The sequence below is a fragment of the Butyrivibrio sp. X503 genome, from assembly GCF_003625475.1.
In the GTDB taxonomy this organism is placed as follows: Bacteria; Bacillota; Clostridia; order Lachnospirales; family Lachnospiraceae; genus Butyrivibrio.
This window is the reverse complement of record NZ_RAIQ01000003.1, coordinates 1-115,343: the sequence shown is the minus strand read 5'-3', so window position 1 is coordinate 115,343 and position 115,343 is coordinate 1. Positions and strand designations below refer to the sequence as shown.

Sequence of the window (115,343 nt, the reverse complement as noted above, 5' to 3'; positions counted from 1 at the left end):
TTCCGCATTATCAGTGCTTTTCCAAAGTGTATTTTTTGTAATCCTCGGCACATATTTTCTTTTTGTAGCCGGAAGCATTTTTGTACTTAAGATGCTTAAGAAGAATAAGAAATTCTATTACAATACCAGGAATTTTATAAGTGTATCCAACCTTATGTTCAGAATGAAGCACAACGCGGTCGGACTTGCATCCATATGCGTACTTTCAACTGCGGTAATAATTCTCTTTACATGCTGTGCTTCGATATCTCTTTTAGGAGAGCAGAACATAAATATGATGTTCCCAAAAGATACCGTAATTGTCGCAAATGTCGATGAAAACTTTGACAGAAATACATTCATGAATTCAACGAACGACGCGTGCCAAAAAATCGGAATAGAAGCATGTGACACGGAAACATTGCAGTATACGCAGGGAATGCTTCTTTTAACAGATGACGGATTTGCAGCTTTTAGCAGTCTGAATGCGAATATAACCGATTTTGCGTCCATATTGGATGTTTATATACTTACGCCCGAGGAATATAAATATGTAACAGGGCAAGATATAAGCGTAGGACCGGGAGAAGTATATGTAAAAGAGTGCCCGAAAGAGATCATGAAAACCGGCAGCATTAAAATGCTCGGTGATGAATACAAGATCAAGGGTGAGATTGAGAATGAAGATATTGAGAAAATCTATGAGCCCGAGATGTTTCTTTTCGGTAAGCTATTGATCGTTGCCGATGATGAGAACCTGAATCAAAAAATAGGTAAAGAGGTACTTGTACTCGGAGATGAAGAAAAACAGTATTTTGACCATGTTTCATGTATCGAATTTAATCTTGTAGACAAAGACAGATTTGATAAAGTGGATCTTTTAAACGACGAGCTTGTAAACAGAGGCTTTTCAATCGATGATGTAAGAAACAAGCAGACGTACAGAAGCCAGTTCTACAGCATTTACGGCGGCGTCTTGTTTGTCGGAGGATTCCTGTCTGTTGTATTCCTACTTGCAACAGTGATGATCATATACTACAAGCAGATGTCGGAAGGACTTGAAGACAGAAGAAGATTTGACATCCTTAAGAAAGTCGGACTTACGGAAAAAGAGGCTAAGAAGACTATCAGAACGCAGGTAATGACAATGTTCTTTTTACCGGTGTTTGCTTCGATAATACATGCCGCAATTGCGAGCAGTATAGTAAGACTCTTTTTAAACAGCATACTTTACGTTGATATACCTACTTTCTTTATGTGTATAACAATAGCAAGCGTAAGCTTCTTCCTGGTATATATATTTGTTTATCTCATGACATCCAAGCAGTACTACGAGACGGTCTACGGAAGAAGTGAAGCAGCGTGAGCATACCACCCCTATAAGTGAATTTTCCCCCATGAAAATGCCGCGCTGTTTTACTATATATGCTTATTCGGAGCAACCTCTCAGTATTTCAAGGAGCTTATCGGCAATTATGTCCGCGACGGACAACTTGTACAGGTACCTGCTGTCCCTGGGCGATAAGCTTACATGTTCCGAGGAAAGAGTCTCTTTATCAGCTATGGCGAAATACACCTCACCCGGCACGCTGTCATTATTTGACGGGTCGATATTTCCCATAGTACCGGTGACACCTACGCCAATATCCGCGGCGTAGGTGTTTTTACATGCCTTCGCCATCTCGATCGCCGTCTCTTTGGAGTACACTCCGTACTCATCTATCACCTTAGCAGGTACATTCTGCATGATCTTAGCTTCATTTGAATATGTCACAAAAGCTCCCTTAAGCACCTGCGACGAACCTTCGGTGTCCGTGATAAGGCTACTTATAAGTCCTGCAGTACAGCTCTCCATCGTAGTGATGGTGAGCTTTTTGGCTATAAGGGTCTTGGTTATCTCTTCGTATTTATTTCTGACTTCTTGTTCTGTCATGGTGAGCTCCTTGAATATTGTTCGCTGTATGCTCCTATTATACATCAATACGAAAAAGCGTTTAAAAATATGGTATAATTTAGAATATACCGATTATATTGACAGCTTGAGACCATTTTATCAAATTGTTAGATAATATCGTAAAAACGAATAAGTTTTATTTTTATTTAATAAAAAATCAGAAAATATCTATTTTATGAGGTGTATTTAGTAGGTAAAATTATCATATCAAATACTTCTTATGAGCGGGAAAGGAGCAAAATTATGAACAATTCGAGGAATAAGGGATTTACACTGGCGGAGCTTTTGATCGTTGTAGCAATTATCGCTGTACTTGTTGCAGTAGCAATTCCTGTATTTACAGCACAGCTCAACAAAGCTAAATATGCTACAGATGAAGCTAATGCTAGATCAATTTATGCTGAGCTTACAGCTGATTATCTGGCAAACGGAGAACAGACATACACAGTTGATAATGACGAGCTTGACGGAGATGGTGAAAAGAAAGAAGTTACTATCACCAAGGGTACAGAAGGTTCATCAAAGTATTCATTTAACTGTATGACCGATATTACGATTGTATTGGGCGATGGAGATGATGCACCCTATGTTAAGGTAGGTGCTTGCTCATACAATAACAATACTGCAGTAGTATTCGGAAAAGAACCTTAATTTTCGTACATATATAGAAATCACATCGTTTGATTTATAAAGCATATTTTCAATAAGGAGGGACGCCTTATGAATAGGAAAAAATGTAATACAAAGGGATTCACATTAGCTGAACTCCTTATTGTAGTTGCTATCATAGCAGTACTTGTAGCAGTAGCGATCCCTGTTTTTTCTGCGCAATTATTGAAAGCAAAACAGGCAACTACATTGGCAAATTTCAGATCTGCGAAAGCCGAAGCGGCTGCTGCATTCTTACTTGATGATGAAAATGTTATTCATGAATATGGTCTAACGGAGGTTGAGATCCCCGGAGTAAAGTGCCCTTTAAGCTATGATCAGTTAAATGATTATCTTCCGACTATAGTTGATGAATTGGGTATAACAAACGGATATGCATGGAGTACGAGTGATTTCGAAGCAGGATCTGAATTGTATGTTTTCTTTACTATTAATGAAAATGGCGATTGGGATATAGACATTAATAATGAGCCGTATAATTGATCACTACAAACAATAGATGAGGTAAGCATATGAGAGGGAATAAAAAAGGTTTTACACTAGCTGAATTATTGATTGTTGTAGCAATTATAGCTGTGTTAGTAGCAGTTGCGATACCGGTATTTACAGCACAACTTGAAAAATCACGTGAAGCCACAGATATAGCTAATCTTAGAAGTGCTTATGCAACAGCAAGTGCGGCATATCTTTCCGGTGATTATAAAGATGAAACATTATTTATTAAATATGATAATGATGTTGATGTTGCATATTATGCTGAATTTGATGTTTCTTCGGGAACTATTGTTAGGGATGAAACTATCATGGGAGGCGGTAAAGCGTCACAACCCGGATTGAAAGGAACTGTTAATTTACCTGATGGTGTATTTTATGGCGGTTGTCCTAATTACACCGGGGCTGATACTAACTACATAATTATATATGTTTGTGAAAGCGGAAAAGTTGGAGTTGCTTTCCAATCTGAAATTGATGATGATGGTTCAAGTGTTAGTTCGGATTTAGAGGACTATCTGGGAATTTGGACTAATTAGGTAAGATTCAGTGAAAGGATGGCGTAAGATGAGTGCAAAAAATACATCATATAAAAAATATGTTAAAAAAGGATTCACATTAGCTGAACTCCTTATTGTAGTTGCTATCATCGCTATCTTAGTAGTGATCGCTATTCCTGTGTTTAAAGCGCAGCTTGAGAAAGCAAGATATGCTACTTCACTAGCTAATATAAGGAGTGCCCTTGCTGAGGCAAAAGTGGACATGCTTACAGAAACAATTGATTATGAGGATGCGATCATTATTGAAGATGTAGCGATACCTTGCAGCGCGGAGACTTTACAGGAACATTTCCAAGAAATCTGCGAAAAAGTAGGGCTGGAGGATTTTGCATTAAATGGTCCTTATGATGAAGATGGGGACGGAAAAACTAATCTTGCATTTTGGTTAGATGAGGATGGCATTATGGCTGAATACGGCGATAATGCGGGCCTTTGATTTACATCATTGCCACAAGAATTATTAGCACATGTAAGCTGAGCCAGGAGGTGCTTGCAATGAAAAATACTAATAAAACACTATTACAACGTAATAGGAAATCAATGAAAAAAGGTTTTACATTAGCAGAGCTGTTAATCGTTGTAGCTATCATTGCTGTACTTGTAGCAGTAGCAATCCCCGTTTTTACTGCTCAACTTGAAAAAGCCAGAAGAGCAACAGATGTGGCAAATTTAAGATCTTTGTATGCGGAAGCTTCCGCAGCCAGGTTGACAGAAGAAGTTTCAGATGATTTTTCTCCCTATGGTTTGGATGATAGTGGTGATGTTGAGTTCCAATGGGCGAAAAGAATAACTTTCAATTCAAACGGACTTACTGATGAAGATTGGGCTTCTTTACCTTTTGAAGATGTAGATGGAGTAGGGGTTGCAATTCATCCCGGCCAAGAATATACAGTTGGATTTGCTTTCTTTAAAAATGGTAAATGCGGTATCTTTGATGCCAATTGATATTGAATTGTGCTGTCTAATTGTATTTTAGATTATTCTTTAACCAAAGAATGAGGGGTAAGCATATGAGAAGGAATAGAAAAGGATTTACTCTTGCAGAACTTCTTATTGTAGTAGCAATTATAGCAGTTCTTGTAGCTATAGCTATACCGGTATTTTCTGCTCAGTTAAAACGTGCAAAGGTGGCAACGACAATTGCTAATCTCAGAAGTGCTTACGCTGAAGCCTCTGCGGCGTATTTAACAGGAGAGCCGGGAAATGGTCATATTATTGATGCTTCAGGCTCAACTAATGGAGTGAAATTTATTTATGCCACAGAAGTTAATATGCAAAGCAATTTAGATTTTATGTATGAATTTAATATGTCTCAAGCGGAAAGTGAAAAATGGGAACATGAATATTTTGATCCGCTACCATTTCCTGTTGCAGGCATAATCGGATGTGACGTGGGTGAGGACATTCCAATATGGTTTTTCTTTAAGGAAGATGGCTCTGTAGACACTGATTGTCAGGGGCCGGAGTACTGATGAAAGATGAGGGCATTATATGAAAAAAGACATGGTGCATGGTGATAAAAACAAAGGCTTTACTTTAGCTGAACTTTTGATAGTAGTAGCCATTATCGCAGTTCTTGTTGCAGTAGCAATACCGGTATTTACTGCGCAGTTGGATAAAGCAAAAGTAGCCACTACTGTAGCTAATATAAGAGCAGGATTCGCTGAGGCACAGTCAAGGGCGATGTTCGGAGATTATGATGAAGAATACAATAATAATGAATTTGCTATATATATTGATGATGTAGCAATTCCTTTAACGGAAGCACAATTATTGAAATATAGAAATGATATTGAGGGACAGCTTGCTGCTGCCGGATTGGATGAAGTAGCTTGGGCGACTTTACCTACTGACACTAATTTAAGGACAATAACGTATTTTGGAGAAAATTCCAAAGTAACATGCTGTGAAATCGATCCTAATAATTATAGGAATTAATAAGCAGTAGCAGGAGGTATAAAACTATGACTACTAAAGCGAATAGAAACAAAGGTTTCACTTTAGCTGAACTCCTAATCGTAGTAGCAATTATAGCAGTGCTTGTAGCTGTAGCAATACCGGTATTTACAGCACAGCTCAAAAAGGCACAATTAGCCACAGATGAAGCAAATGCCAGAGCATTATGTGCTGAGCTTTCTGCAAATTACATGATGAATGGCAAATTGGAATTAGTGGTATTCACATCAACTGATGGTGGAAGCCACTGGGGAGATGGTAACAGCAATGGAAGCTTTTGTATGGAATTAGATGGTAATAATGAGTGGACTGTACAGCTTAGAGAACTTGATGGAACAACTGTAGTCAGTGAGTATAAATTTTCTAAAACTTCCTATGGAATTATAATTGGTGTTTCTTATGACAGTGATAATTTAGCACCTGGTGTAGGTTGGTACAGTGGCGAAGAAAGTGAAGCCGAAGTAATCGTATTTGGCAATCGCAAAGCTATTGAATCTGTACTATAAACCATTATCAAGGGGGTAATATGGCTAGAAAGCGTATCGGTGATCTCTTGATAGAGAGGGGACTCATAACAGAAAAAGAGCTTGAATTTGCCTTGGATACTCAGAAGAAGACCAAGGAAAAGCTTGGTGAGGTCCTGATAAATAATAAGATCGTTACACCCGAGAATATAGCCAAGACATTGGCTGTGCAGCTTGAAGTTGATTATGTGGATCTTACAAAGGTCAACATACCGCTTGAGCTGTCTAAACTTGTACCGCCGAATACGGCGAAAAAGAATCACATGGTACCGGTGCAGAAGCAGTTCAACACTCTGTATGTTGCCATGGACGATCCTCTGAATTACTATGCGCTTGATGAGGTACGAAAAGTTACCAATCTTAAGATCGTACCTCTTATTTCCACGAGCTCTGCTGTTGAAAGAGCGATAAATACTCTTTACGGTAATGAGGGCGCCTGGAGAGCTATCGAAGATTATAAACGAGATCAGGATACGGATGCATCGGCTCCCGATAAACTCGATTCATCCGTTCAATACTATGTCATCACATCGGGATCTTTTTCCGGTGATTCTGACAATGCTCCCACAATTAGACTTGTTAACTCAATAATAGAAAGAGCAGCGGCGGAACGCGCATCGGATATCCACTTCGAGCCAAGAGAAAACGAAATGGATGTCAGGATGAGAGTTGACGGCGTTATGCGTGATGTCCTGAAAGTTCCAAACGACATCACAATGGCCGTTATCGCACGTATCAAGACCATGTCGGGAATGGACGTTGCGGAGAAGAGGATACCTCAGGACGGTAGATTTACCGTATCCGTAGCCGATAGAAATTTCGACATGCGTGTATCCACACTTCCGATCGCTTGGGGTGAAAAGATAGTATGTCGTCTCCTTGATAAGTCGGCGACCAATATCGACAAAGAGATGCTGGGCCTACGTCCGGACGACATGGAGAAGTACGAAAAGCTCATCCATTACAAGAACGGCGTAATGCTTCTCGTAGGACCTACCGGAGCAGGTAAGACGACGACCATGTACGCGATGTTAAATGAGCTCAACACAAGGGATGTTAACCTCGTGACCTTGGAAGATCCTATAGAGTACAACCTTGACGGTCTCAATCAGGTACAGATAAATCCCAAGGTAAATATGACCTTTGCAAACGGCCTCAGAGCGATCCTCAGACAGGACCCGGATATCATTTCCGTGGGTGAGATAAGAGACGGCGAGACCGCAGATATATGTATGAGAGCGGCACTCACGGGACGTTTCGTTATGAGTACCATCCATACCAACGACGCCGTCGGAGCTATCGACCGTCTTGAAGATATCGGCGTTGAGCCCTATCTTATATCAGCGACTCTGCGAGGCGTAATATCACAGAGACTTGTAAGGCGTATCTGCCCGTACTGCGCCGAGGAATATACACCTACGGCCGACGACGAGGAAAGGCTTGGTATCAAGATACAGCCCGGAACGAAATTTAAAGTCGGAAAAGGCTGCCAGCACTGCTTTAATACAGGATATTCGGGACGAATCGCCGTATTTGAGATCATGCTGGTAACACCCAAGATCAGGGAACTCATTACCAAGAAAGCAGGAAGAGAAGCAATACTCGAAGAACTAAAAAAGCCTGAAAACAATTTCGTTTCACTTAAAGAAGCAGGTATAAAGCTCATATATGATGGCATAACCACAGTATACGAAGTAATGCGTATCACCAACGAAAGTGATTGAGGTAGATGCTTATGATGTCAATAGAACAGCTCGTTATAAAGGCCAAGGAAGACGGAGCCTCCGATATACATGTGATCTGCGGCCTTCCGCCCAAGTACAGAAGTAGCGGCGATCTTGAGAACATGGAAGAGACTCCTGTGACCGCCGAGGACTGCCTTAATATGGCAAAAGAGCTTTCTAAGACGCAGGAAGCTTTTGATGAACTTATGAAGACCGGAGAACTTGACGCTGCAGATACCTTTGCAGGCAACAGATGCCGTATCCATTTGTTCAAGCAGCAGGGAGTTCCGTCACTTGCTCTCAGAATACTTTCTGAGCACATCCCGGAACTTTCAACACTCGGACTTCCACCGGCAGTTCTTGATCTTCCCAAGCTCCATAAGGGAATCGTCCTTGTAACCGGTGAGACCGGTTCCGGTAAGTCAACAACACTAGCTGCGATAATGGACAACATCAACCACAATTACAAAAGACATATCGTAACGCTGGAAGATCCCGTCGAGTACATGTACACTCCGGATCTGTGCGCGATAAATCAAAGAGAAGTAGGAAAAGATACCCAGAGCTTTGCAATGGGACTTAGAGCATCACTCCGTGAGGATCCCAACGTTATCCTTATCGGTGAGATGCGTGACAGAGACACTATTGAGACAGCTATAACTGCAGCTGAGACAGGACACTTGGTATTCGGAACATTGCATACGGGAAGTGCGGCAGACTCCATTGACCGTATGGTACAGGTCTTTCCCGAGAATGCTCAGCAGCAGATAAGATTGCAGCTATCCATGGTATTGCAGGCTGTACTTACTCAGCAGCTCATTCAGAAAAAAGGCGGTGGAAGAGTACTTGCAGCCGAATATATGATAGTCACCGATGCTATCAGAAATCTTATAAGAACAGGTAATACTCCTCAGATCGCCAATGCAGTTGCGACAAGTTCCGAGATCGGCGGACAGACGATGGATCAGGCAATATGCATGCTGGTGAAAAAGGGAATGATAACAAGAGAAAATGCGCTTCATTACGCGGTAAATAAAGACTTTGTAAACAGAAATATCTTTTGATCATAACGGATTTGGGCAGCGGGGTGTGTGATGAAAAACTATAAGTATGTTGCAGAAGGTAGCGGAGGACTTCAGGTAACGGGGATGGTTGAAGCCACCAATGAACTTGAGGCATCCGCCAAAATACGAAATAACTATAACGTCATAATATCGCTCACCGAGATAAAGGGAGAATCCGATACGCTTATCGGAAAGATCCTTTTTGGTGATATCGGTGGCAGTAAGCTTAATTCCAAAGCTTTTACTATGATGTGCAGTCAGTTTGCAACCATACTTTCAGCGGGAATACCGATAGCAAGAGCGGTCAGACTTATCGGAGATAAGACCAAAGATAAATTCCTTAAAAAAGTACTCAATGAGGTTGCGGCAGATGTAGAAGCAGGAAGAACCATATCTGCAGCATTTGAAGACCACGGAAACGACAAATTTCCTCCTACATTCTGCGAGACACTTAAGGCAGGTGAGGAAGCAGGAGATGTTGCGGGAAGCTTTGAGTCAATATATAAGCACTATGACAAGCAGACCAAGATGGGAGCAAAGGTAAGAGGAGCAATGATCTATCCCTCGTTTGTACTGGTGATCGCAGTGATCGTAGTTATCGTACTTATGGTCAAGGTCGTACCTACATTTACAGCCATCTTCGATGAGACAGGCGGACAGCTACCTCTTATGACAAGGATGCTCATAGCGATATCCAACTTTGTACGCGACACATTTATCTATTTCATCGTGCTTGTTGCGGCTATCGCGTTCGGCGTGATCCTTTATAAAAAATCTCCAAACGGAGCCAGAAACATAGCAAAGCTCCAGCTTAAGCTTCCGGTACTCGGAAATATCATGGAGCTTAACTGCGCAAGCTTATTTGCCAACACAATGGCGACCATGGTCCAGTCGGGGATCCCGATGACCAAAGCGGTTGGAGTAACCTCCAAGGTCATGCCAAACAAGATATACGAGGAAAAGACACTTCAGATGGTAACAAGACTTGAAGAAGGTAAGACCATGAGAGCCGGCATGACGGAAGCCGGATGTTTTCCCGATATCCTTACAGATATGGTCGGAGTCGGAGAAGATACCGGTGAGCTTAAGACCACACTTGATACTGTAGCAAGGTATTATGACAACGAACTTGAACAGGCTGTAGCCAAGGCGATAGCGATGCTTGAGCCTGCTATCCTGGTGTTCCTTGCAGTGATCGCGGGATTTATTGTTATTTCGATATATATGGCAATGTTCAGTATGTATAACACTATGTAAGTATTCAGACGGGAGAAGCTATTGATCATCTACTTTGGAGTCGTGACTTTCATATTCGGCCTCGCCCTTGGCTCTTTTCTTAACTGCATGGCAATGAGGATAGTAAGAAAAGAAGACTGGGTAAAGGGAAAGAGCCACTGCATGCACTGCGGACATGAGCTCGGAGCACCGGATCTTGTTCCGGTATTCAGCTATATCTTTTCCGGCGGGAAATGCAGATACTGCAAGCAAAAAGTATCGGTAAGATATCCGCTGACAGAGCTATTATTCGGACTTCTCTGTCTTGGACTCTACATAGCATTTTGGGACAATATCATCTTGCTGATAACGTACATAATACTTACAGCCTGCCTATTTGCAGCATCTTTGGTAGATCTTGAGATCATGGAAATACCAAACGGCTGCATCATCGTGGGAGTTATCACATTCATAGTATCGAAGACAGCTCAATATCTTTTGGAAAAAGATAAAGCGAATATACCCGGGATACTTGAGAATATCCTCTCTTGCGTGGGCATAGTAGTGATCATGGTTGCGATAGCTCTTTTGATGGGAAAGGTGTTAAAAAGAGACGCACTAGGCGGAGGAGATATCAAACTGTACGGAATGCTTGCTCTTTATCTTGGGGCAGCAGGAAGCTATGAACTGATACTTCTTTCGTGTATCATTGGACTTTTATTTGTGGGAATAAGAAGGAGATTCTTACCGGATAAAACAAGGGAATTTCCTTTTGCACCGGCTATAGCAATGTCGGGATATATACTTTTGATCTTTTCTAAAACGGTAACCGATTGGTATTTTAGTTTATTCTAAGGAGCTTAATAATGTTCGGAAAAGGCAAAGTCATCGGAATCTATACAGCACACAGAAGACTTTCTCTTAGTATGTACAAGGGAAAAGAGATAAAGACTACGTGGGTTGATATTCCAAACAACATAATAAATAACGGCCAGATCGTTTCCAAGAATCTCTTTGCGGCCTTTATAAAAGAGACCATGAAAGAGAAAAAATTCAGAGGAAAGAAAGCCTATTTCGTTATAGGAACCGCTCGAGTGCTTACAAGAAATATAAAGCTTCCCAAGATGGGTGATGAACAGCTTAGGATAAATCTTCCTTATGAATTCAGAGACAGTATAAGCGGAGAATTAAAGGATTACCTTTATGATTATGAGCTTAGAGAAACTGTCGATACGGATGGTGACGGAGTTCCCGATTCCATGGAACTTTTGGGAGTTGCCATATCCAAAGAGTACTACGAGACTGTAGACGAGATACTGCAGATGGCAGGACTCAAGCTATGCAAGATGGTTCCTGAGGTGTGCATACTTGAGAGATATTTAAAAGAGTTCCCGACTGAGGAAGAGAGGAAAAAGGAAAGATGTTTCCTTGATATCGGAAACAGAGCTATCAGATTCCAGATCTTTAAGGATAATAAATTTAAGCTCGCTCAGGTAATTGATATCGGTGAGAATCATTTGTTCCAGGCAATTGCTGAAGATCGCAACATTGAGATGGAACTTGCAAGGACCTATGTAAGGACCAATTATGAAGACTGTGTAAATTCCGAAGTAGCCATTAATGCATATAAGGATATCTCGATAGAGGTTATGAAGGGTATAAACTACTACGAGATGTCGGATATGAGTTCAAGGCTCAATGAGGTCCTTATATACGGAACAGGAGCACTTATCCCTCCGTTTATCGAACTTTTAAAAGAACGACTGAATATGAACGTGAACACTTTCGAGGAAGCGTTCCCTCAGTTCACAAACGAGAATTTTAGTATAGTTTCGATTGCAATGGGAATTCTGTTAAAGGATCAAAACCAGGGTTCTCATATTAAGAACTATGTAGACTTTACTGAAATATTTGAGAAGAGGGTCATCAACTGGAAAGGCCTTTTCTGTGGACTTCTGGTGATAGCGATCTTTGCTTCTCTCTTCGGTAAATTTGCGGTATACGATCTTATGCAAAGTGTAAATAAGAAAAAGGCGGAGGTTGCTCAGGTACAAGAAACGCTTGATAAATACAATGCAACGCTTGAAGCCGAGAAAGACCTTCCGGAACTTTATTATCACTACACCTGGCACTACATGACCGATGAAGAAAAAGGCAACGTCAACAGGATCGTTCCGATGGAGATAATAGAGCTTTTCAAGAACAGAGAGTTTGAGCTAAACGGCTACAGCTTAAAGGGCAACGAGCTTACGGTTGCCATTACCACTGATTCGGTAGATAAGCTTGTAGGAATAATAGAAGAGCTTAAAGGAACAGAATTTGTTGATGCGGTCAGCGTAAGCGATGTTCAGAGAAGTAAGACCGAAGATACAGAGAATTCGGATGAGATAGTAGATGTGCAGATGAAGATCACTATGATCAAGATCAAATAAGGAGAAAACCGGTGCTTAAGAAGTTAAACAGAGAACTAACAACAAGAGAAAAATTCCTTCTTTTAATACTGGCATTGATAATGATCGGTGCAGCCTATTATTTCTATGTGTATGAACCTTCGATCAGCCAGATCAAGCGTCTTGAGCAAAAACAGGCAGATCTTGAGCTTGAGATAACAGAGGCTGAAGTAAAAATGGAAGAGATCCAGAAGATGAAAAAAGAGATGGATTCCATAGTTGAAGGCACACCTGAGTACACATACATGCCTAGCTATAACTATGAAAAGCAGGAGATATCTTATTTGCAGGATATTCTGACTGCCAGCACCAAGGAATATCACATAAATTTCTCCAAGATATCAAGAGACAAAGAGCAGCTTAGAAGGAAGTTCTCGTTGTCATTTACCGTATCGGGATATGAAGATGCCAAGAAGATAATAAAAGAGCTCGAAGGCAGTGATATACGCTGCATCATCGGAGATATGAGCGTTGGCTTTGATAAATCCGGAAAAGGAGATAACGAGGTCGACAAAGATCTCTTCGAAAAAGATATAACCATTGATTGTTCGGCAACTTTCTATGAGACGGTATACGGCGGTATTGAAGATCTTGAACTCCCCGCGGATGGTAAGAGCAAATGATAAGAAAGATATTTTATGAAAAAAGAGGGGCAACGCTTGTTTTTGCACTTGGCGTGCTGCTTGCTTCCGCGCTGATCGGCGTGGCACTCATAAGCGCGTCGTTAAACAGCGCAAAAACGGTTGCAAGACAAAGAGATAGTTACCAGTCCGATCTTGCGTTATCATCAGCTGCATCTTACGTAAGAATGCTTTTTAACGGATGCAGCTATTCTTATGATGAAGGAAGCGGTGAATACGTGGTCGGATACGGCCCTGCGGGAGTAAGTGAGAGCGAACTAGGAAAGCTTTCGGAAAAAGAAAAAGAGAACTTTGGAGAAAGCTCTTTTGAAGAGGAATTTAAGACTCTTGTATCGGGCGCAGGAAATGAAATGACCTGGTATATCTCATCGGGAGCGGATCCGGAAACAGATCCTTTGAGAGTGAAAATATCGGCCAAAAATGACGATAACAATAACATAGAGGTTGTACTTAGCGACGGAAGAGAAGGCATAGATGAGAGCGAGATAAACAAGAGCACGGTGACATTATTCTTTGCGGTAAGCTCCGAGGAAAACGGGATCGGCGGCAAGGATTATACCTGGTCAGACTGTTCGATAGAGACCAAAGGAAATTGACAGTTGCTAGATAGAGACCAAAGAAACCGGCAGCTTGCTCGATAGAGACCAAAGAAACCGGCAGTGTGAGGGGGATGGATTTGGGTAAGTTCACAAGATCCGTATTCAATAAACTTAATGAACGAAGAGGTGAAACACTCGCGGAAACCCTGATTTCACTGATTATCGCTTCCATGGGTATGGTGATACTCGCGGGGGCTATTGTTGCTTCCGGAAAAGTTAATGCGGGCACGAAGAACGATCTTTTTGACAAGGAAGAGGTCAGTGTCAGCGAGGCAGCAGGCGTGACGATCTACATTGAAAACAGCGACAAGAGCGTATCAATGGAGCTCGATCATGCGGCGGGCGGAGCGCTCGGCTACGGAGCCACCGATATAAATGTCTACGAGGCAGAAAGAGAGAGCGGGGAGAAGTACTATTACTGGTCAGCGGAATTTGAGGATAACTAAAGCCTATGAGTATAAAGCGCAAAGTCAAAAGAGCATACGGACTTATCAGAAGTCGCAAAGGCTTTTCGCTTGCGGAGCTTTTGGCAGCAACGGTCATCATACTTCTTGCAACGTCTATTTTGACCGCGACCGTTTCACTTGCAGTTAACAGATATCAGAAAAGCGCGCAGATATCAGCTTCCATGGAGCTTTGCAGTGAGCTTTCGGAATATGCTATGAGCGAGCTTTCAAGCTCTAAGGTCGCAGTAGTAGGCGGAGAGATAAAAAAGGGCGACCACGGAGAGATATTATTTAACAGCGATTCCCATAATTTCGGACCGGGAGCGCATTTTTCCGTAGTAGATAAATCCGGCGACATCATCGGATACGTAAATGCATCGGATGACGGCCCGTACGGCAGAATCTGCGAGAGTTCTGTTTTGTACAGCAGCCCTTTGTTTGACATAGCAGGAGAGGGCGCATACAGGACGAAAACAGGCAAATATGAGCTATCCGCAGGTATGAGCATAAAGTTTGAGGACGACGCGTTTAAGGTCCATATAAAGGTGGTAGACAAGGAAGAAAACGTACTTTCAGAGAATTATTTTTTGGCGGTGCCTATCATAGTTGATAAAAGGTGACCGGCTTAGATAAAAGGTGAGGCTTAGATAAAAGGTGAGGCTTTCTTATGAGAGGGGATAAGACAACCGGAAAACTGAATAACAGGGGCTTTTCACTTGCAGAGGTGCTTATCGTCGTAGCGATACTTGTGGTTTTGTTCGCTCTTGGCTTTTCTTTTGTCAGCTCATACATTGAGAACAACAGGCAGGCAGCAGCCGACAGAACGGCGGAGAGTATCGCCATGGCTTTCCAGAACAGGATGCAGGAGATCTACGCTTTTGACGGAGTTACGCAGGACATGCTAATGGGCGGATCATCAGCATCCGGCATCCTTGAAGGCAAGACCATCCGCATCAAGAGCGAGGTCAACGACAGCGAATACATAGATATCGACGTAGAGTATTTTGTCATCGGTCAGGAAAAAGGCGTAGCGAAGCTTGGAAGCGACGCGGTGCTAAAGCTCCTTACCGCGGACGGACAGCTCCTTTCACCGGAGCTCTTCGAAAACGGAATCTTACTTGAGTTCGATCCCGTGAACTTCCGCGTGTACTCGGTAGTTTACCTGACAGATACGAACAAGTACCACATCGATGAGCTCTACACATCAGCGAACATGGACATCATAAGAGATGATGAGAGAAGAAAGAGCACCTTTAAGGGCCATGTCGGATATTATCAGGTATCTGACGGCGAGGGTTCAGAGGACAAGCTCGCAGAAGCCATCATCGACAATGATGTAAGAAATAAGATAAACGTAAGGGTCGGACATTACGTAGGCGGAGAGAGACGTCTTTTTAACTCGGATAAGCTTCTTAGCAACATCGAGATCGTATTCCCTTCGCAGGGCCCCAATTACAACAACAGGATCAAGAACAAAAAACTCCTTATAAGAGTCGAGATCGAGGGCGAAACAAGTAAGAACAAGATGGTATTTGCGCAGTGGGGCACCTACATCGATACCCTTGAATACACGAAGATACCTCTTTTGCTCGACGCCCTGGGCGTAAATGAACAAAACGGCAAGCTAAGTAGCTTCGCGGGACAGTTCTCCAAGAACGGATCGCTTCCTTCATCCGACGATGTGTTTAAGGACGTATCGTGGATCCCCGTCGGCAGAGTTGCCGCAAGGCTCAATGAGAGCGGCGCGGACGATGCGAACGCATACCTCTACCCCGGCGAGAACGTGACAGTCAAGGTCGACGTTTCGACCTATGCAAATTACGAAGGACACGGCGAAGTCATCATAGACGGCGCGCTCCTTAGGGCGAGTGCGACAGCTTCCGACAACAGCCTTTTTGCCTACGACAACGGCATCAGCACGGAAGAGGGCAAGATCAAGACCGGCGTTAAATCCGGCAAGTACAACGCATTTATCGCCTACGCAAGGCACCTTCAGAACCTTGATGAGAGCAGCGGCATCGTCGATTCCATAGCGACGGGAAGCCTTTACGACAGCTTCGGCGAGAGACCTATAAACGCTGTCCAGACAAAAGATATTGATTTTAACGCGGCAGTCACCGGCGAGGAGCCCAAGGAAAATGAGCGTTTCCTGTGGTATGACTGCTATACGATGAGCGAAGCATCGGAGAGAGAATCGAGATATTTTACTCCGATATTGAACGAATACATTGATAAGTACGACGCGCTCAACGAGGGCGAGGCGGAGGCACAGCCTCACAAGATCCTCAATCTTAAGATCGATGAATCGGACCTTTCAAAGAGCGCAGTGCTCGAATTTAACGAGGGCAAGACGGCAGTAGTTCCAAGATCGTATCTCCCGACCGGAAGCTACAACGTGACGGTAAACGGAACCACGGTCTACGACAGATACTGCACGGGACTCTTTAGGATATTCTGGGGAAGCGAGATCAACAACCTGATCCTCATAGATCCTCAGATAACCGGCATCCAGAAGGTCGGCGCGGACGGAGATGAGGACAACGTCATCGCATCCTGCGGCGCACTTTCGGGAATAATGATGAACGATTCGACCGTCAAAAACTGCAGAGTTGAGATAACGGGTGAAGAGACGGACGAGGAAGGCGAGGACATTCCGACCGGCTACATCGTGACGGTTCCGGAACCAGGAAACTGATAGAATTGATTTAATTTTTATTATGGGCGGATACTGATTGAATTGATTCATATTTTATGAGGGGCGGACTATGAAGAGATTCAGTACGGGAAAAAGAAATAGCATCAAAAAGAAGCTGATGACACTGATCTTGTCAGCTGTTCTTGTGCTGAACTTCGGCCTTTTCGAGGTTATAGCCTACGCCGCCGAAGAGCTTCAGTTCTTTGACGAGCTCACTGACGTCATTGCGGTCGATCTCGACGACGGAAACGGCGGCTTCAATAAAGTTTACTTTGACGGTACCAATTTCCTTACAGAGAACCCCAACGCGGCTTCGGGCGTGAACTATCCTTCCGAGCAGTGGACCGTCTCCAAGGATATAGCCGGAACCTGCTACGAAGTCAAGGCAATCATCCCTTTGGGAGCTTTTGACAAAAGAGCCGGCTTCTACGCGAAGAGTGTCTCTGCGGCGTCACTCAGCTCCGGCCAGAAGGATGCAATAAATAAGAGCGACATGCCAAAAGACAGCCTTGAATACCTCGATATCGGATTTAAGGATGTCAACGGCAACGACGTTGAGCCCATAAAGCCCATCAGCCTTTCGATCACCATGAAGGATAAGGCAAAAGAGGCTAAGGACAACGGCGACAAGCTTCTTGTCGATGTCTATCACATCGATGAGAGCGCAGGGACCAAGCTTGAAAAGGTCGCATCCATAGATGAAAAATCGGAAGTCATAGATGAATCCATTGAAAACGTGGGCGGAATATCTACGAGCGGCGCAGATATTGTGGCTACCTTTGAAGCGGACTCTTTTTCCATATTTGTCATAAACAATTCCACAGCTAAGAGAAAGATCACATTTACAAGGAACGACACAGGCGTTATCAGTGGCAAGGTTTCAGGAACGATGAAATCGATACTCATTGATGTGCCTACGATGCCCGGAGCACAGGTTGAGCTCACGGACGATAAATTCGCGTGCAAGTACGTTTGCACCGGCTGCGTCTTTGCGGGATGGTACACAAAGCCCGTCGTTGACGGAACAGGCGAGTTCTGGAACATCGGCGACATGAAGACAATAACTCAGGATGTCACTCTGTATGCGCAGTGGGCGGTACACGATCACGGCGCGGGATGGACTCCTATCGATGTAACGCTCGGCTTGTATCTTGAGGACGGCGTATACAAATTCGACCCGACAACACTTCCCGCTGGTGGAAAGTATTATCTCACCGTCGATACGACATTTACAAAGTCGTGGGTAGTTCAGGGAGATACAACGCTCTGTCTTAACGGCTATGTCCTCACGGCAGTCAACGACAGCAGCCAGGTTCCTATCGTAGTGGGCCTCGAAAGCTCTTTTGAACTCGATGACTGTAATGCGAGCACGCACGGAAAAGGTAAGATCACGGGCGGCAAAAAAGGCTGCATAAGCATAACCGGCGGTACCTTCAAGATGTCGGGCGGTGTCATCACTGAAAATGACGGCGACGGAATCAAGATAACAAACGGAACTGCGCAGCTTTACAACGGAGAGATTTCCGACAACACGGGAGCCGGCGTCTATGTTTCCAATACCGCGACCGTTGAGATCTACGGCGGAAGCATCATAAGAAACGAAGATCACGGCGTTTATTATTCGAGCGGAACCGTGAAGATAGAAGGAAAGATCTATATTTCGCAGAATACCGAAAGCGGAACGAGGAGCAATGTCTACCTTAAGAGTGGAAGGAAGCTCACGGTTGTGAATCCTCTTTTGTCAGGTACAAGGGTAGGCATCCGCATGGAGGATCCGGGCTTCTTTACAACAGGCTACGGCTACGTCGACGGCGAAAATAAGGACGTCGATCCCGCCAAGTACTTCATATCCGACAGTAACGAGTACGACGTCATCCACGACGGAAATGAGGCCAAGCTCGTGGCGCCTGACCACAGGCACGATATCTACGGCGTTCATCACGATGACGACGATGACAATATCGCTTTCAGAAGGTGGGTAAACGACGACAGCCTTCCCACTTCGGCAGGAAGCTACTACCTTGAGAACGACGTCAACCTCACAAGCACGTGGGTTGTTGATGAGAATATAACTCTCTGTCTTAACGGTAAAAAGATAAATTGGGAGGGCGGAGATTCCAGAATGATCGCGGTTTCCGACGGGGCGGAGCTTAAGCTCACCGACTGCGGAGACGATGACAGATCGATAACAAGTCCCGTGGACGGTCAGGAAAAGACGGTCAGCGGCGGCGTTATCACAGGTGCTTCTTCGCACGGTGCCGTAAAGGTAGAGAGTGGCTCTTTTAACCTGTACAGAGGAAATATCGCAGGTAACAGAGGCGGCGACGGCGGCGCTGTATATGCGACGGATTCGGGTACATTCAACATGTACGGCGGACATATAACGAATAACAAGGCTGACATCGGCGGCGCGGTTACGGTTGGTCATGCGGCTAATATCAGCGCAGGTACGATCACCAATAACGCTGCGGATTACGGCGGAGGTATCTATATTTCGAGCGGCGGTACCCTCACCGTTACGGGCAGCCCTGAGATCAAATACAACAGCGCGAACACGGCGGGCGGAGGAATCTACTTTAATTCCGGCGCTACGTTCAATCTTCGCGACAACCCGTATATCTACGAGAATTCGGCAGCTTCCGTTGTCAACAACGTCGAGCTTCCGGCAGATGCGGGCGGTGTTAAGCACACTATCACGATCACGGGTGCGATCACGAATTCAAGCGGAACGCCTCGTATCGGTATCACGAAGGCTATGAGCGAGGGATTCGCTAGGACGCGCTTTACAACAGGCTATGGCTACAGCGATTCTTCAGTTAATAACGAGGACGGAACGGCGTCCACTCAGAATAATATTGCTAAGCTTCCGGGAACAGTTTTTGACTCGGATGTGAGCCTGTACGTTGTAGAGCCTTACACGGACAGCTGCGAAGCGATGCTCGCGGGCGACTACGTTGTTGAGTACGACCTTGACGGCGGAACCTGGAAGGATACGGTTTATCCCGATAACTCGAACAGCGTATTCCACAGGGTAACAAGAGATGAAAAGACATATTATGTCGAGAACGTCTCTTCAATAATCCCTACGACAGCGACGAGACCGGTTGATCCTGAAAAGAATACGTTTATCTTCTCGGGATGGATGGTTGTTGAGAACGGCAATCCTACGACCAAAGAATATGTACACGGAAATCTTGTTAGGGACGATATAAGGCTTGTGGCTCTCTGGGAGCCCGAGACCAATGAAATAAGCTACTGCGGCGGCCTCGTTGGTTGCTCCGGCGGCGATATATCTTTTGACAACTGCAGCGTAGCGTATACGGAAGACGGCTCTTTGGGCGAAACAAGCATGCTTGTAAGGTCCGAAGGCTTTGACGGATACGTCGGAGGTATGATCGGATTCCTGTTTGGAGATCTCGATGTCAAAGGAACCTCTGCGGCGAACAGCAACCTTAAGGGAACGCACGTCGGCGGTATCTGCGGCGACTGCGAAGGAAAGGTAAAGGCCGAAAACGGCACGGGAGCTACGGGACACATTTTGATGAGCGAGGAAGTGACGGCTAATCCTTCCGATGATCCAAGGCTCGTCATTCCATACAGGACATTCGCGGGAGAGATAGTAGGAAGAGATAAGAAGAGCGGCGATTCGTTTGGCGGCTCGACAAGCTTTATGTTCTACGATTCGGATAAGCACAGCAGCGTAAGTGCAATACCCGGTATCGACCAGGTTGTAAGACCCGGAAGGCGCTTCTACCAGCCCACAAAGGCTGAGGACATACTCAGTAACATTGGTATCATAAGTGCGAATCAGTAAGAGGTAACGCCTATGAAAAAGAGATTTTTGAGAATAACTTCATTATTGGCCATGGCCGTTTTCTTCATGGCCAGCTACGTTGAAGCGACGGCGCAGAGCGATGTTTCGCTCCCTGTCGATGTCGGCGGGATGGAAAAATACGGCTATGATTTTACGGGCTTTTCCATGGATAAAGAATCTCTTTTGACCATGATTGATGCCTCGATCAAGGGCCTTAATAAGGCAATATCGCAGTGCGACGATGAAAAGAGAAAGAGCGAGCTCCAAGGACGAGTTGACGCCCTTACGCGCGCGTATGACGTTGTCTCAGCGTCCGATAAGGAAAGGTACTTCCTGACAGACGAGGAAGGCAATCTCATCACGGGCTCAGGCTCACTTTATAAGATCCTCGGCTACATGCGAGGCGGCGTTGAGAGCCTCGAGATCGACGCGGAATGGGATATGACGCCCCGAGAGATCGTGATAAGCGGAAACGGCAACAGCGCGCTTGTATTCTATAAAGACGGCAAGTTCTATTCGGATCGCGAAGCCGAGACCGAAGTCTTTAACGTCGGCGACGTCGGCGGAAGGATCGTCACAAGCGACTCCTCCGAAGGCCACTACAAAGGCGTGTACCTCGCCTCCGGCCTCGAACTCGTCGACACCGACGGTAACCTCATCATCGACGACGACCTCGCCTCCGCAATCGAAGCTGAACTCAAGCTCACCGCCGCAGCGGACTACTACCTGCATTTGCAGGTCATCCGAAGCGATGGCGTGGGCGGTGGTGGCGGCTCGGGTAACGGCGGCGGTGGTTCGGGCGGCTCGGACGGCTCGGGTGACGGCGACGTCAAAGAGGGACCGATAGACTTCTACTTCTATGGCGACACTTTATATCATGACCTTGACTATACAGATAGAGCGGATAGTATTGATATACCTTCAAGCGAAGACGAGGAGCCCAGGACATGGGCCCTAATCGACATGATTACCGACGCTTTTGGAGAAAGTTACATCTACTCACTTGTTGAGCTCAGACCTGTGATCGGCGAGCGCGTGACGGATATTGAAGTTATCGAGCCTGAAGACGACAGCGATGATAGCGATTCCGGCGACGACTCAGCCTCCGGCGACTCTGAAGCAGGCGCGGGTTCCGACGATGGCGGCGGCAGCGGCGCAGATGGCAGCGCGACCTCTGATGACGATAGCAGCGACGAGGAGCTCATACCAACCATTATCGTCCACACAGAAGATTACCTCCAGGGCTACGTGGCAACTAATAGAGATGATTCAGCTATATTCGTCGTATCTGCTGACGGAAGCATTGATTACGACAATACAGATATAGATGAAGAAACCGTTGATGTAGACAGCATCAAGGAAGAAACACTTGCAAGATGGCTTGAAGAGAAGGAAGCAGAGAGACGTGCAGCTGAGGAAGAGAAAGAGGAAGAAGCTGCAGCAGCGGCTTCAAGCGGACTTTCAATTGAAGATGCCGCAGCAGTTGCATCCTCTGACGAAGCAGGACTAGCTTCCAGTGACGAGTCCGACGAGGCAGGCCTTGCAGCATCTGAAGGCGCTTCCGGACCTAGCGACGCAGCCAACGAAGGAATGTCCGGCGACGGCGCGGGCACAGGCGATGCAATAGGCGACGCAATAGGCGATGAAATAGGCGACAGCGCCGGAACAGGCGCGGGCAACGAAGACGCGGCAGGCAGCGACCAGCTCGGTGGCGAAGGCAATGGCGATGGCAACGATGATGCCCTTGCAGGCGGAAACGATGGCGGTGACAACAACGATGACGCCCTTGCAGGCGGAAACGACGGCGGTGACGACAACGATGACACCCTCGACAACAGCGGCGATGACGGAAACGATGATAGTGGCTCAGGCGACGACGCGGGCGATTCCGGCGACTCCGGAGACGACGGAGATGACGATGACGGCGGCGAGAGCATATCCGAAGACGCAGCGCCTACCGAAGAGTACCACGGCGACGAAGGTGATAGCGGCGACGGTGGCTCAGGCGATGGCGACGGCGACGACTCCGAATGATAGGATAAATGATGATCATAGACAGTGCTGCTTCAAATAATTTTGAGCAGCACTGTTTTTTTGTGCTCGGCACCTGCCTCTAATTGAGAAAGTGTAAAAAGAGGCATGTAAAAGCAAGTTAAAATACATGCCGCTAACCGAGATAGTGCGAAAAGAGGCATGTAAAAACAAGTTAAAATACATGCCTCTAATCGAGAAAGAGCAAAAAGAGGCATGTAAAAACAAGTTAAAATACATGCCTCTAATCGAGAAAGAGCAAAAAGAGGCATGTAAAAACAAGCTAAGATACATGCCTCTAATCGAGAAAGTGCAAAAAGAGGCATGTAAAAGCAAGTTAAAATACATGCCTCTAATCGAGAAAGTGCGAAAAGAGGCATGCAAAAGCAAGTTAAAATACATGCCTCTAATCGAGAAAGTGCAAAAAGAGGCATGTAAAAACAAGCTAAGATACATGCCTCTAATCGAGAAAATGCGAAAAGAGGCATGTAAAAGCAAGCAAAACCCCTGCCGCGGATCGAGAACCGCCGCCCACCGCGCCCCGCGCAGCCACGCCCCGCCGCGAAGCCACTGAATCCTCCACCCCACCCCCCCATCCACACTAATCCACCTTCATAACATAAATTAAGTAGTCAATTTCCCCCTTATGTAATAGAATAAAGCATTGAATGATTTTATTTGATATTACGGAGGATTTATCAAAATGCAGAAATGGGCAAGACTTCTCTATCAGCCATCACTTCCGCTCTACAAGGACAAGAGAGTGACAAGCAGCAAGGAACATATCGAGATTTCCAAGAACGCTGCAGATGAGGCCATAGTCCTTTTGAAGAACAACGGGATTTTACCTCTTTCAAAGGAAAAGCCCCTCGTACTACTCGGAAAAGCAGCAGTTGACTACGTAAAAGGTGGCGGCGGCTCAGGAGACGTATACTGTGAGTACATCCACTCACTCTATGATGGACTTAAGATACGTGAAGTCAAGGTTTATGAGCCTTTGATGGAATACTATAAAGAGGGACTACAGGAGCAGTTCAAGAAAGGATGCGTTCCCGGAATGACCAAAGAACTCCCCATCCCTTCAAACATGCTCACCGAAGCCAAGAACTTCTCTGACACCGCAATTGTGGTGATCAACAGATTCTCAGGCGAAGGCTGGGATAGAAGCGACAAAGAAGGCGACTATGAGGACTTCAACCCATGGCCTGCCGGACAGAGCATGCCCAAACTCTCGGGCGAGATCTTCCCTGACGGAGACTTCTACCTCAGCCCCGAAGAAAAAGAAATGATCAAGACCGCGAAAGACAATTTCAAGAACGTCATCGCAGTTCTTAACGTCGGCGGAGTCATAGATTGCAGATGGATCGAAGAAGATTCCAAGATCACCGCTGCCGTATACATGGGACAGGGCGGTATGGAAGGCGGACTTTCCGCAGCAGACGTCCTCCTTGGAAACGTATGTCCTTCAGGAAGACTTGCAGATACATTTGCAGGCAAACTCGAGGATTATCCTTCTACAGAGAACTACCACGAGTCCATAGATTATGTTGATTATACTGAGGATATCTACGTCGGATATCGTTATTTCTCAACCATCCCCGGCGCAGACAGCAAGGTCATCTACCCCTTCGGATACGGCCTTTCCTTCACCGATTTTGAGGTAAAAGAGCTGTCGGCTGCCAAGAAGGACGACGAGTTCATTTTCACCGTTAAAGTCACAAATACAGGCAAGGTAGCCGGCAAAGAAGTAGTTCAGCTCTATGCTTCGGCACCTAACGGTAAGCTCGGAAAAGCCGCAAGAAGCTTGATCTCTTTTGACAAGACAAAAGAGCTAAAGGCCGGCGAGTCACAGATCCTTACCCTCACAGCCAACGAGTACGCAATCTCTTCATACGACGACCTCGGCAAAGTAGCTGATGCTTCCTACCTTCTTGAGAAAGGCGAGTACAGCTTCTATATCGGTAAGAACGTAAGAGATGCCGTTAAGTCAGAGTACACTTGGAATCTTTCAGAAGATAAGGTGGTAAAAGAGCTTTCTCACAAGGTAGTTCCTTCTGAGTTAAAAAAGCGTATGCTCAGCGATGGCTCTTTTGAAGAGCTTCCTCTTGGAGAGCATAAGGACAAGAACGAATGCATATTTGAGAAGATGCAGCCCGGAACCGAAGAAGCGACTGCTCCTTTGGTAAAAGAGATCCCGAGGCACTACTATACACAGCCCATGCGTGAGGGCATCAAGAAATTCAGCGAAGTGGCTGAAGGCAAGATCACACTCGATGAGTTCATGGAGCAGCTTTCAACCGATGACCTCATCCATCTTGTAGGCGGACAGCCCAACACAGGCGTTTCCAACGTATTCGGCTTCGGAAACATCTACGAGTACGGCGTTCCCAATGCAGCTACAGCAGACGGCCCCGCAGGTGTCCGTATCATGCCCGAGACAGGAGTTCGCACAACAGCATTCCCTTGCTCAACATCGATCGCATGCACTTGGAATAAAGAGATCGCTGAGGCAGTAGGATTTGCAGGCGGTGAGGAGCTCAAAGAGAACAACCTCAGCGTATGGCTCACACCTGCCATCAACATCCACAGAAGCCCTATGTGCGGAAGAAACTTCGAGTACTATTCAGAGGATCCTTACCTTACAGGAAAGATGGCGGCTGCGATGGTTCGCGGTATCCAGAGAAACCACGTCGGAGCAAGCGTAAAACACTTTGCCTGCAACAATAAGGAGACCAACAGAAAGCACAGCGACTCAAGAGTTTCAGAGAGAGCGCTTCGTGAGATCTACTTAAAGGCATTTGAGATGATCGTAAAAGAGGAAGAGCCTTACACCATCATGTCTTCCTACAACGTAGTCAACGGCCTCCGTGCTTCCGAGAACAAAGACCTCATCACAGGAATCCTCCGCGATGAGTGGAACTTTGGCGGAATCGTCACATCAGACTGGTGGACAAGAGGCGAGCACTACAAAGAGATCAACGCAGGTAACGACCTCAAGATGGCGACAGGCTTCCCCGAAAGAGTTAAAAAAGCCATGGAAATGGGCGCTCTCGACACAGACATGCTTAAGCTCTGCGCAAAGAGGATCCTTGCGACACTCCTTAAGTTTGACTGATCCTTTTAGTCTTAAATTCATTGTTCAGCTGAACGACTGCGGAAATAAAGAGTGTTAAGCAGAGAGCAACTGAAAGGATAGCAAGTAAAAAAGTAAAATCGGTCTTTGGAGCGGTAGTGAAGCAGTCCCAGAATTTAGCCGTAAAATCTATGATCCCATGGAGTATGATACAAGGCCATAGATTCCTTGATCTATAGTAGATCACGCAGAAAAGGCTGCCCATCAGGATCGCATATAACACCTGTGCCAAGGTTGCAACCAAAAGCTCAGGGTATGATATAAGATTGAGCAAGTGAAAAAGTCCAAACACCGATGATGAGAGGATCATAGAAGCAAAAACGCCCCTCTTGGTATCACCAAGCCTATCTAAAAACGCGTTGAAAAAGAATCCTCTAAAAACAAGCTCCTCAAGTACACCGGTTCCCATTTCGGAAAAGATGATACCGATAACCGATGGAATGCATGATAATATCGGCATTGTCGGAGTTTTATGATCAAATATAAGGTTCGAGATGAACAAGATCCAGAATGTTGCTCCATAGACAAAGAGTCCTTTCTTCAGGTTCTTTGTTGAAGGAGCAACACTTTTTTTATACATCTTTTCAATGATAAAGTAGCCGATGATAAAGATCAGCGTTCTTGCTGCAAATTCCGCCATTCCTCCAAGCGCGGGATTTACGATCAATTGGTTAATAGCATGATCTACGAAGATGATACATCCCAGTTCCAATATAAATCCGATGATTATTCCCAATAATAATTTCAAATTTTTCATATCTTTAGCTTGCGATCCCGTAGCCCACGAGATCTAAACCTCCTTTAAAATCGCATTGTTTACATGTTACGTCAGTAATAGTACGACTGATATACTAAATCAGGCATAGTAAAGATACTACATCTATCGTAGGATGTCAACAGTTTTTTTTCAGGGGGCATTCAAATTGGAATTGGAAGACGAATATAGCCTGCCTTAAGTTTGACTGTTCCTTGCATACGTGATAGATTACTGTCTGTATGTTACTGAGAATCATTATCATTAGTTTAGACAGTAGGATTGGGAACACTTAAGATGAGAAGCGAAATTATTATCGGAATACTTATTCCCTTCTTGGGAACGGCGCTCGGCGCTGCAATGGTCTTCTTTTTAAAAGATGACATTTCTGAAAGACTTAAAAAGATACTTACGGGCTTTGCCGCAGGAGTCATGGTGGCAGCTTCATTCTGGAGCCTCTTGCAGCCTTCGATAGAAGCAAGCACCGAATACGGCAAGTTTGCATATATGCCCGCAGCTATAGGATTTTTGATAGGAATCGGCTTTGTCCTCTTCCTTGATATCGTTACTCCGCATATGCACATGGATAACGTATCCGAGGGTCCGACAGGCAGTAAGCTCAAGAGAACCACAAAGCTCATCCTTGCAGTAACACTTCACAACATCCCAGAGGGAATGGCTGTAGGTGTCATATACGCCGGATGGCTTTCAGGACACGTGGCTGTCAGCAGAACCGCAGCCCTCGTCCTCGCAATCGGTATCGCGATCCAGAACTTCCCTGAGGGCGCGATCGTATCAATGCCCCTCAAAGCAGAGGGCATGAACAAAGGAAAGACCTTCCTCTACGGAGCCTTCTCCGGAATCGTAGAGCCGATCGCCTCGATCATCACGATCTTCGCGGCCGCAGTCGTAGTCCAGGTCCTTCCCTACATGCTTGCCTTCGCAGCCGGCGCCATGATGTACGTCGTAGTCGAGGAGCTCATCCCCGAAATGTCAGTCGGCAAGCACACCAACACCGGAACCGTCGCCTTCGCCATGGGCTTTGTCCTTATGATGATCTTAGACGTGGCGTTGGGGTGAAAAGAGATATCGAACAAAAAAGAGCCATACGCTTGCGTCAATGTCATTTAGTTAAGTCCAATTTAAGACTCTTACTGGTTTTAAACGCCAGTAGGGGTCTTTTTTGTTACAAACGAGTGTGCTAAAATTATAATATTAAATTGTTTAGGAGAAAACTTGTGGGCAAACAGACTTATCGTAATGAGCGATGCATCATTTTTGATGAATCCGGCAACCTTGGCTCTGCGGGCAGATACTTTGTAATAGCTTGCATTGATACACATTCTTATAAATCTCTCCATAATGTAATGATGAGAAAGCTTGGTATCGCACGAACACTGTTTCCTGAGATTATCAATGGTCACGCACATGAAATAAAGGCATCTGATGCATACCCATGTGTTAAGCACCATATTATTGAGTGTATTGCTGCTAAAGACATTTCAGTGTCATATATCGTTCTTGATAAAAAATATGCAAAGCCAGAATTACTTGCAGATAAGAATATTATGTACAATTATCTATCAAAAATACTTCTTGCCAAAATGATTGGTAAAGAAGATAGTGGAAAAGTTATCCATATTCTGTGTGATAATCATACCACAAAGATAACTTCATTAAATTCATTTGCAGATTATATTAAAGTCTATTTTAATTATGAGCAGGATTTAGGAATAGATATTGATGTACAATACCTTGATTCAGATTCTGCGGAAGCATACGTTATACAAGCTGCTGATTATGTGGCAAATGCTGTGTGGACTCGATATGAGTATAGTTATGATACATATGCCGATATATTAAATAAGAAATATCAAATACAAGAAAGATTTCCGTATAAGATGTTTGGAATATAAGTTTTTAATAATATTTTTATCAAAAATGAGGAAGAATTAGTTGATTTGTTTATTGACTCTTTACCTTGTTGATGTTAGTCTAATTATAGAAATTGATGGGCATGTAAGCCCATGCTGATGTGTTAAAGTTTAATGACATAAGCTATCTGCTACGGTAGCCGTCAGTATGGCAGTGCCCTTAATTTATGCATATATCCACCAGCCCGGTGACGACACTATTATTCAAGGTCATCAGGAGTAATACGGATGGGTAATATGCAGACTGTCTATAACAGACTTTTCTATTGTATCAGGGAATTGAACAAGACCCGTTCCCTGTTTTCTGTATATCCTGACAAAGATTTTTCACGCAACAGATCTCTCGATTTCATCAAAACAATAAAGACGATTCTTGGCTTTCAGGGTAAGACTCTTGATAAAGAACTTATTGATATTGGAAAGCCTGCAACTGCTTCTGCTTTTGTACAATAACGCGCCAAGATATTGCCCGAAGCTTTCTACTGTTTATTAAGAAGCCATGTAAAAACCATCCCTGTCAGATATAAGTATGAAGGTTACAGACTCCTGGCAGCCGACGGTTCAGATGTGAACACACCTCATAACAAAGCTTCCGCATTCTATCACGAAGGGGAATACAAGCATATTTGCAAAAAGAATTGTTGGAACAAGAAATATCAGAAAAATATGTGGAAAAACCCGAAATACTACGACGTTTGTATAGCTTTGGGTTATTATTTTGAATATAATTATTATATTAGTTTTTTTATGAGAAAGTACGGAAAAAAAGGTGATTTTATCAATCGTATTGAGGTGGGAACATGGAACGTACTGAAAATCTCTACATAATCACAAATCATCCATTTCCGAAGGATGGCTATGGAACTGAGACATATCTTATGAATTGGCCTATGCTATATATTCTCGAAAACGGGAAGAGAATATACATTGGAGAATCTACTAATGTCTCAGAAAGAATGAAGCAGCATAAGGCAAATACCGATAAAAAGCAGTTTAATAAAGTACATTTTATTTACTCTGATAAATTTAATCAGTCAGTGACTTTTGATTTTGAATCGAAGTTGATCCAGTTTGTTTCTGCAGACGAAAAATATATTATTACCAACAAGAACGATGGAATAGCCAACAAAGACTATTACAGAAGAGATGATTATGATGGTACATTCGAATGCTTATGGAATAAACTGAGAAAATGTGGGCTTGCGGATCATAGTTTAGATTGGATAAAGAATAGTGAGTTTTATAAGTATTCTCCTTTCAAGGAGCTTAATGCTGATCAGAAAAATCAGGCCAATCTAATTATGAAAGATATATTAGAAGGAAATAACATTCCTATGGTAATTCAAGGACGACCAGGAACTGGAAAAACGATAGTTGCGGTCTATTTGATGAAATACTTGAGGGATTACGAGGATTCTGTTACGCATAAAAAGATTTTTGCAGACAAGAAGATTGGGCTTATTATTCCTCAGAATTCATTGAGGGCTACGTTGAAAAAGCTATTTAAGAAGATAGATGGATTAGCATCCAAGGATGTTATGGGCGCTTCGGACGCGGTAAACGCTGGCGAATGGGATATTCTTTTTGTTGATGAAGCACAGAAGCTCCAGTGCAGAAGAGCTATTGTCGGATATAGAGATTTCGATAAAAAAAATAAAAGGCTCAAACTTCCGGAGGATGCCACTGAGCTTGACTGGGTGCTCAAGATTTCGAAAAAAGGCGTGTTCTTTTTTGATCCTGAGCAACTTGGAGCGCCGTCTGGTATTTCGGCGGAGGTTTTTAATGAGAAGATTTGCAAAGAAATAAGTGATCGACAGAAAATACGAATTGTCAAATACGCAGAACATCTTCTTACATTGCAGATGAGAGTGGTTGGAGGAGATGAATATATAAAGTACGCCAGAGCATTATTATGGCAAACTGTAATCAGGAGACAACAGTTTGATCATTATGAGTTTAAGATTGTAGATTCTTTTGAAAAATTCAATAGAATGCTATATGAAAAAGAAAAACAATATCAGCTCAGCAGGATGATTGCCGGTTATGCTTGGCCTTGGAAAACTAAAGAAAACCCGAATGAATATGATATCAGCATAGACGGAATTAAGAAAAAATGGAATAGCAAACTCAAGAATTGGGTAAATATTGAAAACTCATTAAATGAAGTAGGATGTGTGCATTCTATTGCTGGTTTCGACCTTAATTATGCCTTCGTTATTCTTGGAGACGATATCAAGTTTAATCCTATTACAAAGCAAATCGAAGTAGATAAAAATAATTATTTTGATAGAAGAATCCGACAATATGCTAAAGACGAGGAGTTGGATATGTATATTAAGAATACATACTATGTACTAATGACTCGTGGTATTAAAGGAACATATTTATATGTAATGGATAACAATCTGAAAAAGTATCTTCAGGATTATGTAGATACGATTTGAGAGGAGAAATATTGATGGATTTTGATGAAGTAAAACGTGAGATAAAAAAATTTACAGAAGATAGAGACTGGGATCAGTTCCATACCCCGGATAATCTCGCAAAGAGCATAGCTATTGAAGCCGGAGAATTGCTCGAGTGTTTTCAGTGGTCACCAGAGTATGATCCGCAGGCGGTAAAGGAAGAGCTTGCGGATGTCATGAATTATTGCATTCAGCTTGCAGATAAACTTGGAATCAGTATAGAGGATGCAATGATAGAAAAGATACGCATGAATGAAAAGAAGTATCCTGTTGATAAGAGCTACGGCAGCAGCAAAAAGTATACGGAGTTATAAAAATGGGAAATAGTCCAAGATGTTTGTTTGATAGCGATATTAAAAAGTTTCTTGAAAAGGAAAAAGAAGCTATATTTGGCGTGCTATGCGATAAATATCATGGAGATGCTCTGACTACTACCAGAGAAGCATGGATAAGAGAAATTGAAATTCTTCAGAGTGTCGTTTTCCCTTGGAAAGAATCAGACGGACGTATCATATTTGAGTATGATATTCCCAGATTAGGGAAAAGGATAGACGTTGTATTGCTGTTAAGCGGTATTGTATTTTGCCTTGAGTTTAAGGTTGGAGAAGCCAAAATACAGGAAAGTGATGTTGATCAGGTTTTAGATTATGCATTGGATCTCAAGAACTTCCATAAGTATAGTCATGATAAGCTTATTGTTCCAATTTTGGTGGCAACGAAACACATAAATACATCTTCAGTAATACAGGCTTCTGTATATAATGACAGGGTTGTTAATCCATTAGTTAGTGGAGAAACTGGACTAAGAGGATTGCTTTCAGAAGTATTGCTACGTTTTCCGGATGAATCCGCGGTGGATTCCAATTGGATTATCAGTCCATATGCCCCGACACCCACGATAATCGAAGCGGCTAAAGCATTATATGAGAGTCATTCAGTTGAAGACATTACCAGACATGAAGCCGACAAAGTAACTACTGATAGAACTATTGCGTACATCTTGGACGTTATTCATAAAAGCAAAAGAGACGGTGAGAAGAGCATTTGCTTTGTGACGGGAGTTCCTGGTGCAGGGAAAACTTTGGTCGGATTAGATGTGGCAGTTAAACAGACATATCAAGGATTTGATAAGCCATTGGAGGATGAAGGTGCAGTATATTTGTCTGGAAATGGTCCATTGGTTGCGGTTCTTAATGAAGCTTTGGCTAAGGATAATTATGCCAAGTGCAGAGAAAGAGGAGAAGCGAAGAAACTTTCAGATTCAAGACGTGAAGTAGGTAAGTTCATACAGATTATCCATAGATATAGAGATAATATGCTTGCAAAGATAAAAAATCCTGTTGAAAATGGAGTGCTTGAAATTGATCCTGCAAAGGCAGTTAAGATGCAGGAAGCAGGATATGGTGAAGTTGAACACGTTGCTATTTTTGATGAGGCTCAGCGTTCTTGGACCCATAAAAGACTTGCGGATTATTTGAAGAGAGGCGGAACATATGGAAATAAGCTCAAGGTTCCAAATTTCCCTATGTCGGAGGCAGCTTTTTTAATATGGGCACTTGATCAGCGTGAAGACTGGGCAACTATAGTTTGTCTTGTGGGTGGTGGTCAGGAGATAAATACAGGAGAAGCCGGAATTACAGAATGGATTAGAGCTTTAAATGATAAATTCACTCATTGGAAAGTATATATATCACCCCAGCTTACAGAGGCTGAATATGCTGAGGGTAAAGTCAATGAGCTGTTACGTGATAACAGAAATGTGACTTTTGCTACAGACCTTCATTTGGGAGTATCACTTCGCTCCTTCAGAGCTGAGAAGTTATCCTCTATGGTACATGCATTGCTTTCTTTAGATGTAGAAGCAGCTTCTTTATACTCTGAAATTAAAGATAAATATCCTATTTATTTGACTAGAGATATGGAGAAAGCAAAAAGATGGCTTCATGAAAAGGTAAGAGGTACGGAAAGAACGGGTGTGCTTATCACCAAGGAGTCTGCAAGATACAAGCCGCTTGGAATACACGTGTTACAATCAGATGAAGATAATGCAGTGCACTGGTTTCTGGAAGATAAAACTGATACTCGGTCATCTAATTATTTGGAGGATGCTGCTACTGAAATTCAGGTTCAGGGATTGGAGCTAGATTATACATGCCTTCTATGGGATGCAGATATGCGTTATGAGAATGGCGAATGGCATTATTACAGATTCAATGGTAAAGAAAAATGGGATGAAATACTCCCTAATAACGAAACACGTGTAGAGAAGATGAAATATATGCTAAATGCATATAGAGTATTACTCACACGCGCTAGATCAGGAATGGTCATATGTGTTCCTGAAGGAAACGCTAACAAGACAGCTACGGGCTTCTGGGAGGATGGGACTCGTCTTCCGGAATACTATGATGGAACATATGATTATCTAAAGAGTATCGGTTTCGAGGAATTATAAATAATATGGGCGATTTTGCTTCTAGTAAAATCGAATATGATTTAAAGATAGAAGGAGGCTACTATAACCATCTGGATATAGAAGGCTTCTCTCTTATGATGAAAAATCCTTCATATTGCTACAAATTTTATTGGCTTGAAGCAATAGTGAATCTGATTTCTGAAGGTGTGAGTAAAACTACATTTGATGAGATCATAAATGAGATGATTGCCAATGCTTGGTATTCTGTACTTGAATTTCATATTCATTTGAGTGGTATCGTTCTGGGTGATGTAAAAGATGGTCTTGAGAGAGCGGTGCTAAAGCTTAGTAAGATAAGTGAGCTACCTGCGAATGCTTCCAAGATCGAGATAAAAAATAAGATAAAGGAATTTAATTCTGAGGTAATAAACGAAAAGAAGCAGCTTACCAATATGGTACCGTATAAGGCACTTTCAGGCTTTTTTGCAAAGTATGGTGAGCGCGAAGATTCTGGTAGTGTTCACAGAATGATTGCCTATATTGAACGTGTTAATAAAGAAATTATATTGCCCTACACATTAGGTGAAAGCCCAAATCTTAAGAAAGAAGTATACTTTAACCCTTCTTGGATAAAAATGATTCAAGACAATACTGTTTCTATATTAGGCTGGATACAGTTTGAGAAGGTTAAGTGGCTTCAGAATAACAATCCGGAAGTGCCGGGACTTGTCTATAAATTGGCACCTATGGACGAGAAGATGCGTAAGCTAAACGCTGTGCACAAATTGTGGGATGCGGTTATGGAGTTAACGCAGATCACAGATGTTTTTACGGAAGAACTAATAGCTTCAAAGAAATATGATGTGGATCATTTTATTCCGTGGTCGTTTGTTATGAATGACGAATTATGGAATCTGATGCCGATGGATTCTTCACTTAATTCATCCAAGAGCAATAAACTTCCGGAGTGGGATCCTTTCTTTAAGCGGTTTTCTAAGAATCAGTACAAGCTTTATTGCCTAATACATGATGAAGACTATCCGGTTATGCATAAGCGTTTTGAGGCTTGCTATAAGGATAATTTACATTCAATTTGGGCAAATCAGGATCTTTATCGACCCGGAAACACAGCTGAAGAATTTGGGAATATCTTGGAAAAGAATATGCGTCCTGTTTACGACTCGGCAAGAAGACAAGGCTATGAACTATGGACAGGAGTTAAGAATAAATGATTGATAATAACGTTGAATACTATAACAAGAACGCAGATGCTTTCTATTACGGAACAGTCGGTGTAGACATGTCCAATATCAGGAATAAGTTTATTTCACTTCTTCCGGAAAACGCTCGCATTCTTGACGCAGGCTGCGGAAGTGGAAGAGATAGTAAAGCATTCCTTGAAGCTGGATTTCGAGTCACTGCATTTGATGCATCAGAAGAGATGTGCAAGAGAGCTTCTATGTACATGAATCAAAAAGTACTACAGATGCGTTTTGAAGAAATGACTTTTGAAAATGAATTCGATGGCATCTGGGCATGTGCATCACTTCTCCATGTTCCAATGGGTGAGCTTCCATCCATCATGCTAAGAATGAATGAAGCGCTGAAACTCGGAGGGATTATCTATGCTTCCTTCAAGTACGGCGAAGGAACAATGACACGCGGTGAGCGTAAGTTCAGTGACTTTAACGAACGAAGCGTAATCCCGCTTTTTGAAAACGCTGGATTTACCGTTCTAAACGTTTCGATCAGTACGGATGGTAGAGAGGGAAGAGAAGACGAGAAGTGGATAAATGTTTTTGGAGAGAAGTAGGTTGGATTAAGGAGTAATTAAGTGGAGAAGGATGAAATAATAAAACTGTCTGAGGGATTATATCAACAGGCTTTAGAGGCAAATTGTATTTACTCGATGATTGAGCAGTATCATAAAGCTAAAAAAGAATATGGAGATGTTCTTGGTTGCTTTCCTGCGTTTTATAATTTGACATATAATGCTATGTTGAAAGCGTGCTTTATGGAAATAGCAAAACTGTATGATGATAATTCTACATCTTTAGGCGGACTAATACTTAGTTGTTCGGAAAATATAAATGTTTTTCCAGAGTATAGGGAAGTAATTGAACATGAAATTGAAGGGGAGAAAATTACAACCGAGGTTCCTTACCAGCATTATTTGAAAAAAGAAGAGGAAGTATTTTATAAAGAATATGTAGAATTACAACGACGCTTGTTTAGTTTTTTTTCAGATGGTGATGTTAGTGATATTTTGGTGCAAAAAGATTTTACATTTCCAGAGTTATTAGAATTATACCAAAAGAGATTTAATAGCTTAAGTAAAAAGAAAAAAAATCTTCGTAAGCAGAGGAATAATCTATATGCGCATAATGGAGATGAGATTATTTTTAATGATGCAGTAATAATAGAAAAATATCCAATTAGTTTTTCGGATATAAAAGATCTTATCCAATTTGCTTTGGATATTACAAGAATGATTCTTGGAATACTAACGAATGTAAGTAGGCCAGAAATATATTCGAATATCGAAGAGTTTGAATTTCTTTTGAAGTATGCCAGAGTTGGGGTGGCAAAGCAAAAGGAAGAGGAAGAAAAATGGCGAGATTCAATGAACGTGCATTAGAAAAGTCTACTATGACGTTTTTTAAACTTGGAGCTAAGACATGATGGAATACTACGCAATTTCTTATTACGGTGAGCATTACAAACTTGGATATATCGAAATGGATTTTTTGGATTGTGATACCGTAAATCGATTTGTTGGTGAGAGTAGGAATGGTTTTTGGGAAAAAGTTCATATCATCTCGGCGGAAGTTCCTTACAGTACTTACAAGAGAAATATAGGGATTAAAGATAAAACTCTTCGAAGTGGCGGAGCTCTTTTTAAAGTGACACTTAAAGAAACTACAAGACCTCGTTCCGGTTTTGCGTGTGATATCTATAGTAGGGACGGATTTGAGTTAAGACAATCCAGAGTAATGTTCTATAGCGTGGAAAGGTGTTCCAAGGAAGAAGAGGAGCGGATTATAAAAGATCTAATGAAGAAGTTTGATCTTTCGGATTATCCGGAATACGACGGCCCGGATGGAGATGTTGCTACTCGCCTCAAGAGTAAGCTTAAGAAGGGGCCTTCTCCTAAAAGTATTATTTTTAGAACATATGATGTTGGACAGGGGTTAGCGACTTCTCTTACAGGTGAAGAGGTAGCACCGTTTATGTATTTTGATTACGGTACAGACAAGATTGCCAATGAGGTGCCGCCGGGACTGAACATGAGAGTAGATGCCAAGAAAACCGTCATTTTTCTATCACATGTTCATGAGGATCATTGGTGCGGATATAGGATAAATCCTGAAGCACTCAAGTGCACATGGATTGTTCCGGATCAGAGTGGGCATTCAATATATCATAAGTTTTTAATTATGATCACATTGTCGCATGGAAGTGTTTATAGGCACGGAGCGGATATTGATCTTGGAAGTATTTATATAGGTCACGCAGCATCAACTATAAATCCTACTCGTGTAGCTGCGCATGAACATGAGAGCGGTTTTGCTATGTACATAAATGCTAGAGTATACGACGAATTTGAGGATCTGTTTGACTATAAGATCACTGTTGCCGGGGATCAGGATTATGACTATCAGGATGCGACGAAATATGCAGATACAGATCTTCTTGTAGCTTGCCATCATGGCGGTAAGTACTGCTGGAGTACAAAGTATACGAGAATAAAGCCACATGATGATAACTCTGTGATTGTTTATAGTTATGGTATAAATAACACATTTGGACATCCCAGTAAAACGGCTGATTATTCAGGATGGGGATGGAAAAAAAGGCATGATACGGCGACTGATGGGATGTATCAGAAGTGGATATTTATTTGAGATAAAAAATGGAATTGGAATTATCTGATAAGAATGATGATACTGATGAAGTGTACGACAGCTAAGCGTAAAGATGCGCTTGGCTGTTTTCTTTTCATTTATAGGATAATTGTAAGAAGATAAAATGTAGTATGTGGGTATTGTGTTACAATTAAAGCAATTCGAAAATTAATTTCTTTATAGGTGGAAATAAGCAATGAGTAGTAGGAAATATCCGGTTATTACGTTATGTGGAAGTACAAGATTTAAGGATGAATTTATGGAGGCTCAGAAACGGCTTACGCTTGAGGGCAACATTGTTATCAGTGTTGGTCTCTTTGGACATTCCGGGGATTCTGAGGTTTGGGAAAACATGGATGAAGGGACTTTGACCAAGACCAAAGAAATGCTTGATGATATGCATAAGCGGAAGATCGATATGGCTGATGAAATATTTGTGATCAATGTAGGTGGTTATATTGGTGACAGTACACGTTCTGAGATTGAATACGCCAAGAAGCATAATAAGAAAATAATGTACTTGGAAGAAAAAAATTAAAATTATTTATACTTAGATGATAATTAAGACAGGTTAAGGTTCAAAGTTGGACCTTAACCTGTTTTTGGGATATACGTCTTCCTAATGTTTACCAGAATCAGGATATTGATTGTGATAAGCTTTATGCAAATATAAAAGGAGATGGCTTACTAATGAATAAAGACATTAAAACCGAAGAGTTTCTTATTGAAATATACGATATGGCAAAGAGGCGAAAAACTGAAGAAGAAATAGTGGGTTTACTCGAAGGAAAGTATTGTTATTCAAGAGAAAACTTAGATAAATTATTCCTCAAAAAATTCAAGATGACTTTGATTTGCTATATAAAAAAAATGCGACTAATATGTGCATATGAGTATTGGTGTGCAAATGGGTGCAAATCTATTAGCGAAAAAGAGTCGGTATTTTGGCTTCCACAGTTTAAAAGGAAATTTAAAGAGTGTTTCAGTTATTCTCCGGAAGAAGCATACGAAAAAAATGTGGATTTGAAGAGTGTATTACCTAATGGAGAATTATATAAGGCGCTTAGTGATTCTTCAATCTTTGAAGATTTTAAAATAGAGAGTAAAGGTATAAAAATTGTTTTAAATGAATTCAATACTCTATTATTTCTTATGGATCAACCTGTGTACAAGATCCCGCAATTACTGTGGGATAAGTGTCAAGCTGAAGAGGATCCTTTAACAAGAAAGTTATTGATCATTGCAAGTACGAGATATTATGAAGAGAAGAAAAGTGAGAATGATAATTGGATAAGCCAGCCAATTGAATATGTTCAAGAAGATTTAGAAAGACTGGAACTTTATGATGTTGATAATCCCATATTATTAGGAGGAATGCTTTTTTTTCATATGAAGGGGTTTGATAAAGTATTCTCGACATTTAAGGATAAGATTAATGAAATTATTCCATTCTTATATGCTGATGATTTCGGCTTGTGGCAAATGAATGATTTTTATTTATCATCATATAATTATTTAAAGAAATATTCACTTACTATGAATGTGAATATTAAGTTGATTGCGGAATATTTAGACATAAGTGTCGATGAAACACTTAATGAATTATGGATACGTACTAAAGCTGGTTTGCTTTGTTATGGAGAAGAACGTTATCCGGAATCAATTTATTATAATAGAAATCAGGATTAGAGGATTGAAGGATGATATAGAAAGACGAAAGCTTATACGTCAGAAGATGCAGACTGTTGATCTTGAAGTGGAATATGGCAGAATACAGGAAGCCAATGCTGTTAGGGAAAAGATATCACAGCTGCTTCAGGACACAGAATACAAGTCTATGACAGATAATATAGTAAAGTTCTTTTCTGATAATAAGAAAGAGTCTTCGAAGAAGTTATACACAGGAACGCTTCATGAGTTCGGTTTAAAGAATGGTATGGCAATCTATAGGCTTTTGAAGGATGTTGTTTAAAAACTGTACAGCAGCTAAGCGTTAGATGCGCTTGGCTGTTTTCTTTTTCTTATATGGATATGCCGGATAAGGCTAAGTGATATAAGAGATAAATAAAGTAAAGATCCTATGATTTTTGCAGGAAGAATTGCAAAAGTCATAGGACTTTTGTTATAGTTTTTGCAAAAGTGATAGGACTTTTGGAGGGGCTATGTACAGAGATATATTAAAAGATTTGGAGAAATAGATAATTACATTTAGGGACGGGGATATTGGACTATACCATAGATATAGGAGGAAAGAAATTTATGAAGAATAAACTTATCAGTGGATTTGGAATATTATTAGGTGCCGCGGTATTTGCGACGGGATGCGGAGATACTTCCCTTGGAGAGGGCATTGAGATTGAGGATATTGCGCCAAGCGAGGATTCCGTGGAGCAGGAGGCTGTGACGGAGAGTGTTTCGGGGGAAGCGGCTGCCGAGGTGGAGAGCTCCTCTGAGAAAAGTGCCGGGGCCGAGAGCTCTTTTGCCGAAGGGGCGAAGGGAGAGGCAGGATATGATCGCAGCTTCTTGAAGGAGAAGGGCGGCGTTTACACTTACAGTCTGACGGACCCGGAACTTATTGCGAAGTATGATGAGCTTTATGCGGATGCTTTTGTGAGTGTGGTTAAGTCCTACAAGGAAGTTGCGGAGTTCAAGGATCAAAGTTATGATGATACGCAGTCGGCGGTTGTGGGAGATCTTTTGTACAAGGGCACTGAGGAAAACAGTGTTATGAATACAGGATCATACTATGAGATGGATTATGGATTCGATCTCAATAATGTTGGTTATACATATGTTGATCTGGACAGTGATGGGACTTATGAGATTATTTTTGGGGTTTTGAAGCCTAAGTATGATGATTGGGGTGTGGATTGTTTTGAAAGGGCATTTGCACTGGTAGACGGCAAGGTGGTGAAGTTCTGCGAAGGAGGCAGCAGGGATCTACACTGGCTTGGCAATGATGGATATATTTATGAGACCGGAAGCTGTGGAGCAGCAAATTGGGGAACGTGGCGTTTGCACTTTAATAGCTCAGCTTTGCCGAAGGAGGATATGGATTGGGGAAGTAACGGCTTTACAGACGATGAGTTCTTGGGGATGTGGGGCGAGCCCGGTTCGGTGCACATAGTTGGGCCGATAGAGGATTTGGACAAAGCGGCTGCAATCCCGGAGAACCAGTTGGCCGAAGGAGAATGGGAAGCTCTGAATGAAGAGTGGGAGTCAAGGCGCGTCAAGATCGAATGGCTTACGCTTTCGGATTATCTTAAGGAGCATAAGGAATTATTGGGGTGATTTAACGCTGATTTTATAAAAATCATCAATTCCAGCTGGTTATCCCCTAAATTATATATCATATTTGGAGGCTGAAAGTATGAAAAAATACAGAATTTACCAGGTTGATTCATTTACTAGGACCTGTTTTCATGGAAATCCTGCGGGAGTTGTTCCGGATGCCGACGGGCTTTCGGAGGAGCAGATGCAGAGGATAGCGCGGGAGCTGAATAATTCTGAGACTGCGTTTATTTTTAAGTCGGACTCGTCTGATTATGACGTTGAGGTACTCTTTTTTACGCCGACGACGGAGGTGCCGATTTGCGGCCACGCCACGGTTGCGGCGCACTATGTCTATGCTCTGGAGAATAAGTTCAATAGCAGGCGCGTTCGCCAGAAAACAAAAGCCGGCATACTGCCGGTGGATGTGATAAAGAAGGAAGATGGCTATTCGATTGTCATGACTCAGGGAGCACCTGATGTTTCCGAGGATCTGGGAGACGATGTGAGAAGCCGTATCGCCGATGCGCTGGGCGTTTCCGTCGGCGACATTTGCAAAGAATATCCGATTGCCATTTCTTCAACGGGACATTCCAAGGTGATGGTTCCCATTTATTCCAATGAGCTGCTTCACAGTTTGAAGCCCAATCTGCAGAAGCTGACTGATATAAGTGCGGACATCGGCTGCAACGGTTATTATGTTTTCACGTTGAATCCCGGTGAGGACGTGCTCGTCCACGGAAGGATGTTTGCGCCGGCAATAGGTATCGCGGAAGATCCGGTGACCGGAAATGCCAACGGCCCGCTGGGCGCCTACCTGGCACATTACAACATCCTGCAGAACCCGGCAGAACAGTTTTTTGACTTTACTATTATGCAGGGAGAAGCAATCAAAAGAGACGGAACAATGCGTGTTCATGTCGAAAAAGAAAACGACAAGCCGGTTCTTGTGCAGATTACCGGCGACGCGGTTGTTGCTTTTTCTGCTGAGATTGAGGTATGAGGCGTCCTTCATAGTGAAATAAGAAAATCACTTTCAATATGTTTGCAAAGCTGAAAGCTTGAAATTTCAAGGCTTTCAGCTTTTATATTTGCTCATTTTATGGTATAATATTCCAAAATGTTGATGAATAATACATTTTTCCATTCCAAAATGTTGATAGACAATACATTTTGCTACCCCAAAATGTTGACGAGATACATTTAGCGGCGACAAAACCGCTGAAAGAGGTGAGCATGTTAAAGAGAAAAATCACTGAACAACTGAAAAGCTGGGTTATGAGTAAGAATAAGAAATGTCTGGTAGTCATGGGAGCGAGGCAGACCGGGAAAACATACGCCATAGAAAGGTTTGCGGAAGAAAACTATGAAGATTTTGTGGAGATAAATTTTAAAGAAACTCCATCAGCTGCAGAGGTGTTCTCGGGAGACTTAACAGTTGAGAACATGATCATGGCGCTTCGTTTTCGCTATCCCGAAAAGAAGATCGCTCCCGGAAAGACACTGTTATTTTTGGATGAGATCCAGGAATGTGAAGAAGCTATTACATCGTTGAAATTCTGGGCCAATGATAATACATATGATGTGATTTCTTCGGGATCGCTTCTGGGGATTGATTATAAGAGGGCATCTTCATATCCCGTCGGGTATGTTGATTATCTTACAATGTACGGATTGGATTTCGAGGAGTTTCTTTGGGCAATGGGGATTACCGAGGATATGATTGATTCAATTCGTGGTTATCTCACCAAGAAGGAGATAGTCCCAGACGCAATCAACAAGCAGATGATGGCATATTTTAGGAAATACATTGCTATCGGAGGAATGCCGGAAGCTGTACAGAAATATATAGATACAAAAGATTTTAGAGAAGTGGATACTGTGCAGAGGAATCTTTTGCAGGGATATCAATATGATATTGCGCACTATGCTAATGCTGAAGAGAAAGTGAAAGCGGAGAAATGTTATCTCACTTTGTCTAAACAATTACTGGATAAAGAGAATCACAAATTCCAATACAAAGAGATCGAGAACGGAGCCAGGGCACAGAAATATTACTCGAGCATAGAGTGGCTTCTTAGAGCAGATATGATCCACATTTGTAAACTTGTTTCTGACGTGAGATATGATCTTGAAGATTACGCAAGAGAAGATTTTTTTAGAGCATATACCACAGATCTGTCGTTGCTTATTTCGATGAAAGATTATTCTCTCAAGCAGCATATAGTTGAAAATACGTTTAGCGGAAACACGAAAGGTGGATTGTATGAATGCGCAATCGCGGATGCGTTACATAAGAAGGGGTATGCGCTGTACTTTTACAAAAATGAATCCACCAAAAAAGAGTTGGATTTTATTATTCAAGTAGACGGAGCTGTTGTTCCGATTGAAGTAAAGAGCGGGAATGCTCGAGCCAATTCTCTTAAATCCATTATAAAAAAGGATAAAAATATAACTTACGGATACAAATTCATTGACGGAAACATAGGAGTTGCTGACGACGGAACCATAACTTTGCCTTTATACATGGCTGCATTTATATAAGAGAAGCGGCCTTTGTCGCGGCCGCGGGTCACATCCCTCCGAATATGGCGCTTTTTCTTTTGTCTAATGCAAATAAAAGAAGCATGCCGAGGGCTTCGCAGGAGATGAGCTCGCCGATGAAGACTGTGAGCATGATGAGCGGGATGATCGTTTCGCTGCCGTAGACGAATTTGATGACGAAAGGAACGATCAGTGTGTTGGCTACGATGGGCGGAACGGGGCTGAGCCATGCCTTGATCTTGCTTGTTGCGTAGAAGCCGGGAGTGCCGGGCTTTTTGAGACCGTGGGCGATGTAGTAGGTGCCGAGTGCGCCGAGGAGTGTCGCTATAGAGCCAAACACTGTGTCGAGGGGCATGCAGCCTGTGGTTATGTTTCCGATAATGCATCCGACGAAAAGTCCCGGGATTGCCGCGGGTGTGAAGTAAGGCAGGATCGTAAGTGCCTCAGAGAAGCGGATCTGGATTGCGCCGCTTGCAAGACCGAGTGCGTTTGCGATCTGCGTCAAAACTACATAGATAGCTGCGATCACCGCAGCCTGAGTGATGTAAAGTACGCTTTTGTTATTCATGATTGTCTCCTTTAGTTTTGTTTAGTGTCAGGAAGGTCTCGAACTGACATATTTCTCAAAGCGAAGAAAGTTTACCATGTATATTGCGATTTGTCTACAAATAAGGCATAGGTCATGGTAAACTGTTTTTATGTTTGTGTTTAGATAAAGGAAAGATTATGAAGAGAAATTATAAGTTTATTATTAGCTACGACGGGACTAGGTTTTACGGTTGGGAGAGACAGCCGGGAAAAGATATGACGATTCAGGGGAAGTTAGAATCAGTCCTTAGAAAGATGACGAACATTCCGGACGATGAGACTTTTAACATCATTGGTGCGGGTAGGACGGACGCGGGCGTTCACGCGAGGGCGATGACTGCCAATGCGGTGCTTGATACGGACATGACGGAGGACGAGATCCAAAGCTACATGAACACTTATCTTCCGGATGATATCAGCGTCAATGAGGTCAGGGTCTGCTCCGACAGATTCCATGCAAGGTACAATGCGCTCGGAAAGACTTACAGATATACATGTTGGTACGGCGCGTCAAAGCCTGTTTTTGACAGGAAGTATGTGACGATACTTGAGCAAAGGCCCGACGCGGACAAGATGAGAGAGGCGGCTAAGCACCTCATCGGAACGCATGATTTCAAGAGCTTTTGCGGCAATAACAAGATGAAGAAGTCGACGGTCAGGTGCGTTGACAACATCAAGATAGAAGAGAGCGGCAATTATATAAGGTTCTATTTTCACGGAAACGGATTTTTGCAGAACATGGTCCGCATTTTGACGGGTACTCTTTTGGAAGTCGGCTATGGCAACATCACTCCGTATAGGACAAAAGAGATCCTGGAGGCATGCAACAGACAGGAAGCCGGCCCGACAGCGCCTCCGATGGGACTTTGCCTTATGAAGGTGGATTATTGAAATGTAAACATTATATTAATTCTTGTACATATTTGTTGATTTATTTAGGCTTCATATTTAAAATGGTGTAGGTGCCAAAACCAAATTTTGACACCTATATATTTTTGCTCATGTCGCGAAATGCGATAAATATTAAATTTTAGAGGGGTCTTTTATGACAAAGAAAATCTTTTCAACACTTTGTGGCATTGCGTTAAGTGCATTGCTTATTGGTGGCTTTTCTCCTTTTGCGATCGATGCAAAGGCGGCAGGCTTAGGACAGGTAAATGTAGGTTCAGCACAGATTTCGGGTGAAAAAGTTATAGTAACCGCATCAGCTCAGGAACTTCCTGACAGTGACGATGGTAAGTTCTATCTTTTTGCGGAAAAAGTATATCAGCCGGGCCCTGCGGGTTCACCTGTGGCTTCGGTTCCAATGGGAACACAGGTGCAGTTCTCTTTTAACCTTGAGAACAAGACAACTTCATGCCATTTATACGACAAGTTCCAGGTGGCCGTTCTTCAGGGCGGAGCTTTTGTTCCTGTTTCCGGAGTGCGCTACATCTCCAATCCCGAGGTACTGGCGGTAGGATCACCTGCAAGAAAGAATAACGGTAAAAAGGGCCTTATCCTTGACGGCGCCAAGATTGGTAACGGCAACACAGAGGCTTCTCAGCTTGGAGTTCAGCAGGCTGCTTACAACATCAATCTTGAGGACGTTATCGGTGGAAACGGGGGCGTTGTTTTCGAGTATAACGGAAAGACATACAACTACGATTCCGCATATCTTAGTCAGTATGACCATGCGATAAGAACAAGTACTCAGCAGGGTATGGGTGTTACGATAGTTCTTTTGAACCCGGCAGTGCCCGGCGAGGAATTCATGATCTCACCTTTCTCAAGAGGCGGAAGCGGTAATTATTACATGATGAACACTTCTGATGATGTGGGACTTGAGAACCTCGAGGCTGTTGTGACTTATCTTGCTTACAGATATAACGGTCAGAACGGTTTCGGACAGGTCGACAACTGGGTTGTCGGTAACGAGGTCAACGCCAAGAATATCTGGAATCACACCAATGTTTCCGATGAGGCGCAGTACGCGCAGCTTTACGCTGATGCGCTTAGAGTTTGCTACACTGCGATCCGCAGTAAGAACGCCAATGCTTATGTTTGCGCAAGTTTTGACCAGAACTGGACAGCAATCAACAATCCTTCATATTTCTCGGCAAGAAGCATGCTTGAGGTTATGAACGGTATCATTACTTCTCAGGGTAACTTTGACTGGGCGCTCGCTGAGCATCCTTACAATTATCCTATGAACTGGACAAGCTTCTGGACACCAAAGAGCGAGAAGGCTGCGGCTATGATCCAGCATACGATCGATACTCCTTATCTTTCTATGGAAAACATCGAGCAGCTTACCGACTTCATGTGCCAGCCCGGAATGAGAAACACAAAGGGCGCGGTAAGGCCGATTCTTTTGACAGAGGTTGGATACTCATCAACGCAGGGCGACGAGGCTCAGGCTGCAGCGATTGTTTACGCTTATCAAAGAGCGGCTACCAATCGTTACATAAATATGATAGTCTTTAATAGACAGACGGATTATCCCGTTGAGGTTGCGCAGGGATTGTCGGTTGGACTTACAGGTCAGGACGGCACGAGAAAGCTTGCGTTCGAGTTCTATCAGCAGATGAACGGCGCCAACGCGGGCGCGTATGTTCAGCGCTCGGCAGCCATCATGGGAATTCCGGATTGGAATGCGGCAATGAATGCCAGATGATAGCGGAGATTATCGTTTGATCGGCGTGGATCCGGTATGAATGATAAGCGTTGGGAAAAAATATGAGAATAATTGACATATACAATTGTATAGCTACGGCTGCCTGCGCCTTTATGGGCGCGGCAGCTTTTATCGTGCATAAAAAAAGAAGTGGCAATGGCATTGGTTTTTTGAACAAGGCTAAGCCTTCCGGCGAACGAAGTGAGAGCAGAAGTTCCTTGTCAAATAGGACGACATATATTATCCTCGCTCTTATCCTCGTCATCGCATCCTTCTTAAGACTTTTTAAACTCGGAAGCATACCGCTGGGACTTGCACCCGACGAGGCTTCCATCGGTTATGATGCGTATGCTATCGCAAAGTTCGGTATCGACCGCAACGGCTACGCATATCCCGTATATCCCATCACTTGGGGACCCGGCGGCGGAAGCCCGCTTCTTATCTATCTCAATGTGCTTTCAATTAAACTGTTCGGAACGGGCATCGTTAAACTCCGCATGATTCCTGCAATCTGCGGCATCCTGACGGTTGCTTTGTTTTTCTTTATTTTAAAAGAATTTACGGCTAAAAGAGCTTACTCAAACGAGATCAGTCTTTTCGGAACCGCTTTTCTTGCGGTATGCCCGTGGCACGTGATCCTTTCCAGATGGACGCTTGACAGCAATATTATGCCGTTTACGCTTGGACTTGCTGTTTATCTTTTTATGCTCGGAATAAAAAGAAACAGCACGTTGTTCTACTGTTTGAGCGCCGGCATGTACTCAATATGCATGTACAGCTACGGTTCGGCAACGATTGTTGTTCCGCTGCACTTACTTTTAATCTGCATTATTTGCCTTAGAAAAAAGGTTTTGAATATCAAGCAGCTAATTGCTTCGGGCGTTACTTTCATGGTCGTTTTTGCGCCGTTATTTGTCTTTTACGCGGTAAATTACCTTGGACTTCCCGAGATCATAACGGAGCATTTTTGTATCAATAAATTCACGGCATCAAGAACCGGAGAGGTGTTCCTAACACCGGGGACCGGCTTCTTTGGTCAGCTCATTGAGAATGCAAAGACTCTTTTGATCGCGCTTACGATAGGAGACAGGCATGAGATGCTTTGCCATTTCTATCCCGGCTACTGGATGCTCTATGTGTTCACGTTCCCGATCGTGTTTATTGGAATCGCTATCGGGGTAAAAAAATTGTTTGCACGCGGCGAGAAAGATACAGGAGATGGCAGCACGGCTGAGGATGCCGATGTAGTCGATGGCGACGTCAATGTTTCATACGCTATGAACGCCGTTTGGTCAACGCTTTTGATTTCATGCTTTGTCATGGCGATCGCGATCAAAGCGGACGCCAGCAGAATGGTAATGATGTACCTTCCGCTTATCTTTTATTTTGTAAAGGGAGCGGAGTATATATACAAGAACGTACGCAAGTGCTTTTATGCCCTGTGCGTAGTTGTGCTTCTTGCCGCGATTTCTTTTTCAAAAGATTATTTTACCGACTTTACGAATAAAGCGGCGGACGTATTTATGCCCGGCTACGGAGATGCGATGGTAAGAGCCTATGAGATCGCAGGAGATGATAGAACCGTATACTCAACTTACGACGGCCTTTCTTCGCCGTTCATGCTCGCACTTTACTATACGAATTATTCACCCGTGGACTTCCACAACACCGTTGTTTACAAAGATCCCGAAGATGAATTCAGAGTGGCCGCAAGCTACGGCAATTTCGTATTCGGACTCCCCGAAGATGTGCTCGCGGTCGTTTCGGACGACGAGTCCGCGGATGCAGGCACCGAGGTCGGAGCAGATGTTATTGAAGCAAACTACGGCGACGATATCTTTGTTCTTAGCATCGCGGAAAAAGATGCACTCGGCGACCTTCCAAATGGCTATAATGCCGAGCAGGTTGGCGGGTATGTGATCGTGTATAAGTAAATATGACGTATGCTTGTTTAAGACTGTGTGCATTGCACATGAATACCAGGTAATATACATTACCATGGCCCTGATGGAGAGAAGTATATTTTTGATGTAATTACCGGAGCTTTGTATATATATAAGACTGGTGAAAAAGCCGCACCCGCTATACAAAGAATGTTACAGGATCCAGAAGTGCAACGTGCAATTGACAGGGGATTAAGGCTTTTGGGTGAACAACCTTTTTTTCATTAGAAGAATTGCAACGGAGGAGACAAAAATAAAATGATAAAGTATAACCATCTAATGCAAGACAAAATAGAAAAAATCATAGAAAATGAAAGTAATCTTAGGATAAAAGGAGAATTATCAGTCCTTTGGCCTGATTTTTATGAGGTGCAAGGTTTTTATCTGATGAGAAAAGGAGATGAGGAAAAAATAACTAATCTCAATCCGGAAAGAATATTGGATTTACATTATTCTGCTACTGTATATGAGGCAGGATGCAGTGAATTGAGAATTCAAGATTATTTCGATGATTTAGATGAATTAAGCATGTTAAAACTTGCATTTATTATTTCTGAAATGTGGGAAAGTAAATTAAAGACATCTTTTCCTAACGAAGAATTCCATATCATTATAGATGATTCTGAAGGTGATATTTCTCTGAGGTTTCACAAATTTCATGAAGGTGAAGAGAGCTGGCTCGATGAAGATAATCTTGAAGAGTATAAAAGCGCGATATTAGTCAGGATTGTACAATGTGGAATTTCTGAATAGCTATAAAAACAATATATGAATCGCTAATATGGGAATGATTTTTTATGATAATAATGAACACGCGCATGCAAGAAGAATACTTAAAAATAAAGGATATGGATAATACCTTTGATTTTACTGGAAAGCTTTCTGTGATCAATCCAACTATATATAAAGTTCAAGATGGTATTTTTTTGAAAATTGATGATCGAGAAAGGGAATCTGAAGAAACGTTAGATTATTATGATTATGATGAATTATCTGAATTTGAATGGGGGCAGAGCGAATTTTTGATTGGAAGTTATTTCGATGGAATAACCTATGAACAAAGTTTGAGATTAGCATTTGATATCGTTGAACTTTGGGGATATAAATTTCATGCATTATTTCCGGATGAAGAGTTTCATATTATTATAAGCGTCAGTACTATTGCTGACACAGATGTGAAAACAGTTAGGATAATGTATTACACCTACAGAGGCGAGGATAGTTTTCATTACGAATTGGATTCTTTAGATGATTATGTAAATAGTGCAATTATGGTAAATGTTGTCGAAGCAGATGAAGACTACTACGGAAATGAAGAAATAGAATAGGTTGATGATGAAAGAATTATTAAAAAAAGAAATAATTGATAGCATTAAAACATGGACAGATACTGATATTTATGCTGTATCGTTGTTCGTTTATGATGATGGTGACAATCCCTCGAAACCCACAGTTACACTTGGATATAATACAGAAAGTAGGATTACTCAAAAGGATTCAGGAGTATCTGATATAGAATTCAGATGGAACTATGCGTATTGGTTACAAAATGAAGAGCTTAGATTTGGCTTTGATGATACGGCTGAAATAGTGAAAAATTGGATTATAGATCAGGGGCTTGAATATCATGAGAATCTTGATTATGAATATACAGAAGAGGCTGAAGAAAATGATGAAGAGATCACTGAATCGTTCATTAAACTTTTGATATATGTTGTAAAAGAAATACATGAAGAGAAGGTTCTTACTGCTAAATTTGGAAAAGAGCTTCCAATCCTTATCCATGAACTTGAATATTATGACGAGATAGCAGAGCAGAATATTGAAGCTAATGGAGAAGAGCTGGTAAAAGACTTTATCGCTTTTATTGATTGGATGAAATAATAGAAGACGTGGAATTGCAGGACTGACTATGGCTAATTGGCAAGAGATAATGACATTCATCGGAGAAAGTAATAGGGATGTAAAACTGCTCGAAGGAGATGAAAAGACCGGTAGAGAAGAATGTTTTGATTTAAATATCCCTGAGAAATCACTGCTATATGAGATTGTATGCAACACCGGCGGGATCGTTATAGACGACTGGATCCGGATATTTGGTCAAACAAAGGATAATATCGGAATAAGTCATTACAACAAGGAATTTGGAGCTTCTCATGAAATGACCGGATTATTTGTTGTTGCATCCGATATTGTCGGAGGATTGTTTGCTATCAATATAAATAGATTTGAAGATGAGGCAAACAGTATCTGGTATTTTGCACCGGACACTCTTGAGTGGGAATGCCTTGAAATGAAGTACAGTGAGTTCTTTTCTTGGGCATTGCAAGGAAACATAGATGAATTTTATGAAACTATGAGATGGAACGGTTGGAAAAAAGACGCTAAAGAAGTAGGCTTTGACCAAGGGATATTGATATATCCGTTCTTATGGGCAAATGAGTGCATCATTGATAATGCCGATAAGAAAGCAGTTCCGTTTGATGAACTGGTCGCTTTGAATTTTGAGAACGAGAAAAGATTATTTGAGGATATTTACGATGAGAAATAAACCAAACCTATTTATTATCACAGTTTTATTACTGTCCGTAATTTTATCCGGCTGTACCTTTTCCTCCGCTGGTGGTGCGGACTTTGAGGAAAGGTATGCGGCGGCTAAGGAGAAGTACGATAAGTATTTGCAAGGACCGGTGAGCGGTCAGGAAGTGCTTTCTTTGATCGATAACTGGGATGAGACTGATTTTGAGATGACTGTGGAAGATTTAGAAGGCGGTAGATTTTGCGTGAGTGATATAGATAAAAGCAATACCGCGTATAAATATTGGGATGAAGAATCAAAGTACTACATAGATCCAGGAGCTTATTATGAAGCCAGTTTTGTTATATATGAGTCTCCGAGAAAAAAGAATGATAAGGATATTGAAGAATTGTATTTTTCTTTAGTCAAAGAATAAGGATAATAAGTAATTGATATGGGAAAATATAAATACGAACAGAATACTATATTTATAAATGATAAAGCTATTTCGTTTAATGAAAAAATAGAAGAAGTTATGGAGTTCGATAGAAGGATTATAGTAATGACAGAATATACTAAAGATAATCCAACCAATAATCTATATTGTTATGATAATTATGGGGATTATAATTGGAATATTGAAGATATTATTGATACGCTGCCCCCGCAAACCGTAGTATCAATTGGAAAGGTGAATGATAATTGCTTGGAAGTTGTAACTTTTTTTGGTCTGAGTATTATGATTGATATTAATAATGGGCAAGTATTGGAAAAAATGGTCACAAAATAAATGCAAAGTGATGTTAGAAGCTGGGAGGCTGATTGGAATAAGATTTTACAAGATATTAAATTACGGATTCCGGATAAATATTTACAAGCTAAAGGGTGGATTTAACAGTGAATAGCTGGAATGAAGGCAAAATGGGAAAGATTGATCATAATATATAATAGACAATTGGCAGTTTGAATATGTCAGCAATACCGGATATATTCAAACTGCTAATGTGTAATGATATATGAATAGTATGTTTTAAGCCATGCTCGATAGCTCTTCCCACTCATCATAGAGTGCGGAGAGCTTTTCTTGTATTTCGGTTTGTTCGTCGGTGAGCTTGCGGAGCTTTGCGAGGTCGGTGCCGATTGAAGGATCGGAGAGGGCCTCGGTGATCTCGCTGTCTCTGGCTTCGAACTTTGCGATTTCGTCCTCGCATTTCTTAAGAGCGGCTTCAAGCTTCTTTCTTCTTGCTTTGTCCTCTTTTTGAGCTTTGTAGTCATCGCTTCCGGAGCTTCCGGTATTTCCTGACGAAGCAGAAGAAGCACCGGTAGCAGCTGCCGAAGCGCCTGCTGCGCACGGAGCAGAAGGAGATGTGGAACTTCCGATAGCTCCGGAGCCTGTTTCAGTTGTTCCGAACGTGTTCTGCATCTTTTCTTCGACGTGCTCGATGTAGTAGTCGTAGTTTCCGATGTAATTGACCATGCTCTTGCGTGTAAGGTCAAGAATCCTGGTCGCAGTCTTATTTATGAAATATCTGTCGTGGCTTACGTACAGCACGGTTCCCTCGTAGCCTGAGATCGCCGACTCAAGGATCTCTTTACTCGTGATATCCAAGTGGTTCGTCGGCTCGTCGAGGATGAGGAAGTTTGCGTCGGAGAGCATGAGCTTTGCAAGGCTGACGCGGCCTTTCTCACCTCCCGAGAGGTCACCGATTCTTTTGAATACGTCATCTCCGGTAAAAAGAAATGCCGCGAGCGTGTTTCTTATCTCGGTATTGTTGAGCGTCGGATAAGCATCCTGAAGCTCGTCAAACAAAGTCTTGCTGTCATTAAGAACGTGGTGCTCCTGATCGTAGTAGCCGATCTCGACCTTGGTGCCGAGCGTGATCTTGCCGCTGTCGATGCTCTCAAGGCCGTTTATCATCTTAAGGAGAGTCGTCTTACCCGTTCCGTTGTCACCGATTATCGCAACGTGCTCACCCTTTTTTATCTCAAAATTAATTCCGGAAAAGAGCTCCTGACTTCCGAAAGACTTCGAAAGATTCACGGCTTCCAGAACGTCTTTTCCGCTCTCGCAAGAGGGCTTAAGCGTGATCTTCATGGAATCGTCAATCGTCATGGGCTTATCCAGACGAACCGTCTTTTCCAGCATCTTTTCACGGCTCTCGGCGCGCTTAATTGACTTCTCGCGGTTGAAAGACTTTAGCTTTGCGATAACTTCTTCCTGGTGCTTGATCTCTTGCTGCTGCTTCATGTATGCGCTCCACTGCGCCAGTCTCTTTTGCTCTTTCTTGACCGAATAGGCGCTGTAGTTGCCGACAAAGCTTGAAACAAGCGTGTTCTCGACCTCGATCACCTTTCCGACGATCTTATCAAGGAAATATCTGTCGTGCGAGACGATAAGCACGGCACCTTTATAGTTCAAAAGATAATTCTCAAGCCATCTGATCGATGTCATATCCAGATGGTTTGTGGGCTCGTCGAGGATAATGAGATCGGGGCTCTCGAGAAGAAGCTTACCGAGGGCCACTCTTGTCTTTTGACCTCCCGAAAGGGTAGAGATCTTTTTATCAAGCTCGTCCTCTGTAAAACCAAGGCCCTTCGCAACGCCCGTAACTTCGCTTTGCCACGCATAGCCCGACATTCTCTGGAACTGCTCGTTCATGAATGTGTATCTGTCCATGAGGCGAGTGAGCTCATCGCCCGTAACGAGCTTCATCTCTTCCTCGGCGGCTCTGATGTTTTCCTCGAGCTCGATGACATGTTTTTTGACCTCAACAAGCTCTTCGAAAATCGTGTTCTCGGTCTGAACGTTCTGGTTCTGCGCAAGATACCCCCAGGTCACATCCTTGGAAAAAGTCACATCGCCGCTGTCTGCGGAGAGCTCTCCGATTATTATCTTAAGAAGAGTTGTCTTTCCCGCGCCGTTGATTCCGACAATCGCAGCCTTCTCGTTGTTTTCTATATGAAAAGATGCATCTTTTAAAATATCTTTTCCGTCAAAAGATTTATTTATGTTGTGTACTGATAAAATCATAATTAATCTCCAAAATTACATTTCGCAACAACACATTTTAGCATGAGAGGGGAGATATGTAAAAGTGTGAATGAAAAATGAATTGACCTCTATAATCAATGAATTTATAATTATTGAGTGTGGTTATTTACCAAATTGAGAGAAGTTTGTGTTGAAGGAGTTTATTTTGAACCGTTTATATATACCGCTGCTATGGGAATTGGCACTGGTCATAGCCACTATTGTGGTGCCCAAGCAAGCTTTTAATTTATTCTTTTTATTCTATTTGGGGCTGCTTATCTATTTTTATTTCATTCACAAGCAGTTCTCTTTTAGAAAGATGCGCAGTCATTTCGGAAAGATAAAGACTTTCTGGCTACCTGTATTACTTACGTTTGCCGGTTTGTTCGGCGCAGGTAAGCTTAAAGATTTTATCACGATGACTTTTTCCTATGATATCGACGACCATGTGATCAACATTATCGTCGAGAATGATCTTGTACCTACTTTAGTATACGCATTCATGATGATTATTATGAAGCCCGTTGCTGAGGAGTTTTTCTACAGAAGGGCCTTAATCTCTTTTGACAATAAGAAAAAGACGGCGATCCTTACGGTTGTCAGTCTGTTGCTCTGTTCAATTGCAAGAGCACACGGCTGGTTGGGGATTGCAGAGTGGATGCTTATGGCTCTGCCCGTTACGATCGCATATCTTTTGACAAGGAACGTCTATGTCACGGTTATGGCACACGTTCTCTTTGAGTTATATGACAACGCTTATGAGGTGGCTTACGTAGTCGGCAGGATCCTGTACAGGTGACGCGGCTTTTGTAAAAGATAATAGTCATATCTAACAAAGGAGAAGAAAAAGTATGTTGGAAAAGTTATTCAAACTCAAAGAACATGACACCACGGTCAAGAGAGAGATTCTTGCCGGTGCCACAACATTCCTTACAATGGCTTACATTCTGGCCGTTAACCCTAACATCCTGGGTACTGTAATGAATGCAAACGGTGTATTTGTCGCTACGGCACTTGCATCAGCCATCGCTACTTTTATCATGGCATTCCTTGCAAACTATCCTATCGGATTGTCAGCTGGACTCGGACTTAATGCTTACTTCGCTTACACCGTATGCTTAGGCGAACTTGCAAATGAGGCAGAGCCCTTCAGGATCGCTCTTACAGCGGTATTTGTGGAAGGTCTTATCTTTATTGTCCTTTCATTCTTCAAATTCCGTGAGCAGATCATCAATAGTATTCCCCAGAATCTTAAATTCGGTATCTCAGCAGGTATCGGACTTTTCATCGCATTCATCGGAATGCAGAATGCACGTATCATCATTGCTAACGACGCTACAGTAGTTGGTCTCGGAAGCTTCACTGATCTCGACATGGTACTTGCTCTTATTGGTCTTGTACTTATCGCAGCACTTGTTCACTACAATGTACGAGGTGGCGTTCTTATCGGAATCATCGTTATCTGGGTTGTTGGTATGATCCTTCAGGCTGCAGGCATTTATGTACCTGCTGAAGGAACAAGCCTTTTCCCTGATTTCTCAAGAGGACTTCAGCTCGGAGCAATCTCAGAGACAGCATTCAAGCTTAACTTCGGATGGGCAGCAAGCCATATCATTCAGTTCCTTGCTATCACATTCAGCTTCCTCTATGTAGATCTCTTTGACACAGTAGGAACAGTAGTAGGTGTTGCCGACAAGGCAGGCCTTCTTGATAAGGACGGCAACCTTCCCAGAGTTGGTCAGGTATTCCTTGCTGACGCTGTAGGAACAACATCAGGTGCCCTCCTCGGTACTTCAACAGTAACAAGCTTTGTAGAGTCAAGCGCAGGTGTTGCAGCCGGCGGTAGAACAGGTCTTACAGCTCTTACAACAGGTGTTCTTTTCCTTGTATCACTTGTACTTAGCCCTCTGTTCCTTGCTATTCCTTCATTTGCAACAGCTCCCGCACTTATCTATGTTGGTATGCTCATGCTCATGAGTATCACAAAGGTTAAGTTCGACGGTGACATCGCTGATTCTGTAGGAGCATACCTTGCGGTAGTTATGATGCCTCTTGCATATTCAATCGCTACAGGAATTATGTTTGCGGTTCTTGCATGGGTTATCCTCAAGGTTGTTTCCAAGAAAGCTAAGGAAGTAAGCCCTATCATGTGGGTTGTATTTGTACTCTTCGCACTGAGAGTTATAGCATTGATCACGAACTTCCAATAATGGATTTATAAAAAGATAAATGATGTCGGCGTGTGTTTCGGCGCACGCCGATTTTTTATATGATATAGGTGTCGAAAGTCATAAATGCGTACATGCTTGCATGTTAAGCATTTTGACTTTATGACCCTAACAAATATGAGGAAGTAGCATGATAATGCGGATTCCGAATATTTGCAGAATTGCGAAAATGACGTAAGTCATGGAGCAATTCGTATATCATATTATTAATTACTATAAAAGGGAGGACTTTTATGAGAAAGCAATCGCTTAAGATAAATCCTAAGACGATACTTGCAGGAATAGTTGCATTGTTCATTCTTCTTGTTATCAGTCAGGGATTTTATCAGGTAAAAGAGCAGGAGCAGGCGATCCTGACTATGTTCGGAAAGGTAGTAAGAGTAGATACCGCCGGACTTTATTTCAAGGTTCCTTTCATCCAGAGTTCACATCTTATCGATATGACAACTCACGGAATCGGAATCGGTTACACGATCAAAGACGGTCAGAACATCACGGTTGATGACGAAGGTGTTATGATCACGTCTGATTTTAATTTTGTTGATATCGATTTTTATCTTGAATACAAGGTAAGCGACCCCGTTGCCGCTTATTACAACAGTGAAGAGCCCGAGCTTATCATGAAGAACATGGCTCTTGCATGCATCAGAAATACTGTTGTCAACTATCCTGTTGATGACGTTATCACAACAGCTAAGGGTCAGATTCAGGCTGAGGTAAAAGAGAAGCTTCAGAATGAACTTACCGAAAAGAAGATCGGCCTTATGGTAGTCAATCTCTCTGTTCAGGACGCTGAGCCGCCCACGGAGGAAATTGTTCAGGCGTTTAAGTCTGTAGAAACTGCCAAGCAGGGAAAAGAGACTGCTATAAACAATGCCAAGAAGTATCAGAGCGAAGAGCTTCCCAAGGCAGAGGCTACAGCCGATAAGATAATTCAGGACGCCGAGGCTAAGAAGCAGTCAAGAATTGCCGAGGCCGAAGGTCAGGTTGCAAGATTTAACGAGATGTATGAGCAGTACAAGTTACAGCCTTATATCACCAAGAAGAGACTTTTCTACGAAGCAATGGAGGACGTTCTCCCTGAACTTAAGGTTATAATCACGGACGGACAGACTCAGCAGATGCTTCCGCTTGAAAGTTTTAGTGATTGAGGAGGTTAACATGGTAAATAAAAAAGGTGTATTTACAGGATTATTAGTATTTATTGTGCTGGCACTGCTTATAGTATTTGGCTCAGCCACATTTATAGTTCATCAAAATGAATATGTAACTGTCAGAAGATTCGGTAAGATCATCGCAATTGCAGACGATCCGGGACTTCATTTCAAGACTCCTTTTATTGATGACGCTCAGACAATAAGCGCCAAGGCGGTTCTTTATGATATCCCCGCTTCAGACGTTATCACCAAGGATAAAAAGTCTATGATCACAGATACATACGTTATCTGGAGAGTTACGGAGCCGCTTAAATACGTTCAGACTCTTAACGCTCTTACAGCAAGAGCCGAGGAAAGAATCGAGGCATCCGTATACAATGCGACCAAGAATGCAATCTCTTCTATGACTCAGGACGAAGTTATTGAGGCAAGAGGCGAGACGCTCACCAAGCTTATATCCGAAGAAGCCAACAATGATATGGCAGGTTACGGAATCACAATTGTTCAGGCACAGATTAAGGCTCTCGATCTTCCTGATGATAACAAGCAGGCTGTATATGAGCGTATGATCTCAGAGCGAAACAACATCGCTGCTTCATACACTGCTCAAGGTGATGCCGAGGCTCAGAAGATTCACAATGAGACTGACAAGGAAGTTGCCATTGTAAAGGCTCAGGCTGAGAAGGATGCAGCCAAGCTCATCGCAGAAGGTGAGTCATCATACATGGAAACTCTTTCCAAGGCATATGATACCGAGGAAAAAGCAGAGTTCTACAGTTACATCAGAGGACTTGATGCCATCAAGGCTTCGATGACCGGCGACAAGACAATTGTTCTTGATAAGAATTCTGAGCTCGCCAAGATCCTATATGGCAAGTTTAATGATTAAATAGAAAATGAAGTGGCAGCGGAATGTCCGGGCTTTGCCCGGACCCATCCTCGCCGGAAGCAGGGGTGCAAGCAAATTGCTTGCGCCCCTTTTTGCGTAGGATAATCTTTGCCGCGCGGTAAAGGGCTTTCGCGGCATAAATCCTCGCGCCGGCAGCGCTCCGGTTTATTCCACGGTCCCTTGACTTCGCGGTTTACGCTGGGCGGAGGGCGCGGCGGTGGGGAAGTGACTGATGATAGATGGGGGACGCGGCAAATTAAGGCTGTGTACCGCCAGAGAAAGAAGTTTGCTCTGTAGGCGGTGCGAAAGATGGGATGTGCACCGCCCGGGAAGAAAAAGTGCGCGTGAGGCGGTGCGAAAGATGGGATGTGCACCGCCCGGGAAGAAAAAGTGCGCGTGAGGCGGTGCGAAAGATGGGATGTGCACCGCCCGGGAAGAAAAAGTGCGCGTGAGGCGGTGCGAAAGATGGGATGTGCACCGCCCGGAAAGAAAAAGTGCGCGTGAGGCGGTGCGAAAGATGGGATGTGCACCGCCTGAGAGAAAAAAGTTGCGCAGTAGGCGGTGCTGGGGCAAGTGTGTTTACGGGTTGAGAGGAGCAAGTGAAGCGCGCCCCGTAAAGCGCAGAGGACGATTACGGGTGATTTGCGGGAAAGCGCTCGGAGAGCGGTAGCGGAATGCAAATTGTGAACAAAAGTCTCTAAAATTCAAGATTTGAATTTATGAATCTCGATTTTTTACAGGAAAATGCTGGTTTTTTCTGTGATTAATGTTGATTTTATCGTAAAAATGGTGTATTGTACTCTCAGTAAGTAAATTAGGATTTGTTCTTTAAACAAACGCGTATTTCACGCAGTCGTTTGCTGATTCCATTGATTATAATTAGAAGTTGCTTATATAAATGCGCTTATGGCGCGGAATGGAGAGAACTTGAGAGAAAAATACGAAACACTGAAACTGAACGATTTAAGAGACATTGCAAAGAAAAGAGGAATCAAGGGCGTAGCGGGACTTAAAAAGTCTGAGATCATTGATCTTATGTGCGAGCTTGATGAAAAGGAGGCTGCCGAGAAAGCCAAGGAGCAGAGCAACGCAGCTGAAGAGAAGAAGGCATCTGCAAAGCCTTCCAAAAAGAAGATTGTGGTTACTACCGCAAACAGCGAATCCACTGATTCTTCCGATAAGCAGGATGGAGCTTCATCCAGAGGTGATGCATCAGATAACGCAGGCCGCAGAGCAGATAAGTCCGAAGGCCGCAGATCAGACAAGGCTGATGCAGCTCATAAAACTGATAAGCAGGATGGCGCACATTCACAGGATGAGCCCGAGGTTGAGATTGAAGAGGGCGACAGCGCTAACGGAATCCTTGAAGTTATGCAGGACGGATACGGATTCATCAGATGCGAGAATTATCTTCCCGGCGAGAACGATGTTTATGTTGCTCCCAGCCTTATCAGAAGATTTAATTTAAAGACCGGTGATATCCTTTCGGGTACATGCAGACCCAAGAAAGAGACAGATAAATTTGCAGCGCTTTCAAGACTTGATACTGTTAACGGTTACAAGCCCGAGGTTGCTATGGGAAGATGGAACTTTGAGAACATGACTCCTATTTTCCCTAATTCCAAGATCAGACTTGAGACTCCGAACGCATCTGTTGCTATGAGGATCATGGATCTTATCAGCCCCATCGGTAAGGGACAGAGAGGTATGATCGTATCTCCTCCCAAGGCAGGTAAGACAACACTTCTTAAGGAAGTTGCCAAGTCAATCCTTATGAACAGCCCCGAGATTCATCTCATCATCCTTCTTATCGATGAGAGACCTGAGGAAGTTACGGATATCAAGGAGTCAATTGAAGGGCCTAACGCAGAAGTTATCTACTCAACTTTCGATGAGCTTCCCGAGCATCACAAGAGAGTTGCAGAGATGGTTATGGAAAGAGCAAAGAGACTTGTAGAGCACGGCAAGGATGTAGTTATCCTTCTTGACTCTATCACAAGACTTACTAGAGCTTATAACATCGTTGTTCCTCCTTCAGGAAGAACACTTTCCGGTGGTCTTGATCCCGCAGCTCTTCATATGCCCAAGAGGTTCTTCGGTGCAGCGAGAAATATGAGAGAGGGCGGAAGCCTTACAATTCTTGCTACAGCACTTATAGAGACAGGTTCCAAGATGGACGATGTTATCTACGAGGAATTCAAGGGAACAGGTAACATGGAAATGGTTCTCGACAGAAAGCTTCAGGAAAAGAGAATCTTCCCTGCTATCAATATTCCCAAGTCCAGTACAAGAAGAGAAGATCTCCTTCTTACAAACGAAGAGCTCGTTGCAATCAACAGCTTGAGAAAGGGATTCAACGGAATGAAGGCCGACGATGCGGTTGACCAGTGTATCAACCTCTTTTCAAAGACAAGAAACAACGTCGAGTTCGTAAGAATGGTAGAGAAGCAGATCCGATTCTGATTCAAGTTTAATAGTCTATTGCATTGGGCTGACTAATCATAAGTCAGCCCAATGAATTCTTTAAAAAAGCGCTAAGCTTTTTACCTATTAGCAGCAGTCAACTTCTTGCTGCAATTCAATTCTAATGAATAAAAAAATAGTTTTGATGCTTCTGGTTTTGAAGTTTTTATTGTCATGCACTGTCTAACTCCATGCCTCTAATCAAGAAAAGCCAAAAAGAGGCATGTAAAAAGAAGCAAATCCACATGCCTCTAATCAAGAAAAGCCAAAAAGAGGCATGTAAAAAGAAGCAAATCCACATGCCTCTAATCAAGCAAAGCCAAAAAGAGGCATGTAAAAAGAAGCAAATCCACATGCCTCTAATCAAGCAAAGCCGAAAAGAGGCATGTTAAAAGAAGCAAATCCACATGCCTCTAATCAAGAAAACGCGAAAAGAGGCATGCTGGAAGCATAAAACAAGCAAAAAAAACAAGCATAAAAAATACAGGCATAAAAAATACAAATATAAAAAACACAAATCACGATGTACAAAGGAGAAAAGAATATGTATGGTTTAGGGGAAATGCTCAGAAAAGAGAAGGAGAGATTGCAGGCTATAAAGCAGATTGTGGACAAGCGCCTTGAAGGTGCGCCGGAAGGGTATTTAAGGATATCGACTTCCAGGAAGCACGTTCACTACATGCACTGCACGGAGAATAAAACAGGAAGCTATATCAAAAAAGATGATATGGGAATAATTTGGGGGCTTGCGCAGAAGACATACGATGCTAGGGTGAAAAAGCTGGTAGACAGAAGGGTCAGGCAGCTTGATAAAATTGCGGAAGAATACAGGGATAATGAGATCGAGGAGATTTACGAAAGGCTTCATCCAATAAGAAAAAAGATAGTAAAAGCGGCTGTGGTGCCATGGGAGCAGCGCCTAAAGGAGTGGAAGAGCAAAGCCTACATAGGAAAAGAATTTGATGAAAAAACGCCGATCATCTACTCAAAGAAAGGGGAGCGTGTCCGCTCAAAGTCGGAGAAAATACTTGCTGATTATTTCTATGACAACGGAATTGAATATAAGTATGAGTGCCCGATAAATCTGAGGGGTTATGGTGTTGTCTATCCTGATTTCACATTTCTTAGAAAGAGAGATGGAAAAGAGATTTACTGGGAGCACGATGGAAGAATGGATGATCCGAAATATGCGGAGAAGGCGATCCGCAAGATCAACTCTTATATGCTAAATAAGATATTTCCGGGAGATAATCTGATACTGACATTTGAGTCTTCCAATGTCGTACTGAATGACAAGATAATAAAAGTACTTGCGACCAAGCATGGCTTATGAAAGCCGCAACCACGGCAGCTTCAGCTGCCGTGGTAAGTAGTCATTTAGCAGATCAAGGATTTTCCTTCTTACTATAGTCTCTTTCTCCGAAGATTCCGGTTCCGACTCTTACAAAGGTTGCGCCTTCTTCGATGGCTACTTCGTAGTCACCGGTCATTCCCATTGAAAGAGTGTCCATCTTTACATTAGGGATGTTCAGCTCATTCACTTTATCTTTTAACTCGCGAAGCCCCTTAAAATATACTCGGTTGGATTCCGGATCTTCCGTGTAGGGAGCGATAGTCATAAATCCGCGGATGTTGAGGTGCGGAAGTGTGCTTATCTCTTTTACAAAATCAATTGCCTCGTCGGGGGAAAGTCCGAACTTGGTATCCTCGTGAGCCATGTTTACTTCGACGAGAACGTCCATTACAAGGTCGTGTTTGGCTGCCTGTTTTTCAATCTCATCTGCGAGCTTCTTGTTATCGACTGAGTGGATCATGCAGGCAACACCGGGAAGGTATTTAACCTTATTGGCCTGAAGATGGCCTATCATGTGCCATGAAAGAGGCTCTGTGATCTCAGCCGTTTTATCTCGTATTTCCTGAACTTTATTTTCACCGAATACCGTTATGCCGCATGCCATGGCTTCTCTGAGGTCGCTGACGGGCTTGGTCTTGCTGACTGCGATAAGAGTAACTTCACTTCTGTCTCTGCCGGCTCTTTTGCAGGCCTCGGCGATTCTATTTTCAACGTATTCAAGGTTTTCTTTTATCATGTCTTGCTCCTCCGGACGTACTTCTTCCTTTTTTTCTTTCAATAGTATATCATGATATAGAAAGTATGCTACACATGGGGATAGTTTTTTATGAATGTAAGTGAAATTGCAAACGGCTCGGAAGTCAAGATACATGCATCTGTCGGCGGTCATGGAATTGTGCTCATGACGGAGGCGATTTTTGGATGCTCGGCCGGACTTTTGGTCAAGCCGATGGAATACTTCGGTAAATATATGAGATTCCTTGAGCCCTCCAATATTCAGATCAGGAACAAAAGAGACGGAAGAGTATACAAGTTCGTTTCTACGACGGTTACGCCCGTTAGGACTAGATACGGTAATTTCCATCTTATAAGATGCCTTTCCGAGCTTGAGCCCGATAATTTGAGGCGCGCGGAGAGATTCTTTATCGATAAGCTGGGAATCATGTCTATTAACGGCGATAATATAAACCTCAAGAACTGCACGGTTCACGATATTTCCATGAGAGGAATATCGCTTGTTCTCGACAAAGGCACAGTATGCAACGAGGGCGACCGTATAGATGTCAGATTCAGGTACGGATCATCGCTTCATAACTATGAGCTTAGCACCGTTGTGGTCAGAAACTTCAATATAGGCAAGAAGAAGGCCATTGGATGCAGCATTTCGGAGATCAATGTCGATCTGATCGGCTTCCTTGCTTCCATGAAGAACGAGAAGCATCCCAATCTCGATGAGATACCCGAGACCAATCTTAATCCTAAGCTTACTCAGAAAGAGCAGATAAAAGAGGTTGAAGAGGATATTGCGAAGAATCTTTTCCCTGAAAAGAGAGATACCATTACCATTACTTCGAGAAATCCTTACGATCCCGATACACTGCCTCACATTTCAAGAGATCAGGTTCCGGAAAAGACGCTCAGACAGAAGAAAAAAGAGAAGAGAGAGTCCGAACAGGCGCGTGAAATCGAGAATCTTTTGGATCTCAGAAATATCTGACGGGCAAAAGAATGAACTTGGAATTAGGGAAATATTAAATAAATATAAACGAATTTACACTCAAAAATCCAGATAGTATAATTATTTTATACTACCTGGTTTTTATTTTTAGAGAGTTTTTTTGGCAATTTTCACTTGATCGTATCAAGGAAGAGGGGATAGCGAACATGATGAAGACGGTACCTTTATCAAAGACTTTATCAATAGATCAGCTGAATCATTTGATAGATACGGGACACGTTTATGTTACTCCCCTGGGGCTAAACAGGACCGCGTACATTGTCGTAAATCACAAGCCTTTTATGGTTATCACGACCGATATTTCAATAAACGGTATTCAGCTTAGCGGCGCGTGGTATACATGGGAGGATATCGAGGCTATGGGAGGTGTGTACGATTCCGAATTCGACGCACTGAAGGCAATAGCTAACGGAGTCTAGAAATAATATCATCAGGCTAAAATTAATTTGGCTATGAAATGAGATTTCGTGATAAAATATTTATTACAATGAGCGGCTCCAAAGGCTGCTCATTGAATGTTCGGAGGTCTGATAGCTTGGGTTACGTCTTCTACTATGTTGAGGCACAATTGGCCTGTATTTTCCTTCTTGGCCTGCTTCTTTTTAAGATAAACAAAGGTATCAACAAACAGCTCTCACAGATCTATTTGGGGAACCTTATCATAACTCTTATCATATATTCCGCAGCCGAGATTTTCTGGGCGCTGGTGGACGGCGGATGTCTTGGAAATTCCATGACGCTCGTGTATCTGTCCAATATCTTCACCTACATTTTGCTCAGTATTGCGGCGTATATCTGGTTTATCCTTTCAGAGATCATGCAAAAAGAAAAATATATCGAGAACGACCTCAACAGGGTACTGCTCAGTATCCCTATTTGGATTGCTGCATTTTTGTGCATTACGGCCTACAGAACCGGGCTTGTTTACTATGTTGATGAGAATAATATTCTTAGAGGCGGAAGGCTCTATTTTATCCTTGTACTCGTGCCGTTCGGATATATGATCGCGGCATCGGTCAATGCGCTCAGAAGAGCTTTTAGCAGGAATATGTATACGGATAAGTATATCTATATCATGATCGGTATTTTCCCGACAGCGCCCATCGTGCTTGGCGTTTTGCAGGCTATGTACTGGAGAGTTCCTTTCCTGTGCTACGGAGCGCTCGCGGCGGTGTTCTATCTGTACAGTACCTATATGGACAATATGATATCCATCGATCCGCTCACTCAGCTCAACAACAAGAATCAGATGTATAAATATCTTTCGCAAAAGATGCATGTGGAGAACCCACTTCTTCCGCTGTTTCTCTTAATTGTTGATGTTGATAATTTTAAGACTATAAATGATAACTACGGTTACGGCGAGGGTGACAAGATTCTTGTAAGAATAGCAGGTGCGATCAAGGATGCCTGCCAGGGTCCCAGAAACAGATTCTTTATTTCAAGATACGGCGGGGATGAGTTTGTTATCGTAGCCGAGATGGCTTACAGAGCTGAGGCAAGCTGGCTCGCCGATCAGATCAAGAGTAATGTCAAAAGACTTGAAGAAAGTATCGGCACTCCTTATGAAGTGTCGGTAAGTGTCGGCATCGCTCAGTATGATTTTGAACAGCCGATATCGATCCAGTCCTTCATTGCGAGGGCCGATTCGGATCGTTATAAACATAAAAAAGTATGATGCGTCACTTTTTATGTCAAAATAGTTTTGTTATGAAGTTAATTAAAAGTCCTGCGAGTATGAAGCCCGCAAGGATTGCTATCGCGTAAATATATTTCATACGTGCCATATGCATCACCTCTTCGTGTCTGCTGTTATTTGCGCACATAGGCGCAGAAAGAATGCAGAACAGCTCTTTGTTCCGTGGTATAATTATAAAGTGAGATTAGGAAAAGGTCAAAAGAGTTTTTTGGAGGCGAAATATGCAGATTTACGTGGCAGACAGCGTATCTAGGAGCGGAGACGGTTCCATCGATCATCCTTTTAAGACTGTTTCCGAAGCGGCTTTGGTCGCAAAAGAAGGTGACGTGGTGCTTATAGCACCCGGAATATATAGGGAATGGGTTAAGCCCGCAAATCCGGGTACCAAGGATAAGCCCATTACCTACAAGGCAGCATCCAAGGGCGATGTTGTTATCACAGGAGCTGAGATCCTAAGTGATTGGGAAGCTTTTGAGAATGTATGGCGTGTTCGTATACCGAACAGCTTTTTTGGAGAGTACAATCCGTATACGGACGTTGTTCGCGGCGACTGGTTCATCGGTAGCAGCGAGGAGACGCCTCATACGGGCGAAATATATCTAAACGGAAGATCGATGCTGGAAGTATTTGATCTTCATTCTTGCATGCATCCTACGGAAGATAAGAGATCGTGGGAGCCTGCGTCAACTACTCTTGTGTGGTTTACCGCGCAGGAGGACGACTGCACGATAATCTATGCCAATTTCGGAGGACTTGACCCCAATAGGGAAAACGTTGAGCTCTCTGTCAGAAAGGCATGCTTTTTCCCTGCAAAAATAGGTGTTAATTACATAACCGTATCGGGCCTTTCGTTCAGACAGGCTGCGACGCAGTGGGCTCCTCCCACGGCTTTTCAGGAAGGTATGGTGGGACCCAACTGGTCTAAGGGCTGGATCATAGAAGACTGCGAGATCTCGGAGTCCAAGTGCAGCGGAATAAGTCTGGGCAAATATTTTCAGGCAGGCAGCGATAACAAGTGGACGAGTTTTTGGTTAAAAGACGGCACGCAGACCCAGAGGGATGCCGTATGCCGTGCGGTCAACGAGGGCTGGGATAAAAGAAATGTCGGCTCGCATATCATCAGACGCTGCGATATCCACGACTGCGGACAGACAGGTATCGTAGGGCACATGGGCGGCGCCTTCAGTATTATCGAAGACAATCACATTCATCATATAAATAACAGACATAACCTTAGAGGTGCGGAGATAGGCGGTATCAAGCTTCACGCCGCTATCGACACGCAGATAAGACGCAATCACATCGATCACTGCACAAGAGGAATATGGCTTGATTGGGAAGCTCAGGGTACAAGAGTTAATCTTAACTTTATGCATGACAACGTACCTCCAAAGGGCACGGTTATTCAGGATGATCTGTCACTCGGAGAAGACATCTTTATAGAGGTTTCTCACGGACCGACGCTTATAGATCACAATCTTTTATTGTCTGATATTGCAGCAAGGATCAGTACTCAGGGCATTGCCTTTGTTCATAATCTTATAGCAGGCTCTTTTACCTATGTGGGACAGGGTACGGGCAATCTCAGCAGCAGATTCGCGTCCGACAGATATACGCCTTATCATGTGCCGCATTCGACTAAGATTGCGGGATTTATGACGATCCTGCACGGTGATGCAAGGTTCTATAACAATATCTTTATCCAGAAGCCGGTCAGAGAAGATCTGCTACAGTACTGCGTGGCTAACAATAAAGATACAATGGATCTTAATAACTTTATCTGCGGAACGGCTCCTTATAACGGTTTCCCTTCGCCTTCCGAGTATTTTGCAAAGTTCAAGGGAAATGCGCTGGCCTTGTACGGAAACAATGATGTTTATTACGATCATCTTCCCGTTTATCTTGGCGGTAATGCGTATTTTAACGGGGCGCGTCCGTGCGATAATGAAGGCTATTGCCATGTAGATAAGGATCACAAGATCACGCTGAATATCGATGAGACCGACGGCAGATACACGATCCACACCAATCTGTATGAGTTTTTGCCGCGCGGCTTTACGATACCTGTAAATACAAGCACTTTGGGAACTGCGTTTGAACCGGAGCAGAGATTCGAAAATCCTGACGGAAGCGATATTTCTTTTGACACGGATTATTTCGGACGTAAAAGAGGAAGATTCCCCGTTTCGGGACCTTTCGAAGAGTGCGGAAGCGACAGATTCACGGTGCAGACTCCTTATGATTATTCGAACAGGATAAGCCATAAGGAGAACGGTCGGATAGAAGACAAGGTCGCAACGGGGCAGGTGATCTTCGGAGTGGACAACGAAGAAGTGCTTCATGAGATCAACGCCAACATTTTGATCACAGGTTGTACGAACGTCGGTATCAATTTTCCTTTCGAGGGAGGCCTTTTCAAGGTGAGCGATATGTTCGTTAAGGGAAATGAGGTCTGGCTCTATGACGACGCGGAAGAAAAGCTGGTGGAGCTTGACTGTGAGTACGGCATATATCACAATATCAAGAAGTGGTCCATAGGCGCGCTTCAGTCCATAGATGCAAGTGTTGATGCCAACGCAGAAGGACTGGTGAGGACAGCGGGCACATTATTGTGTATACTAAGTAAGAGTATGCCTCATGATCCGAGTGACACTTGTGGTACAATACAAGATAAGGTGAACGCCGGCATCACGCCCAAGGGCATTGAGATGAGGTTTAACCCCAAACATCTAAAATTTATTAAGGAAAAGAAATTTATTACTTTGGAAGATGTCATCTACAGAGTGAGCCGCGGTGACATGGAGATAGTTACCGAGAGGCTTGAACATCTTTAAAGTAAAAGATTAAGGTAATAAAGAAGTTATGGATAGAAGTGCCAATTGGTATAAGCTTGACAACGCGGCCAAGATAGTCCCTTCGACCGCAAGAGGAGCCAATACAAGAGTATTCAGAATTACATGTGAACTTAAGGAGGAGATTGATAAAGCAACGCTGCAGAGCGCGCTGGATGAGACGATCGAAGAGTTTCCGTTTTTTAACTGCGTGCTTCACAGAGGACTTTTCTGGTACTACCTTGAGGACAGCAATTTAAGAGCAGTGGTGGAAAAGGAGAATTCTCCCGCATGCCTTCCGCTTTATATTCCGGGACACAAGAATCTTCTCTACAGAGTCAATTATTTTGAGAAAAGGATCAATCTTGAGATGTTCCACGTTCTGGCTGACGGAACCGGAGCATTCATGTTTTTCAAAAATCTTATCACGAGATACATTCAGCTTAAGCACAATCTTGATGTAGACATCAACCCTTCCGACGATTTCTCTTTGGAGGAAAAAAACGGAGATGCTTTCAAGGATTTCTACAGCAAGCAAAAAGGGCTTAAGCAGCTTCGCGAGATGTCTTCCGTAAGAGCGTATCAGCTGAGCGGAGAGATCGACGACAACCTCCTTCCGCATCTTTTGGAAGGTACGATATCCGCGAGCAAATTCCTGGACGTTGCGCATAAGTACAACACTACGGTTGGAGTTATGTGTGTTGCGGTTTATATCAAGGCAGTGCTGCAGGGAATGAGTCTTTTCCAGCGTAAAAGACATGTCGTTGTAAGCGTTCCCGTTAACCTTCGCCAGTTCTTTAAGAGCGGAACCGCCCGCAATTTCTTCGGAATCATCAACATTGATTTTGCTCCGGGAGAAAACAGCGGTGAACTCGAAGACATAATCGCTTTTGTCGATAAGAGTTTCAAAGAAAAGCTAAGCTCAGAGAACATTGAAAAGACGATGAATTCTTATGCGGCGCTTGAACACAACGTAGGTATCAAGATCATTCCGCTTCCTATCAAGGATATGGGAATCGGCTTTTTTGATAAGAATGCCAAGAAGGGCGTAACGAGTTCGATGTCGAACCTCGGTCAGATCAAGATGCCCGAAGAGGTTGAGGATTACATCGACAGATTCAGCGCATTCATGACAGCCGCATCCCAGCAGATAACGGTCTGCTCATATAAGGATAAGATGGTTTTCGGCGAGGTTTCGCCTTATAAGACACACAAGGTCATGCTCAATTTCTTTAGGTGCCTTACAGGTATGGGACTTGAGGTTGAGCTTGGAAGTAATGATTACGATCAGGAGTGATCTAAAGATTTAACAGGGAGTAACACAGACAGATGCAGATTTGTCCTAAATGTAAGATAAATATCAGAGGTAAAAAAGAGTGCTGCCCGCTTTGCCAGGGACAGCTTAAAACTGTAGAGGGAGACAATAATCCGGCGTTTCCGACACTGAAAAGAAAGGTGATGAGCCATATCACTTTTCTTAAGATATGTACATTTCTTTTTGCCACGGTCGAGATCGTGTTTGCGACTATCGACATCATGACCGGAAGACAGTATTCATTCTTTGGCCCGTTGATGCTCGGTTTCCTTGCGGGATGGGTCACTATACTTACAACCGTATATCTTAGAAACAATATCCTAAAGATAATAACGTGGGAAGTTATAGTTGCGATCGTCGTTGATATCTATATTGATTTCAAGACGGGATTCCACGGCTGGAGCGTTGAGTGGATGGTTCCGATGACGCTTATCGGACTTGCCATCGTGACTATTATTACGGCCGTTTCGCTTAAACTAAGGCTTGATGAGTATATTTACTATATCATCTTTGATTTTGCGATGACACTTGGTCAGATCTATTTCATCAAAAAAGGCTACAACAAGCTTCCGTGGCCCGTAGGGATCAGCATTATGTGCTATCTTATTCTTATTGTGGGAGTCGTTATCTTTAGATTCAGAGACCTGAAGCAGGCTTCGGAGAAGATGTTCAACATGTAATAAGCAGTGTTTTTTGCTGTGCTACAGACTTGAGGGGAAAATGGACAAAAGAAATCGCTTAGTAAGGAAAAATCTTAAACATGGTGTTGCTTTTGCGACGAAGTTCGGGGATTTTATAGAAGACAAGGTTACAAAAGTACTGGAAAACCATGATCAGCTTGTAAATGAACTTCCGGAAGATCCGGAAAAAGACGAGTGGTACAGAGTTTCATTGGATAAAGGAATATCGGGAGACGGCTCGGAATATTATATTTATGTCAAAATAGGCGATCCCGACAAGCTCTGCATTTTCTTTTCGGGCGGCGGAATGGCGTGGAATCAGTACACCGCGGCACATCCCGTGACAGTGGGAAAAGCGGTTGCCTGGGAGCCTAACTTTTATTGGAACAATCTAAGACCTTTTACCCAGATTTATAATATAAACGTAGGTATAACGGATATCGATTCTTCAAGGAATCCTTTTAAGGACTGGAGCTTTGTTGTTGTGACTTATGCAACGGGAGATCTTCACGTCGGAAACAGTGATTATACTTATAAGACCGATGAAGGCGGAGAGGACGTTCTTCATTTCCACGGATATGTCAACTTCCTTGAGAGTATGAAGGTTTCGAAGCGTCTTTTTCCCAATCCCAAGAAGATGCTTATCGCCGGCAATTCCGCCGGTGCTTTTGCCGTACCTGCGCTTGCGGGCGAGATCGCGGATGACTGGTATCCGAAGACAAGGAATATAACTCTTTTTTCCGACAGCGGGATGGTTCTTTACAAGAAGTGGAAGAAGACCGCCAAGACTATCTGGCAGAGCAAGGAAGATATCTGGAAGCCGATAGAGTCGGATAATATCACGCTTGACTGGTACAGGAATCTTTATGAGAAATACGGGGACAGGTTCAGGTATCTGTATTCGAGCTCTGAGAGAGATTACTTGCTCAGTGCCTATTACAATGAGATAGCAAATAAGAAGTACAAGACCGATAAAAAGGTTCAGGAAGTGTATAAAAAACAGCTCACGGAAATGATCGGTGAGCTGAAGAAAATAACGCCTTCATTTGGCATCTACGTCGATGATTTCAAGCTGCCGTTCATAACAATGGGGGGAACGGTTCACACGAGCGTAAGAGAATTACACTTCGCCGTGTTCGCTATGGATGGAATAACCATGGCCAAGTGGCTCGGCGATGCTGTAGATGGCAAAGTATATGATGTAGGTATGAGATTACTGAAGGATTGACCTTAGCAGATCATCAGTCATGAAAACAATGATCAGTCAACAAAGCATTCCTCGATCTGCGCTTCGTACTCGGCGCGCTGATCCTCGGGAATGTCGTATTCATCAAGTGCTTCGGATACTGACCAGTGTTCGTTGATCATTGAGCGAAGAATGCTGCGAATTATATGGGAATCAAGAGCTTCCATGGTTGCAACACTGTTCATTTTCATACCTCCATAAATAACAAAAAATACTTCTCTAACTACAATATATTGTAGCTCAAATTTTTTTAGATACAAGTATTGACATTAAATTTTTTTCGTAAATTTTCGTTCCGGGGGGAAATTCATGCTTGTTATAGTTATTACGATAGTTTTATCTATCATAGGGCTTCTTTTATCACTGGTATTTGTTGGAATAATACCGTCTTTTATCGCTCTTATTCTCAGTATTTATTGCTTTATTCAAAAGAAATCGATAACGCGCGCAAGGGCAATCACAATGTCCGTTGTGGGTGTTATAGTGCCGATCATTATGTATCTAAATTCATATGGCTTATCGCTTCCGTATCCAAGGACCGACGGGCTTTCCGTTGTGGGCGGAATTATCTACGACAACTATTCAAATATGGGCTTTGATATGGAGTGGCTTAAGAATGGCTTAGGCAAGGGAAATTCAGAGCTTGCGATGGTGGAAGAGGAGCTTTCGGATACGGCTTCGGGAGAGGCTTCATCTGAAGATATATATTATGTCAGCGACGGCGTTGTGACGGATTCGCTGGACGAATATGATTACGGAATCTTTGAAAAGCTCGAAGACGAGACGGAGAAATATGACAAGAAGCCTATCAGTGACAAGGTCGGCGCATCCGACGACGATATGCCATCCTATGGAGGTCTTCCTGTCGGAACGCTCATAATAGCGCAGTATTTTAGGGAGGATGTGCACAACTGTAATCCGGTTCTTGTCCTTCAGAATAAGACGGGAAAGAAGTGCAGATATGAGGCGCGTTTCATAGCAAGAGATGAAGACGGAGAGCAGCTTGCCGAATCGGACAGATGCGTTGAAGTCGTTGATAATGACGGGAAATTTGTCTTGGAAGGCCGTTTTGATAAGAACGAGCTTGGCGGAAATATTCCTGCAATGTACGAGTTCTCGGTTACCAAGAGAGAGCCGTATGAGAAGAATATGGCAGACGATGTTGTTGTATATGCCAAAGAAAACGGAAACTCAGTAGTTCTTGCGGCCGAGAATCTAAGCGATAAAAAGGTAAAGGTAGATGCCTTCGTACTCTTTTTTGACAAGGAGGAACTCGTTGACTGTATCTGGCTTATTCCGCACAATGATGGCGAAGTCTGCGTTACACCGGGAAGTGTCGCGAGTATAAGCGGCGATGCATATTACAGATTTGATAGGATAGAAACATATTACACAGCGTATGAGGCTGTTGGAGAACAATAAATATTTATCGTAAATCAATAAAAATATATTGCAAAACAAAAATGAGTGTGCTATAAAGAAGATATACAAGTACTTGGAGGAAAACATGGATAACAGATTGAATTGTTTCGTTAAAGCCATTTTGGATTTTTGCTTTTACGTTGGACTTGTGATCGAGGTCTCAGTTCCGTTCACGCTTAAGTATGCGATCATAAAATCGAGAGAGCTTATGGGCGAGAGCATGGGACAGTACCCGATTAACGAATATTACTGGTACGCTGTCGTTTCAATCATGATGGCAGGAGTCGCAGCACTTCTGATACTTTTTGAGCTTCGTAAGATGATGAAGACGGTGATCGAGGATAACTGCTTCGTTGAAGCCAACGTAAAGAGCCTTTATCGTATGGGAACCTACGCTTTTATAATTACCGGTGTTAAGCTTCTTAGATGCTTTGTTTATTTCACACCGGGAGCGGTGGTGATCGCCGCCGTATTCTTTTTTGCCGGACTGCTTAGTAAAGTTCTGGCCAGGGTTTTTGACAGGGCTGTGAGCTACAAGCTGGAAAATGATCTGACAATTTAACGGGTGGGTGAAGATATGATAGTAATAAATTTAGATGTAATGATGGCGAAGCGGAAGATGGGACTGACCGAGCTCGCGGGCAAGGTCGGGATCACACTGGCCAATCTGTCTATCCTTAAAAACAACAAAGCCAAAGCCGTCAGGCTCGAGACACTCGACGCGATATGCAAGGCTTTGGGCTGTCAACCGGGGGACATCCTCGAATTTGTTGACGGCGAGGAGGAAGGAAATGGAAGTTAATAACAATCAGATGCCGCAGTATAACAAAGCACAGGGAATTGCGGTGCCACAGAGTACACCGGTAAATCAGGCGGCAACTATAACGCCGATCAAAGTTGGCAATTCTGAGAATTACAAGAAATACAGTTTACTTGCGCTCATATTCGGCATAGCATACTCGTTCTGTCTGTTTCACAATCATTCGAGTATCACGCATCCGATCTTTATGGTCGCAGCGCTTATTATTCTTAAGTTAATGAGGGCAAAAGAGGGTTTGTCACTGATCGCGGATTGCAACGGTAAGAAGAGTCTCGGAATCTTTTACGTAGTTTCTTTGATGCTTCTTTCGATTCACAGATGCATGACAACGAGTATGGCGCTTGATTTTTTTGAGAGGACTGCGATAGTTCTTTTGCTCCTAAGTTATATTGTTTATCTCTATGTGGATACGACCGGATTTGACATCGGTGAGTGGTTTGCGGTAATCTTCGGAACGCTTATCAAACCTTTTGAGCACATAGCAAGACCTGTCAGAGATCACAGAGCATATAAGAAGGAAAGCGGAAAAGAGGTTAACGCCGAGAAAAAGAAAACTATCGTTGCGGTACTTATCGGAATAGGAATTGCTTTATTTTTATTACTTATCATCTTGCCGCTTCTTGCATCGGCGGATGCAGTGTTTGAGAATATTCTTTCAAATATCAAATTCGATATTGATGACAAAGTTGTTTATGCGATCAAGATGGTGCTAACCGCGATCATCGTTTTCTGGGCATCGTATACGATCATCACTTCGCTTGCTGCAAAAGAGGTGAAGATAAAGCTAATGGGAGAGGGCACAACCAATCCTGTTATCGCGATCACTTTTACAAGTATTATCGGTGCGGTTTACGTTCTTTTCTGCGCAATCCAGTTTATATATCTGTTTAGCGGAAACGTAGCGCTTCCGAAGAACTATACTTATGCTGAGTACGCACATGAGGGATTTTACCAGCTTTTGGCGGTTTGTATCCTGAACCTTGTCATGGTATCGATATGCCGGGCGTTTTTCAAAGAGTCCAAGGTTTTGAAGGCTCTTTTGACTATAATTGCAGTGTGCACGTATATCATGATCGCATCGTCAGCTATGAGGATGATACTGTATATCGGTGCATATCACCTGACGTTTCTTAGATTGTTTGTGCTGTGGTTCCTTGTGGTGCTGAGCTTATGGCTTGCATTTCTTATCGCGAGCTTGTATATCAAGAAGTTTCCTGTATTCAGAGCGAGCATGGTTGTTATCACGGTATTGTTCATTGCTTTTATCTACAGTAATCCGGATTACCAAATCGCCAAGTATGATATTGCCGCTGCGGCAGCAGGAGATGAGGACGATTGGGAATCGGTAGAGTACTATATTACGAATAACCTGTCGTATGATGCGATTCCGGCGTATGTGGACAATGAAGAACTTTTAAATGAATTTGAGGGCAGGTATATGTGGATAAATAATACTGTCGACGAGGAAAGATACACCGGCTTTAGAAAGTTTAATTTTTCATATAATTATGCCAAGAACTATGTGCATGTAGAATATGAATAAAGCAAAAAAGAGCTGACGATTGAATAACATTCGTCAGCTCTTTCTTTTTTGTTTCTGTATCTGTTTTAACGGAAAAATGTATTTCCGTTTTCATCAACATCGAATACAGCCACACTGGTTGTACGGTAATCTCCGTATACATCGTATATATTATATGACGCGTAGTACTCGCCTTCTTCCAGAAGATCGTATACGATTTCCAATTCGCCTGAAACAGTGTATTCATTACCTGTTACATATAATTCCGTGTCCTCTGTTGATTCTGATGATTTGTAGGCAGGAACAATAACATCACCGTCTTGAAGCTCAGCGCTGGCTCTTGAAGCGGCACCGCTTTCATCGATTCCGTCCCACACACCTTCGATTTTTACTGATCCGTCTGCATGATTGTATCTAATACGCAGATTGGTTTTTTGGTCGTTAAGGTATATAGGGGATGAAAAGATGATTGAATCTTCCGTATCGTCTATAGCATATGTTGCAAGATTCTGCCCGTCGGGGAGTGAAAACCAGTATCCGTTAAGAGTATCGGAGACAACTCCCGTATCCCAGTCGACATTGTAATCTCTGACTTCTCCGAGCTCAACAAGATCATCACTATTCTCCAAATATTCATAAACGACAAAACCTATAGAGGATACGAAGTCATGTCCTCTTTTTCCCAATGTAAAGCCAAAGCTGTTGTTTTCAACTTTAGGTTCTTTTGCATAATCAATATAAGAACTTTCGCCGGTAGGTGTATTGTCGGCGAGATAGTTCCAGTGGGTGTCGTTGTTTACTCCGTATGTCCAAAGTCCGCTTTCATCAAAAAGGTCTTCCTGATCATAATCGGTAACTTCTGTAAGGGCACCGACTCCGCATTCACAGTTCCTGTCAATAAAGGCAAGATAGTAGGGATTTACGCACACCATACTAAAGTTTTCAAGATCAACGGTTCCGGGAACCATCAGCGGATAGAATATGGATATTCCGGATGCCTTTGGGTGCATATCTGAGGTTACGGAATAAACAATTGCATCGGACAGGATGTTTCTGGTTTCCGTGGCGGTGTCCGTATAGATGGAAAAAGCATCCAAGACACCTCCAAGATCGACCATATTGGTGTATCCCTCCATATCGTTGTTTCCGCCGTAATCATCAGCCCATAGGATTCCACATGTAGTGTTGGCGATATCCGCGGGGTCTGTTACCGATTCAAATATATCTCTTGAAGTAGAGTTAAAACTTTTTACAAGATCGTCCATTTTGGAAAGGTCGATCATTGATATGGTTGCAGTATTTCCGTTAGGTTCCTCTTGGCAGGCAGCAAGGTAGCCGTCGCATATAAGCTTACCGAGTTCTACCATGTCGGTATCTGCATTATCACTAAGATAATTACCTAGCTGGACATAATTCCATCCGCCTCCGGGTTCGGTTTCTTCAGAAGCGAACATATAATCTGCATAAGTAGCAAAGATATTGGCGTTTTCGATACCTGCCATCAAACAGGCATCAAAGCCCACGAAATCAAATTTCCTGCCTAACTGAGCAAAGCATGGGTAGAAGGCCTGATTAAGTTCGGAAAGAGTTAATGAATCTTTATCTTTTGTTGTTTCATCAAAACAAACACCACTGACACTTCCGCCGCCGTGATTCCAAAGCACAACGCCCATGTGCTCCGAAGCATAATTGGCTGTTCCCCATGTAAGGAAATCTTCAAGTGTCGTGGCCTTTCCCATTCCGTCAAGGGGCTGTGAATCTACTTCCATTAATCCATCAGAAGTTACCAAAAAGCGCTGGAGCTTATCGGGAACAACAATATCGCTGTCCCATTCCTTGGTTCCACCTGTTTCTACTACAAAGCGGACTGAATCACCTGTGACTCCGTCAACCATTTCCTGAAGATCTGCTGATGCAAGACCACAATCCGATTCAAGGTCACTGCCGCACAGGTATACAAAGATAGTCCAGATATCCTCGTCGCCTGTGACGTAGCCGCCTGTTGATACGGGACGATTTATATTAAGCTCGCCGTTTGAGCGGTCAACGGTCATTTCAAGCTTACCGTTACCTTCAATTACAATTTCAGCGTTTGCCTTATTGGCTGTAGAATCGTCTGAATCCGTGGTTTCACTTCCCCCTAATACCCAGATCAGAAAGATGATGATAAGCGCCCACATAACGGCCGCAAATATCAGCCATTGTTTTATTCCCCAGGCTTTTTTTACTCCTTTTTCCATAACAAAGTCTCTCCTTTTATATCCTTTCGGATCGTGCATAATTACATTCTCTTTAACATTTTAGTCATTATAATATAACAAGAAGTTAAAAGCAATAGCTGCCACTCAAAAAGAAAAAGACCTTGAGAGCAGCGCTCTCAGGGCCTTGAATTACAGTGTTTTATTAAGATATGCCGATTTACTCGTTTGCTTCCGCCGGTGTTACCAGCATATTAATGGATTCCATCGCAACTTCATATATTGATGCGAGTTCCTTGGAACCCTCATCGTCTTTTTCCGCAAGCTTCTTGTACTGAGTTGTGAAATATGCCTTGGCCTGCTCTATAGAAGCACGGGAGATCACATGTCCGTTGCAGTACATTGTTCCCGTCTCGGAATTATATTTACCGGAAGAAACTCTATTCTTCTGGGCATCGCCAACTCCCATTGATTTGGCAAGTGAATATATCAGATCCTCGCGTCCGTCTGTCATTGCTTCCTCCTTGTTTGCGTTTTTTCTATTATATCGCAAGAATTACTGTGGTTTCAAGCCCGATATTATGGGCTTTTTAGGTGGTTTGCGGGCGGGGATTTTGCTATAATAAATTATTGTTATTTCAGGGAGGAGCTTATGATAAAAGCAGTTATCTTTGATATGTTTGAGACACTTGTCTCATTGTTTGAAGGAAGTACTTATTTTAGTGAAGATATAGCGGCGGATCTTGGAGTTGAGCATGATCCGTTTAGGAAAGCGTGGCATGCGACGGAAGAAGCCAGGACGCTGGGAAAGTATACGATAGAAGAAGGCATCGGGGAAGCGCTTAAAGCAATGGGGATTTATTCTGAAAAGAATGTTGCGATGGTGGCAGACGGAAGAAAGGCAACGCTCGAAGATTCTTTTCGCGTGATCCCGAAAGAGTCTTTGGATTTACTTCATGCCTTGCGAGCAAAGGGGATTCTTACAGGGCTTATCAGCAATTGTTATTCCGACGAAGCAAAGATAATCAAGAATTGTGAACTATATCCTTTGTTTGATGCGGCGATGCTTTCATATGAGCAGGGAGTTGCTAAGCCCAACCCGGAGATATATCTTAGGGCAGCCGCCGAACTGGGCGTTAAACCCGAGGAATGCTTATATGTCGGAGACGGCGGCTCACGAGAGCTCTTTACCGCCAAAGAGATCGGGATGCATCCCGTGCAGGCGTTGTGGTACAGACACATGATGTTTGAACCGCATGTTCCAAGCCCTGTATTTGATGAATTCCCGCACGCGGAGAGTAGGAAAGATATTGAGGAAATGTTGGAGGAGTTGGTATGAACGGATTACGAAAGGTATTAAGAGTGGTTGATGTTGTTGTATTTGTCTGCGCTACGCTGGCGATAGCGGGCGTCTTCTGCGAAGGAATGGCAAAAAAGTGGTATGACTTTGTCGGAGTTTTTGTCTTTTGCTCAGACTATTCGTTCCTTATTGCCACTGTTCTTCATGTCATTGCTGACAGAAAAGAAAAAATTGCATTCGTTCATTATTTTTCACTTACAATTCTGATAGTCGGACTTATCATGAAGGTTGTCGGAATACCATATCACCCGCTGGTGCTTACAATCTGGTTCCAGTACATCTGGTTCTTGTACGGAATCATTCTTGCAAGGAGATACTTAGTTAGGTAAGAAGATATCTATGTAAGGAGAATTAACAGTGAATTCGAATGATTTTTCTATCAGAAAAGTAAAAAAAGATCCTGCAGATATCAGCGCCGTAGTCGGAATATATAATTCAAACAAGGATTTTTTGATTCATCATTTGGGAAAAGAGAAGGTGACATCAAGCTTTATTTCTCACGAGCTTCAAGAAATGGAAGAGCATGGATTCAGCTCGAATCTGATAATTGAAGCAGGAAGTCCGATCGGCGTGATCGACTATATGCTTCAAGATGACGGATATGTCTATCTTTCCATGTTGATGCTTGCTTCATCGGTTCAGAAAAGCGGAAAAGGAAAGGCAATTTATAAGTGCTTCGAAGAAAAGATGATTGCTTCCGGAGCTAAGACGATCCGGATAGATGTAGTTGATGATCACGAACCAAATGTAATCCCTTTTTGGGAAAAACAGGGATTTTCGTCAAAGCGTAGAGATGTATTGACGTGGGGAGACAAGACTTCAAGCGTTGCTGTGATGGAAAGGAAAATGAGTCACATTTCTGAGGCAAAGATTTCCGATCATGAGAGAAGTGCTACTTTTGAAAATGATGGTTTATTTATAAAAGAGCAATCATTACAGACAGAAAAGGGTAGTGTCATCTACTGGAAATCAGATAATTGGAAAAAAGACGCAGATACAATCTTTTTTCTGCACGGGCTTACAGCCGACCATACCATGTTTGACCGGCAAACGCCTTATTTTGAAAAAGAATACAATGTTATAGTTTGGGATGCTCCGGGGCACGCGCAATCCAGACCGTTTAAGGATTTTGACTACGCGGATGTGGCCGAGTACATTAATTCCATTTTGGATGAATGCGATGTTAAAAGAGTCTTCTTGGCAGGTCAGTCGCTTGGAGGTATGCATGCGCAAGCATTTATAAAAAGATATCCCGATCGTGCAAAGGGGCTTATATCGATTGACAGCACGCCTTACGGATTTGATTATTATTCCAAATTTGATATTTGGATACTTAAACAAGTTGAGTGGATGTTTAACCTTTATCCGCTAAGAGCAATGAAAAAGGCTATGTCAAAGCAGGTGTCGGTTACTCAGGAAGCATATGACAATATGATGGAGTCTCTTTTACCTTATGGAAAAAAAGAGATATGTCATCTTGTAGGGATGTCGTATGCAGGTTTTCTTGAAGATAATTGTAATCTTGAAATCCCATGTCCGGTTTTTTTGATCTTGGGTGAAAAAGATAAAACAGGTAAAGTTATGCAGTACAACAAAGCATGGGCGGAAAAGACCGGATATCCGCTTAAGATTGTCAAGGATGCTGCGCACAATGTGAACGTGGACAGACCTGATGAAGTTAATGCATATATTCGTGAGTTTATGGAGGGAGTTAATGCATCGCAACTTTCTATTTGACCTTGATCAGACGCTGCTTGATTTTCATGCTTCTGAATACAAGGCACTTGAGATTCTTAATGATAATGAGCTTTTGTTTTATAACGAATATGAGAGCTTTTACAAAATGACAGAGAACTCCAAGGCTTTTGAAAACTTTTGCAGGGAAGCTTTTGGACAGGATTTTTCGCAGGATGGATTTAGCGATATAAATCAGATAAACAGAATTCTTAAATACATTCCTAAGGGAGAGGATGTCCATATTCTCGACGTCGGATGCGGCAATGGAAAGATGCTTGGGTATTTGCAGGATAAGACCGGGGCGTATATCCATGGATTTGATTATTCCGAAAGTGCGATCGATACCGCGAAGAAACTTTTTCAAACCAAAGCGGATTTCAAACAAGGAAAGATCGGGGAGACAGACTATCCCGCGGAGCAATTCGACTTGGTTGTTTCCATGGATTCGATGTATTTTGCACCTGATATGGAAAAGTTTGTTTTGCAAATAATGAGGTGGCTTAAAAAAGACGGCGTGCTGTTTGTGGGGTATCAGGAGGGCGATGTGATGCCCAAAACGGATAACGAGAAGACCACGGTCTTGGCTAGGGCATTGGATAATTGCGGGATCCAATATGAGGTTGAAGATATAACTTCAGAAACCTATGAACTACTCAAAAAGAAAAGAGATGCCGCGCTTTTGTATCAAAAGGATTTTGAAAAAGAGGGTAATAAGGACTGGCTCGATCTTCTTTTGCTTCAAACAGATTGCGTCACGGAAGGCTATGATTCTTTTGCGCAGAAGATGGCAAGGTACATATATGTTGTGAGGAAGAATGAACTCGGAAGACGGGGTCACGGATAAGCAGTATCGAAAAAAGCGTTTGATATGCGGCTGGAGTGATGGATTCCGGTTTACGAGGAAAAGAAAAATGAAAATAAGAGCATTTAATCTCGACAAAGATTTTGACGTGATCAAGACATGGATCACAGATGAAAGAACACATATGATGTGGTGCGCCAATCTGATCCCGTATCCCATCGAAAAAGAAAAGTTCAGGTGCTTTCTGTCAGAAATAGCAGAAAGATTTGGAGACAGTCCTTTCGCTGCGGTAGATGAAGAAGGGCGTGTTGTTGGATTTTATTGCTACTCACTTAATCACGAGACTCATGAAGGGATGTTTAAGTTTGTTATGGTGGATGCATCTGTTCGTGGTCAAGGAATCGGAAAAGAAATGATCAGGCTAGCCGTTTGCAAGGCCTTTACAGATCCGGAGGTTTTGGCCGTACAGCTTAATGTCTTTCCGGAGAATGCAAGAGCCAAGAGATGCTATGAGGGTGCCGGCTTTACAGAAAGGCAGATTACTCCTAACGCATTCAAGTATAAAGATGAGTCTTGGGGTAGATGTAATATGATTATAAAACGTTAAATCGGAATTTGTATGGTTATGGGGGACTCAATGAAAAAATATATAGCATTTCTTCGTGGTATAAATATTAGCGGTAAAAACAAAATTAGAATGTCTGATTTGAAGTTGGAACTTGAAAATGCAGGGTTTACGCAGGTGTCAACATATTTGAATAGTGGCAATGTTACATTTTTATCTGATGACAATAATCTTAAGAATAGAATTGAAGATATGATTCTAAATAGATTTGAACTTCGAATTCCAGTATATGTAGTTGAAGCAGATGTGTTAAATGATATTTTGTCTAATGCACCTGAATGGTGGGGTTCAAATAGTAAAGAAAAATATGATAATTTAATTTTTATTCTTTCAGATGATACACCTGAGCAAATATATGAGATGGTAGGACCACCTTCCGATGAACTTGAAAAAGTGCAAAAGTATAAGAATGTTATATTTTGGACTTTTGATAGACAGCAATATCAAAAATGTAATTGGTGGAAAAAAACTGCAGCTAATGAAATTGCAGATAGATTAACAATTAGAACAGCAAATACAGTAAAGAAGGTTTGCAAATAAAATTCGAAGTTAATCGCACAAATTCAAGTTTGTGGAGGGATTATATTGCAGGATAATCCGCTATACACAGATAGGGAGGTTATTAGGAATGCAATATAGGTTTTATAAAGAAGCCGATATAGAGGAATTGGCAAGAGCAATGTCTGAGGCATATTCAGAAGAACCATGGAATGAAAAGTGGAGCGCAGAGAGGGCTGTTCAAAGAGTACAAGCTATATTAGGTAATTATCAGTCTATCGGTTTGGTTGCGGAAGAGGAAGACGCAATAATAGGAGGGCTTCTTGGGTATGTAGATCCGTATGCGGATGAGGATTTCTTTTACGTATCAGAACTCTTTGTTGTTCCCCAATACAAAAAACATGGTATTGGAAGAGGTTTACTAAAAGAACTCGAAAATGAATTAAAGAAAAAGGGGATTTCTGTAGTGCAGTTAATGTCTATAGAACCAAATGAAGTATTCTATGGGAAATGCGGATTGAGTAAGGATGACGTATCGGTTTTATTCAAACGAGTATAGAAATGGGAGGCCAATATGACTTTCTATGAAATAGACAAAGAAGACGAAGAATTGATAAAGATTGCTTTATCGAAATTGGAAAGCAATTTTGATGATAAAAAGTACAATCATACGGTGGGAGCTGCTATCAGGTGTAAAAACGGTAATGTCTATTCGGGTGTGAACTGTGATGGGATACATGGCTCATGTGCGGAATATATCACTATGGGAATAGCTATCTCTGCGGGAGAACGGGAATTTGACACCATTGTTGCGGTTCATAAGGATTTTCCAAATAAAGTCATAGCACCATGCGGAAATTGCAGACAAATGCTGATAGAGTATTGTCCGGATATTAAGGTTATTCTTAATGATTATGAGAATAAGCTGGTAAAGGTGGGAATAAAAGATTTACTTCCATTTGCATGTTTGTAGAGGAATTATATTGCAGTTTTATTGACGAGGACAAATATAACAATAAGGAAAAGGAAATGACAAGATGGCCGGACAGATGGTGCATATGGAAGTTGCGTATAGACTTGCTGAACGCATGGGGATTGATGAGGGCAAGGCTGAATTTATTCTTGGATCCGTCGCGCCGGATTCAGTATATTTTTCAGAATCTTATTTGGAGAAAAAGGTACATTCGCATTTTTTCGAGAATTGCGGCCCGTGGGGAGATACGCAAGATTATGATCAATGGATTGTTAATATAAAATCTTTTTGGAACAAGTACGTGAAAAATGAAATGAATTCCAAGAAAAAGGCGTATTTATTGGGAATGTGCGTGCACAATCTCACAGACTATTGGAACGACCTTATGATCTGGCGAGTACTTCAGAAGAATATGTTAAAATCCATGAGTTATGAAGTTTTCAAGGAGGAGTATTATCCGGAAGCTCAGGCGTTAAACAAATGGATGTTTCAAAACAGCCCAAACACTGCAGAGATTTTTAGATTGCTTGGCGAAGCGGAAACGATAGATTTTGAAGATTATGTAACTGCCGATAATCAGAATACAATGAGAGAACATCTTGTAGGTAACCAGTATAACATTCAGGGAAAGATTGATGTTTCCGGTCACAAGTATTTTCCTTCTGAGATGCTGATGAATTTTATCGATGTAGCTGTAGACAGGATTGTAAGTCAGTTGGAAGAATTTGAATGCTACGCCTAAGTCATGGCTTATTGTAAATTGCAGTTTTATAGACTAATCCTTTGAGTGGATTAGCCCGCTAGAATAGGCAGATATACTGCCATTATATAGGCTTTGCCCAAAGTGGCAGTGCTTTTTTGAACTAAGATACTGCTACTATTTTAAAATGATGAATAGTGGCAGTTGATTTTTAGCTACGGATTCTGCCTCTATCAAGAAAGTGAAGATAGTAGCAGTATAATTGACTTTAAATAGACTGCTACTATTAGATAAAACAGGATAGTGGCAGAAGAACAGTCTCCATTTAAACTGCCACTTTCAGGAAATATGCAAAAGTAGCAGAGAAGAACCTCAAAGTTGAACTGCTACTATGGCAAGAATAAGCATAGTGGCAGGACAAAAGCCAACAGCAAGTTAATCAGAAGTTAATCGCATAAAAATTGGAAAAGCACATAAGACAGTTTAGCAGGATATATAAGAGAGAAGAGAAATGAAGATAGTAATGATAAACGGTCAGAATCATAAAGGAAGTACATATAATATCGGGAGATTACTGGCAAATAAGATCGGAAGTGATAAAGATATAGTTGAATTCTTTCTTCCGAAGGATCTGAATCATTTCTGCCTCGGATGTTATACCTGCATAGAGGATGATACCAAATGTCCTTTCTATGAAGAAAAAAACAGGATAATGAAAGAAGTTGAAGAGGCAGATATTCTGATATTCACAACTCCGACTTATTGCCTGAGAGCCTCAGCCCCGATGAAGAACTTCATAGATCTGACATTCAATTACTGGATGTCACATAGACCGCGAAAGTGTATGTTCAATAAAAAGGCAGTTGTCATATCAACCGCAGCAGGAAGCGGAGCAAAGAAGGCAGTAAAGGATGTAAGTGATGCACTTTTCTATTGGGGTATTCCCTGTATCGTTGAATATGGCATCTGCATACAAGCCATGAATTGGGACGGAGTCAGTAAAAAGAAAAAACAGAAGATTGAAAAAGATACAATAAGGATTGCGCAAAGGCTTTCCCGAAAAAAACGCGTAAAAGCAGGTATAAAGACTAAAGCCATGTTTTCACTGATGCGTATGATGCAGAAAGCAGATCTTGGGTCCGGTGAAGCAGACAAATCGTATTGGGAGAAAAGCGGATGGCTTGGTAAAGAAAGACCTTGGAGGATGAAATGACACGATTCTGTGGATTGCCCTTTATGTGGAGGCAAATTAATGAGATCAATGAGCAAATGCCAGATTAACAAATTTCAATTTATAGGGGATTAACATGAAGCTAAAGTATAATATTTATGAGCATCTCGGGAATATTTCAGAATCAAATAATGGTTGGACTAAAGAATTAAATTATATAAGTTGGAATGAAAGAGAGCCTGTTTATGATATTCGAACATGGTCAGCGGACCATACTGAATATGGAAAAGGGGTTACTATTACTTCAGGTGAGATGAAGAAGCTTCAGGAATTGATAAAGGATAAAGTTGTATTTTGATAATTTCACATTAGTTGAATCGATTATAAGGACGTAGCAGGTATGAATGATATTTATAAGCAAAAGATGGAGAGGCTAAAAGAACAGGCACGAATAAAAGCTCAAAGACTTAGATGGATGGAAAATGAATTGCTTCAAGAATGCTTATCAGCTCTAAATACCTACGTAATTGTTGATGATGAGAATTTGATGAATAAGGTTTTTGATATAGCTTCAAATAAAAAAGATGTAGAGATGCACTCACATAAGGATGAAGTTTTATTAGATGATGAGCAAAAATACTATATTGTTTGGGACGAATTGTCACTTCCACTTGTTTTATGTTTAGGAGAACGTATAAATAATTGCTGGGATGACGTTATGGCTGTATCATTTGATACTTATTTTGTAAACGAATCTATGACTGAAGCAATCGGAGTAAGAAATTAAAAACAAGTTTGTAGGTGACAAGTATGGAAGACAGCTGGAGAGAGACTCTTAAGAAAAGACCTGTCAGAACGTGGAGCAGAGTTGAAATTGAAGAAATTATAAAAGAAAAGCATATTGATAGAACTAGATTTGGAGAGTATTCAAAGTCTGCGTATCAAACGGTAATTAATAGATTCTATTATGCGTTTACTGATCATGATTCCAATTCTACAGTAAGAGTTCAAGGCACATGGAATAAGATGAGAAAAAGTTTGTGTAAAGTAGATTATGTATCTGAGGATTTTGGATGGAATGAAATGCTGGCTTCAATGAAAGCAAGTGTATTAACATACTGTGATACAAAATGCTTTTTGCTTTTAGATGATGGCTGGCTATACGAGGGATATATAGATGAAATCATTGAGGTGCTGAGAGAAATTGATGGTTTCATAGATGCTTTTTATATTTTTACAAACCGTTATGACGTGCTGTTTTCTTATTCGGGGGATTCACGTGGATACGTGCTTTATAGGTAGATATATCAAAAAATTTCAATTTTGAAAAGGCAAAGATATATGGTATTAGAATGCTTTATAAAGGCTTCATCAGATGTTCAGGCTGTAGATACATTGAGGAGCTGGCTGACGGATATTGAACAAATACAATACTCTGAAATAGTAGCAGAGGCATATTGGAAGATTGATGGAGTCTATGTTACAGACGCAAGAGATATAAGGATAGATAATATACAATTATTACTGGATTATTTGGCTGATCAGTGGATTAAAATTGGAGATCCGGTCGACGAGTATATTGCGTCTGAAAACGATGAGAACGTAACATATATAAAAGACGATTTGTTGATGGCACATATTTATTCTTAGCCCCGGTTTGTAATGGAGAATACAAAATGATTGAACTTGAAAAAGAGCACTTGGAAAAATTGAATCAGTGGCGTCAAGCTGCTTTAGAAAAGGCATGCGGGGATATTCGTGAGTATCACAGACTTTTAATAAATATTTGGCATGTGGGTTATTATCCGGATAAAGAAGTGTTGTTGGATAAATTGAAAGCTGCGACTAAGGAAAAAGATTATGCGCTGATGCAGCAAATTTTTTTCACATACAATAAAAGGGAGTTATCTTGGCAGCTTTCAAGTGGTTATGATCACTGTTATTTGGTGTATAGAGTAATTCCATATCTATGCTGCGCAGAATATGATGAGATATACAGGGCACTCCCTAAGGACCTTAGATTGTCTGATAATGGGCTTTCTATGTTTGTGAACGCGACAGCTCTTTTGCAATGTATTATGTATAAGGGCAAGTATGACGAACAAAAGGTTATTGCTAAAGCGGAGAAGTATGTGGCATCTAAACAACCAATATGGTATAGAGCCTATGCGGCTTGCTTTTTAGCAATTCTAAAGGAAGATGCCGAAATGCTTTCGGAAAAGCTGCAGGTCTTATGTGATTACCACTCTCGCCAGGATATATTAGGATTTATGAAGCTTCATTGTCAGTATGCCTATGGCATTCTTGTATTTGCAAAGCATAATTTGACAGAGGAGTGTTTTAAAAAGATTAAACTACCTAAGCATAAGACTTTTGATCCCGGATATATGGAGTGGGTATTTGCAGGACAGTTTGTGAGAAAAAGTATCTATGATTACAAAGCTCCGTTTGAGGTATTTAATCTCGTGTATGAGATGCCACTTCCAACGACTGTTTTGTATCAACCGTACTTAAATAACGATCGTGCACAAGTCAGTCCGCAGGCAAAGAAGTCTTATCATATGGATTGGGAAACGATGGATGCACAGGTTTTAGATTATGTTATGGGGAAGTAATTAATGAAGATAACATCTTTTTTACCGTTGTTGTGGTTTGGGGTTAAGACGGTAGTATTTAAGAAAAAAGACCCGATTCTTGGGACGGTCATAATTACCGATAAATGCAATTTGAGCTGCAAGCACTGCTCAGTCAACAATATAACCGGAGTTATGCATCCGTATAGTCAGATAAAAGACGAAATGCAGCAGCTATATGACCTTGGCGTTAGGATTCTCTTTTTCTGCGGCGGTGAAACGTTTATATGGAGAGATGGAGATAAGACGATAAAAGATCTGGTGCATGAAGCGAAGAATATGGGATTTCTAATAGTTAATGTCGTTACCAACGGTACTTTCCCGATAGATCTTCCGGAAGCCGATCTCATTCTTTTAAGTCTTGATGGAGACAAAGAGCGCCATAATGCAGTTCGCGGAGATACCTATGATGTGATCATGGAGAATATAAGCAACGCTACATCAGATAATATCTGCTTTTATATGGCGGTTAATCAGATAAACAAGGATGCTATCCGGGATGTTTGCTACGCGGCGAGAGATACAAGGAACGTTCGAGCAGTTTCTTTTAACTTCCACACGCCGTATCCGGATACGAGAGAGCTTGCCCTGTCAAAAGAGGAAAAGGCTAAATGCTGCGAAGTGATCGGCCAAATGATGGATGAAAAAGTTCCGGTATTTAATCTAAAGAGCGCCTTTCCGTATTTGATAAACAACAGCTTTCCAACACCGTGTCATCAGTGCCTGGTTATTGAAAACGGCAAGATTTCCGTATGCGGGCGATGTATCGATGTACCCGGGCTCTGTGATGAATGTGGTTACTTTTTTGTCGCGGAATATACGCTTTTGTTTAGCGGCAATCTGAGATTGATATTTGAAATGTTTAGAACGTATCTTAAGTACGTATAGGTTTTTGTTATGAGTTTTTTGACTGATCTTACCAGAATGTGGTTTACGAGAAGCTTCAGACCGTTTGTCTTTACAAACAGATATGATAACGAGCTTGATTACGCTGATTGCGATCGGCTCGGGCTTTATGTCCATATACCTTTTTGCAGGTCAATCTGTAATTTTTGTCCGTATTGTAAAGAGATTTATGATCCTGACAAGATGGATCGATACATCGATTCGTTGTTAAAAGAGATCCATCAGGTTGGGAGTAATATTAAAGGGAAAAAGACTGTCACAAGTCTTTATTTTGGCGGAGGAACGCCGGCACTTGCGGTTGACATGATAGGAGAGATAATAGATGCGCTTAGCGAGCACTTTGAGATAACCGACGGGATTGGGATAGAACTACATCCCGACAATGTTAAACCGGAAATACTTTTAAAGTTAAAAGATGCCGGAGTGACAAGGATAAGCATTGGAGTTCAGTCTTTTCTTGATAAGTACGTGGGTGTGCTGGGGCGCGCAAAAGTAGATGTTGATGCAATGAAAAAAGCGCTTTCCGAAATATCTTTTGACACGGTATCAATGGATCTTATCTTTGCACTGCCTGATCAGAATATTGAAGATCTTAAAGCCGATATAGAGATGGCGTTTGAGACAGGAGCCAATCATGTAGCGGTCTATCCGTTTATAGATTTTACGTTTACATCAAGTCCAATTAAGGCAATGGCTAAGCGAAAAAAACGACAACTGATGGATCAAATGACTGATTATTTTGAGAAAAAAGGATGCTACAGAAGTTCTGTCTGGACGTTTTCATCTTCGGAAGAAGCCAAGTATTCATCTATGACAAGGGATAATTTTCTTGGTTTTGGTTGCTCGGCTACGACTCTTTTACCGGATCAATTTAAGGTTAATACGTTCTCTGTAGATGAGTATTGCAGACGCGTAAATAGTGATAAATTGCCGACTTCGCTGACCATAGATTTTAAAAAGAGACAGAGAATGGTCTACTATCTTTTCTGGACGGCGTACAGCACAAGGGTGAATATCAGGGCTTTTGAAGATTTCTTCGGAGTTTCGCTTAAGAAAATGTATGGATTTGAAATCTTTCTGGCAAAGCTTTTCGGATATATCACTGAGACGGACGGAGAGCTGATCCTGACTTCAAAAGGCGCATTTTATTTTCATTATTATGAGAATTACTATACTCTTTCCTACATCGATAAGATGTGGGGACTTATGAGAAACGAGGCCTTCCCTGAGAGAATGGTACTATGATGGAACTTGATGACGTGGCGGTTCATTTTCGAAATGCGCTATAAACATTTTAAAGAAAATTGCCGATATAAAAGATAGCAATGGAAATGCGTGTCTTTTCAAGGGATTGACCATCCTTGAAAGGGCACTTTTTTTATGGAAATTTCTTTTATATGGAGGCGAGTATGGGAATAGCAGCGATAGCAAATGATTATTGGGAACAATCTTATAAATCTGCAGTAGGAAAAGAGAGTGTCCCCGGCGTAGACAAGACAGAGAGCTTTGGGCAGACACTGCAGGCTGAAACCGAAAAGAAATGTCCGTATAGCTTTTTGGCGAAGGATGGCGTCATACAGTATAACGGGGTTACTTTTGTCTGCGATTATAATCAGAACGCCATAACCTTGGGGAATATGTATGAAAAGGATAAAGTCCTTAGGATAGCGCTTCCAAGCGGCGGAAGCCTTCATGTCAACATAGACAAGATTGATGATTTGGCAAGAGCGGCGGACATGTTTACACCAGAGGATCTAAATGCCATAATGCGAGCTATCCATGAATATAATCATTGCACGAGGAAACGCCTGGAGATAGAAGAGGAAAAGGTCGAAGAGCCGGCGGAAGCGGCCGCGGAATCGGAAACTCCCGATGTTGAAAAAGATATTGAGGAAGACGAAAACTCGCTTGTTTCACAGATAAACGCATTCAGAACCGAGCTGTACTACAAGCTTATCAATAATGAGACTGAGATCAAGATTCGGATAGGTAGCCAAGAAATGAGCCTTAAAGAATGGGATAAGCTCATGGACAGAGTAGACAAAGAGCTCGAAAATATCCACGAAGCGCTTCTTGAAAAAGAGAAAAAGCAGGCGGAAAAAGAAAAGGAAGAAAAGATCAGAAAACTGTTTGAAGAAAGAAATAATGCTAATGGTTTAACGGATATTTATCAAAGACTGAGCTGATTTATTTATTATATGGATATACAATGTATATACATAAAGGAGGTATTGCTTATGCGGGCTCAAGTTAAGACATGGGGCAATAGTCAGGGAATTAGAATACCCAAAGAAGAGCTTCAGGAAGCTAAAGCATTTCGACATAGAGCATTAGAAGAGCGTGTTGCTGAGTATGGTGGAAAGCTTAATATTGATGGTGAATTGTGCGAAAGTGGCTATCTTTGTTATAGTTATTCCATATGGTAAATGCTTATCAGAACACTTTTGGAACATGATATAATATTCCGCAGATGGACATATTTAGAGGGAATTGAGATATATGCTTAATTTAACAGAGAGTGAATTATCAATGTTTAGTGAAATACCGGATTATAGTGAAGATTGTTCTAGGGGATATGACAATTATCGCTACATAGTTGGATACGGCTACAGGTATGGATGTGGATATATTGTAAAAAATGGTGAGTGTACTGCGTATGCATTTCATGGTTATCCATCCAGAAATGAAGACTATTTTACGACTGTTAAGATTTCTGAGCAGGAATTGGAGGAAATCCTTGAAAAATACCCGAAGTGTGAAATTATATCCAGAACAAAGCAGGATTGGAAAGAATTTGAACGCAAATATATAAATGATCACGAAGTCATGCTAAGGGGTATGGATCAGTTATTGTAGAGGTTATCATAAACTTATGAACATTCAAGATTTTTGGCAAGCTATAATTACACAAAATGAGGAAAAACTCAAAACGTTTTTTACCGAGGACGCAAGCATTCGTTGGCTTTGTACGAATGAGCAGTTTACGGCGTCTGAGTATATTACTGCAAATTGTAAATATCCGGGCAACTGGATCGGTGAGATTGAGAGAGTAGAGGAAAACGGCTCAACAACAGTTATCGCAGGTGCGGTTCGATCAACGGACGGATCTATAAAATGTCATGTTGTGAGCTTTATCAAGTTAAGGGATGATAAAGTCTGCGAGATGGATGAATACTGGGCGGATGACGGAGAAGCTGATGAAGTGGAAAAACAGATAGCGCAGGGTGAAAAAGACATTTGGAAAGAAATATCAAAGTTGTTGGGGAAAGACAGATGATGAATTGTATAGAGATGATGGATGCTTTTAACAGCATTCAAGGCTGGAAAGTAGTAACCGGTTTTTCTGTCGGCGGATTTGAATGGTTAGCGTTTTCAAAAAAGGATCCGTCAAAGATGCTTATCATATCGAGTCAGAAAATAACTGTGATTGATTGTTCGACCGGTGTGTTGGAAGAGTGTGACGCCGATTATGATGAGGAAGCGTTGATTGCTTACTCTGATTCATTACCGGATGAGGAATTATCATTGGCCGGTCTGTATGGCGGACAGTTGAGGCAAGAGACAGAATCCGCACGTGTTGAGGTTATAACTTCAGAGAATCATATTACTAAGGCTTTCTTTTTTTCAGAAGGTAAGCAGACGTTAATATTTGATAATTATAGCTTTTACACATGCGGTTTTAGTTACGATGGAAATTACTTTGTGTTGGCAGATGATGGTGGCATTGATATTTTGAAACGCGTATAACTGTATTCATGCAGATGACGGAGGAAGAGTTAAAGAGTGTATCACATAGAGGGTGTGGCCGAATGCAACTTTGATAATATAGAGAAAGTTGTATTGGGAAGTGGGAAGATTTACTATGTCTATGATGACGAAGACCCGGTAGTCAGTGTAGAAATAAATATAAACAGTTTCTTTTCTGATGCTATTATTTTCAATGACTATATGGTTATAGGTAATTACTGTGAAGGAATATATTTGATCAGCCTTATTGATCATAGCGTGCGTAACATTAAGATAAGAGGCTACTTTGCTTATTTTGAAATTGATAAGGACGTACTGTATGTGCTTGGATGCAATAATGTAATAGCCTTTAACAGTGATCTTGAATTAAAATGGGAAAGTGATAATTTGGCAGAAGATGGCGTGGTTTGTGATTCTATAGAAGATGATATTATGACAATATCATGCGAGATGAATCCGCCCGGAGGCTGGATTGAAAGAAAACTATCGCTTGTAGAAGGGAAGATTATAGATGAGTAATATAGCAGTATTATCAGACATCCATGGAAATCATGTTGCTCTTAGAACGTGTTTGGATTATCTAAAAGATAAGGATATAGATTCATATTTTTTTCTTGGAGATTACACTGGCGAATTCCCGGGAATAGAGCAGACTATGAAGATGCTGTATGACCTGAGGGAAAAGAAACAGTGTCTTTTTATAAGAGGTAATAAAGAAAATTATCAGATAGATGAACTGGGTAAAGAATATCCCGAGTGGGATGATTATCCAAGTACGATAGGAACACTGAGATATGCAAATAAGCATCTAAAAAAAGAAGATGTGGAGTTTTTTAATAGTCTTCCGATTACACTGACAGTGCAGACGGAAGGGCTTCCTGATATAGTTATCTGTCATGGTTCGCCTAGAAAAGTGAACGAGAAGTTTGCGATAAATCCGCAAAGTTTGAATGAGGTCGTCTCAGAGACAAAGGCAGATTATATAATATGCGGACATACGCATAAAGAGATGGAAACGATGTGCGGGACAACGCATGTCTGGAATCCCGGATCGGTAGGCGTTTCTATCGATGAACCATATAGTTATAAATTTATGATCCTTCATGGTTGTGACGGTGAGTGGAAACCGGAGTTTATATCATTGGAAGCAGATACAGAGCGCTTGGTATCTGAACTGAAAGAATCCGGGTTATTTGAGATCGCACCTTATTGGACTCGTTTTACCGAACTCATGATTACAGGGAAAAACAGCAAACATACGCATGGTAGTATGCTTAATCGCGCTATGGATATTTGCTTGAGAAAAAACGGGGAATGCAATTGGCCTATGGTACCGGAAGAGTGTTACGCAGAGGCGTTTGCCGAAATTGAGAATTCAGGTTTGTATTGATGTGGAGGTTTTACAGATGACGAATGAAGAATTAAGAAGCAGCATAGTTAAAGTGTTGGAAGAGATGAAGAATAAGGCTCATGACATGGGCATAAAGGGTGTAGCTGTTGCATCTGTGCTTAACAAGGGAGAATCTGTAGATTGGATCGGTGAAATGAAAGTAGTGGATACTCCGTTCAACTTCAATGAGGGTTGGAATCTTGTTGGCATCGCGTGGTCAAAATGTGCGGAAGCAATGGCTACAGAAGCAGACAGCGGTAATCCCGACCATAAAGCGATACTCGGTGAATGCGGTTTCGTAGGCGGGGCTTATGAAGAATACAAAGGATATAAGATGTCTTTTGCATTCAGCGGAGCTCTTTCCGAGGAGGACCTCGAAGTAGCAAAGTATGGAATTGAAAAGATGAAACAGGAACTGTGAAACACAATTTGAAAGGGTAAAAATGGAACTGAAGAAGATTGAGTATAAGTTGTCCGTTTGTAAAGTGGCAGATATTTCTGATATAAGATCCGGTTTGTGCGTAATAACGTTAAATCCTTAAGAAAACAGGTCAAAATCTTAAGGATTTTTTTCTTTATTCCTGTTCCCTTCTATGCTAGAATCATTTTTGTGCTCACATCTGAGCAAATAATTCTAAGTTACATTCTATTTTTCACGGCTTTCGCCATCAGATTCCTAAGAAGTAACTAAAAGCAACGAAAGAAGGTAAGTTTATGAAAATTGACAACCAGAAGTACAAGGACACTGTGTTCAGAAAGCTGTTCCATGATAAACGGCGGCTTCTTGAATTATATAACGGTGTCAACCACAGTAATTATGACAATCCGGATGATCTGGAGATCACCACTCTTGAAGGCAATACTTTTCTTAATATGAAAAATGATCTGTCATTTATCTTTGATTATGAACTTAGTCTCTATGAACATCAGTCCAGCCCTTGTCCCAACATTCCGTTAAGAGATCTTGAATATGTGGCAAGTATCTACAAAAGGATCGTTCCTACTGAAGAAACATATAAGTCTCATGCGATTAGCATTCCAACTCCAAGATTTATCACATTTTACAATGGAACAATTAAACTAGAAGATGTAAAAATATATAAGTTATCGGATCTGTTTGCCAAGAAAACGGATAATCCAGAGTTAGATCTTATTGTTAAAGTCATAAACATCAACGAGGGCCATAATAAAGAGCTTATGGAGGATTGCAAAACCCTTAAAGAGTATTCCATTTTTGTATCAAAAGTGCGAAAATGTATAAAAGAAGCTAAAGAACGAAACAAGGAAATGAACGATATTATCGACATGAATGACATTACTCAGAAAGAAGTTGTTAGCTCGGCAATATCAAGAGCAATCGACGAGTGTATTTCTGAGAACATTCTTAAAGATTTCTTGCTTGAGAACAAAGAGGAGGTCATTGAGATGGGTGTTTTAGGATATAGTGCAGAGAGGCATCTACAGGTCATACAGGAAGAGAGTTACGAGGATGGCGTTAAGGCCGGCTATGATAAAGGCTATGGTAATGGCTATGATAAAGGTGAGAAAGCTCTTGCAGAACTTTATGATTGGCTTTTTGAAAATAATCGTGTATCAGATGTTCAAAAGGCAAATAAAGATTCAAAATATAGAAAAGATTTATTTGATGAATATATAGCATCAAAAAACAAAAACTAAAAAAGTAGAAAGAGACTTTTTAAAGTAAATTCTTTGAAAAGCCTCTTTTTCTGTATTTGTATGAGGAAGATATGAAAATTGAATACCGACTCGGAACCAAGCAGGATTTAGATGATATTTATATTTTGATACAGCAGGCCATCGCTGAGATGGAGAAACATGGTATTTTCCAGTGGGATAACATCTATCCCGGACGGGAAGATTTCGAAAAAGATATTGATAATCACACGCTTTATTTGGCGTATAAGGAAAACACTTTGGCCGCTTTATATGTAATTAGCGGTGAATGTGATGATCAATACAGTAACGGACAATGGGAATACGATGAAAAAAGCGCATATATACTTCATAGATTCTGCGTTTCTCCGGCGTTTCAGAATCAAGGGATAGGAAAAGCCGTGTTGCAGCATATTGAGGAACAGATTAAAGGAATGGGATATGAATCCGTCAGACTGGATACCTTTACGGAGAATCCCTTTGCCAATAAACTGTACTTACATAATGGCTATGAACCCAGAGGATATGCAAACTGGCGCAAAGGTAAATTTGTTCTGATGGAGAAAAAACTGTAAAACAAGGAGGAATTGTTTTGCCTATATTATTGGATTTATTTCTTACCTTTGCCAAGATAGGAATGTTTACTTTTGGCGGAGGATACGCAATGATTTCTCTTATTGAGAATACATGCGTTGAAAATAAAAAATGGATCACACATGATGAAATGATGACACTGACAGTGATAGCAGAATCTACACCGGGACCTATCGCGATTAATTGCGCAACTTATGTTGGGTACAAGAAAGGGAAAATACCCGGAGCAATAGCTTCAACACTTGGGATGGTGTTACCTTCTTTTATAATTATTTATTTGATATCGAGATTCCTAAATCATTTTCTGGAGATAACATGGGTGGCAAATGCTTTTAAGGGAATCAAGATAGCGGTGGGAATTCTTATTGTTGATGCGGCTGTTAAGATGCTAAAAAAGATGAAGAAAAAGCCGATGCAGATTGCAATGGTGTGTCTTTCAGCGGCTTCAATGATGATCATAAGCCTATATAAATTAAATATTTCTTCGATGGTACTGATGCTTGCAGCTGCATTTATCGGAATCATTGTATTTGTAATCAATAATATGATGGAAGGGGAGCGTGCAAAGAAATGATTTATTTGGATCTTTTTATAGGCTTCCTGGAGGTTGGCTTCTTTTCTTTTGGAGGAGCATATGCTGCCATACCTTTTATTAAGGATGTAGTTACGGCTCATAATTGGCTTGATGAAGAAATGCTAACGTATATGATTGCTATAAGTGAAAGTACGCCCGGACCGATCATGGTGAATATGGCCACCTATGTTGGAAGTGAAAAAGGTGGCTTGATAGGAGCGGCAATAGCTACCGCGGCTGTTGTGCTTCCGGCTTTTTTTATTATTTTACTTATCATGGTTGCTATGAATAAGTTCCTTAAGAACCGATATGTCAAAGCTGCCCTAAGTGGATTGAAGCCATGTATCATGGGAATCATTTTAGTGACAGGTGTGCTCATGATCTTAAAGAACTGCGGATTATTGTTTAATGGTAGAGCAGATATTCTTACAATTGTATTGACTTGTTCTATTGCATTTATATATTTTGGATCAAGGCTGGTAATGAAGAAAGGGATGAACCCTATTATGCTGATTTGCTTGTCTGCATTTGTGGGTATTGTGGTGTATGCTTTTTGAATAATAGGTGTTGATATGGAATTGGATGTATTTGCTAAAATGATATCAGAAAAGAGAAATGCCTTAGGATTATCCATGGCGGATGTTTCTGAAAAAACAGGCATTGCTGTTGATCTTTTGGAAAAATATGAAGCCGGGATACAAAAACCTAAAGCCAGAGACCTAAAGAGCCTTGGAAAAGCTCTGGATATTCCGCCCGTGATACTTATGCACGGCCCATGTACAGCGCATTATAGCAACATTGACGAGAATGGCCACAAAATATCGAAATGGAAAAAGTATTAAAGAGATCCGTAGTCTATGGAGGTCGTGCAAATGGAGATGAAGTCTATTCTGATCAAGGATACAACAAAAGAAGAGCGGGAGCAGATAGTAAAGAGCTCGCTTGATTGTGGCGGAGGATGTGAGAATTGCTCATCGTGCTGGCTTGGCGGCGGAAATCCCTGGGATATTTATCAGGATTATATTGACGGCAAGAAAGAGATCCGCGAGATAAATATGGAATACATGGAAAAATACCGTCAGGACAGGCAGATCCATTGAGGAGATTTTGATATTATGGTAAATGCACCCGAGATACAAGATTCTACAACTGAAGAACGCAGAGCTTATATAAAAGAGAAATTCCCCTGTATTGCGGATTGTGATATGTGCGGGCTTTGCAAAGTTTTTCGCGGAAAAGACGCTGAGACGGCCTATGCTGATTATATTAGCGGAAGTAGGTCGTTTATAGATGTGTCGGCTGACTATAGGTGAGAGAATGATCATAAAACCATTAGACTATAAAAAATATAAAGGACAAAAGTACAAAGCGGAAGTTTTTTCAGATAAATACTTATCCATAGAACCGAAAGGGGATGGATTTGACATAAAATGGGAAGAATCAGATGAAACTATAGTGAAATATGTAGAAGATGATATCTTTTCTGAGTGGTTAGATAATCCTGTGGCATATGGAGCTTTTGAAGAAGATAAGTTAATTGGCTTCGTAGAAGGTTTTTTGGAAAAATGGAACAACAGGTATAGAATTTCCAATATCTGCGTTTTTGAATCAAATGCAAGGCGAAATGGTGTTGGTTCAGAGCTTCTTAAAGTAATTATTGATGAAGCTTTAAAGAGTGGAGCAAGGATGGTTGTGTTAGAGACTCAAAGCTATAATTCCAAGGCAATTTCTTTTTATAAGAAAAATGGATTTGAGATTATAGGCTTCGATAGATATGCGTATTCAAATGATGGGCCCAAAGAGCATAATATAAGGATTGAAATGGGAAAGAGAATATAATGGATTCTAGCTTGCGGTGGAGAGACAAGATGATAAAAACTGAGCGACTGTTGATCAGACGAGTTGAAGCAGGGGATTGGCGTGCAATACAAAAGATATGGCTGGATGAAGCAGGTTCACAATATGCGCAATACGATAACATAAAGGAACTTGACGATAGGTCAGTATCTGACAGAATAGCCGTATGGGCGAAGGAAGCTAAGGCAAACGATCATATCTTTTTTGCTATCTTATTAGATAAAGATATTATTGGCTATATTTCATTGAATCGAAGCGAGGATTCTTATGAAATTGGCTATTGTTTTCATTCAAAGTATCATGGAAAAGGTTATGCAAAAGAGAGTATCTCGGCAGTGCTTCCCTTTCTAAAAAGCATCGGCGTATCTAGGGTTACTGCCGGAACGGCAATAAATAATATACCGTCGATAAGATTGCTTAATTCACTTGGTTTTAAACAGATAGGAACGGAAAAAGTTTCTTTTTATAAAGATTCTAATGGAAATGATATATTTTTTGATGGTGGAGTATTTGAATTGAAGTTATTATGAAATAAGCTTATAAAAGGGATAAAGGAGTAAGATTATATGGGATTATTTAGAAAAAACGAAAAAGTTTTGAGGCAGGATCTGAATCAGAAAGGTGATCACCCAGGGATGGTTTTCATGATCCATCTGCTTATGGAAGATAAGTGTGATATTCCGGAAAAAGAGTTTATGACTGGAATCATGCAGAAGCATTTTGGGGAAGTAAATTGCTTTTTACACAGCGATGAAATGGCGGGATTTTTACCCATGAAGTACTCGTTGCATTTTGAAAAAGACAATGCTGATGTTCCGCCTCAATTAATGATCATGAAATGCATAGATATAGAGCAGCCACTGCTGGATGATATAGCTAAAAGTCAGCTGTGGGATTGCCAAGATTCCGAACAGATTTTGAACACATGCAAATATCAAGTCATAGCCACGGATATGCTTGCAGCGGGATTGGATTATAAAGAACGCGCTGAAATGATTGTAGACTATGTAGAAGCATTGGTAGAAATGTTTCCTACATGCAAAGCAGTTCTTTTCGAAAACTCAAAGAAGATGTATACGAGAGAAGCGATTCTGAATTGTTCAATTCCGAAAGAATCAAAATTCATATATTATGCCGTAAATGTGAGATTCTTTAACATTGAAGGCAGTGAGGATATGCTGGTAGACACTTTGGGAATGAGCATACTCTTTTTGCCGGATCTCCAATATCATTTCCACGGGATGGATCCAAACTCAGTCGTGAACCATGCTTACAATATGCTCTCTTATATTTTTGACAATGATAATCCGATAAAATCGGGCGATAACATTGATGGAATCAAGGATGGCAAAATGAGCCAAGAGATTCAATGGAAAGTTCAGTACGAGGATGCATTGATCCAGCCTGTAAGACCGGTTATTGATATAAATATGGGAGAATTTGCTTCAGGGAGTCGATAATGGCCCCCCCTAGGTACGGCAGCAGTCCATTTTACCGGGAGGAGATTGAATTATTATGTGTTTTGTTTGCGACAGAATAAAACAGACCAAGGAAGGTAATAACCCATATTTTGTAAAAGAACTTGAGACAGGGTATGTGGTTATTGGGGATTATCAGCATTTTGAGGGATATACGCTCTTCTTATATAAAGATCATGTGGTTGAATTATACGACCTTGATCCGGTGGTCAGAGTCAAACATTTAGAGGAAATGACATTAGTGGCTAAAGCAGTCGCAAATGCATTTAATGCCGAAAAGATGAACTACGAGTGCCTTGGTAATGGGGAAGGCGGCGCACATATTCATTGGCACTTGTTCCCGCGAAGAAGCGGCGATATTGAGTCATATGGTACAGCCGGCAGGGGCCCTGTCTGGATGTATCCAAAAGAAAAAATGTACGCAGAGGAAAACCGCCCAACTAAGGAAGAACTCGAGAAATTGAAAGAAAAGCTCCTTGTTGAGCTTAATAAAGTATTCGGAGGACAAAACAGTTAATTGGTAATAGAAACAGAGCGCCTTAAGATCCGCATCGCATCAGATGACGAGATGAGAGGTATTATTGATAAGCAGACTGATGAGGAGATGATAAAAGCATTTAGTGAGATGCTGCAGGAATGTCTTGATCAGCCGGGAGTCTCCCGCGTAGACGCGGAGACGGATCCTGATAACAAAAAGTCTCAAAGAGTTCTTGAAAAATGCGGTTTTGTTCCGTCAGGGATAATGGGCGAAGAAGGACCGCGGTTTTATAAAGAATGAGGATATAGGAGATTATTTGTTTAGAAAAGAGGCATATTTTGAGCGAATTATTTAAAGTAGAAGCAGTCGGAAGTGAAAAATACACACTCGGGGAAGGACCGTACTACGATCCTAGGTTTAAGAGGCTGTCCTGGGTGGATATCGTGGGCAGAAAGCTCTTGTTTTTAAAGGATGGTAAAAAAGAGTCTGTAGATCTGCCACAGCAGGTAGGTGCAGCGATACCTCTTGCGGGCTCGGACGGTTTTGCGCTTGCTATGGAAGACGGTATTTACTTATATAAAGACGGAAAAATAGATCTTTTTTTGGACCTAAAGAACGTATTTAAGGATTACTGGCGCTCTAATGATGCCAAGGCGGACGCCAAGGGACGCCTTTGGTTTGGCGCATCGGTTGGCGATGATGACCATGAGGCGGAAGGAAATCTCTACCTATACAATAACGGAAAGCTTGATATCAAGGTTGCAGACACTAAGATTTCCAACGGAATGGCGTGGAGTGCCGATAAAAAGAAGTTTTTCTTTTCCGATTCTCTTAAATATGCTGTTTTTGTCTATGATTACGACGAAGAGAGCGGCAGTATAAGCGGCGGAAAGGTTCTTTTTAATGTTGAAGACGGTATTCCGGACGGTCTTACGATCGATTCGGAGGACAATCTTTGGGTTGCCTTCTGGGGCGGCAGCAGGATAGAAAAAAGAAGCGGTAAGACCGGAGAGCTGTTAAAAACGATCCCTATGCCCGCCAAACAGGTTACATCCTGTTGTTTTGGCGACGATGACATGAGGACATTGTACATAACTACTGCAGCAACGGGGCTTGAAGGAGAATTTGACGGCTGTTTGTTTAAGATGAGGACGGACGTTAAGGGTGTGAAACCGGACTACTGCTTGGTTTGAGCTCTTTTGCCTAAAATAAATATAATAACCATCGGACTTTAGAGATTTACATCTCCTGAAACACGCATGTTCAGTGAGGTGTAAATTTTTTTGCGTTTTATGGTTAAGTTATCCAAAAAAGTGCCCGATAAAAAATGTGGAATCGAGAAGAAAATAAAACAAGCCACATAATGACTTGGAGGGTTAAAAAATTGAGAAAAAACACACTTTTGAAAGTAGTCACAATCGTACTTGCTGCAGCAATCGCAGTGATCAGTGTACCTGTAAATGTTTGGGCCATGGATGGCGACGCTTTTGAAAATGTTCAGGAAGATAGAAGCGAGGAAGAGTATCAGGAGGATACAAACGAGGAAACAGCAGAAGAGACAACAGAAGAGACAACAGAAGAGACAACAGAAGAGACATACAGCGAAGCAGTAGAAGAGGCTGCAGAGGCTGAAGACGCAGCAGAGGAAGCAGTTGATACAGCAGAGGAAGCTTGCGAAGCAGTTGAGTCAATCGTTGACGGAAACGAAGAGGCAGGATTCGAGGCAGCATCTGCTGAGGACGGCGGAGCAGTAGCTCAGGAGAGCGTTGAGACATTTGTTGAAGCAGTTGAGAATAGCAACGTAGCAGAGACTGTAAACGAGGCAGCAGTTGATCTTCAGGCAGCTAAGAGAGAGCTTGTAGTTGCAAGCGAGGCTGACAAGGAAGCAGATGTTAAGGCAGTAGAGACTGTAGAGAACGTAGTAGCTGCTCAGTACATCGCTGACAGCGCAGCAGAGACAGTTGCTGAGGCTAAGGTTGAGGCAGAGGATCTTATAGAGACAATCACAAATGCTGATGCAGACGCAGAGCAGGTAAGCGAGGCATTTGATAAGCTTGATAAGCTTACAGACGATACAAAAGAAGAAGTTGAGATTAAGAGAGTTGCTTTCGAGGCTCTTTGCGACAAGTTCGAGCAGGCAAAAAGAGAGCTCTCAGGCGCTCAGAGAGTATATGATGAGACAGTTAAGGCTCTTAAGAGCGATGACAGCAACGTAAAAAAAGCAGCAGAGAAGCTTGAAGAGGCTAAGAAGAACGTAGAGACTCTTTCAGAGGCTTGCGACAACGCAAAGGAAGCTCTTGAGAAGGAGCAGGCTGCTGTAAAAGATATCAATAAAAAGAAAGAGATTTCTGACGCAAATAAAGACTGGAAGACTCAGGATAAGCTCATGGAGAGCATTATCAGCGGATATATCATCCCTAACATGGTAGATAAGGACGCAACAAACTTCACATACACAGATATGCTCAGAGGTTTTGACCGTCAGAACAGCTCATACTGCATAGTTACATATACAGATAAGGACGGCAACAGAGTTCAGCGTTATTTCAATATTGACAGAACAGACAGACAGTTCAAGGCAAACGATCAGTGGTACAAGCTCGGAAGCTCAAGAGAGATCGTAATTTACGAGAAGCCCTTAGAGGATATCACATCTTCTGAGTACCAGAAGCAGCACTTCGGAAACAAGAGCGTAACATCACAGTTCAAGGCAGATGTTAACTCCGGTAAGTATGATGTATATTCATTCGATTATGCAGACGGAACAAACGAGTTCAAGTGCATCGATGAGATCCAGGAAGCAGTTAAGAACAAAGAGATGACAGTAGTTGACGGCGTTTACTACCTTAACGGCGTAGCAGGACGCAAGATCGTACAGACAACAAGCGGAAACGCAAAGGGAATCAGAGTTTCAACAAAGGATGACGAAGGTCTTCAGGAGTTCATCGCAAACGCTTCAAAGCTCGTAGAGAAGTATGAGAAGTATGGCGAGACAATCGCTGATACACAGGATAAGATCGACGAGGCAGCTGATAAGGTTGAGGCTTTAGAGGATGCTATCGAAGCTATCGACGAGAACGAAGACAGAATCGCAAAGGTTGTTACAAAAGACTTTGTTGCAGGTCTTAGAACATATATTGACGAGCAGGATATCGACAGAATCGTTAATGCAGAGTCAATTGAGGAAGCTATCAAGATTCTTGATGAGATCCTTGAGGGTGCAAAAGAGGATTTTGAGAACGCTACAGCAGAGCTTGATGAGCTTATCGCAAAGCGCGACGAGATCAAGGAGCAGCTTGAGCAGGAGAACATCGATTCTCTTGTAGAGGACGAGGAAATCGTAATCGAGACTGCTATCGAAGAGGCAGTTATCGAAGAGGCAGTTATCGAAGAGGCAGTAGTTTCTGAGGTAGCAGTTGAGGCAAAAGAAACAGCTAATGACGTTACTATTGTAAATGACACAGAGACAGTTGCAACAGTAGAGGCTGTAGCAGCACAGGAAGCTCCTGTAGCAATGGTTACAGCAGTAGCAGGAAAAAGAGAAGGTGTAAGCGCTTTCACAGCAGCTGAGGAAAATGTTATCGCAGCAAGAGTACAGGGAACTGTACTTGGCGCAAGAAGCAACAGAGGCGGAAACGCAAACGGACAGAATGCCGGAGTTATCGCAGCAATGAATCCCGCTGAGCTTATGATGCAGATTCTTGGAGCAAAGAGACTTAACATGAACAACAAGAACTTCGCAAAGAGTGCAAACAGTGAAGCAGCTATCGAGGATGTAGTAGAAGCAGATGCAGAGCCCCTTACATTGCCTTTAGACGGCGCTGCAAACAGAAGCTGGTGGTGGGTTATCACTATCGCAATCCTTGGTGTTTTGGGAAAGATTTGGCCCGTAATCTTCTAAATATAAATAACGTAAAAATAATTAAGGCAGGTCCTTCGGGACCTGCTTTTTTATATAGTGCAAAAGGAAAGAGCCTGGTGTATCATTGTTTTATGGCGATTGAGCCCGAAAGCATGCATTTTAGGAGGACGACATGATGAAGATTGAACACATTGCAATGTATGTAAATGAACTTGAGAAGGCACGCGACTTTTTCGTGAAATACCTGGGAGGAAAGTCCAATGACGGTTACCACAATCCTAATACAGACTTTCGCTCCTTCTTTATTTCTTTTGACGACGGGGCAAGGATCGAGCTTATGAATAAGCCCGGACTCGTAGATGCTGACAAACCTCTTACAAGAACCGGATATATTCACATCGCTTTTTCTGTAGGGTCAAAAGAAAAGGTGGATGAGCTTACCGAAAGCCTCAAAAACGCATGCTTTGAAGTCGTAAGTGGCCCCAGAACCACAGGCGACGGCTACTACGAGAGCTGTATTGTTGGAATTGAAGGGAATCAGATAGAGATAACAATCTGATGAGAGAGTGAGATAGAGCGACTTATTTGATATTAACAACAGGAGAATGGTATGCGACTTATATTTGTCAGACACGGGGAGCCGAACTATGAAAAGGATATCCTTACACAGACCGGCAGAGAGCAGGCGCAGAGCACTGCAAAAAGACTTCAAGGAGAGGATATAAAGGCAATATATGCTTCTCCGATGGGCCGAGCCAAAGAGACGGCTTCATACACAGCCAAGGCACATGGCCTTGATGTTAAGACACTTGATTTCATGCACGAGATCAATTGGGGCGACAAAGACGGAAACAGCGACAAGATTCCGTACGACGGTCATCCATGGACGCTTGCGTACAGAGTGCTTACAGACAGCCCGGAATATGTGGGAAAAGACAATTGGACTGAGCACCACTTTTTCAAAGACAATATCTGCATGGAGTACTATGAAAAAGTTTCCGAGGCTTTTGATAAGTTCCTTGAAAGCTATGGCCTTTACAGAAAGAACGGACTCTACGAGTGCCGAGAGCACAACGATGATACGATAGCTCTTTTTGCTCACGGAGGTTCAGGCGCGGTTATGTTCTCGCATGTGTTGAATCTTCCGTTCCCATTTGTACTTACTTCGATTCCCTACGGGGTTTGCTCCGTATCTATCATTAACTTTGAAGAGCAGGAAGGCAGGATTGCGATTCCGAGGCTTGAATTGTTCAATGACATGGGACACATTGAATCATTTAAACAAGAGAAACTTCATTTCGAGAAGTAAAAAGGAGAAAAAATATGGTAAAGCACGTAATTTTATGGTCACTTAAGGATGAATTTTCAGCTGAGGAAAAAGCTAAGATCAAAGCTGAGATAAAGGAAGGACTTGAATCGCTTAAGGGCAAGGTTCCGGGACTTCTTGAGATCAAGGTCAACACCAACGGACTTGCATCTTCAAACGTAGATTTAATGCTTGATTCCACGCTTGAGAGCGAGGAGGCACTTAAAGCCTACGCCGTTCACCCCGAGCATGTAAAGGTTGCCGACGAGAAGGTAAGACCATTTACAAAAGCAAGAAACTGCCTGGACTACGAGATTTGATCATGAAATACTCAGATACATTCATTGATAACCACATAAAAAATACGCACCCGCTGTTTCGCGTGGTGCGTTATCTTGTCTGGCTTTTTACGCCTAAATTCGAGGTGATCGGAAAAGAGAACCTGCCTGAGGGCGCGGCTGTCCTTGTCGGAAATCACTCGCAGATGTTCGGCCCCGTTGCGGCGGAGCTGTACTGCCCCGGCAAGCACTACACTTGGTGTATCTCCGATATGATGGAAAAAGACAAGGTGGCCGAGTACGCTTACAAGGACTTCTGGTCAAAAAAGCCTGTGGCGGTGCGACCTTTTTATAAGCTGTTGGCACATCTTATTCCGGCACTTTCTCAGCTTATTTTCACAAATGCCGACACCATTCCCGTTTACAGGGATAGGCGTCTTATGAAGACTTTTCAGCTTTCAAGCGAAAAACTCTCCGAGGGAGCCAAGGTTGTGATCTTCCCCGAGGAGTACGAAGAGTACAACAACATTGTTCATCACTTCCAAAGAGGCTTCATACACACGGCCAAGTATTACTACAGGCAGAGCGGGGAGGCAATCCTGTTTGTTCCGGTATATGTCTGTCCGGAGCTTAAGAAGTTTGTGATCGGTAAAGCAATCTCTTTTGACCCTGATAATAAGACCGACGAAGAGGCAGACAGAATCTGTAATTATCTGCAGGATACCATCTCTGAGCTTGCTTATGCGCTTCCAAGGCACCGTGTCACGCCATATCCCAATGTTTCGAAAAAAGATTATCCATTTAATGAAAAAATGTAGTAGTATATATACGCTTATATTTTGAAAATCAAAAAGAGTATCTCAAAAGAAGAATTCAATATTTAGAAAGAGCTTTTGAATTTTTGTAATGAGAAAACCCGTAGTTGATTACACAAAACTTAGATTAAATAATATAACAAGCCCGCAGTACAAGCATTTACTGCTGCTTCTTGGCTGGGTCTGGTACCTTGCGATGTACTTTATCACCGAGAGATTGATCCCGGAAGATAGGTGCCACGTGATCCACAGCGTCGTCGACGATATCATTCCTTTTAATGAGTACTTCGCAATATTTTACGTATCATGGTACCTGTTCCTTGTAGGTTCGCTGTTATATTTTCTTTTATATGATATAAAAAGCTTTGTCCACGCGCAGAAGCTGATCGTGGGGATGCAGATTGTTGCGATGGCGACATACGTGTTATGGCCTTCGGTTCAGTATTTAAGACCGGATCACTTTGAGAGCAGCAATGTATTTACCTTTATCATGGGACTTATTTACAAGGCCGACACGCCTACGGGAGTGTGTCCGTCGCTCCATGTGGGATATACGCTCGCAGCGCTTTCTGCTTGGATCTGCCGCAAAGAGACAGCTCTTTTGAAAAAAGTTCTCATCGGGGTATGGTCCTTTTTGATCTGTATTTCGGTATGCTTTGTTAAGCAGCATTCGTTCACGGATGTGTGGGCCGCTGTTGTGATGTATATCTTTTTGATGATTATTTTTTATGTGGAGGGAAAAAGACGTGGGAAAAAGAAGATGGGGTGACCGCAGAGACGGCACACTTATCAGGGATATCGACGCGATGCATTATGTAATGCCGCTGATGTATCCAAATAGATGCGACAACGAGGCATTTATGTCGATGACTGTCGATATAGCGGGGACCGAGGAGTATATCCGTAAGTTCAACGCTGAGCATCCCGAAGCAAGGATTTCTATCTTTGATCTTGTTATCGCCGCGATGCTTAAGACGATACGTTTAAGACCTCAGATGAACCGTTTTATCGCCAATAAGAACGTTTATCAGAGAAACAATATAACAGCTGCTTTTACGGTCAAAAAAGAGTTCCGTGACGACGGAGATGAGACTCTCGCAAGAGTTGTTGCGGAAGATGGCGATACACTTGCGGACATCAGTGCCAAGGTAAGATCGCAGATTTCTTTTTGTAAAAAAGAGGATGATGAGTCGACAGATGCCATGAATGTGATAAAGAAGCTTCCGTTCAAGCACCTTATAGGACTTGTGGCAAGATTCCTCGACAGGCACGGATGGATGCCGCAGTCCGTTATCGCGACAGATCCGTACCAGTGCTCGGTTGTTCTTTCAAACCTTGGTTCCATCGGTATGAACATCGGTTATCATCATCTGATGAACTGGGGAACAACGTCTATCTTTGTTATCGTCGGTACCAAGAAGTTCAAACCCAGCTATGATGCGCAGGGGAATGTCACGATGAAGAAAGTCATCGATCTTTCTTTTACCATAGATGAGAGGATCTCTGACGGCTTCTACTACGGAAAATCCATGAAGCTTCTTAAGAAGCTTTTGGAAAATCCCGAGCTGATGGAAGGGAAGCTTTCGGAAGAAGTTAGGTTATAAATTTTTAATAATACTATTGCAATATGCATAAGAGAATGGTATTATAAATATAGTCGTTTGGACAAATTGACCAATAATATCCTTGGAGAAAAGAGCAAGGGGACAGATGAGGGAGAACCTCATGTTTCTAATCATGCTCTTTTTTTGTTGGTAAAGTACATGAAAAACCGTGAATTTATTAACAAAATTGAACTTAATCCTATAATAGCTGCCGTGAAAAACGACGAAGGTCTTAAAGCGGCGCTTGGCGAAGATGTGGAGATCATATTTGTGCTCTACGGTGATATTTGCAGCATAAGCCGCATCGTAAAAGAGATAAAAGCTGCGGGCAAGGTTGCAATGGTGCACGTTGATCTCATTACGGGGCTTAATAATTCAAAGGACGTCTGCCTTGATTTCATCAAGAACAATACCGAAGCGGACGGCATCATAACGACTAAGAGCAATCTTATCTCGCACGCCAAAGAATTGGGACTTAGTACCGTGCTTAGGTACTTTATATTGGACAGCCTTGCGCTTCAGAATATAGAGAAGCAGGCAAGAGCACAGGGAGTAAAGCCCGATGTAATAGAGTTTTTACCGGGCATCGTGCTTCAGAAGATGATAAGGAGGATAAACAAGGTCAGCAGAGTTCCCGTGATCGCGGGCGGTCTTATAGCTGACAAGGAAGATGTCATGAATGCCCTTGAAGGTGGGGCAATCGCTATTTCAACAACGAACGAAGCTGTATGGGGACTTTAACGTAAGATACTTGACACTCGGAAAATTAAGGCGAGGAGCGCTTTAATGGATACATTTCTTATTTCTTACTTAAAAGGAGGGAAAAGTATGGCGAAATACGTAATGGCGTTGGATGCGGGTACAACCAGTAACAGATGTATCCTGTTTAACGAGAAGGGGGAAATGTGCAGCGTGGCGCAGAAGGAGTTTACGCAGTACTTTCCGCAGCCCGGCTGGGTTGAGCATGATGCCAACGAGATTTGGCAGACACAGCTGTCTGTAGCACGTCAGGCAATGCAGAAGGTGGGAGCAACCTATGAAGACATTGCCGCTATCGGAATCACCAATCAGCGTGAGACCGTTATCGTATGGGACAGAAAGACGGGACAACCCGTGTTCCATGCTATCGTGTGGCAGTGCCGCAGAACCGCGGATTATGCACAGGGAAAGATGAAGGAAGATCCCGGCATAGTTAAGAAGTTCCAGGAAAAGACAGGTCTTAAATTCGATCCTTATTTCTCGGGAACCAAGATCCGCTGGATCCTTGAAAACGTTGACGGTGTAAGAGAACGTGCGGAAAAAGGAGAACTGTGCTTTGGAACCGTTGATTCATGGCTTATCTTCAAGCTCACAAAGGGCAAGGTTCATGTAACGGATTATTCCAATGCATCGAGAACTCTTTTGTTCAACATAAACACACTTGAATGGGATGATGAGCTTTGCAATATCCTAGAGGTTCCGAAGTCCATGCTTCCAGAGGTTAAGCCCTCGAGCTGTGTATACGGTGAGACTGATCCCGAGTTTTTCGGAGGCCCCATCAAGATCGCAGGTGCAGCGGGCGACCAGCAGGCAGCTCTTTTCGGACAGACATGCTTTACAGAAGGCGAAGCAAAGAATACATACGGAACAGGCTGTTTCATGCTTATGAATACAGGAGAAAAACCCATCTTTTCAAAGAACGACCTTCTTACCACTATAGCCTGGGGACTTGACGGTAAGGTCGAGTACGCTCTTGAAGGCTCTGTATTCGTTGCAGGCGCTGCAATTCAGTGGCTTAGAGATGAGCTTAAGATAGTTGATTCATCACCCGATTCCGAGTATTTTGCAACTCAGGTTAGCGATACCAACGGCTGCTACGTAGTTCCGGCATTTACCGGACTAGGCGCACCGTATTGGGATCCTTACGCAAGAGGAGCAATTACGGGACTTACAAGAGGTGTAAACAAATACCACATCATAAGAGCAACACTTGAGTCGCTTGCTTTCCAGACCTATGATGTTCTTCACGCCATGGAACTTGATACCGGCAAGAAGATCACATCACTTAAGGTTGACGGAGGCGCTTCCAAGAACAACTTCCTTATGCAGTTCCAGTCGGATATCCTTGACACCAAGGTTCTTCGTCCGAGCTGCGTAGAGACTACAGCCATGGGAGCATCCTATCTGGCAGGTCTTGCAGTCGGATACTGGAAGAGCAAAGAAGACGTTATCAGAAACTGGTCGATCGACAAAGAGTTTACCTCACAGATCGATTCGGCTAAGAGAGAAAGTGAACTTAAGGGATGGCATCAGGCAGTTAATTCGACCCTTGGATGGGCAAAGGAGGATTAAGTATGTTAGTTTACATTGCTGAGTTTATCGGAACTATGTTTTTGGTACTGTTGGGTGATGGTGTTTGTGCTACGGTTAGCCTTAATAAATCAGGTTTTAAGGGCGCAGGCTCTACACATATCCTTATGGGATGGGGCACAGCGGTTCTTCTTCCCGCTTATGCATTCGGCGCAACTTCGGGAGCACACTTTAATCCCGCTGTTACCATAGGCGCTGCTGTAAGAGGAGCTTTTGACTGGGCACTTGTTCCCGGATACATAATCGCGCAGATGCTTGGGGGCTTCTGCGGAGCGGTTCTTGTTTATATCCTTTATAAAGAACACTTTGACGCTACCGAAGATCTTGCGACCAAGAGAGGAGTTTTCTGTACATCGGCTTCTATCAAGAATCAGGTGCTCAATTTCCTTTCTGAGTTCGTTGCAACCTTCTGCCTGGTATTTTTCCTTGCGGCAATTCCCGGAAACGCAGCAGACAGCGCAGTTTCATGGGGACTTGTATATGCGGTTATCGTAGCCTGCGGTGCTTCCTTCGGAGGACTTACAGGATACGCTATGAACGCAGCAAGAGATACAGCTACACGTATTGCTTACATGGTACTTCCCATTAAGGGAGAAAAAGACGCTGATTGGAGCTATGGATGGATTCCTGCGGTAGCACCCATCTGCGGTGGTATCTGCGCATCCCTTCTTTACATGGCACTATTTGGCTGATAAAGGAGATGCTTATGTACGATGTGATAGTGATAGGCGCCGGAGTTACCGGTTCCGCAGTTGCAAGGGAACTGTCGAGATATGACATAAGTACCTGCGTTTTGGAAAAATGTGAAGATGTATGCGAGGGAACATCCAAAGCCAATTCTGCGATCGTACATGCAGGCTTTGATGCTGCCGAAGGAACACTTATGGCAAAGCTCAACGTCCGCGGAAACGAGATGATGGATGAGCTTAGCCGCGACCTTGATATTCCGTTCAAAAGAAACGGTTCAATGGTCGTATGTATCCACAAAGAGGCGCTGGATGGCCTAAAAGAGCTGTATGACAGAGGAATAAAAAACGGCGTAAAAGGTCTTAAGATCTTAAGCCGCGAGGAAGCTCTCAAGATGGAGCCCAATCTTTCCGAAAACGTGCAGGGTGCTCTTTATGCGCCGACAGGCGGAATCATCTGCCCCTTCGAGCTTAATATCGCCATGGCGGAGAACGCCTTTGAAAACGGTGTGGATTTTAAATTCAATACCGAGGTAAAAGATATTAAGAAGGGCGAAGATGATCTTTGGCACCTTCAGACCAACAGCGGCGAGTACACAGCAAGATATGTTGTAAACGCAGCGGGCGTCTACGCAGACATGATCCACAACATGGTAAGTGCTGATAAGATAAAGATCACGCCCAGAAGAGGTGATTATTGTCTTCTTGATAAGCAGGTTGGAGGGCATGTAAGTCACACTATTTTCCCCCAGCCTACTAATCTCGGAAAAGGAGTACTTGTATCACCTACCGTGCACGGCAATCTGATCGTGGGTCCGACTGCGATCGATATTGATGACAAGGAAGGAACCAACACTACCGCAGAAGGAATAGATGATCTTATTTCCAAGGCGGGAAATCATATTCGTAATCTTCCTATCAGAAATGTCATCACCTCTTTTGCGGGGCTTCGTGCACACGAAGAGCATCACGACTTTATCATCGGCGAGATTGCAGATGCCCCTTGCTTTATCGACTGCGCGGGAATCGAGTCCCCCGGACTCTCTGCAAGTCCTGCTATCGGTGAGATGGTCGGTAATATATTAAAAGAAAAAATGAATCTCAAGGAAAAAGAGAATTTCAAAGCCACAAGAAAAGGCATTGTAAGGACGGAAGGCCTTTCTGTAGCACAGATGAACGATCTTATCAAAAAGAATCCCGCATACGGCAATATCATATGCAGATGCGAGATGATAACGGAAGGCGAGATACTTGACGCTATCCACAGACCGCTTGGAGCAAAGAGCCTTGACGGCGTGAAGCGAAGAACCAGAGCGGGCATGGGAAGATGTCAGGCAGGCTTCTGTTCACCAAGAACGATGGAGATCATAAACAGAGAGCTTGGAATTCCTTATGAGAAGATCACCAAGAGCGGCGGCGAATCCGTGATCGTACCCACCAGGACCAAAGAAGGAAGCGGTAACAGTGCAACTTCCTTAGAAGGTACAAGAGGGGAGGTGACCGGCGCATGAAAAATTACGACATTGTAATTGTAGGCGGCGGCCCCGCGGGTCTTGCGGCGGCCGTATCAGCCAAGAAAGCGGGATGTGATTCCATCCTTATTCTCGAAAGAGATACCGAGCTTGGCGGAATCCTCAATCAGTGCATACACAACGGCTTTGGACTTCATACCTTTAAGGAGGAGCTCACTGGTCCCGAGTATGCATACAGATTTATCAAGCAGGTTCTTGATCTCGGAATAGAGTATAAGCTCGGAACCATGGTAATGGACATCGCTCCCGATAAGACCGTGACCGCGATGAATAGGGAAGACGGAATGTTCACTATCCCTGCCAAGGCAGTCATCCTTGCGATGGGCTGCAGAGAAAGACCCAGAGGAGCACTTAATATTCCGGGTTACAGACCTGCAGGTATATTCTCTGCGGGAACCGCTCAGAGACTTGTTAATATTGAAGGCTACATGCCCGGAAAAGAAGTCGTTATCCTGGGCTCAGGTGATATCGGACTTATCATGGCAAGGCGTATGACGTTTGAAGGTGCCAAGGTTAAGGTCGTGGCAGAGCTCATGCCTTATTCCGGCGGACTTAAGCGTAACATTGTCCAGTGCCTTGATGACTATGGAATACCGCTTAAGCTCTCACACACGGTAGTTGATATCGAGGGAAAAGAGCATGTGACGGCGGTTACCATCGCGGAAGTAGGCCCTGACAGAAAGCCTATTCCGGGTACCGAAGAAAGATATACCTGCGATACACTTCTTCTTTCCTGCGGTCTTATCCCCGAGAATGAGCTTTCTCGCTCAGCAGGCGTTGAGATGAATCCCGTTACAAGCGGTCCCATCGTAAATGAATCGCTCGAGACCAATATTCCCGGAGTGTTTGCCTGCGGAAATGTACTTCACGTTCATGACCTTGTTGACTACGTTTCCGAGGAAGCGGGAAGAGCGGGTGAGAACGCAGCCAAGTATGTGAGCGGCGCGGAGGAAGCCGGAGCTACGCAGGGAGCGGATGGCAAGTCCGGCGCGGCACAGGCCGAGGCCGGCGGGGATGCGGAGGCCGGTGGGGCGCATGTCATCGCGCTTGCGGCCACTGATGGCGCTCGCTACACTGTTCCCAGCACTATCAACGTTGATCGCATGAGCGACCTTCTTACGGTTAGGTTCAGAGTCGGCGACGTATACAAGAACTCTTTTGTAAGTGTCTACTTCGATGATGAGAGAGTGATGCACAATCAAAAGAGGATCATGTCTCCCGGCGAGATGGAGCAGATAGTGCTTCGTAAAGCACAGCTTGCGGAGCGCCCGCTTCTTAAGACTATAACCGTCAAGATCGAGAATGAGTAAGGGAGGTAAGCATAATGGAAAAGAGAGAACTTACATGTATAGGCTGCCCCATGGGCTGCATGCTTACCGTAATCCTTGAAAACGGCGAAGTCACGGAAGTTACCGGAAACACTTGCCAGAAGGGCGATATCTACGCACGAAAAGAAGTGGTCAATCCGACAAGGATAGTCACAAGCACCATGTGCGTTGTCGGCGGTGAAAAAGAGCGCGTCTCTGTTAAGACCGCCTCCGACATCCCCAAGGACAAGATCTTTGACGTAATGCGCGACATCGACGCTGCAAGCGTCAGCGCGCCTGTCAGCATCGGCGACGTAGTCCTTGCCGATGTCGCAGGAACCGGCGTTGACGTCGTAGCAACAAGGAACATACACGGCCGCTAATTGAGAAAACGCGAAAAGAGGCATGTAAAAAGAAGTGAATCTACATGCCTCTAATTAAGAAAAGCCAAAAAGAGGCATGTAAAAAGAAGCAAATTTACATGCCTCTAATTAAGAAAAGCCAAAAAGAGGCATGTAAAAAGAAGCAAATTTACATGCCTCTAATTAAGAAAAGCCAAAAAGAGGCATGTAAAAAGAAGCAAATTTACATGCCTCTAATTAAGAAAAGCCAAAAAGAGGCATGTAAAAAGAAGCAAATTTACATGCCTCTAATTAAGAAAAGCCAAAAAGAGGCATGTAAAAAGAAGTGAATCTACATGCCTCTAATCAAGAAAAGCCAAAAAGAGGCATGTAAAAAGAAGCAAATTTACATGCCTCTAATCAAGAAAAGCCAAAAAGAGGCATGTAAAAAGAAGCAAATCTACATGCCTCTAATCAAGAAAAGCCAAAAAGAGGCATGTAAAAAGAAGCAAATTTACATGCCTCTAATCAAGA

The 115,343-nt window shown here is 42.5% G+C and carries 125 protein-coding genes (1 of these 125 running past the window's edge); 117 read left to right on the top strand and 8 right to left on the bottom strand.

The features are described 5' to 3' along the window. Positions 1–1,345, top strand: partial view of an ABC transporter permease gene (locus D6853_RS05960; protein ID WP_120657129.1) — the 3' portion only. 689 nt of this gene lie to the left of the window's left edge; the window shows 1,345 of its 2,034 coding nt (coding positions 690–2,034); its start codon lies off the left edge, out of view; it ends in the stop codon at positions 1,343–1,345. 63 nt (positions 1,346–1,408) lie between these two features. Here the strand turns inward: D6853_RS05960 and D6853_RS05955 are convergent, their stop codons facing one another. Next, positions 1,409–1,912, bottom strand: coding sequence for a CinA family protein (locus D6853_RS05955; RefSeq protein ID WP_120657128.1), 504 nt, complete (start codon positions 1,910–1,912; stop codon positions 1,409–1,411). Between the two features lie 264 nt (positions 1,913–2,176). Between D6853_RS05955 and D6853_RS05950 the strand changes: the two genes are divergently transcribed. The 22 genes from D6853_RS05950 to D6853_RS05840 all read left to right on the top strand — a co-directional run bounded on the left by D6853_RS05950 (position 2,177) and on the right by D6853_RS05840 (position 25,928). After that, on the top strand, positions 2,177–2,584 hold the full coding sequence (locus tag D6853_RS05950; protein WP_120657127.1) for a type II secretion system protein: 408 nt from the start codon (positions 2,177–2,179) through the stop codon (positions 2,582–2,584). 69 nt (positions 2,585–2,653) lie between these two features. Then, positions 2,654–3,085, top strand: a complete 432-nt coding sequence (locus D6853_RS15475; RefSeq protein ID WP_243108305.1) for a type IV pilin protein — start codon at positions 2,654–2,656, stop codon at positions 3,083–3,085. Positions 3,086–3,114: 29 nt separating this feature from the next. Then, positions 3,115–3,633 (top strand): type IV pilin protein, encoded by a 519-nt coding sequence (locus tag D6853_RS05940; protein WP_120657126.1) that lies wholly within the window; start codon positions 3,115–3,117, stop codon positions 3,631–3,633. A 28-nt stretch (positions 3,634–3,661) separates the two neighbouring features. Further along, on the top strand, positions 3,662–4,090 hold the full coding sequence (locus D6853_RS05935) for a prepilin-type N-terminal cleavage/methylation domain-containing protein (protein WP_120657125.1): 429 nt from the start codon (positions 3,662–3,664) through the stop codon (positions 4,088–4,090). Positions 4,091–4,149: 59 nt separating this feature from the next. Then, complete coding sequence (locus tag D6853_RS05930) at positions 4,150–4,599, top strand: type IV pilin protein (protein ID WP_120657124.1); 450 nt, start codon at positions 4,150–4,152, stop codon at positions 4,597–4,599. Between the two features lie 65 nt (positions 4,600–4,664). Then, a complete protein-coding gene (locus D6853_RS05925) occupies positions 4,665–5,126 on the top strand; it encodes a type IV pilin protein (RefSeq protein ID WP_243108304.1) in 462 nt (153 codons plus the stop codon). A 19-nt stretch (positions 5,127–5,145) separates the two neighbouring features. Beyond that, entirely contained in the window at positions 5,146–5,592 is a 447-nt protein-coding gene (locus D6853_RS05920) for a pilus assembly FimT family protein (RefSeq protein WP_120657122.1), read from the top strand. A gap of 26 nt (positions 5,593–5,618) precedes the next feature. Then, positions 5,619–6,116 (top strand): type II secretion system protein, encoded by a 498-nt coding sequence (locus D6853_RS05915; RefSeq protein WP_120657121.1) that lies wholly within the window; start codon positions 5,619–5,621, stop codon positions 6,114–6,116. Positions 6,117–6,136: 20 nt separating this feature from the next. Then, positions 6,137–7,858: a GspE/PulE family protein gene (locus D6853_RS05910; protein WP_120657120.1), complete on the top strand. Its 1,722-nt coding sequence runs from the start codon at positions 6,137–6,139 to the stop codon at positions 7,856–7,858. Between the two features lie 11 nt (positions 7,859–7,869). Continuing rightward, positions 7,870–8,922 carry a type IV pilus twitching motility protein PilT gene (locus D6853_RS05905; RefSeq protein WP_243108303.1) on the top strand — a complete coding sequence of 351 codons (1,053 nt, stop codon included), beginning with the start codon at positions 7,870–7,872 and terminating at the stop codon, positions 8,920–8,922. Between the two features lie 30 nt (positions 8,923–8,952). Then, positions 8,953–10,179 (top strand): type II secretion system F family protein, encoded by a 1,227-nt coding sequence (locus D6853_RS05900; protein ID WP_120657119.1) that lies wholly within the window; start codon positions 8,953–8,955, stop codon positions 10,177–10,179. A gap of 21 nt (positions 10,180–10,200) precedes the next feature. After that, a complete protein-coding gene (locus D6853_RS05895; protein ID WP_120657118.1) occupies positions 10,201–10,992 on the top strand; it encodes a prepilin peptidase in 792 nt (263 codons plus the stop codon). Between the two features lie 11 nt (positions 10,993–11,003). Next, positions 11,004–12,569: a pilus assembly protein PilM gene (gene pilM / locus D6853_RS05890; RefSeq protein WP_120657117.1), complete on the top strand. Its 1,566-nt coding sequence runs from the start codon at positions 11,004–11,006 to the stop codon at positions 12,567–12,569. An 11-nt stretch (positions 12,570–12,580) separates the two neighbouring features. Beyond that, positions 12,581–13,210 carry a type II secretion system protein M gene (locus D6853_RS05885; protein ID WP_158588678.1) on the top strand — a complete coding sequence of 210 codons (630 nt, stop codon included), beginning with the start codon at positions 12,581–12,583 and terminating at the stop codon, positions 13,208–13,210. Further along, complete coding sequence (locus D6853_RS05880) at positions 13,207–13,824, top strand: pilus assembly PilX N-terminal domain-containing protein (protein ID WP_120657115.1); 618 nt, start codon at positions 13,207–13,209, stop codon at positions 13,822–13,824. Before D6853_RS05885 ends, D6853_RS05880 begins: the two co-directional genes overlap by 4 nt. Before the next feature lie 80 nt (positions 13,825–13,904). After that, on the top strand, positions 13,905–14,273 hold the full coding sequence (locus D6853_RS05875; protein WP_120657114.1) for a type IV pilus modification PilV family protein: 369 nt from the start codon (positions 13,905–13,907) through the stop codon (positions 14,271–14,273). Positions 14,274–14,278: 5 nt separating this feature from the next. Next, positions 14,279–14,893, top strand: a complete 615-nt coding sequence (locus D6853_RS05870; RefSeq protein WP_120657113.1) for a type II secretion system protein — start codon at positions 14,279–14,281, stop codon at positions 14,891–14,893. A 47-nt stretch (positions 14,894–14,940) separates the two neighbouring features. After that, on the top strand, positions 14,941–16,968 hold the full coding sequence (locus D6853_RS05865; RefSeq protein ID WP_120657112.1) for a prepilin-type N-terminal cleavage/methylation domain-containing protein: 2,028 nt from the start codon (positions 14,941–14,943) through the stop codon (positions 16,966–16,968). 70 nt (positions 16,969–17,038) lie between these two features. Next, on the top strand, positions 17,039–20,782 hold the full coding sequence (locus tag D6853_RS05860; RefSeq protein ID WP_120657111.1) for an InlB B-repeat-containing protein: 3,744 nt from the start codon (positions 17,039–17,041) through the stop codon (positions 20,780–20,782). Between the two features lie 12 nt (positions 20,783–20,794). Next, entirely contained in the window at positions 20,795–22,816 is a 2,022-nt protein-coding gene (locus D6853_RS15230) for a hypothetical protein (RefSeq protein ID WP_147367716.1), read from the top strand. Positions 22,817–22,943: 127 nt separating this feature from the next. Next, positions 22,944–23,387: a hypothetical protein gene (locus D6853_RS05845; RefSeq protein ID WP_120657108.1), complete on the top strand. Its 444-nt coding sequence runs from the start codon at positions 22,944–22,946 to the stop codon at positions 23,385–23,387. Between the two features lie 129 nt (positions 23,388–23,516). After that, positions 23,517–25,928 carry a glycoside hydrolase family 3 protein gene (locus D6853_RS05840; RefSeq protein WP_120657107.1) on the top strand — a complete coding sequence of 804 codons (2,412 nt, stop codon included), beginning with the start codon at positions 23,517–23,519 and terminating at the stop codon, positions 25,926–25,928. Here D6853_RS05840 and D6853_RS05835 read toward each other — a convergent pair. Continuing rightward, positions 25,915–26,703, bottom strand: a complete 789-nt coding sequence (locus D6853_RS05835) for a CPBP family intramembrane glutamic endopeptidase (protein ID WP_120657106.1) — start codon at positions 26,701–26,703, stop codon at positions 25,915–25,917. The two genes, D6853_RS05840 and D6853_RS05835, sit on opposite strands and share 14 nt — an antisense overlap. A 294-nt stretch (positions 26,704–26,997) precedes the next feature. Here D6853_RS05835 and D6853_RS05830 point away from each other — a divergent pair, with 294 nt between their 5' ends. From D6853_RS05830 to D6853_RS05750, 16 genes are all read left to right on the top strand, one after another. Next, entirely contained in the window at positions 26,998–27,780 is a 783-nt protein-coding gene (locus D6853_RS05830; RefSeq protein ID WP_120657105.1) for a ZIP family metal transporter, read from the top strand. A gap of 158 nt (positions 27,781–27,938) precedes the next feature. Further along, on the top strand, positions 27,939–28,616 hold the full coding sequence (locus D6853_RS05825) for a DUF3800 domain-containing protein (protein WP_158588676.1): 678 nt from the start codon (positions 27,939–27,941) through the stop codon (positions 28,614–28,616). Between the two features lie 246 nt (positions 28,617–28,862). Next, on the top strand, positions 28,863–29,087 hold the full coding sequence (locus D6853_RS05820; protein WP_120657103.1) for a hypothetical protein: 225 nt from the start codon (positions 28,863–28,865) through the stop codon (positions 29,085–29,087). A gap of 347 nt (positions 29,088–29,434) precedes the next feature. Beyond that, the gene (locus D6853_RS05810; RefSeq protein ID WP_120657101.1) at positions 29,435–31,078 is read left to right on the top strand and encodes a DUF2075 domain-containing protein; all 1,644 of its coding nucleotides are present in this window, start codon (positions 29,435–29,437) and stop codon (positions 31,076–31,078) included. Between the two features lie 14 nt (positions 31,079–31,092). Continuing rightward, positions 31,093–31,413, top strand: a complete 321-nt coding sequence (locus D6853_RS05805; protein ID WP_120657100.1) for a nucleotide pyrophosphohydrolase — start codon at positions 31,093–31,095, stop codon at positions 31,411–31,413. Between the two features lie 2 nt (positions 31,414–31,415). Beyond that, positions 31,416–33,554, top strand: a complete 2,139-nt coding sequence (locus D6853_RS05800) for a DNA/RNA helicase domain-containing protein (protein WP_120657099.1) — start codon at positions 31,416–31,418, stop codon at positions 33,552–33,554. 5 nt (positions 33,555–33,559) lie between these two features. Then, positions 33,560–34,747, top strand: coding sequence for an HNH endonuclease domain-containing protein (locus D6853_RS15380; RefSeq protein WP_199713004.1), 1,188 nt, complete (start codon positions 33,560–33,562; stop codon positions 34,745–34,747). Then, positions 34,744–35,328 (top strand): class I SAM-dependent methyltransferase, encoded by a 585-nt coding sequence (locus D6853_RS05790; RefSeq protein WP_120657098.1) that lies wholly within the window; start codon positions 34,744–34,746, stop codon positions 35,326–35,328. Before D6853_RS15380 ends, D6853_RS05790 begins: the two co-directional genes overlap by 4 nt. Positions 35,329–35,349: 21 nt before the next feature. Continuing rightward, positions 35,350–36,153 carry an AbiU2 domain-containing protein gene (locus tag D6853_RS05785; protein ID WP_120657097.1) on the top strand — a complete coding sequence of 268 codons (804 nt, stop codon included), beginning with the start codon at positions 35,350–35,352 and terminating at the stop codon, positions 36,151–36,153. Positions 36,154–36,193: 40 nt separating this feature from the next. Further along, on the top strand, positions 36,194–37,420 hold the full coding sequence (locus D6853_RS05780) for a hypothetical protein (protein ID WP_120657096.1): 1,227 nt from the start codon (positions 36,194–36,196) through the stop codon (positions 37,418–37,420). Between the two features lie 196 nt (positions 37,421–37,616). After that, positions 37,617–37,958 (top strand): hypothetical protein, encoded by a 342-nt coding sequence (locus D6853_RS05775; RefSeq protein ID WP_120657095.1) that lies wholly within the window; start codon positions 37,617–37,619, stop codon positions 37,956–37,958. Positions 37,959–38,110: 152 nt separating this feature from the next. Then, positions 38,111–39,109 (top strand): hypothetical protein, encoded by a 999-nt coding sequence (locus D6853_RS05770; RefSeq protein ID WP_120657094.1) that lies wholly within the window; start codon positions 38,111–38,113, stop codon positions 39,107–39,109. A gap of 4 nt (positions 39,110–39,113) precedes the next feature. Then, positions 39,114–39,392 (top strand): hypothetical protein, encoded by a 279-nt coding sequence (locus tag D6853_RS05765; RefSeq protein WP_120657093.1) that lies wholly within the window; start codon positions 39,114–39,116, stop codon positions 39,390–39,392. A gap of 287 nt (positions 39,393–39,679) precedes the next feature. Continuing rightward, a complete protein-coding gene (locus D6853_RS05760; protein ID WP_120657092.1) occupies positions 39,680–40,711 on the top strand; it encodes a hypothetical protein in 1,032 nt (343 codons plus the stop codon). Positions 40,712–40,790: 79 nt separating this feature from the next. Then, positions 40,791–41,693, top strand: a complete 903-nt coding sequence (locus D6853_RS05755; RefSeq protein ID WP_120657091.1) for a PhzF family isomerase — start codon at positions 40,791–40,793, stop codon at positions 41,691–41,693. 233 nt (positions 41,694–41,926) lie between these two features. Further along, positions 41,927–43,234 carry an ATP-binding protein gene (locus D6853_RS05750; protein WP_120657090.1) on the top strand — a complete coding sequence of 436 codons (1,308 nt, stop codon included), beginning with the start codon at positions 41,927–41,929 and terminating at the stop codon, positions 43,232–43,234. 28 nt (positions 43,235–43,262) lie between these two features. On the opposite strand, the gene D6853_RS05745 is transcribed toward D6853_RS05750, so the two are convergent. Then, a complete protein-coding gene (locus tag D6853_RS05745; protein ID WP_120657089.1) occupies positions 43,263–43,802 on the bottom strand; it encodes a QueT transporter family protein in 540 nt (179 codons plus the stop codon). Positions 43,803–43,960: 158 nt separating this feature from the next. Between D6853_RS05745 and truA the strand changes: the two genes are divergently transcribed. The 9 genes from truA (at position 43,961) to D6853_RS05700 (ending at position 51,729) form a co-directional block, all read left to right on the top strand. After that, a complete protein-coding gene (gene truA, locus D6853_RS05740) occupies positions 43,961–44,713 on the top strand; it encodes a tRNA pseudouridine(38-40) synthase TruA (protein WP_120657088.1) in 753 nt (250 codons plus the stop codon). A 154-nt stretch (positions 44,714–44,867) separates the two neighbouring features. Then, a complete protein-coding gene (locus D6853_RS05735) occupies positions 44,868–46,478 on the top strand; it encodes a DUF5722 domain-containing protein (protein WP_120657087.1) in 1,611 nt (536 codons plus the stop codon). 62 nt (positions 46,479–46,540) lie between these two features. Then, positions 46,541–48,412: an ArnT family glycosyltransferase gene (locus D6853_RS05730; RefSeq protein WP_120657086.1), complete on the top strand. Its 1,872-nt coding sequence runs from the start codon at positions 46,541–46,543 to the stop codon at positions 48,410–48,412. 267 nt (positions 48,413–48,679) lie between these two features. After that, positions 48,680–49,174 carry a hypothetical protein gene (locus D6853_RS05725; RefSeq protein ID WP_120657085.1) on the top strand — a complete coding sequence of 165 codons (495 nt, stop codon included), beginning with the start codon at positions 48,680–48,682 and terminating at the stop codon, positions 49,172–49,174. A gap of 44 nt (positions 49,175–49,218) precedes the next feature. Beyond that, complete coding sequence (locus tag D6853_RS05720) at positions 49,219–49,749, top strand: hypothetical protein (RefSeq protein ID WP_120657084.1); 531 nt, start codon at positions 49,219–49,221, stop codon at positions 49,747–49,749. 7 nt (positions 49,750–49,756) lie between these two features. Then, the gene (locus D6853_RS05715; RefSeq protein WP_207667206.1) at positions 49,757–50,305 is read left to right on the top strand and encodes a hypothetical protein; all 549 of its coding nucleotides are present in this window, start codon (positions 49,757–49,759) and stop codon (positions 50,303–50,305) included. 28 nt (positions 50,306–50,333) lie between these two features. Continuing rightward, a complete protein-coding gene (locus D6853_RS05710) occupies positions 50,334–50,972 on the top strand; it encodes a DUF2625 family protein (protein WP_120657082.1) in 639 nt (212 codons plus the stop codon). Next, complete coding sequence (locus tag D6853_RS05705) at positions 50,962–51,375, top strand: hypothetical protein (RefSeq protein ID WP_120657081.1); 414 nt, start codon at positions 50,962–50,964, stop codon at positions 51,373–51,375. Before D6853_RS05710 ends, D6853_RS05705 begins: the two co-directional genes overlap by 11 nt. An 18-nt stretch (positions 51,376–51,393) precedes the next feature. Further along, the gene (locus D6853_RS05700; protein ID WP_120657080.1) at positions 51,394–51,729 is read left to right on the top strand and encodes a hypothetical protein; all 336 of its coding nucleotides are present in this window, start codon (positions 51,394–51,396) and stop codon (positions 51,727–51,729) included. A gap of 240 nt (positions 51,730–51,969) precedes the next feature. On the opposite strand, the gene abc-f is transcribed toward D6853_RS05700, so the two are convergent. Continuing rightward, on the bottom strand, positions 51,970–53,970 hold the full coding sequence (gene abc-f, locus D6853_RS05695) for a ribosomal protection-like ABC-F family protein (protein ID WP_120657079.1): 2,001 nt from the start codon (positions 53,968–53,970) through the stop codon (positions 51,970–51,972). 166 nt (positions 53,971–54,136) lie between these two features. On the opposite strand from abc-f, the gene D6853_RS05690 reads away from it, so the two are divergent. From D6853_RS05690 to D6853_RS05660, 6 genes are all read left to right on the top strand, one after another. Continuing rightward, positions 54,137–54,769 carry a CPBP family intramembrane glutamic endopeptidase gene (locus D6853_RS05690; protein ID WP_120657078.1) on the top strand — a complete coding sequence of 211 codons (633 nt, stop codon included), beginning with the start codon at positions 54,137–54,139 and terminating at the stop codon, positions 54,767–54,769. A 52-nt stretch (positions 54,770–54,821) separates the two neighbouring features. Then, positions 54,822–56,180 carry an NCS2 family permease gene (locus tag D6853_RS05685; protein WP_330541615.1) on the top strand — a complete coding sequence of 453 codons (1,359 nt, stop codon included), beginning with the start codon at positions 54,822–54,824 and terminating at the stop codon, positions 56,178–56,180. Positions 56,181–56,431: 251 nt separating this feature from the next. Beyond that, complete coding sequence (gene hflK, locus D6853_RS05680; protein WP_120657077.1) at positions 56,432–57,349, top strand: FtsH protease activity modulator HflK; 918 nt, start codon at positions 56,432–56,434, stop codon at positions 57,347–57,349. 10 nt (positions 57,350–57,359) lie between these two features. After that, positions 57,360–58,244: a protease modulator HflC gene (hflC, locus tag D6853_RS05675; RefSeq protein ID WP_120657076.1), complete on the top strand. Its 885-nt coding sequence runs from the start codon at positions 57,360–57,362 to the stop codon at positions 58,242–58,244. Between the two features lie 927 nt (positions 58,245–59,171). After that, positions 59,172–60,707 carry a transcription termination factor Rho gene (gene rho / locus D6853_RS05670; protein WP_120657075.1) on the top strand — a complete coding sequence of 512 codons (1,536 nt, stop codon included), beginning with the start codon at positions 59,172–59,174 and terminating at the stop codon, positions 60,705–60,707. A 544-nt stretch (positions 60,708–61,251) separates the two neighbouring features. Next, complete coding sequence (locus D6853_RS05660; RefSeq protein WP_120657073.1) at positions 61,252–62,040, top strand: hypothetical protein; 789 nt, start codon at positions 61,252–61,254, stop codon at positions 62,038–62,040. Positions 62,041–62,092: 52 nt separating this feature from the next. On the opposite strand, the gene D6853_RS05655 is transcribed toward D6853_RS05660, so the two are convergent. Beyond that, positions 62,093–62,797: a YggS family pyridoxal phosphate-dependent enzyme gene (locus D6853_RS05655; protein WP_120657072.1), complete on the bottom strand. Its 705-nt coding sequence runs from the start codon at positions 62,795–62,797 to the stop codon at positions 62,093–62,095. 90 nt (positions 62,798–62,887) lie between these two features. On the opposite strand from D6853_RS05655, the gene D6853_RS05650 reads away from it, so the two are divergent. The 7 genes from D6853_RS05650 (at position 62,888) to D6853_RS05620 (ending at position 71,552) form a co-directional block, all read left to right on the top strand. After that, positions 62,888–63,778, top strand: coding sequence for a PilZ domain-containing protein (locus tag D6853_RS05650; protein WP_120657071.1), 891 nt, complete (start codon positions 62,888–62,890; stop codon positions 63,776–63,778). A 167-nt stretch (positions 63,779–63,945) separates the two neighbouring features. Then, the gene (locus D6853_RS05645) at positions 63,946–64,218 is read left to right on the top strand and encodes a hypothetical protein (protein ID WP_120657070.1); all 273 of its coding nucleotides are present in this window, start codon (positions 63,946–63,948) and stop codon (positions 64,216–64,218) included. Between the two features lie 116 nt (positions 64,219–64,334). Then, the gene (locus D6853_RS05640) at positions 64,335–65,477 is read left to right on the top strand and encodes a GGDEF domain-containing protein (protein WP_158588675.1); all 1,143 of its coding nucleotides are present in this window, start codon (positions 64,335–64,337) and stop codon (positions 65,475–65,477) included. 242 nt (positions 65,478–65,719) lie between these two features. Further along, entirely contained in the window at positions 65,720–68,332 is a 2,613-nt protein-coding gene (locus tag D6853_RS05635) for a right-handed parallel beta-helix repeat-containing protein (RefSeq protein ID WP_120657068.1), read from the top strand. 28 nt (positions 68,333–68,360) lie between these two features. Beyond that, entirely contained in the window at positions 68,361–69,626 is a 1,266-nt protein-coding gene (locus tag D6853_RS05630) for a hypothetical protein (RefSeq protein WP_120657067.1), read from the top strand. A gap of 32 nt (positions 69,627–69,658) precedes the next feature. Further along, complete coding sequence (locus D6853_RS05625; RefSeq protein WP_092244869.1) at positions 69,659–70,324, top strand: DUF6320 domain-containing protein; 666 nt, start codon at positions 69,659–69,661, stop codon at positions 70,322–70,324. Positions 70,325–70,364: 40 nt separating this feature from the next. Beyond that, positions 70,365–71,552, top strand: a complete 1,188-nt coding sequence (locus D6853_RS05620; protein WP_120657066.1) for a pectin acetylesterase-family hydrolase — start codon at positions 70,365–70,367, stop codon at positions 71,550–71,552. Positions 71,553–71,584: 32 nt separating this feature from the next. Here D6853_RS05620 and D6853_RS15270 read toward each other — a convergent pair whose 3' ends face one another. Further along, the gene (locus D6853_RS15270) at positions 71,585–71,755 is read right to left on the bottom strand and encodes a hypothetical protein (protein ID WP_158588674.1); all 171 of its coding nucleotides are present in this window, start codon (positions 71,753–71,755) and stop codon (positions 71,585–71,587) included. 124 nt (positions 71,756–71,879) lie between these two features. On the opposite strand from D6853_RS15270, the gene D6853_RS05615 reads away from it, so the two are divergent. From D6853_RS05615 to D6853_RS05600, 4 genes are all read left to right on the top strand, one after another. Next, complete coding sequence (locus tag D6853_RS05615) at positions 71,880–72,992, top strand: hypothetical protein (protein WP_120657065.1); 1,113 nt, start codon at positions 71,880–71,882, stop codon at positions 72,990–72,992. Between the two features lie 85 nt (positions 72,993–73,077). Next, a complete protein-coding gene (locus tag D6853_RS05610; protein WP_120657064.1) occupies positions 73,078–73,554 on the top strand; it encodes a DUF2975 domain-containing protein in 477 nt (158 codons plus the stop codon). 15 nt (positions 73,555–73,569) lie between these two features. Next, positions 73,570–73,794 (top strand): helix-turn-helix domain-containing protein, encoded by a 225-nt coding sequence (locus D6853_RS05605; protein ID WP_120657063.1) that lies wholly within the window; start codon positions 73,570–73,572, stop codon positions 73,792–73,794. Beyond that, positions 73,784–75,355, top strand: a complete 1,572-nt coding sequence (locus tag D6853_RS05600) for a DUF4153 domain-containing protein (protein ID WP_120657062.1) — start codon at positions 73,784–73,786, stop codon at positions 75,353–75,355. Before D6853_RS05605 ends, D6853_RS05600 begins: the two co-directional genes overlap by 11 nt. A 65-nt stretch (positions 75,356–75,420) precedes the next feature. On the opposite strand, the gene D6853_RS05595 is transcribed toward D6853_RS05600, so the two are convergent. Both D6853_RS05595 and D6853_RS05590 read right to left on the bottom strand, forming a co-directional pair. Further along, a complete protein-coding gene (locus D6853_RS05595; protein ID WP_158588673.1) occupies positions 75,421–77,574 on the bottom strand; it encodes a clostripain-related cysteine peptidase in 2,154 nt (717 codons plus the stop codon). Between the two features lie 178 nt (positions 77,575–77,752). Then, on the bottom strand, positions 77,753–78,046 hold the full coding sequence (locus D6853_RS05590) for a hypothetical protein (RefSeq protein WP_120657060.1): 294 nt from the start codon (positions 78,044–78,046) through the stop codon (positions 77,753–77,755). 138 nt (positions 78,047–78,184) lie between these two features. Here D6853_RS05590 and D6853_RS05585 point away from each other — a divergent pair, with 138 nt between their 5' ends. From D6853_RS05585 to D6853_RS05330, 52 genes are all read left to right on the top strand, one after another. Further along, on the top strand, positions 78,185–78,871 hold the full coding sequence (locus tag D6853_RS05585) for an HAD family hydrolase (RefSeq protein WP_120657059.1): 687 nt from the start codon (positions 78,185–78,187) through the stop codon (positions 78,869–78,871). Continuing rightward, entirely contained in the window at positions 78,868–79,221 is a 354-nt protein-coding gene (locus tag D6853_RS05580; protein ID WP_120657058.1) for a hypothetical protein, read from the top strand. The genes D6853_RS05585 and D6853_RS05580 overlap by 4 nt, the downstream gene beginning before the upstream one ends. Before the next feature lie 28 nt (positions 79,222–79,249). Next, complete coding sequence (locus D6853_RS05575) at positions 79,250–80,629, top strand: alpha/beta fold hydrolase (RefSeq protein WP_120657057.1); 1,380 nt, start codon at positions 79,250–79,252, stop codon at positions 80,627–80,629. Next, the gene (locus tag D6853_RS05570; protein WP_158588672.1) at positions 80,607–81,473 is read left to right on the top strand and encodes a class I SAM-dependent methyltransferase; all 867 of its coding nucleotides are present in this window, start codon (positions 80,607–80,609) and stop codon (positions 81,471–81,473) included. Before D6853_RS05575 ends, D6853_RS05570 begins: the two co-directional genes overlap by 23 nt. A gap of 67 nt (positions 81,474–81,540) precedes the next feature. Continuing rightward, a complete protein-coding gene (locus D6853_RS05565) occupies positions 81,541–82,038 on the top strand; it encodes a GNAT family N-acetyltransferase (protein WP_120657055.1) in 498 nt (165 codons plus the stop codon). A gap of 30 nt (positions 82,039–82,068) precedes the next feature. Next, the gene (locus D6853_RS05560; protein ID WP_120657054.1) at positions 82,069–82,596 is read left to right on the top strand and encodes a DUF1697 domain-containing protein; all 528 of its coding nucleotides are present in this window, start codon (positions 82,069–82,071) and stop codon (positions 82,594–82,596) included. Positions 82,597–82,684: 88 nt separating this feature from the next. Then, positions 82,685–83,113 carry a GNAT family N-acetyltransferase gene (locus tag D6853_RS05555; protein WP_120657053.1) on the top strand — a complete coding sequence of 143 codons (429 nt, stop codon included), beginning with the start codon at positions 82,685–82,687 and terminating at the stop codon, positions 83,111–83,113. A 15-nt stretch (positions 83,114–83,128) separates the two neighbouring features. Continuing rightward, positions 83,129–83,527: a cytidine deaminase gene (locus tag D6853_RS05550; RefSeq protein WP_120657052.1), complete on the top strand. Its 399-nt coding sequence runs from the start codon at positions 83,129–83,131 to the stop codon at positions 83,525–83,527. A gap of 64 nt (positions 83,528–83,591) precedes the next feature. Then, complete coding sequence (locus tag D6853_RS05545) at positions 83,592–84,269, top strand: zinc dependent phospholipase C family protein (protein ID WP_120657051.1); 678 nt, start codon at positions 83,592–83,594, stop codon at positions 84,267–84,269. 469 nt (positions 84,270–84,738) lie between these two features. Continuing rightward, positions 84,739–85,440: a flavodoxin family protein gene (locus D6853_RS05540; protein ID WP_120657050.1), complete on the top strand. Its 702-nt coding sequence runs from the start codon at positions 84,739–84,741 to the stop codon at positions 85,438–85,440. Positions 85,441–85,534: 94 nt separating this feature from the next. After that, the gene (locus D6853_RS05535; protein WP_120657049.1) at positions 85,535–85,756 is read left to right on the top strand and encodes a YdbC family protein; all 222 of its coding nucleotides are present in this window, start codon (positions 85,535–85,537) and stop codon (positions 85,754–85,756) included. 42 nt (positions 85,757–85,798) lie between these two features. Then, positions 85,799–86,185, top strand: coding sequence for a CDI toxin immunity protein (locus tag D6853_RS05530; RefSeq protein ID WP_120657048.1), 387 nt, complete (start codon positions 85,799–85,801; stop codon positions 86,183–86,185). A 23-nt stretch (positions 86,186–86,208) separates the two neighbouring features. After that, a complete protein-coding gene (locus D6853_RS05525; protein WP_120657047.1) occupies positions 86,209–86,700 on the top strand; it encodes a DUF6756 family protein in 492 nt (163 codons plus the stop codon). Positions 86,701–86,739: 39 nt separating this feature from the next. Next, entirely contained in the window at positions 86,740–87,048 is a 309-nt protein-coding gene (locus tag D6853_RS05520; protein WP_120657046.1) for a hypothetical protein, read from the top strand. Positions 87,049–87,074: 26 nt separating this feature from the next. Then, on the top strand, positions 87,075–88,013 hold the full coding sequence (locus D6853_RS05515) for a hypothetical protein (RefSeq protein ID WP_120657045.1): 939 nt from the start codon (positions 87,075–87,077) through the stop codon (positions 88,011–88,013). 3 nt (positions 88,014–88,016) lie between these two features. Further along, positions 88,017–88,919 (top strand): radical SAM protein, encoded by a 903-nt coding sequence (locus D6853_RS05510; protein ID WP_120657044.1) that lies wholly within the window; start codon positions 88,017–88,019, stop codon positions 88,917–88,919. 9 nt (positions 88,920–88,928) lie between these two features. Continuing rightward, entirely contained in the window at positions 88,929–90,182 is a 1,254-nt protein-coding gene (locus D6853_RS05505) for a coproporphyrinogen-III oxidase family protein (protein WP_120657043.1), read from the top strand. A 164-nt stretch (positions 90,183–90,346) separates the two neighbouring features. Beyond that, complete coding sequence (locus D6853_RS05500; protein WP_120657042.1) at positions 90,347–91,123, top strand: hypothetical protein; 777 nt, start codon at positions 90,347–90,349, stop codon at positions 91,121–91,123. A gap of 51 nt (positions 91,124–91,174) precedes the next feature. Further along, positions 91,175–91,363 (top strand): AbrB/MazE/SpoVT family DNA-binding domain-containing protein, encoded by a 189-nt coding sequence (locus tag D6853_RS05495; RefSeq protein ID WP_120657041.1) that lies wholly within the window; start codon positions 91,175–91,177, stop codon positions 91,361–91,363. Positions 91,364–91,436: 73 nt separating this feature from the next. Beyond that, positions 91,437–91,793 (top strand): hypothetical protein, encoded by a 357-nt coding sequence (locus D6853_RS05490; protein ID WP_120657040.1) that lies wholly within the window; start codon positions 91,437–91,439, stop codon positions 91,791–91,793. Between the two features lie 16 nt (positions 91,794–91,809). Further along, complete coding sequence (locus D6853_RS05485) at positions 91,810–92,214, top strand: nuclear transport factor 2 family protein (protein ID WP_120657039.1); 405 nt, start codon at positions 91,810–91,812, stop codon at positions 92,212–92,214. Continuing rightward, complete coding sequence (locus D6853_RS05480; protein WP_147367711.1) at positions 92,175–92,684, top strand: hypothetical protein; 510 nt, start codon at positions 92,175–92,177, stop codon at positions 92,682–92,684. The genes D6853_RS05485 and D6853_RS05480 overlap by 40 nt, the downstream gene beginning before the upstream one ends. 93 nt (positions 92,685–92,777) lie before the next feature. Then, the gene (locus tag D6853_RS05475) at positions 92,778–93,203 is read left to right on the top strand and encodes a hypothetical protein (RefSeq protein ID WP_147367709.1); all 426 of its coding nucleotides are present in this window, start codon (positions 92,778–92,780) and stop codon (positions 93,201–93,203) included. Next, positions 93,196–94,074: a metallophosphoesterase family protein gene (locus D6853_RS05470; RefSeq protein ID WP_120657036.1), complete on the top strand. Its 879-nt coding sequence runs from the start codon at positions 93,196–93,198 to the stop codon at positions 94,072–94,074. The genes D6853_RS05475 and D6853_RS05470 overlap by 8 nt, the downstream gene beginning before the upstream one ends. 16 nt (positions 94,075–94,090) lie before the next feature. After that, positions 94,091–94,495: a hypothetical protein gene (locus D6853_RS05465; protein WP_120657035.1), complete on the top strand. Its 405-nt coding sequence runs from the start codon at positions 94,091–94,093 to the stop codon at positions 94,493–94,495. A gap of 293 nt (positions 94,496–94,788) precedes the next feature. Continuing rightward, on the top strand, positions 94,789–95,751 hold the full coding sequence (locus tag D6853_RS05460; protein ID WP_120657034.1) for a hypothetical protein: 963 nt from the start codon (positions 94,789–94,791) through the stop codon (positions 95,749–95,751). A 71-nt stretch (positions 95,752–95,822) separates the two neighbouring features. Next, on the top strand, positions 95,823–96,323 hold the full coding sequence (locus D6853_RS05455) for a GNAT family N-acetyltransferase (RefSeq protein ID WP_120657033.1): 501 nt from the start codon (positions 95,823–95,825) through the stop codon (positions 96,321–96,323). A 17-nt stretch (positions 96,324–96,340) separates the two neighbouring features. Then, positions 96,341–96,916: a chromate transporter gene (locus tag D6853_RS05450; RefSeq protein WP_120657032.1), complete on the top strand. Its 576-nt coding sequence runs from the start codon at positions 96,341–96,343 to the stop codon at positions 96,914–96,916. Next, positions 96,913–97,473, top strand: a complete 561-nt coding sequence (locus D6853_RS05445; protein WP_120657031.1) for a chromate transporter — start codon at positions 96,913–96,915, stop codon at positions 97,471–97,473. Before D6853_RS05450 ends, D6853_RS05445 begins: the two co-directional genes overlap by 4 nt. 15 nt (positions 97,474–97,488) lie before the next feature. Further along, on the top strand, positions 97,489–97,758 hold the full coding sequence (locus D6853_RS05440; RefSeq protein WP_120657030.1) for a helix-turn-helix domain-containing protein: 270 nt from the start codon (positions 97,489–97,491) through the stop codon (positions 97,756–97,758). Between the two features lie 36 nt (positions 97,759–97,794). Next, positions 97,795–98,016: a hypothetical protein gene (locus D6853_RS05435; RefSeq protein WP_199704164.1), complete on the top strand. Its 222-nt coding sequence runs from the start codon at positions 97,795–97,797 to the stop codon at positions 98,014–98,016. A 15-nt stretch (positions 98,017–98,031) separates the two neighbouring features. After that, positions 98,032–98,229 carry a hypothetical protein gene (locus tag D6853_RS05430; RefSeq protein WP_120657028.1) on the top strand — a complete coding sequence of 66 codons (198 nt, stop codon included), beginning with the start codon at positions 98,032–98,034 and terminating at the stop codon, positions 98,227–98,229. A 4-nt stretch (positions 98,230–98,233) separates the two neighbouring features. Next, complete coding sequence (locus tag D6853_RS05425) at positions 98,234–98,755, top strand: GNAT family N-acetyltransferase (RefSeq protein ID WP_158588671.1); 522 nt, start codon at positions 98,234–98,236, stop codon at positions 98,753–98,755. A 29-nt stretch (positions 98,756–98,784) separates the two neighbouring features. After that, positions 98,785–99,303 carry a GNAT family N-acetyltransferase gene (locus D6853_RS05420; RefSeq protein ID WP_158588670.1) on the top strand — a complete coding sequence of 173 codons (519 nt, stop codon included), beginning with the start codon at positions 98,785–98,787 and terminating at the stop codon, positions 99,301–99,303. A gap of 36 nt (positions 99,304–99,339) precedes the next feature. Then, a complete protein-coding gene (locus D6853_RS05415; protein ID WP_120657025.1) occupies positions 99,340–100,233 on the top strand; it encodes a DUF4261 domain-containing protein in 894 nt (297 codons plus the stop codon). A gap of 55 nt (positions 100,234–100,288) precedes the next feature. Continuing rightward, entirely contained in the window at positions 100,289–100,768 is a 480-nt protein-coding gene (locus tag D6853_RS05410; protein WP_120657024.1) for an HIT family protein, read from the top strand. Continuing rightward, on the top strand, positions 100,769–101,029 hold the full coding sequence (locus tag D6853_RS05405) for a GNAT family N-acetyltransferase (RefSeq protein WP_243108302.1): 261 nt from the start codon (positions 100,769–100,771) through the stop codon (positions 101,027–101,029). 38 nt (positions 101,030–101,067) lie between these two features. Further along, on the top strand, positions 101,068–101,922 hold the full coding sequence (locus tag D6853_RS05400) for an SMP-30/gluconolactonase/LRE family protein (protein ID WP_158588669.1): 855 nt from the start codon (positions 101,068–101,070) through the stop codon (positions 101,920–101,922). Between the two features lie 191 nt (positions 101,923–102,113). Further along, on the top strand, positions 102,114–104,630 hold the full coding sequence (locus D6853_RS05395; protein ID WP_120657022.1) for a hypothetical protein: 2,517 nt from the start codon (positions 102,114–102,116) through the stop codon (positions 104,628–104,630). 136 nt (positions 104,631–104,766) lie between these two features. Continuing rightward, complete coding sequence (locus D6853_RS05390; RefSeq protein ID WP_120657021.1) at positions 104,767–105,150, top strand: VOC family protein; 384 nt, start codon at positions 104,767–104,769, stop codon at positions 105,148–105,150. 51 nt (positions 105,151–105,201) lie between these two features. Then, entirely contained in the window at positions 105,202–105,900 is a 699-nt protein-coding gene (locus tag D6853_RS05385) for a histidine phosphatase family protein (protein WP_120657020.1), read from the top strand. Positions 105,901–105,914: 14 nt separating this feature from the next. Next, a complete protein-coding gene (locus tag D6853_RS05380) occupies positions 105,915–106,217 on the top strand; it encodes a Dabb family protein (RefSeq protein ID WP_120657019.1) in 303 nt (100 codons plus the stop codon). Between the two features lie 2 nt (positions 106,218–106,219). Continuing rightward, complete coding sequence (locus D6853_RS05375) at positions 106,220–106,993, top strand: lysophospholipid acyltransferase family protein (protein ID WP_120657018.1); 774 nt, start codon at positions 106,220–106,222, stop codon at positions 106,991–106,993. A gap of 88 nt (positions 106,994–107,081) precedes the next feature. Next, positions 107,082–107,759, top strand: coding sequence for a hypothetical protein (locus D6853_RS05370; RefSeq protein WP_120657017.1), 678 nt, complete (start codon positions 107,082–107,084; stop codon positions 107,757–107,759). Then, the gene (locus D6853_RS05365) at positions 107,737–108,594 is read left to right on the top strand and encodes a 2-oxo acid dehydrogenase subunit E2 (RefSeq protein ID WP_158588668.1); all 858 of its coding nucleotides are present in this window, start codon (positions 107,737–107,739) and stop codon (positions 108,592–108,594) included. The genes D6853_RS05370 and D6853_RS05365 overlap by 23 nt, the downstream gene beginning before the upstream one ends. 159 nt (positions 108,595–108,753) lie before the next feature. Continuing rightward, positions 108,754–109,335: a glycerol-3-phosphate responsive antiterminator gene (locus D6853_RS05360; protein WP_120657431.1), complete on the top strand. Its 582-nt coding sequence runs from the start codon at positions 108,754–108,756 to the stop codon at positions 109,333–109,335. Positions 109,336–109,422: 87 nt separating this feature from the next. Further along, entirely contained in the window at positions 109,423–110,925 is a 1,503-nt protein-coding gene (glpK, locus tag D6853_RS05355) for a glycerol kinase GlpK (RefSeq protein WP_120657015.1), read from the top strand. 2 nt (positions 110,926–110,927) lie between these two features. Next, a complete protein-coding gene (locus D6853_RS05350; protein ID WP_092250149.1) occupies positions 110,928–111,635 on the top strand; it encodes an MIP/aquaporin family protein in 708 nt (235 codons plus the stop codon). Between the two features lie 14 nt (positions 111,636–111,649). Further along, positions 111,650–113,140: an NAD(P)/FAD-dependent oxidoreductase gene (locus D6853_RS05345; RefSeq protein ID WP_120657014.1), complete on the top strand. Its 1,491-nt coding sequence runs from the start codon at positions 111,650–111,652 to the stop codon at positions 113,138–113,140. Further along, positions 113,137–114,471, top strand: coding sequence for an NAD(P)/FAD-dependent oxidoreductase (locus D6853_RS05340; RefSeq protein ID WP_120657013.1), 1,335 nt, complete (start codon positions 113,137–113,139; stop codon positions 114,469–114,471). Before D6853_RS05345 ends, D6853_RS05340 begins: the two co-directional genes overlap by 4 nt. A gap of 14 nt (positions 114,472–114,485) precedes the next feature. Next, complete coding sequence (locus tag D6853_RS05335; protein ID WP_120657012.1) at positions 114,486–114,851, top strand: DUF1667 domain-containing protein; 366 nt, start codon at positions 114,486–114,488, stop codon at positions 114,849–114,851. 44 nt (positions 114,852–114,895) lie between these two features. Beyond that, a complete protein-coding gene (locus tag D6853_RS05330) occupies positions 114,896–115,159 on the top strand; it encodes a hypothetical protein (RefSeq protein WP_120657011.1) in 264 nt (87 codons plus the stop codon). Positions 115,160–115,343 lie beyond the last annotated feature (184 nt).

Bases quoted from the DNA above. Each gene is read 5' to 3' on its own strand.
- D6853_RS05870 (WP_120657113.1), top strand. From the start codon at position 14,279: ATGAGTATAAAGCGCAAAGTCAAAAGAGCATACGGACTTATCAGAAGT.
- D6853_RS05805 (WP_120657100.1), top strand. From the start codon at position 31,093: ATGGATTTTGATGAAGTAAAACGTGAGATAAAAAAATTTACAGAAGAT.
- D6853_RS05530 (WP_120657048.1), top strand. From the start codon at position 85,799: ATGAATGATATTTATAAGCAAAAGATGGAGAGGCTAAAAGAACAGGCA.
- D6853_RS05615 (WP_120657065.1), top strand. From the start codon at position 71,880: ATGCTTGTTATAGTTATTACGATAGTTTTATCTATCATAGGGCTTCTT.
- hflC (WP_120657076.1), top strand. From the start codon at position 57,360: ATGGTAAATAAAAAAGGTGTATTTACAGGATTATTAGTATTTATTGTG.
- D6853_RS05725 (WP_120657085.1), top strand. From the start codon at position 48,680: ATGATAAAGTATAACCATCTAATGCAAGACAAAATAGAAAAAATCATA.
- D6853_RS05745 (WP_120657089.1), bottom strand. From the start codon at position 43,802: ATGAATAACAAAAGCGTACTTTACATCACTCAGGCTGCGGTGATCGCA.
- D6853_RS05720 (WP_120657084.1), top strand. From the start codon at position 49,219: ATGATAATAATGAACACGCGCATGCAAGAAGAATACTTAAAAATAAAG.
- D6853_RS05435 (WP_199704164.1), top strand. From the start codon at position 97,795: ATGAAGTCTATTCTGATCAAGGATACAACAAAAGAAGAGCGGGAGCAG.
- D6853_RS05735 (WP_120657087.1), top strand. From the start codon at position 44,868: ATGACAAAGAAAATCTTTTCAACACTTTGTGGCATTGCGTTAAGTGCA.
- D6853_RS05860 (WP_120657111.1), top strand. From the start codon at position 17,039: ATGAAGAGATTCAGTACGGGAAAAAGAAATAGCATCAAAAAGAAGCTG.
- D6853_RS05905 (WP_243108303.1), top strand. From the start codon at position 7,870: ATGATGTCAATAGAACAGCTCGTTATAAAGGCCAAGGAAGACGGAGCC.
- D6853_RS05645 (WP_120657070.1), top strand. From the start codon at position 63,946: ATGATGAAGACGGTACCTTTATCAAAGACTTTATCAATAGATCAGCTG.
- truA (WP_120657088.1), top strand. From the start codon at position 43,961: ATGAAGAGAAATTATAAGTTTATTATTAGCTACGACGGGACTAGGTTT.
- D6853_RS05440 (WP_120657030.1), top strand. From the start codon at position 97,489: ATGGAATTGGATGTATTTGCTAAAATGATATCAGAAAAGAGAAATGCC.
- D6853_RS05570 (WP_158588672.1), top strand. From the start codon at position 80,607: ATGCATCGCAACTTTCTATTTGACCTTGATCAGACGCTGCTTGATTTT.
- D6853_RS05550 (WP_120657052.1), top strand. From the start codon at position 83,129: ATGACTTTCTATGAAATAGACAAAGAAGACGAAGAATTGATAAAGATT.
- hflK (WP_120657077.1), top strand. From the start codon at position 56,432: ATGAGAAAGCAATCGCTTAAGATAAATCCTAAGACGATACTTGCAGGA.
- D6853_RS05940 (WP_120657126.1), top strand. From the start codon at position 3,115: ATGAGAGGGAATAAAAAAGGTTTTACACTAGCTGAATTATTGATTGTT.
- D6853_RS05535 (WP_120657049.1), top strand. From the start codon at position 85,535: ATGAAGCTAAAGTATAATATTTATGAGCATCTCGGGAATATTTCAGAA.
- glpK (WP_120657015.1), top strand. From the start codon at position 109,423: ATGGCGAAATACGTAATGGCGTTGGATGCGGGTACAACCAGTAACAGA.
- D6853_RS05375 (WP_120657018.1), top strand. From the start codon at position 106,220: ATGAAATACTCAGATACATTCATTGATAACCACATAAAAAATACGCAC.
- D6853_RS05650 (WP_120657071.1), top strand. From the start codon at position 62,888: ATGAATGTAAGTGAAATTGCAAACGGCTCGGAAGTCAAGATACATGCA.
- D6853_RS05935 (WP_120657125.1), top strand. From the start codon at position 3,662: ATGAGTGCAAAAAATACATCATATAAAAAATATGTTAAAAAAGGATTC.
- D6853_RS05505 (WP_120657043.1), top strand. From the start codon at position 88,929: ATGAGTTTTTTGACTGATCTTACCAGAATGTGGTTTACGAGAAGCTTC.
- D6853_RS05630 (WP_120657067.1), top strand. From the start codon at position 68,361: ATGGATAGAAGTGCCAATTGGTATAAGCTTGACAACGCGGCCAAGATA.
- D6853_RS05820 (WP_120657103.1), top strand. From the start codon at position 28,863: ATGGGTAATATGCAGACTGTCTATAACAGACTTTTCTATTGTATCAGG.
- D6853_RS05430 (WP_120657028.1), top strand. From the start codon at position 98,032: ATGGTAAATGCACCCGAGATACAAGATTCTACAACTGAAGAACGCAGA.
- D6853_RS05340 (WP_120657013.1), top strand. From the start codon at position 113,137: ATGAAAAATTACGACATTGTAATTGTAGGCGGCGGCCCCGCGGGTCTT.
- D6853_RS05660 (WP_120657073.1), top strand. From the start codon at position 61,252: ATGTATGGTTTAGGGGAAATGCTCAGAAAAGAGAAGGAGAGATTGCAG.
- D6853_RS05515 (WP_120657045.1), top strand. From the start codon at position 87,075: ATGATTGAACTTGAAAAAGAGCACTTGGAAAAATTGAATCAGTGGCGT.
- D6853_RS05830 (WP_120657105.1), top strand. From the start codon at position 26,998: ATGAGAAGCGAAATTATTATCGGAATACTTATTCCCTTCTTGGGAACG.
- D6853_RS05655 (WP_120657072.1), bottom strand. From the start codon at position 62,797: ATGATAAAAGAAAACCTTGAATACGTTGAAAATAGAATCGCCGAGGCC.
- D6853_RS15270 (WP_158588674.1), bottom strand. From the start codon at position 71,755: ATGAACAGTGTTGCAACCATGGAAGCTCTTGATTCCCATATAATTCGC.
- D6853_RS05345 (WP_120657014.1), top strand. From the start codon at position 111,650: ATGTACGATGTGATAGTGATAGGCGCCGGAGTTACCGGTTCCGCAGTT.
- D6853_RS05380 (WP_120657019.1), top strand. From the start codon at position 105,915: ATGGTAAAGCACGTAATTTTATGGTCACTTAAGGATGAATTTTCAGCT.
- D6853_RS05595 (WP_158588673.1), bottom strand. From the start codon at position 77,574: ATGGAAAAAGGAGTAAAAAAAGCCTGGGGAATAAAACAATGGCTGATA.
- D6853_RS05760 (WP_120657092.1), top strand. From the start codon at position 39,680: ATGAAGAATAAACTTATCAGTGGATTTGGAATATTATTAGGTGCCGCG.
- D6853_RS05775 (WP_120657095.1), top strand. From the start codon at position 37,617: ATGAGTAGTAGGAAATATCCGGTTATTACGTTATGTGGAAGTACAAGA.
- D6853_RS05730 (WP_120657086.1), top strand. From the start codon at position 46,541: ATGAGAATAATTGACATATACAATTGTATAGCTACGGCTGCCTGCGCC.
- D6853_RS05600 (WP_120657062.1), top strand. From the start codon at position 73,784: ATGGAAGTTAATAACAATCAGATGCCGCAGTATAACAAAGCACAGGGA.
- D6853_RS05525 (WP_120657047.1), top strand. From the start codon at position 86,209: ATGGAAGACAGCTGGAGAGAGACTCTTAAGAAAAGACCTGTCAGAACG.
- D6853_RS05420 (WP_158588670.1), top strand. From the start codon at position 98,785: ATGATAAAAACTGAGCGACTGTTGATCAGACGAGTTGAAGCAGGGGAT.
- D6853_RS05590 (WP_120657060.1), bottom strand. From the start codon at position 78,046: ATGACAGACGGACGCGAGGATCTGATATATTCACTTGCCAAATCAATG.
- D6853_RS05425 (WP_158588671.1), top strand. From the start codon at position 98,234: ATGATCATAAAACCATTAGACTATAAAAAATATAAAGGACAAAAGTAC.
- D6853_RS05455 (WP_120657033.1), top strand. From the start codon at position 95,823: ATGAAAATTGAATACCGACTCGGAACCAAGCAGGATTTAGATGATATT.
- D6853_RS05410 (WP_120657024.1), top strand. From the start codon at position 100,289: ATGTGTTTTGTTTGCGACAGAATAAAACAGACCAAGGAAGGTAATAAC.
- D6853_RS05510 (WP_120657044.1), top strand. From the start codon at position 88,017: ATGAAGATAACATCTTTTTTACCGTTGTTGTGGTTTGGGGTTAAGACG.
- D6853_RS05520 (WP_120657046.1), top strand. From the start codon at position 86,740: ATGGTATTAGAATGCTTTATAAAGGCTTCATCAGATGTTCAGGCTGTA.
- D6853_RS05605 (WP_120657063.1), top strand. From the start codon at position 73,570: ATGATAGTAATAAATTTAGATGTAATGATGGCGAAGCGGAAGATGGGA.
- D6853_RS05545 (WP_120657051.1), top strand. From the start codon at position 83,592: ATGGCCGGACAGATGGTGCATATGGAAGTTGCGTATAGACTTGCTGAA.
- D6853_RS05770 (WP_120657094.1), top strand. From the start codon at position 38,111: ATGAATAAAGACATTAAAACCGAAGAGTTTCTTATTGAAATATACGAT.
- D6853_RS05370 (WP_120657017.1), top strand. From the start codon at position 107,082: ATGAGAAAACCCGTAGTTGATTACACAAAACTTAGATTAAATAATATA.
- D6853_RS05445 (WP_120657031.1), top strand. From the start codon at position 96,913: ATGATTTATTTGGATCTTTTTATAGGCTTCCTGGAGGTTGGCTTCTTT.
- D6853_RS05360 (WP_120657431.1), top strand. From the start codon at position 108,754: ATGAAAAACCGTGAATTTATTAACAAAATTGAACTTAATCCTATAATA.
- D6853_RS05685 (WP_330541615.1), top strand. From the start codon at position 54,822: ATGTTGGAAAAGTTATTCAAACTCAAAGAACATGACACCACGGTCAAG.
- D6853_RS05350 (WP_092250149.1), top strand. From the start codon at position 110,928: ATGTTAGTTTACATTGCTGAGTTTATCGGAACTATGTTTTTGGTACTG.
- D6853_RS05790 (WP_120657098.1), top strand. From the start codon at position 34,744: ATGATTGATAATAACGTTGAATACTATAACAAGAACGCAGATGCTTTC.
- D6853_RS05755 (WP_120657091.1), top strand. From the start codon at position 40,791: ATGAAAAAATACAGAATTTACCAGGTTGATTCATTTACTAGGACCTGT.
- D6853_RS05810 (WP_120657101.1), top strand. From the start codon at position 29,435: ATGGAACGTACTGAAAATCTCTACATAATCACAAATCATCCATTTCCG.
- D6853_RS05415 (WP_120657025.1), top strand. From the start codon at position 99,340: ATGGGATTATTTAGAAAAAACGAAAAAGTTTTGAGGCAGGATCTGAAT.
- D6853_RS05835 (WP_120657106.1), bottom strand. From the start codon at position 26,703: ATGAAAAATTTGAAATTATTATTGGGAATAATCATCGGATTTATATTG.
- D6853_RS05915 (WP_120657121.1), top strand. From the start codon at position 5,619: ATGACTACTAAAGCGAATAGAAACAAAGGTTTCACTTTAGCTGAACTC.
- D6853_RS05585 (WP_120657059.1), top strand. From the start codon at position 78,185: ATGATAAAAGCAGTTATCTTTGATATGTTTGAGACACTTGTCTCATTG.
- D6853_RS05925 (WP_243108304.1), top strand. From the start codon at position 4,665: ATGAGAAGGAATAGAAAAGGATTTACTCTTGCAGAACTTCTTATTGTA.
- D6853_RS15230 (WP_147367716.1), top strand. From the start codon at position 20,795: ATGAAAAAGAGATTTTTGAGAATAACTTCATTATTGGCCATGGCCGTT.
- D6853_RS05565 (WP_120657055.1), top strand. From the start codon at position 81,541: ATGAAAATAAGAGCATTTAATCTCGACAAAGATTTTGACGTGATCAAG.
- D6853_RS05930 (WP_120657124.1), top strand. From the start codon at position 4,150: ATGAAAAATACTAATAAAACACTATTACAACGTAATAGGAAATCAATG.
- D6853_RS05500 (WP_120657042.1), top strand. From the start codon at position 90,347: ATGGGAATAGCAGCGATAGCAAATGATTATTGGGAACAATCTTATAAA.
- D6853_RS05845 (WP_120657108.1), top strand. From the start codon at position 22,944: ATGCCGCTAACCGAGATAGTGCGAAAAGAGGCATGTAAAAACAAGTTA.
- D6853_RS05465 (WP_120657035.1), top strand. From the start codon at position 94,091: ATGACGAATGAAGAATTAAGAAGCAGCATAGTTAAAGTGTTGGAAGAG.
- abc-f (WP_120657079.1), bottom strand. From the start codon at position 53,970: ATGATTTTATCAGTACACAACATAAATAAATCTTTTGACGGAAAAGAT.
- D6853_RS05560 (WP_120657054.1), top strand. From the start codon at position 82,069: ATGAAAAAATATATAGCATTTCTTCGTGGTATAAATATTAGCGGTAAA.
- D6853_RS05385 (WP_120657020.1), top strand. From the start codon at position 105,202: ATGCGACTTATATTTGTCAGACACGGGGAGCCGAACTATGAAAAGGAT.
- D6853_RS05540 (WP_120657050.1), top strand. From the start codon at position 84,739: ATGAAGATAGTAATGATAAACGGTCAGAATCATAAAGGAAGTACATAT.
- D6853_RS05705 (WP_120657081.1), top strand. From the start codon at position 50,962: ATGAGAAATAAACCAAACCTATTTATTATCACAGTTTTATTACTGTCC.
- D6853_RS05490 (WP_120657040.1), top strand. From the start codon at position 91,437: ATGCTTAATTTAACAGAGAGTGAATTATCAATGTTTAGTGAAATACCG.
- D6853_RS05635 (WP_120657068.1), top strand. From the start codon at position 65,720: ATGCAGATTTACGTGGCAGACAGCGTATCTAGGAGCGGAGACGGTTCC.
- D6853_RS05780 (WP_120657096.1), top strand. From the start codon at position 36,194: ATGATGGAATACTACGCAATTTCTTATTACGGTGAGCATTACAAACTT.
- D6853_RS15380 (WP_199713004.1), top strand. From the start codon at position 33,560: ATGGGCGATTTTGCTTCTAGTAAAATCGAATATGATTTAAAGATAGAA.
- D6853_RS05710 (WP_120657082.1), top strand. From the start codon at position 50,334: ATGGCTAATTGGCAAGAGATAATGACATTCATCGGAGAAAGTAATAGG.
- D6853_RS05610 (WP_120657064.1), top strand. From the start codon at position 73,078: ATGGATAACAGATTGAATTGTTTCGTTAAAGCCATTTTGGATTTTTGC.
- D6853_RS05955 (WP_120657128.1), bottom strand. From the start codon at position 1,912: ATGACAGAACAAGAAGTCAGAAATAAATACGAAGAGATAACCAAGACC.
- D6853_RS05330 (WP_120657011.1), top strand. From the start codon at position 114,896: ATGCCTCTAATTAAGAAAAGCCAAAAAGAGGCATGTAAAAAGAAGCAA.
- D6853_RS05625 (WP_092244869.1), top strand. From the start codon at position 69,659: ATGCAGATTTGTCCTAAATGTAAGATAAATATCAGAGGTAAAAAAGAG.
- D6853_RS05495 (WP_120657041.1), top strand. From the start codon at position 91,175: ATGCGGGCTCAAGTTAAGACATGGGGCAATAGTCAGGGAATTAGAATA.
- D6853_RS05460 (WP_120657034.1), top strand. From the start codon at position 94,789: ATGAAAATTGACAACCAGAAGTACAAGGACACTGTGTTCAGAAAGCTG.
- D6853_RS05950 (WP_120657127.1), top strand. From the start codon at position 2,177: ATGAACAATTCGAGGAATAAGGGATTTACACTGGCGGAGCTTTTGATC.
- D6853_RS05620 (WP_120657066.1), top strand. From the start codon at position 70,365: ATGGACAAAAGAAATCGCTTAGTAAGGAAAAATCTTAAACATGGTGTT.
- D6853_RS05865 (WP_120657112.1), top strand. From the start codon at position 14,941: ATGAGAGGGGATAAGACAACCGGAAAACTGAATAACAGGGGCTTTTCA.
- D6853_RS05580 (WP_120657058.1), top strand. From the start codon at position 78,868: ATGAACGGATTACGAAAGGTATTAAGAGTGGTTGATGTTGTTGTATTT.
- D6853_RS05920 (WP_120657122.1), top strand. From the start codon at position 5,146: ATGAAAAAAGACATGGTGCATGGTGATAAAAACAAAGGCTTTACTTTA.
- D6853_RS05390 (WP_120657021.1), top strand. From the start codon at position 104,767: ATGAAGATTGAACACATTGCAATGTATGTAAATGAACTTGAGAAGGCA.
- D6853_RS05910 (WP_120657120.1), top strand. From the start codon at position 6,137: ATGGCTAGAAAGCGTATCGGTGATCTCTTGATAGAGAGGGGACTCATA.
- D6853_RS05485 (WP_120657039.1), top strand. From the start codon at position 91,810: ATGAACATTCAAGATTTTTGGCAAGCTATAATTACACAAAATGAGGAA.
- D6853_RS05840 (WP_120657107.1), top strand. From the start codon at position 23,517: ATGCAGAAATGGGCAAGACTTCTCTATCAGCCATCACTTCCGCTCTAC.
- D6853_RS05470 (WP_120657036.1), top strand. From the start codon at position 93,196: ATGAGTAATATAGCAGTATTATCAGACATCCATGGAAATCATGTTGCT.
- D6853_RS05555 (WP_120657053.1), top strand. From the start codon at position 82,685: ATGCAATATAGGTTTTATAAAGAAGCCGATATAGAGGAATTGGCAAGA.
- D6853_RS15475 (WP_243108305.1), top strand. From the start codon at position 2,654: ATGAATAGGAAAAAATGTAATACAAAGGGATTCACATTAGCTGAACTC.
- D6853_RS05715 (WP_207667206.1), top strand. From the start codon at position 49,757: ATGAAAGAATTATTAAAAAAAGAAATAATTGATAGCATTAAAACATGG.
- pilM (WP_120657117.1), top strand. From the start codon at position 11,004: ATGTTCGGAAAAGGCAAAGTCATCGGAATCTATACAGCACACAGAAGA.
- D6853_RS05880 (WP_120657115.1), top strand. From the start codon at position 13,207: ATGATAAGAAAGATATTTTATGAAAAAAGAGGGGCAACGCTTGTTTTT.
- D6853_RS05335 (WP_120657012.1), top strand. From the start codon at position 114,486: ATGGAAAAGAGAGAACTTACATGTATAGGCTGCCCCATGGGCTGCATG.
- D6853_RS05700 (WP_120657080.1), top strand. From the start codon at position 51,394: ATGGGAAAATATAAATACGAACAGAATACTATATTTATAAATGATAAA.
- D6853_RS05750 (WP_120657090.1), top strand. From the start codon at position 41,927: ATGTTAAAGAGAAAAATCACTGAACAACTGAAAAGCTGGGTTATGAGT.
- D6853_RS05900 (WP_120657119.1), top strand. From the start codon at position 8,953: ATGAAAAACTATAAGTATGTTGCAGAAGGTAGCGGAGGACTTCAGGTA.
- D6853_RS05800 (WP_120657099.1), top strand. From the start codon at position 31,416: ATGGGAAATAGTCCAAGATGTTTGTTTGATAGCGATATTAAAAAGTTT.